Below are 113,524 nucleotides of genomic sequence, written 5' to 3' on the forward strand. Positions count from 1 at the left end.
GTCGGCCCTTGCGGTTCGATGATCGCGCATTCCGTGTGTCCAAAGTAGTCCCCACCACTTGAAGTAACGGGCATCACTTTGGACACAGGCTTCAGCTCTGTCCATGCGGCCATCAAATGACGCATACGATTGTCATGCTGTCGAACCGGATTTATCCGAGCGTGTCGCCCCTGCCCGCAGTGCTCGATCCGGTTTACGCCCAACACTTGCGCGCGGCAGGCTTCAAGGGGCTCGTGATCAGTGACGCGATTTGGGAGATTTCGAACCGACCTGTGACGGTCGTTCAGGCGCTCAAAAGCGTAGACATCGTCTTGCTTCCATCGCCGCGACAGGTCAACGAAGCGATTCCCGTGATCCTGGAAGCACTCCGGACGGGCCAACTCAACGCAGCGGACATGCGAGCGAAACTGGACCTAGTGGCGGGGTTTAAAGCGGCGGCGCTGGCCAGGCGGGAGCCGTTGCTGGTGGACATTCTGCATTGACGGCCGCTGGCGGCGCTGCCACGCGACCGATGTGCCGCTGTAGAATCCACCGTCAAAGCTTCAGAGCTCGAATCATGGAGTACCGCGTCAGTTACGAACACAGCCTGGCCAGCGCACCGGACGATTACATCGTCAACGTGCCATCGCAACTGGTCGATGATGTCCCAGCGAACATCCCTCGCGCGTTGCTCCCCGAGTACATCGCGGACCTGATCCGGCAGCGCTCTCCACAGATCGGTAAGACCCGATCGCTGCGCATCCTGTAAGAGCCGCCAGGCCGGCGCCCTAGATTCGGGGACCGCGCGGACCTTTTTCCCGGTTTGGCAGTACCGTCACACCGGCTTTGGCCAAGGCTTCGTCCGCCGCCGCTCGCAGATCCGCTGCCTCGGCCTGTTGGTGATCGCGCCACCAGTCGTCGAGCGCATGCTCAAGTTGAACGGCGAACGCCATGCCCATGCGCTTCAACCTTTCCGCACGCATGGCGTTGGTCGGCCGTCCTGTTCGCGCTGCTTTGTCCGACGACCGAGCTTGGCGCACCTGGACCGGTAGCGCAGGCGGAAGCGGCTCCGGCTCCGGCTCCGACTCCGGCTCCTTGCCGTCGATCCAGTCGGCCACCAGCTTGATCGAGAAAACCCACACCTTGCCCAGTTTGCGGCCACGAATGGGGAACGATCCTCGTGCAAGGCGGTTGCGAATCGACGCGTCGGCCCATTTGTTCGACTGCCCCAAGGCCTGGGCGATTTGTGGGATCGTGAGCACCGCAGCACCCTGTGCGATTTCCTCGAGCCGTTCTTCTGTGGTCTTCATAGCGCTGGGATGGAACCGATGCGAGATTGTAGCGCACGCCAGATTGCGCCTGCGCCGCGCCAAAGCTGGTACCGGGTCGCGGAGAGGGCCGTCCGGAGGGGCTTTCAGCCCCAAAAGCCGGGGAAAATCTGGGGAAAATGCACCGTGTTTTTGCGTGTTTTACCGTGGTGCAACGTGGTGCTGGCAATCCGGCCCTGAAATGAAAAAAGCCTTGATTAACAAGGCTTTTTTCGGTTTCCGTTGGTGGAGCGGAGGAGGATCGAACTCCCGACCTTCGCATTGCGAACGCGACGCTCTCCCAGCTGAGCTACCGCCCCAACGAAGCTGCGATTCTAGCACAAGCGATTAGCGGTTTGCCAAGCGCTGCGGCCACGCGTAGCACGCGACCCCCAAAACAAGCGGCGGAGAAACCGCGGACCACCGCCAAACATCCAGACGACCCTCACTTCTCCGGCGCCCCCGCCAACACCCACGCCACCACAGTCCGAATGTCCGCGTCGCTCATGCGCGGATGCGAAGGCATCGGAATGGCGCCCCACACGCCGGAGCCGCCGTCCTTGACCTTCTGCGCCAGCTTCGCCGGCGCCGCGGCGTCGCCCTTGTATTTCGCTGCGATCTGCTGGAACGATGGCCCCACCAGTTTGCGGTCCACAGCGTGGCAACCCATGCATGCATTGCTACGCGCCACCACGAGCCCAGCCGGCGTGTCGGCTGCACGGGCAGCGGTCACCGTCATCGATAAACCGAGCACTACGCCTGCGCCCAACAGTCCAGCCAGGCGTTTCCACGAACCCATACCAGCGATGCCCATCATTTCGGCGCCGTCACAGTCCCGGGTTGAGCGGGGGACGAATTCGTCACCGGTGCAGGTGCTTGCTGGTCGAGCGGCCGGGCACTCACGGACGAATCCGGCACGGCACCCGTGGTTGCATCGCTCGAGGTTGCCGGGGCACTCGCCGCACCCGGCGCGCTGGCACCGGACTGCGACGCTGCGGCGTTCAGTGCAGCAGCCTCCTGCGGCTGGATGTACTGGTACACCTTCACCACCTGCACGACGCCCGGCACCTGGCTCGTCGCGGCGGCCGCAATGCCACCCTCTTCCTGCGTGACGAGCCCCATCAGGTAGACGATGCCGCGCTCGCTCACCACCTTGAAGTTGTTCGCGGAGATGTACTTCTCTGCGATCAGCGCTGTCTTCACGCGTCCTTCCAGGTAAGCGTCGTTCGAGCGCGACGAGAACGAACTGGCCGGCTGCACCGCCAGTTCGTTGACAACCGAATTGACGTTGTTGATGCCTCGCACGATGGTCTCGGCCTTCTGCTTCGACGCATCGTCGGGCACCTCACCCGTAATCAGCACGCGGCGATTGAACACGGCCACGTTGATGTGCGAGTCCTGCGGCAGGTTGTTGCTCAGTTGCGAGAGTGCCTTCACCTGAATCTCGCGGTCTTCGGTTTGCGTACCGACTGTGCGCCGATCGGTTGCAACCAGCGCGCCACCGCCCGCGGCCCCTGCGAGCGCGAGCACGCAGCCTTGCAAACCGGCCGCCAGCGCCGTGGCGAGCCCGATCGCGAGAGTGGTTCTCGCCAACGTATTCCTGATGCGGTGTCCGCTCATCAACTACTTCTCCTCGAATGTCAGTCTTCGCCAAGCAGCATCGCGTCGATGCCGTCGCACAGACAATGAATGGTCAGCAAGTGAACTTCGTGCACGCGTGCGACCCGCGCAGACGGCACGCCAATGTGAATGTCGGTGTCTGCGAGCGCTTCCACGACCTTCGCGCCGCCGCTGCCCGTAAGCGCAACGACGATCATCTCGCGCTCGTGTGCGTCGTCGATGGCGGCGAGCACGGTGGCCGGCTCGTCGGACGTCGTGATCGCGAGCAGCACGTCGCCGGGCTGGCCGAGTACGCGCAACTGTTTCGCGAAGAGCTGGTTCAGCGCCTCTTCGGTCGCCATCGTGGCGAGCGCGCTTGCGTCGGTGGAAAGCGCGACTGCGGGCAGGCCCGGACGCTCGCGTTCGAAGCGGTCGATCAAGCTGGCAGCGAAGTACCGCGCCTGCGCCGACGACCCGCCGTCGCCGCACGCGATGATCTTGTTGCCATTCGCGAGCGCGGCGAAGATCGTGTCGACAGCCGCGGCGATCGGCATGGCCAGCGCCTCCAGTGCCTCGAGTTGAACAGCGGCGCTGTCGCGAAAGAGTTGTTGAATACGTTCGACTGACATCGAGTTTCTATCTGGTACTGCGTGGTGTCGCGGGAACTTGCCGCGTAGGCGTCCGCAAGTTTATCGCACTCGGGCCCGCGAAAAGCGCCGTTTTCAGGTGCCATCTGCACGAAACGCGTCGCGTATCCAGATCAGGCGTCCTGCCTCGAACGCCACGACGTCGAACCGGCAGCACGACGTCGCGCCTTGCCGCAACGCCAGAAAAAACTGTGCAGCATGCACGATGCGCTGCCGCTTCTGCCAGCCGATGCTCGCCGCCGCGCCGCCATACCGGCGCGATGCCCGCGCCCGCACTTCGACAAACACCAGCGTGCCGTCCGGCTCGCGCATCACCAGATCGATTTCCCCGCCGCGGCACGTCACGTTGCGTGCGACGAAGCGCAGTCGCTGGCGGCGCAGGAAATCGAGGGCAAGCGTTTCGAACGTGGCACCGAGCTTCTTCGACTCATGCCTGCGCGAAAAGTTGTCGTCGCGGCCCGCGTTCTCGCCGGCGCGCGCGGTCTGTGGCTGATGCCCTGCATGGCACAATGTCGGCCTCGTTCCCTTCGCCTGCGTGTTCTGACTCATGATCCCTCTCTCCGAACTCGCACAAGCACAGCAGTACCCCGCCGCCGCGCTGTACGTGGTGGCCACGCCCATCGGCAACACGGCCGACATCACACTGCGCGCGCTGCACGTGCTCGGACTCGTAGACCGCATCGCCGCCGAAGACACGCGCAACACAGGGCAGTTGCTTTCCCGCTATGGCATCTCGAAGCCGTTGCTCGCTGTGCATGAGCACAACGAGCGCGAGGCCGCGCAGCGCGTTATCGAACACCTGCGCGCGGGCGAGCGTGTGGCGTACGTCTCCGACGCGGGCACGCCAGGCATTTCAGACCCCGGCGCCAAGCTGGTCGACGCAGTACGTGCGGCGGGCTTTGCCGTAGTGCCGCTGCCGGGCGCAAGCGCACTCGCCACAGCGCTTTCGGTGGCAGGCGACTGGGCTGGAACGTTCACGTTTCTCGGCTTCCTGCCGACCAAGGCGAAGCAACGGACCTCTGCGCTGCAATCGCTCGCGTCACATTCGCACGCGATGGTGTTCTACGAGGCGCCGCACCGTGTGGTCGAAACCGTCCAGGCACTCGCCGATGCATTCGGGGGCGAGCGCAGGCTGCTGATCGCCCGTGAGTTGACCAAGTTACATGAGGCCGTTCACTGCTGCACCCTGGCCGAAGGGCCAGCGTGGCTTGCCGCCGATCCGAACCGGCAGCGCGGCGAATTCGTTCTGGTGGTGGAAGGGGCGCCCGCGCAGCCTTCAGGCGGTGCAGCGGATCATGACGCGCTATTGCGTACGCTGCTGGACGAACTGCCGGTGAAAGGCGCGGCGAAGGTGGCCGCGGCGCTCACAGGTGCATCGCGCAACGATCTGTATGCGCGAGCGCTGGAACTCAAGGAAGGTTAGCGGCGCGCGGCGCGGCGGCTTTGGGCCCGAGTGGGCCTGAGGCGCGTGCGGAACGTGCTCTAGCGGACATCACCAACAACACCCGCCGTCGCAAGACACGGCGCAATGAGCAGCAACACCGGTTGAATCGAGCCGCAGCGAAAAAGAAGCGGGCCGCACAAGCGGCCCGTCTGTCGTCGGCAATCGCCGTCCGGCGTGAAAGGATTAGCGGTTAGGCGCGTTTTCCGCCAGCATCTCGGCGCGAGCTTCCCGGGCTTCCTGCTGCGTGAGCCCTTCGATCTGCACGCGCGCCGTGCCTGCGTTCTGAACGCCAAGCACCTTCGCCGCCGCGAAGGAGAGATCGATCACACGGCCGCGCATGTACGGGCCGCGGTCGTTGATCTTCACCACCACAAACTTCGACGTCCCCGGCAGGCTCACACGCACGTACGACCCGAGCGGCAACGTGCGGTGCGCGGCGGTCAGCGCGTGCATGTCGTAGCGTTCGCCGCTCGCCGTACGGCGGCCATGGAAGAAGCGGCCGTACCACGACGCGCGTCCCGTCTGCCGGAAGTTGGAGACGTTGGGACCGTCCGTCAGCGGCTCGGCGTCCGCGAGCGAGCTCTTGCCGGCACTGGCGTCGGACGCCGCAATGTTGTGGTCGAACGCTGCGCCAAAGCTCTGCGGCGCCGTGGATTGCGTGCCGTTGCGGGCGTCGGTGCGAACCGGCGTACCGTTGTTCGCCTGAGTTGCCGGGCCCGGAGGCATCGCACAGCCGGTCAGAATCGCAAAGGCGACAAGACTCCCGAACTGTCGAGATCGTCCAGATTTCATAAATTTGCCATCACTAGTGCGAAGCCGCGCCACGCGTTGGACACATGGCTGGATGCGGCTTCGGCGGCCACAGGCACGACAAGACGCTCGCGCATGACGAGAGCGCGTCGAGGCCCGGATGCAGCGTATTCGCCGCGAACCGCTCAGTTATCTTCCACGTCTGGCACAACCTGTCCCCGGCAGCCTGACCAGACACCAAACGTCGCCATCGAGCGCGAATGAACAGCGCTCTGGCGCACCCGCAACCGGCGGCACGCAGGAACGGCGACGTAGGCCCCATCCAGCGTCACGGCAGCTAGGCCGTTGTCAGGCGCGCGACGCCTGGCTGGACAAGACGTGTGGCAACGAACGAAGTCGATGCCGGATTTGCTAATCGCGTTGATGCAGAATCGCGGCGACAGCACTTGCTTGACAGCGATCTGGAAGCCCTTTCAAAAGGGTCCACATCGCTACGAGAGCGCACGGCTTCCGTGCGTAATGGGCCGCATTATACCCAAAACGATTCGGTGTCATCCCCGCGGGTCAAAAAACGTGACATTTTTTTACTATTGGGTTCGTACGATTCATTGCTGCGCCGCACTCTGTAACCGCCCGTAACCGCCTTCGGCAGGCGAGTGCGTAAGGCTTACTGGAAGTGCGCAATGGCCGGTCCCCAGCCCTGCGCGGCAGTACTCGCCGACGCGCCTGGCCTGATGGCCAACTCTCCCCCGCTCACACATACGGCCCAGGCGGCAGACAGTCGCCCCCGGTACAATCCGAATCTTTGCGGCCACGTTCCTGAATCGTTCGTATAGGCCACGCCTCTTCCCACGTTCGCCATGAAAGTCACGCTGATCCCTGTCACCCCGTTCCAGCAGAACTGCTCGCTGCTTGTCTGCGAAGCCACGGGGCGCGCCGCCGTGGTGGACCCGGGCGGCGACCTGGATGTCATCCAGCGCGAAGTCGAGCGCCAGCAGGTCACGGTCGAAAAGGTGCTGCTCACGCACGGCCACATCGACCACTGCGCGGGCGCGAAGACGCTTGCCGATCATTACGGCGTGCCGATCGAAGGGCCGCACGAAGACGAGCGTTTCTGGATCGAGAAGCTGCCCGACCAGAGCACGCGTTTCGGCTTCCCCGCAGCGCAGGCTTTCGAGCCGAACCGCTGGCTTCACGACGGCGATACCGTGCAGTTCGGCGACGAAACGCTCGAGGTCTATCACTGCCCAGGACACACGCCAGGGCATGTGGTGTTTTTCAGCCGCAAGCATCGTGTCGCCATCGTGGGCGACGTGCTGTTCGCAGGATCGATTGGTCGCACGGATTTTCCCCGCGGCAACCACGCCGACCTGATCCGTTCCATCCGCGAGAAGCTCTGGCCGCTCGGCGACGATGTCACGTTCGTGCCCGGCCACGGTCCTGTCTCGACGTTCGGTGAAGAGCGCCGCACGAATCCATATGTGGCGGACCACGCGATTGGCGGGGTGGCCCAATGAGCAGCACAGAGGAAATCTACGTCAGCACGGACGTGGAAGCGGACGGGCCCATCCCGGGGCCTCATTCGATGCTGAGCTTCGCCTCGGCCGCCTACACCGCGGACAAGCGCCTCGTCGCCACGTTCTCCGCCAATCTGGAGTTGCTGGAGGGCGCGGCGCCGCACCCTGTGCAGGCCGCGTGGTGGGAAACGCAGCCCGAAGCGTGGGCCGCGTGCCGCACGAACCTGCGCAAGCCGGAAGAGGCCCTCGCGGCCTATGTGGAATGGGTCGAGGCGTTGCCGGGCAAGCCGGTGTTCGTGGCCATGCCGGCGGGCTTCGATTTCACCTTCATGTTCTGGTACATGATGCGTTTCGCCGGCCGCTGCCCGTTCTCGTGGTCGGCGCTCGACATCAAAACGCTCGCGTTCGCCATGACCGGGCTGCCGTATCGCAAGTGCATCAAGCCGCGCTTCCCGAAGCACTGGTTCGACGATCATCCGCACACGCACGTCGCACTGGACGACGCTATCGAGCAAGGCGCGCTCTTCTGCAACATGCTGGCCGAATTGCGCCGCGGCGCCGTGCCCGAGGCGCCCGAAATGGGCGGCAAAGCGGACGCAAGCGGAAAGATTGACCGCCCCGCAGCGCCCACGGCGTCCGGCGCGACAGAATAAAACGCCGAGTGCCGGTGCCCAATCCAGGCAAATCTCGCTCACCAGGGGTCGCCTTGATTGCGTTTCGTTTTTCCCGCCTCTAACATGCAGGGACACGGCGACGCAAACGGAGGCGCAGTTGACACTCGATACGTTCTCTCAAAAAATCCTGCGCCTGCTTCAGCTCGATGCGCGCCGATCGGTCCAGGAAATTTCGGACCAGGTGGGCCTCTCGAGCACGCCCTGCTGGCGGCGCATCAAGGACATGGAACAGTCGGGCGTGATCCAGCGTTACACCGCGCTGCTCGATCGCGAGAAACTCGGCCTGCACGTCTGCGCACTCGCGCATATTCATCTGACGCGCCATACGGAAGGCGGCGTCGAACAGTTCGAGCGGGAAATCGCCACCTGCCCCGAAGTGACCGAGTGCTACAGCACCACAGGCGAGTCCGATTACATCCTGAAAATCGTGGCGCCCGACATCAAGGCCTACGACACCTTCCTCCACGAACGCATCTTCAAGATTCCAGCGGTCGCCCAGGTCCGCACGAGCGTCGTGCTGCGGGAAATCAAGTTCGATACGCAACTGCCGTTGTGACGGCGTCGCGCTTCAGCGCGTGCCGTGCGGCACAGACTCCTTCTTCTCAGCCGAAGATTGAACCGGCTTTCGGCCTTCGTTGGCGTCTTGCCGTCGGGCATCGGCTGCTGCGCCGGCGCTGCCGGTAGCCGTCGCCGTGGCTTGCATGGACAGACGCACGTCGAGCCTGCGTGCTCCCAGCCGGCGCCGCAATGCGTCCAGATCGAGCCGCTCGATGAACCTCGCGTCGGCCGGGTCATGCTCGCGGACATCGCGCTGTAACGTGACTTCGACGTCGAGCCCCGTGCTCAGGTAGTGCAGATTCACCGGGCCGGCCTTCGCGCCCTGTTCGCCGAGCGCCTCGTCCAGCTGGGCGAGCACCTGCTCGCGGGGCGGCAAGTTCACGGGCGGCCGCGCCACAGCGTCGTTTTCGGGATCGACGTGAATGAGCGCGTCGATCACGCGCGGGTCGGTGAGCACGCGCGCGCGGGCCGACTCGGCAATGTAGTGCCCCTCAGAAACCGAGATCAGCGGATCCACCAGGATGTGCGCATCCACCAGCGCGGAATCGCCCATCTTGCGCGTGCGCAGTTCGTGCACGTCGCGCACGCCTGGCGTGGCGAGCAGCAATTTGCGGATGTCCTCGGTGGCGGTTTCGTCGAGTGCGCGGTCCGAGAGATCCTGCAGCGCGTCCCAGCCGAACGTCCAACCCATGCGCGCCACCATGAAACCGACGATGGCAGCCGCAATCGGGTCGAGCAGCCGCACGCCGGCCACGCTGCCCACAATGCCGATCGCCACGACCAGCGACGACGCCGCGTCCGAGCGCGCGTGCCACGCATTGGCCACGAGCATGGCCGAACGCACGCGTTGGGCTTCGCGCAGCATGTAGCGGAAAAGCGCTTCCTTCGAAACGAGCACGAGCACCGCTACGGCGAGCGCGACCAGGTGCACGGGCGGAATTTCATCGAGGTTCGCGAGCCGGGTGCCGGCGCGCCACAGCATGCCGACACCCACCGCGATCAGCAGCGCCCCGAGAAACAGCGACGCGACGGTCTCGTAGCGGCTGTGTCCGTAGTTGTGGTCGGCATCGGGCTGTGCGCCGCTATGGCGGTTCGCGACCAGCACAACGAAATCGGAGATGAGATCGGCAAGCGAGTGAACGCCGTCGGCGACCAGCGCCTGGGAATGCGCGAACAGGCCCACGGCAATCTGCAGGACCACGAGGACCGAGTTGAGGGCGACGCTAACCAGCGTACTTTTGCGGGCGACGTCCTGCTTTTCCGCGATTTGGACGGTTGCGGCGTTGGGCATGATGCGATGGGAAGCGTGAGACCGGTTTATTTCGACGTGTGGCGCCATTGTACCGGCGTCATCGTGAAATTCCGTTGAAGAGCCTAAATTTCTCCTTTGGAATCAGTTGGTTATACAAACACGACGCATTCGCATTCCAGGCAGTTCCGGTTTCGTGAACGTCGCAATATGCAGTCCCGAAACATAAATAGAAAAGCCGCGCGCCCTAAACAGAGCGCGCGGCTTTCTTTAGACGGGACGCGCTCTGTGAAGAGCGGCCGTTTTACTACTAGATAAGGAACTTTTCGCGATCTTGGCCCGCAATCCAGCGCGGCGGCTTGCCACGACCCGACCACGTGCTACCGCTTTCCGGGTCGCGATACTTCGGCGCTACGCTTGCGCGTGAACGGCTTGCCGCCTTGGCCTGCTTACCGCGGCCGCCGCCGAGTTCAGCCAGCGTAATGCCGTAGTCGGCCATTTTCTGCTTGATCTCGTTGAGCACTTCCGCATATTCCCGCGCTTTGGCTTCTTCGATCTGCTTTTCCAGCTTCTCTCGCTGCGCGAGTAGTTCCTTGTAGGAAGACATAGGTTCCCTTGTGGTTTGGATAAATGGCTTCCAGTCTTGTGCCGGGTTTGCCGTTTGAAGGTTATCATGCCTCGGAATTTGCAGGCGAGATTAACACAAAATGGAAAGAACAGAAAAGATGCCAAGCCTCATTATTATTAATTTTTCTTTCACCAACTGCCGGGGGTTTCCCGTTCCGTAGCAACGGCTTTCGCGGGATGCAATTTCGTATTTTCCCGAAAAACTTCGTTGATCTACAAAAAAATATCGGACGAATTGCCGTTCGTGATAATTAAATGCAAGCTTCACAAAAAAACATTTCATCGCACGAGAGTTTCGCGGCGAAATGGTCATGCCGCGCCGGAAAAAAGTCCTACTTTATTGGTAAGGTCGGCGGCAAAGCAGCGGCAACTCAGGACATGGCGTGGCGCTCCACGCAGTCGGCAAGCGCCCCATGCAAGGATGTCGAATCCATCCTGGGCGCGTCGAAGACGAAGCGCGTACGGGTGCCGTCGATCCGCAGGTCCGCCCCGTAACGGTCGACGCCCATCAGTTCGAGGTTCGCGGCGCGCCGCGGATGATGCTCGAAGAAATGGATGAGTGCCGCTTCGTCTTCAGGGGCGAGCGGCGCGAGCGCATCGAGTTCGCTTCCGTCCAGCCAGCCCATCGCGCCGAATCCGCCGATATAACGCAGCCGCTCGATGTTCATCGTCCAGAACGTGAAATCGCCGAGCGCAAGATAGCGTTCAGCGGCCGGGTGATAGCGCAGGTAGCGCGCCACGAGTGCCGGCGCCGGCTCGACGGGCTCGAACACACCGAGCAGCGTGGCGCGCTGCCCTTCGAGCACGTCGCCGTCCACCGCGTGCGCCACGAGAAAACCGGCGCGCGGATCGGCATGCAGGTTGCGGGTATGCTCGGCCAGACCGCTCACGAGTATGGTGGGACGATGGCGTGAATCCGGTGCGAACGGCAAAACCGTCGGATAGGGGTACCCTTGCGGCTGCCGTGCATGGGTAGCCAGTGTGCCGATATTCACCTGATGCAGCAGATGCAACGGAGCGTGAGCGGGAATGTTCAAGTTCGCGTCCTCGTGGAACTGTCTGCGGTCCAATAACGCCGGTCCGCCGTTATCGGAATTATGCATGTTGGGCACCGGCCATTTGCGGGAACGCAGATGACATCGGTCGACCAGTTGCCATTCCACCCACAGCCGTCAGGGAAATAAAGCTTCGCTAGAATCGTCCTGCTTTCGATCCGCTTTCCCTTTTCTCTTCCCAGATCTTTCCCGTGTCCGATCAATCACCCGATTTCGCCGCCTTGCCTGCCGCGCATCGCAATCTTCCTGCCGCCGCGCGTAATCGGGCTCGCATTGCGACCATGGCACTGTTTTTCATTGCCGGGATGATGTACGCGTCCTGGGGCGTCCACGTGCCGACCGTGCGCGACCGCTTTCATCTGGACCCGGCGCATCTGTCGTATGCGCTCTTTGCCGTGGCGGGCGGATCGATCGCCGCGATGGCGACCAACGCGTCGTGGATCGCGCGCGTCGGCACGCGGCGCGCCTGTCTTGCGGGCGGTCTCGCCATGGCCGTGTGCGGCGCGCTCATTCTCGTCGTGCCGACGTATTGGCTGTTGCTGCCGGTGCTCGCGGGATTCGGGGTGGGCATGGCAACGCTCGACGTCGCCATGAACGCCGAAGCCAGTGCCGTGGAAAAGACGATGGGCCGGCCCATCATGTCGTCGCTGCACGGCATGTTCAGCGTGGGCGGCATGGCGGGTGCCGCCGTGGGCGGCGCGCTGCTCGCGCACGGCATGGCGCCGGCGCTGCACCTCGCGCTTGCCTCAGCGATCGTGACGCTCGTGCTGATTGCCGCGTGTCCCGCGGTGCTGCCTCACGTGCCGCACGCCGAGCATCCCGATTCGGCGACGCCGCGCGCGAACCGCTGGCGTTCGCCGGCGCTGTGGATGCTCGGTGCAATCGCCCTGATCGCGCTCGTTGCCGAAGGCGCCATGTACGACTGGGCCACGGTCTACATGCGGGACGTCGTGGTGTCGAGCCCGGCCGTCGCAAGCGCGGCGTATGCGGCGTTCTCGGGCGGCATGGCGGCGGCGCGCTTCGCCGGCGACGCCGTGCGCGCCCGCTTCGGCGCACCGCAACTCGTGATGGCGAGCGCCTCGCTCGCCTGTGTCGGAATGGTCGGTGCGCTGCTGCTGCCTTATCCGGTCACGGCGATGACAGGCTTCACGCTCATGGGCCTCGGTCTCGCGAACATGATGCCTGTCCTGTTCGCGGCGTCGACACGGGTGAATGGCATCCATGCGGCGGAGGGTCTCGCACACGTCGCCGGACTCGCCTATTTCGGTTTGCTGCTGGGGCCGGTGGTAATTGGCGGGGTCGCGCAGATCACGAACCTTTCGATCGGGCTTTCCGTGGTGGCGCTATGCGCGGCGCTCGTGGCCGCCGTCGCGCCGCGGGTTTTGCGGCGGCTCAAGGTGTGAGCGGCGGCGCGTTTTTCTCACGCGCGTTTCTTCACGCCGCTTTTCCCCCGCTTGTAGCCGACGATTCAGCGCAGGCGGGACGTCCCGTTGACGCGCCGGCGGGCTATGCCGAGCGCATCGCGCGTTACGTTACATCGGCCCCCCTCGCACCGATGTTCCGCCCCACACGACGGTGCGCCTCTTTTGCCTGCGCTTCGTTTCAAACCGCGTGGGCCTTGATTTTGCTGGACCTGTGCGCTCTCGGCGATCGGCCGCTCCAGATGGCATAGCGCTTGCAATCTGTCTCCCGCGAATTCCGATACGGGGGGCAAAAAAATGAATCAGACGTTCAAGCTGACGGCGATCGCGTTGTGCGTGTCGTCGATGGTCGCGCTGACAGGCTGCGGCACCACACTCGATACGCCCGCCAAGCCGGCGATTTCCGGCAGCACCGGCGCGGGGGCCGGGGCGGGACTGGGAGGCGGGGCAAGCGGTGGATCAGGGTCGGGGTCGGGGTCGGGGTCGGGGTCGGGGTCGGGGTCGGGGTCGGGGTCGGGGTCGGGCGGAGGGAGTGGTACGCCGACTCCGACTCCGACTCCGACTCCAACTCCGACTCCAACTCCGACTCCAACTCCGACTCCAACTCCGACTCCAACTCCAACTCCGACTCCAACTCCGACTCCAACTCCGACTCCAACTCCGACTCCAACTCCAACTCCGACTCCAACTCCGACTCCAACTCCGACTCCAACTCCGACGCCAACGCCAACGCCAACGCCAACGCCAACCCCAACACCAACTCCGACGCCAACGACCAACAACCTCCTCGGCCAGGTCGTCAAAGCCGCCAGCAACGTAGTGACGTCGACCGGTCAAACCGTGTCGACGATTGGCAGCCAGATCGGCCTCACGCCCGTTCCCGGCGCCGGCTCAGGCACGACCGGCGCGCTCGGCAACGCGGTATCGAACCTGGGCAACGGCGTCACGGCGCTGGGCCAGGGTGTGGGCAACGGTCTCGGCCAGCTCGGCAACTCCACCGATCCGCTCGGCACTTCGCTCGCGAGCAGCGGCAACCTGATCTATGACGTCGGCCAGGCCGTCAACAGCACGGGCCAACTGGTCAACAGTCTGGGCACCGGCCCAGCGGCACCGCTGAGTCCGCTCACGACGCCGCTCGGCGGCGCCTTCTCGCAAGTCGGCAACGCGGTGAGCGGTGTCGGCACGCAGTTGGGTACCACCGTGGCGGGCGGCCCGGTTCAGCAGGTCACGCAGTCTGTGAGCACGATCATCACGCCGATCACGACCGCACTCGGCCAAACGACCCAGGCAGTAGGCGACACAACAGGTCTGGGCGCCCCGCTTTATGGCTTGCTCGCGACGCTCGGTCACGGGCTCGACAGCGCCGGCAAGCAGGTCGGGAGTGCGACCAGCAATCCCGTGGGTCCGAGCCTCGGCAACGTGCTGACCAAGACCGGCGACACGGTAACGACAGCAGGCTCGCTCTTCACCGCCGGCGGCACGACAGGCAGCAATCCGCTTGCGCCCATCACGGATCTCGTAAGCTCTCTCACCGGCGCCCTGCCGGGCGGAACAGGTGGAACGGGTGGAACAGGCGGAACCGGCAGCGGCAACCCGCTCGCACCGATCACCTCGCTCGTCTCGTCGCTGACGGGCGCGCTCGGCGCTCCGCTCAACATCAGCGCGGGTGTGGGAGGCGGCGTCACGGTCACGAGGCCAGGCAGCGGCTCGGGAAGCTCGGGCGGGCCGTCCGGCAGCGGTGTGTCGATTGGCGGCGGCGCAGGTGCCGGCGCGACGGGCAGCGGCAATCTCCTCGCGCCGGTCACGAGCCTCGTGGGCGCACTCACGGGTGCGCTCGGCGGCGCAACCTCGGGCGTCGGCTCGGGCGCGCCCGCTGCCGTGCCCGCTCTCGCAGCGAAAAAATAACGACGGCAGCCAAAGCGTCAGGGAGGAAAGCGGACCGGGCAACCGGTCCGCTTTTTCATTTCCGCGCTCGTTTCGACGTCTGCGCGCGGGCCGCCCGCCTCAAAGCTCGTGATAAGTGCCGTACGCGCTCGCGAAGTCGTTGTGGCGCAGGAAGTTGGTGAACGTCATGGTCACGGACACGTCGAGCCCTTCCACGTAATGCCACCATCCGATCGGCAGAAACAGCAGCTCGCCGGGCCCGAGCGTGCACTCCACCACCTGCGCGTTCTTCATCGCCGGAAAGCGTTCGGTATCGATCGCACTGCCGTCCACCTGCGAGAAGCAGTGGAAATGGTTGTACATGAACGGCGTATCGGCGAGCGGCACCAGACGGACAAGCTTGCGGCCCATTACCTGGGCCATGAAATTGTTGGTGAGGTCGTGGTGGAACGGCGTCTTCGTGCCGGCCGGGCCGAACCAGAAGAAGCCTTTGTCCGGCGAGCTTGCGTCGAGGTAGGTGTCGATGGGCGGAATGTCATCCCACAGCGCCGCCAGCGCCGCGCGGTTGCGCGACGTGTTGTTCGCCGTCATGTAGAAATCGTTGGTGGCGCCGCTTTGCTCCACGAGATCCACGTAGTCGCGAAAGCGCATGAGCCGCTTGTGCTTCGGCTGGTTGATCTCGTAGTTCTCGTCCGATTCGCGGCCGAACTGCACTTCCACCTCGGCGTCGCCGCAACGCGCGCGGAAATAGTCGTAGCCCCATTTGCGAAGCGCGGGCCACGCGTCCAGCATGCCGTCGATCAGCACAGGCCGGTTCTGGCAGTAATACGACTCGAAGAATTCGTCGCGCGAGAGCCGTTCGCGTCGCTCTACTGCTGTTGCGCTCAGGCCGGCGTCGGCTGCGCCTGCGTTCGTCTGCGGCGCGGCACGCATGCGCGCGAGCGTGCGATACACCGAGAGCATCCAGTCACGCTTGCGCAAACGATTACGAAGCCGCGCGCCGCCCTGCAGATACGGGCTCGCAAGCGCCGCGTCCACTTCGTGCGTGGCGTCCGCCGGCGCGAAGCCATGCGACGCGAGCGCCACAGCAAGCGTTTCCGGCGGCACGTCGAGCAACAGGTTTTCGGCAATCCAGCGGCGCCAGTCGTCATCGAACGAACGGCTCATGGCCCTCTCCTCCAGCTTGTTATCGATGCATCCGCCTCGCGTGCAAGCCACCAAAACAAAAGGCACGCGTGCATGATGCACGCGTGCCTCGTTCAGCCTGTCGTTGTCGACATGAACCGCACCGGTGAGCGCGAAGCGCCACCCGGTGCAGCCCGCGACATTACATCTTCACGACGTCGAGCAGGGTCTTCTTGCCGCCCTTGTAGTTGTACAGCGAGATCACGCCGTGCTTGAGGTCGCCCTTCGAGTCGAACGTGGTTTCGCCAATCACGCCCTTGTAGTCGGTGCTCGGCATGGCGGCGAGGATCTTCGCCGGGTCCGTCGAGTTCGCACGCTTCATTGCGTCGACGATGATGTACACCGCGTCATACGTGAACGGAGCGTAGATCTGGATCGGCTGGCCGAAGCGCTTCTGATACTTCGCCTGGAACGCTGCGCCGCCTGCCATCTTCTCGAGCGCCATACCGGCTTCCGAGCACACGACGTTGTCGGTTGCGTCGCCAGCCAGGTCCGACAGCTTGTCGGTACACACGCCGTCACCCGCGAGCACCTTCGCGCGCAGGCCCAGTTGCTTCGCCTGCTTGGCGAACGGGCCGCCGGTGGCGTCCATGCCGCCGTACATGATCGCGTCCGGGTTCTCACCCTTGATCTTCGTCAGAATCGCGCGGAAGTCCACGGCCTTGTCGTTCGTCGCGTCGTGCGACACGACCTTCAGGCCCAGTGCCTTCGCGGTCTTCTCAAATTCGTTCGCCAGACCCTGGCCATAAGCCGTGGAGTCGTCGACGATCGCGACGCTCTTCACCTTCAGGCCCTTCGCGGCATAGTTCGCGAGTGCCGGGCCTTGCTGAGCGTCCGTAGCCACCACGCGGTACGTGGTCTTGAAGCCTTGCTGCGTGTAGGCGGGGTTCGTTGCCGACGGCGAGATCTGGACGATGCCCGCGTCGCTATAGATCTTCGATGCCGGGATCGAGGTACCCGAGTTCAGGTGACCGACCACCGCCACGACCTTGTCGTCGACAAGCTTCTGGGCAACCTGGGTAGCCGTACGCGGGTCAGCCGCGTCGTCCTGGGCGTCGAGTTCCAGCGTGACCTTCTGGCCGCCGATCGTCAGACCCTTGGCATTGATTTCTTCGACCGCGAGACGCGCGCCGTTCTCGTTGTCTTTCCCGAGGTGGGCAATGCCGCCCGTCAGCGGAGCGACGTGACCGATCTTCACGACCTGGTCAGCTGCCGCGGTCGTTGCGATCGACGCAAACAGCATGGCGGCCGCGCTGATCGGCAACAGCTTTTGAATCTTGATGTTCATGTAAGTCTCCAGTTTCGGTCCCAAATTACGTAATCGCCCTGTGCCCCGCTCCCTTCACGTGTCGCTCTATTGGGGACGACCACGCAGGATGCATCGTTCATGCACCTGGCTAGCATGACATTCGCCGGTTTGTGACAGGCGGCCAATCATACTTGCGCGCAAGTGTAGGCGATCAAATTAATTTAGGGGATTTTTTTGGGTAAGTGGTGACACTACCAATAGCGTTTGTCCTGTCAACCGAACCGCGAGATGCGATGTAAGCACTGCAGTGCCTGTAAAACGGCCACCCATGCGGCTCTGCGGATACCCCGGCCCGGCCATGCGAGCAGGGCTTCGCAAAGGTTTGCGCAAGGCTGGCTCAATGTGCGTGTCCGCCAATGTGACGTTTTGTCCATCCGCACTAAAGTGATGGCGGTTAATAACCGTTAATAGTTCGAATAAGCATCGTAAGCGTGCGGCCGCCGATCACCCAACCATCGCCCACCGGCCAAGACCGCCACGTGCAGCAGGACGTATCTTGAGACACGCTGCGCGGCTTGCTGCAGCGCCGTCCACCCCTATGGCAAACTGACTCTCCATATTGACTTCCTGGTTCGATTCGCCGCGTCGCGCCCAGCCGTGCCTTGCAAGGCCTCGCCAGGCTTTGCAGCGCTTTCGGTATGCGGCGGGAAGCATCGCGGCGTCTCGCTCCGTTACCGTCTTGAAGGAGAACGCTGTGAGCATTACGTCCCGCTGGATCGACATCCCCACCGGCAATGAAAGCTTCGAAGGCTACCTGGCGCTGCCGAAGACGGGCAAGGGCCCGGGCATCGTCATCGTTCAGGAAATCTTTGGCGTCAACGGCCATATTCGCGACGTCGCCGAACAATACGCGCAGGACGGCTACGTCGCGCTCGCCCCCGACATTTTCTGGCGTACGCAGCCGCGTGTGGAACTGGCCTACGTGGGCGCGGACCGCGACCGCGGCATCGAACTGCTGCAAAAGACCAACGTCGATCTCGCCGTCGCCGACATCGGCGCGGCCGCGGCCGCGTTGCGCGCCATGCCCGAGGTGACGGGCAAGGTGGCCGCCATCGGCTACTGCTTCGGCGGACGCCTCGCCTATCTCGCCGCTGCCCAGGGCACGCTGGATGCCGCGGTGTCGTACTACGGCGGCGGCATCCAGAACCGCCTGGAAGAAGCGCCGAACATCAAGGTGCCCATGCTGTTCCACTATGCCGAGCACGATCACTCCATTCCGCTCGAGGCCGTGGGGCAGGTGAAGGAGCGCTTCACGGGTCGCGACAACGTGGAGTTCCACCTGTACCCCGGCGCCGAGCACGGCTTCAACTGCACGGAGCGCGCGTCGTACAACCAGCACGCCGCAGCGCTCGCGCATGGCCGCACGCTGACGTTCCTCGGCGAGCGCATGTAAGCGCCTTCCACGCCATCACCCCTGCACGCGAGAAACCGATCGATGGAGTCCGACTACCTTGCCCACGATGCAATCGGCCTTGCCGATCTCGTGAAGCGTCGCGAAGTCAGCGCGCGCGAACTGCTGGACGCGGCGATCTCGCGTGTGGAAGCGGTGAATACGGCCATCAACGCGATCGTGCTCAAAGACTACGAGACGGCCCGCAAGCGCGCGCTCAGCAACGGTGATGGCACACAGGGCCTCGCCGAAGGGCCGCTCGCGGGCGTGCCTTTTCTGGTCAAGGATCTGGGCGCGCCGGTGGCGGGCCTGCCGATGTCGATGGGCAGCCGTCACTATCGCTACTTCGTGCCCACGCAAGACGCGCCGGTGGTCGCGCGCTTTCGCCAGGCGGGGCTCAACATTTTCGCGAAGACGAGTACTTCTGAACTCGGGCAAATGCCTTATACGGAGCCCGAACTGTTTGGTCCGTGCCGCAATCCGTGGAACCTCGATCACACGCCGGGCGGATCGAGCGGCGGTGCCGCGGCGGCCGTGGCAGCCGGCGTCGTGCCGGTTGCGCATGCATCCGATGGCGGCGGCTCGATCCGTATTCCCGCTTCATGCTGCGGACTCTTCGGACTGAAGCCCTCGCGTTCGCGGCAGGCACCGCGCATCGAGGCGCCGCCGCCAGGCGAGCTTGGTGTGGATCACGCCATCTCGCGCAGCGTGCGCGACAGCGCCCTGCTGCTCGATCTTGTGACCGGCAACCCCGCACTGCCGCCGGGCGCACCTGGCACGCTGCTCGCGGCCACGCGCGAGCCGTGCAAGCCGCTGCATATCGCGCTGATCTCGCACCCCATGCTCGCGCCGTCGCTCTCCGCCGATGCGCGCGCTGCGCTGGACGACGCCGCCAGGCTCGCCGAATCGCTCGGTCATCATGTCGATCCCGTTGAACCCGACGTCGACTTCGCCTCTGTCGCTCACGCGTTTCTGATGCTGTGGTCCGTGGTCGCCGACGAATTCGTGCTGCATGCGGATCGCCTCTCGGGCCGCAAGCCTCGCCGCACCGACTTCGAAATTGCGACATGGGCGATGGCGCACGTAGGCCGCAAGCTCGGTGAAGGCGCGCTGCCGGGCGCGCTCGAAACACAGCGCCGCGTCAGCGCGAAGGTGGCGGATCTCTTCACGCGCTACGACGTGATTCTGTGCGCGACGCTCGCGTCAGCGCCCATCAAGATCGGCGAGATGCGACCCACGCAGATGGAGCGCATCCAGATGCGCGCGGTCACGGCCATGCCCGTCGAGCCGCTCATGAAACGCCTGCTCGCCGAAGCATCGGCCAAGGCATTCGCGTGGGCGGGCTGCACCGAGTTGTTCAATCTCACCGGTCAGCCGGCGATGTCGGTGCCGCTTTACTGGAACGCGCGTGGCCTGCCCATCGGGGTGCAATTCGCCGCGCGGGAAGGCGACGACGCCACGCTATTCCGGCTCGCCGCACAACTCGAAGCGGCGCGCCCCTGGTTCGATCGCCGGCCGCCGTTGATGCACGCGCGCAGCTGAACGTGTGCGTGCGAAGCGGCAGCGCGCCGACTCGCGCTCATAGCTGACGACGCCCGGTTACGCCGGCTTGCGCCGCGCGTCGAGATCGGCATGGCGCTGTGCGGGCACGCAGGCCACCGCAACAATGGACACCGCGAGGCCACCCATCACATACCACGTGGGCGCAAGCGGCGAATCGAATGTCTGGATCAACCACGTCACGATGAACGGGCCGAAGCCGCCGAACAACATCACGGCAAAGTTGTAGGCAAGCGAGAGACTGGTGGAGCGCACGTTAGCGGGAAACAGCTCGGCAATCAGCGCGCCGAATGGTCCGTAGTAGCCGGAGAGCGTGATCGAAAGCAGCGTCTGCACGAGCACCAGCTTCGACACAGTAGGCGCGGCGGCAAGCCACGAGAAGAGCGGATACATCAATACGAACGTGACGACGAGCGACCACAGCGAGAGCCCCTTGCGGCCGATGCGGTCGGACCACGCGCCCATCACGGGCGAGAGCACCATGAGCACGATGTTGCCCGCAATCACCGCGTGGAACGACTCCGCGTACGAGAGCTTCAGCTCGCGCACCGCGAAGGTGGGCAGGTAACTGATGAGCACATAAACCGTCACCGTAAGCGCGATGACAGCGCCGAGTCCGCACAGCACGTCGCGGCTGTGGCTCGCGAAGACCTCGCGCAAGGTGGCACGGCGCGCGGTCTGCTTCGCGTGAAGGAATGCTTCGGAGTCCGCGAGGTGTCGGCGAATGTAGAAACCGATAGGACCGATCAAAAGCCCAAGGATGAACGGCACGCGCCAGCCCCATGCTTTAAGCGCCTCGGGCGGCAGGCCGTGCGCGATCGTCGCGCCTACGAGGGCACCCAGCAGCAACGCGCCGGCCTGACTCGCCATCTGCCAGCTGCCGTAGAGACCACGTTTCGAGAACGGTGCGGCTTCGATCAGCAACGCAGTCGAACTGCCGAACTCACCGCCCGCCGAGAAGCCTTGCAGCATGCGGCCCACCACGATCATGAGCGGCGCGCCCACGCCGATGGCCGAATACGGCGGTGCGATGGCGAGCAGCAGGATGCCGAGCGTCATGAGCAGAATCACGAGCGAGAGCGCGGCCTTGCGGCCCGCGCGGTCGGCATAGAGACCGAGCACGATGCCGCCCACGGGGCGCATCACGAACGCGACGCCGAACGTTGCCGTGGTGAGAAGCAGCGACGCGTATTCGCTGCTGGCGGGAAAGAACAGCTGCGCGATGACGACGTTGAGAAAGCCGTACACAGTGAAGTCATACCACTCGAGCGCATTGCCGATCACGGCGGCCGCGACTGCCCGTGTGTTCAAGCTTCTCGACGCTGGTGCCATCCGGTTCTCCGGCCTTCACGAGGGAGGGTATGTCGTTATGCAGCCCTCGATAGCTGCGTACCGGCCTTCGCCGATGCCCTGCGAGTGTAAAGACCGGTCAAGGTGATTTCAAGCTGCGTTTGAAGCATCTTGCATGCCGCCGCATAAGGACGACGAGGACGACAAGGGGAGACGGCGGGACGGGACGGCGGGCGATGGTGAGCGCGGCGCCCCGCATTTCAAATCGCTTCCGGCCATGCCTTGTCATGCTGCGCCGCATCGAACAGACCTCGGCGCAGCATGTGAAGCGCGCGGCGTTCAGGCCTTCTTCGTATATGCGCTGCACCAGCCCTTACCGGATACCTGCTTGCCGCCGAACATCGGACACGGCGCCCATGCATCAGTCGGCTTGCCCTGGAAGAACTGGCAGTTGTTGCACTGCTGGCCGGCCGCGTACTTCGCGTACTTGGCCTTGTCGACCTGCGCCGCGTCGTTCTTGTAGCCGAGCGCAACAGCCGTGGGATCGGATTCGGACACCTTCGGCGCGTCGGCAAACGCCTGACGGGACAACGCCAACGAAGATGCAACACCAATGCTAGTGATAAGGAAAGTACGACGGGACGATTTCATGGGGAGTCACTCCAGGTCATTGGGACAGGTAAGGCTCACCTGCTCGCCGTTCTGACGACGGCGCGTGACAAGCATAACAACGAAGCCGCCTCGCGTAATGTCCCGAATGATGGAGATAAGCGACCCTGCGTCGCAGGCGCACCGCAGATACATGCCGCAGCCGCCGGTTCAAGCGCGGCCAACCACCTCGCAGACGCGCTGGGCAATGGCCAGAGACGCGGTGAGCCCCGGCGACTCGATACCGAACAGGTTCACGAGCCCACGCACGCCGTGAGCGGCCGGGCCCTGGATCATGAAGTCCGCCGCGGGCTCGCCCGGGCCGGAGAGCTTCGGCCGAATGCCGGCGTAAGCCGGCTGCAATGCGCCATCGGGCAGCCCTGGCCAATACGCGCGGATCTGCGCGTAGAACGACTCGGCACGGCGCGGATCGACGTCGTAGTTGATGCTGTCCACCCACTCCACGTCCGGACCGAAGCGCGCCTGTCCGCCAAGGTCCAGTGTGAGGTGCACACCCAGCCCCGCCTCGTTCGGCATGGGATAGATGAGCCGGCTGAACGGCGCCCGTCCCGAGATGCTGAAGTAGTTCCCGCGCGCGAGATAAAGCGGCGGCACCTGGCGGGCGTCGAGCCCGCGGATGCGTCGGGCCAGCCCATTCGCGTGCAGCCCCGCGCTGTTGATCACGCACGCGCAGCCAATCTCCGTGGGTTCGTTGCCGCCCACCCGCACGACGAAGCGTCCGTTGGCCGCCTCGATTTCCTGCACCGGCGCATGAAACGCGAATACGGCGCCGTCGTGCTCGGCGTCGCCTTGCAAGGCGAGCATCAGTTGATGGCTGTCCACGATGCCGGTCTGCGGGGAGAACACCGCGTCCACGCATTCGAGCGCCGGTTCGAGCGCCGTGGCCTCGGCACCGCTGATGCGCACGAGGTCGAACACGCCGTTCTCCCTGCCGCGCGCGAGGATGCTTTCCAACTGCGGCACCTGATTGCGCGCCGTCGCCACGAGCAGCTTGCCGCAGCGCTGGTGCGGCACGCCGTGCCCCGCGCAGTAGTCGTAAAGCATTTCGCGGCCGCGCACGCACAACGCCGCCTTGAGCGAGCCGCGCGGATAGTAGAGGCCCGCGTGAATCACTTCGCTGTTGCGCGAGCTGGTGCCCACGCCGATCGCTTCGGCCGCCTCGAGCACGATCACCTCGCGGCCCCGCGCCGCAAGCGCCCGGGCTATCGCCAGCCCGACCACGCCCGCGCCGATCACCACACATTCGATCTGATCCATGTCCCACGTCCACTTGGAGGCAAGGTGCGACTGCGAGTCCCCACATCATGCCTTCGTTCGTGCTTTCGTTGAGTGCTTCGCGCCGCCCTGCCGATGGCGTTCGCCGCCCGGCCGTCTCCACCGCTGGCGCCGGCATCGTCAAAATTGTACGACGGTGCCGCAGGCGCCGACGGCCCGCCAGATTCGCCTCGAAACGCGCAGACGGCCATGGCGCGGCACGCGTACGGTATCCGGGATTTCCCGAAGAAAGCCCGCCTCCCAAGGCGCTCGAGGAACATTGTGACGGCGCGCCGACGCCATCGTTGTTGAGAAAACAACAATACGCATACGATTCCCGTCATTTTCGGGAACGATCCGGCATAAGCAAGCAAAAAGCCGCCCTCGGGCGGCTTTTTTACGGTGAAGCGGGGTGTTTTTACGCAAAAACGCGATCGAACCACCATGGAGCATCACGTCCGGCGGCGGCCAATCGCTAGGCCTGAAACCCGATGGATTTGCGCCGTGAGCCGTAATCGAGCCGCACGTCCCTCGCCTGAACCTCGTGCCGACCGTCGATGCGTGCCGTGCCGAACGCGTTGAGAATGGCCCGGCGCATCTCGCGCGGCGACGCTTTCGCGAGCGCGTCGAGCGGACCGTCGCCCAGCACGGCCGGGAAGCGCTCGCCCCAACTGTGCGCGCTGCGGATTTCGTCGTAGATGGACTGCGCGATGCGCCGCGCGCCGTCGCGATCGGGCGGCGCGATCTCGTAGACGTTCATGCGGTTGAGAATCGGCTCGGGAATCGCGCGCTCGTCGTTGGCCGTCGCAATCCAGATCACGTGGCCCGCGTTGATCGGCACCTCGGCGAATTCGTCGATGAAGGTTTGCGCCGTGTCGTGCTCCAGCAGCGCGTAGAGCGCGCCCAGCGGGTCGTATTGCGAATCACCGCTCGCCTTGTCGATCTCGTCCACGGCGATCACGGGGTTGGCGTAGCTGCCGTGCACGAGCGCATCGAACACCTTGCCCGGCTTCGCATTCTTCCACTGCGACGACGCGCCCGAAAGAATCCACCCCGCCGTGAGCGAACTCATCGCGACGTAGTGATATGACGTGCCGAGCAGCCGGGCGAGCTGCTTCGCGAAATGCGTCTTGCCGATGCCCGGGTCGCCCAGCAACAGAATGGGCATCAGTTCGAGCCGGTCGTCCGTTTCGAGGCACAGCGCCACTTGCCGCCGCACGTCGTCGAGCGGATCGGCGAAGTTGGGCAGCGCACCGATCAGGTCGTCTATGGAAGGCATGCGGTTCGGCTTCACGCAGAAACGCAAATTGCCGATCTTGAGCATCTTTTCGTACGTGGTGCGCAGCGCGTCGTTCGCGCTCTCCCCGAGATCGTTCAGCGCGGTCTCGACATGATCCAGGTCGTAGACCTTGCTGAACGACGCCACCGCAATTTCCTGTTTGATCACCGCCGTCGTCATGTTTCACCCCGTTCTGCTTTCCGTTTTACGGCCTAGGCAAGCATCGTTCCAGTTCAGTGTAGCCATGCAATATTGGCGTGCAAGCCAGCAGCCGCGCGGCTGTGCTGCTAACAGGGTCCGCGGATTGCGTACGCGCTGCGGGCAATGGTGTGTTGCTGAACCCATTCAGCCGATGCGCTGTCACACCAGGGTCCTATGCTCGATCGGTTCGTCTCGCTCGCACGGCATTCAGCCGCAGCCGCCTGCGGGCGGCCTCGTGGGGCGCTGCGCGGATCGGGCGTAAGATGGTTGATTGCGAATGGAGGCGGATTGGCGGAACAGCCAGACGTATAAAACGTCTGCGACGAACGCGCAGGTCCGCGCACGGAGCCAGAAGAATCATGTGGAAAACGAGCGTCGCCGCCCTGCTGCTTGGCGCCTTACTGGGCGCCCCGCTGCTCGCGGATGCGCAGCAGGCCGTGCAATGGGAGTTGCAGGTCGTGCGCGACGGCCAGCAGATCGACACCTTCCAGGCCACTACGACGGTGGGCCAGGCGCGCACCGACACGCATCATCACGTGGTTACCCATGACGTCGGCTGCAAGCAACAGCCGGCAGGCAGCATCGACCTCGCCCGCACGCTCACGGTCTCGCCCGTCGACGCGAATGCGAACGAAGTGACGCTCGCCATCGACGCCCAGGAAGTGCTCGAGGAAGACACCCCTCAACGCACGGCCGAAGGGTGCGCGCTGCCGCCGCAGCCGCGCCAGGTGGCGGCGAGTCATCCGGGCCTGCGCGTGCCGGTCGGACAATGGGCGACCTGGCAGATCCTTCCGAAAGACCCGGCGCTCGAATACCGCGTGCGGGCAAGCCTCGTGAACCAGCCGTGAGAGCAACAACGAACCACACGGACACCATCGGCATGCGAAACCCCGAACACCTGCCCGGCGCGGCTCAAGGCAAGGACTTCGTCGCGGTGAGCTGGAACCTGCACAAGGGCCGCTCGCCGCTCGGCTTCACGGCGTGGCAGGCGATGCAGCGCTGGGTGCAGTCCGTTCATGCGGACGCCTACTTTCTCCAGGAAGCCATGGCGCGGCGCATGCCGCAGCCGGTGCTTTCGGCGGGATTCGGCGAACGCATGGCGGACGCCGCCGACGACGTCTGGCATTGCCAGGCCACCGAACTCGCGCAAGCGCTCGATCTCGAAATCGCGCTGGGGCCCAACGTCTTCAAACCGTCATGGCGGCACGGCAACGCAATTCTCTCGCCGCATCCGCTCGACCCCGGCGGACGCTGGGACATCTCCGCCCACCGTTTCGAGCGGCGCGGGCTGCTGGTCGCGCGAGCCACCTTTGGCGGGCACTCGGTCACGCTGCTGTGCGCGCACCTTGCGCTCACGCGCCAGGCCCGGCTGCGCCAGATGCACTGGATCGCCCACTGGATCGCACGCGAAGCGCCCGAAGGACCGCTCGTGCTGGCCGGCGACTTCAACGACTGGCGCAACGACTCGGTGCCGCTCTTCGCCGATCATGGCCTCTCCGAAGTCGCAACGCTGCTCGGCGAGCCGGCGCGCACGTTCCCGGCGTTCTCACCGGCGCTCGCGCTCGACAAGATGTTCGTGCGCGGCTTGAAGCCGGTCGAGCTGATCCAGCCCGCCGCTGAAACGTCGTGGCTTTCCGATCATCTGCCGTACATCGCGAAACTGCGGCTGGACTGAGCGCAGCAGGGCGCTAGAATCGGCGCTTCGCCCTAGTCGCTCTGGTTCTGCGTCCACCGGTCACGCCATGCACTACCTGCCGATCCTGCTGCAAATCGCCGTCGTCTATCTGTTCGCCGCGGCAAGCCCCGGCCCGAACTTCTTCATGATCACGCAGCTCTCGCTTGCCGGACGGCGGGGCCTGGGCGCCGCATCGGCGCTGGGTGTGGGCACGGCCTCCACGATCTGGGCGGCGCTCGCCATGCTCGGCGTAGCCGCGGTGCTGCAAAAGATCGACTGGCTTTATGGGGGCATCCGCATCGCCGGGGCGCTGTATCTCGTCTACTTCGGCATCAAGCTGGTTCGCTCCGGCGCGCGGCGCGACGATGACGTGCAGACCATGCCGTCCACCGAGATACCGCCCGCGGCCAATCGTCGCGCGTATTTCCGCGCCTGGCGCACCGGCCTCGTTACGTGCCTGACGAACCCCAAGTCGTGCGTCTTCTGGACAAGCGTATTTGCAGCGATGTTCCCGCCGCATCCGCCGCTGTGGTTCTACGGCGTGGTGCTCGTGCTGATTTCGGCGCTCTCGGCCGGCTGGTATAGCAGCGTGGCCTTCATGTTCGCAGCCGAGCGCACGCAGCGCGGCTACCGGCGCCTGCGCCGCCCCGTGGATGCGCTGTGCGGCGCCGCGCTCGTCGGGCTGGGCGTGAAGCTCGCCGCAAACCGCTGAGGGCATTGAACACGTTGGCGAGCACATCCCAACACCTCCTCTCGCAGCAGGGTCAATGCTGCGGCGCAGGAGCGGTTTGGTATCATTTCGTGAAAATCGTCTGCCGGGCCGCACGACCATCCGCGCGCGAGCCATACCCCCACACCCGTCCCGCGTTCCGCCGCTGCGGCGCCCGCCCTCACGAGGCGCGGTAAAATAGCCGATTGCGCATCGTTCCCGGACCGGGTTCGCGCAGCACACACAGCCTTTGCCTGCCAGCTGGCGCCCGCCGCCGCGGCCCTTGTTTTGCACATCCTGGAACCATGAGCAATCTGACCACGCAAACCGTTCTTTCCGTCCATCACTGGACCGACACGCTCTTCACCTTCACCTGCACGCGCGACCCGGGCCTGCGTTTCGAGAACGGCCAGTTCACGATGGTGGGCCTCGAAGTCGATGGCAAGCCGCTGATCCGCGCCTACAGCATGGCGAGCGCGAACTACGAAGAGCACCTGGAATTCCTGAGCATCAAGGTTCAGGACGGCCCCCTCACTTCGCGCCTGCAACACCTGAAGGTGGGCGATTCGGTGCTGATCGGCAAGAAGCCCACCGGCACGCTCATGGCCGACAACCTGCTGCCCGGCAAGACGCTGTGGCTGCTTTCCACGGGCACGGGGCTCGCGCCGTTCATGTCGATCATCAAAGACCCTGACGTGTACGACCGCTACGAAAAGGTGGTGCTCACGCACACCTGCCGTTTCGTGGACGAACTGGCGTACAAGGAATTCATCACCGAAGACCTGCGCAACCACGAGTACCTGGGCGACGTCGTGCGCGAAAAGCTGGTCTATTACCCGACGGTCACGCGCGAGACGTTCGAGAACCGCGGCCGCATCACCGAACTCATCGAGACGAAGAAGCTGTTCGAAGACCTGAACGTGCCGTCGTTTTCGCTGGAAAACGACCGCGTCATGCTGTGCGGCAGCCCGCACATGCTGCGCGACACGCGCGAGCTGCTGGATGGCCTCGGCTTCAAGGAAGGCAGCAACAACGACCCGGGCCACTACGTGGTGGAAAAAGCGTTCGTGGGCTGAGCCGCTTCCTGCGGTATGCAAATAGATGACGCCTTGCCCCTCGATAGCGGCGGGTGCTCGAAACCGGAGCCTTGGGCTCCGGTTTTTTTTCGTCTGGAAGAAACGCGAGTCGACACGACATAGCCGCACCCTCAGGGCGTCTGGCCGTTACAAATTCCTCACCTGTCCTTTACCTTTCATGTCGGCATTCTTCCTACAAGGATTGGGTCGACGTACCTCAGACTGTCGTATAAAAACCGCTCGCCAAGCCTTGTCTGGACTGCTTTTTACATTTTTTTAAGCTATCATCGCGGCGCAGCCAGGGCGTGCCCGGGGGTCGTCCGAACTGCACGCCGCGTTGTTACTGAATGTAAATTTCGTTACGCCCGGCCGTGGTAATTTTCTGGTTCCGCGCCGTAGCGCGACATGCATTCCGGCGCCTTCGTCAATCGACGCAAACCGTCTGGCTGAACCGCTTCCTCAAGGGAGAGTCATGGATACGTCGACCGTCATACCGATCAGCGGCAGCGTGTCCGCCCGCCCAAGGCGTGCGGCGCGCGGCACGCTGGCGGCAGACACACGTACGCCCGCCCGGACCGATCCGCCTTCGCTCGCCGTGTCCGTGGCCGCCTCCGCGCCGCTACAGCCCAGTAGCGCGTCCGAACTCGCCCGCCTGCGGGCCCGCGTGAACGCACTCGCGGCCGAACTGGCTACCGTGGGCGAAGCCACGCGCCGCCAGCTCGCCCGCGAACTGCACGACAGTGTGGGTGCCGAACTCACGGCCACCCATTTCGCCCTCGCCAGTCTCGAAACCCGCCTTCCCAACGACGTGCCGCAAGCCGCGCTGGAAGCGCTCGCCCTCGTGCGCCGGTCGCTTGACGCAACGGGCGATGCCGTACGGCAGGCGCTCGCGGGCCTTCACGCGCCGCAGCTGGACGCCGGCATCGTGCGCGCACTGTCTCAATGGACGGGCGGCTTCGCCCAGCGCACCGGCCTTCGCACCAGCTTCGTCTGCGCCGCCGACGTGCGCCTCACGCGTCTTCCGCCTGCCTCTGCGCTGGCCGTCTTCCGGGTCGCACAGGAAGCGCTCACTAACGTGGCGCGCCACGCGCACGCCACCGGCGCCGACGTCCAGATCGAAACCAGCCGCCGCTATCTCACGCTGATCGTCAGCGACGATGGCGTCGGCCTCTCCCCACGAGCCGCCCGGCGCTGCCGCTCGGCGGCCGACCGTGACGACGACGCGGGGCTCGACGGCCATTTCGGCGTCGGCGGCATGCGGGTGCGCTGCGAAGCCTTCGGCGGCAAGTTGCAGATCGTCGCGAAACGCCCTCGCACCGACGCCAGCGCCGGCGTCAATGCCAGCGTCGGCCGCACGAAGCACGGCACCCGCCTGCGTGCCCGCTTCGCCTGGGACGCATTGATGGGCGCTGTCCCCGCGCAAGCCGGCGCCCATCAATCGGTTGAACCGGCTCAAGCGGTTCAATCAGCTCAAGCGGCTCAATCGGCTCAATCAGCCCAAGCGGTTCAGCCCGTTCGGCGAGCGAAGGTCCTGCCATGAGCCTGCGCATCCTGCTCGTGGACGATCACGCCGTGGTGCGCCAAGGCGTACGCCAGTTGCTGCTGGACCGCCGCGTGGCGCGCGAAGTGTCCGAGGCCGAAACCGGTGCGAACGCGCTCGCCGCCATCGGCAAGCAGGTCTACGACGTGATCCTGCTCGACATTTCCCTGCCCGACACAAACGGCGTCGAGGTGCTGAAGCGGATCAAGCGCAAGGCGCCGCGCATGCCGGTACTGATGTTCTCGATGTATCGCGAAGACCAGTACGCCGTGCGTGCGCTCAAGGCGGGCGCGGCGGGCTATCTCTCCAAGACCGTGGATGCCGCGCAGATGATCTCGGCCATCCAGCAGGTCGCCGCGGGCCGCAAGTACGTGAGCCCGGCGATGGCCGAAGCGCTGGCAGACTACGTCTCGTTCGACGGCGAGCAGCTTCCGCACGAAAAGCTCTCGGACCGCGAGTACCAGACGCTCTGCATGCTGGCTTCGGGCAAGCGCCTCACGGACATTGCCGAAGCCCTGTCGCTGTCGGTCAAGACGGTGAGCGTCTACCGCACGCGGCTGCTGGAAAAGATGAAGCTCAGCAACAACGCCGAACTCACGTTCTACGTGATGAGCAACCGCCTCATCGACCTGAACCCGGCAATGACGGGCTGAGGCTGCGGGACCGATTTCTCATGCCGCCGCGCCTTCATTGCGGCAATTTGCCCCAATAAGCAAAAGCCCGCTCCGCCCGCCTGCCGCGACGCGGACTTCGCGCTCTCGCCGCCCCAACATGGGGCAACTTTCACTCGATCCCATCCGGCCCGGGCGCCGCGCCCGATAAGGCGGCCTTTTCACATCGGCTAAAATTGCGGGTTTCCCCTTAGTTTCCCCTTAAGGTTTCACCGTCGTTTCCGCTCATCCGGAAACGCACTATTGGCGTACTTCCGCACCGGACGCTGGACGGCGCGGGAGGCATGGCAGGCATCACAGGAGCCCCCGGACAATGTCCCTCTTTCGCAGGAAAAACGTCGAACACATGTTGGCCAGCGCGCAAGGCGCCGGTCTCAAGAAGGCCCTCGGCGCCCTTGACCTCACGTTTCTCGGCATCGGCGCCATCATCGGCACGGGCATCTTCGTGCTGACCGGCACCGGCGCGGTCCAGGCCGGCCCCGCACTGATGGTCTCCTTCGTGATCGCCGCCATTGCCTGCTGCTTCGCCGCGCTCGCCTACGCCGAGTTCGCATCCACGATTCCCGTCGCCGGCTCCATCTACACCTATTCGTACGCGACGCTCGGCGAGCTTGCGGCCTGGGTGATCGGCTGGGACCTGATGCTCGAGTACGGGCTCGCGACCTCGGCGGTCTCGGTGGGCTGGTCCGGCTATCTGCAATCGCTGCTTTCAGGCTTCGGCATTGCGCTGCCCACGGCGCTCACCGCCGCGCCCGGCGCGGTAAAGGGCGTCACCACGCTCTTCAACCTGCCCGCGTTCCTCGTGATGATGGCGATCACCGCGCTGCTCTCTGTAGGCGTGCGCGAATCCACGCGCATCAACAACATCATGGTGGCGATCAAGGTGACCGTCGTGCTGCTCGTCATCGCGGTCGGCGTGTTCCACGTCACGCCGGCCAACTGGACGCCGTTCATGCCGAACGGCTGGCACGGCGTGTTCGGTGCCGCGGCCGTCATGTTCTTCGCGTTCATCGGCTTCGATTCCGTCTCGTCCGCGGCCGAGGAAGTGAAGAACCCGAAGCGCGACCTGCCCGTGGGCATCATCTCGTCGCTCGCCGTCTGCGCCGTGCTCTACGTGGCGGTGGCGGCGGTCGTAACGGGCATCGTGCCGTCTGCGAAGTTCGCCGACATTTCGCACCCGGTTTCGTACGCGCTGCAGGTGGTCGGTGAGACCTGGGTAGCGGGCTTCATCGATCTCGGCGCCGTGCTCGGCATGCTCACCGTGATTCTCGTGATGAGTTACGGCCAGACCCGCGTCATCTTCGCCATGTCGCGCGACGGCCTGCTGCCCGCCGCACTCTCGCGCGTGCATCCGCGCTTTGCGACGCCGTTCCTCACCACGTGGCTCGTCGGCATCTTCTTTGGCCTGATTGGCGCGCTCGTGCCGCTCAACGTGCTGGCCGAGCTGATCAACATCGGCACGCTCGCGGCTTTTTCGATGGTCTCCATCGCCGTGCTGGTGCTGCGCAAGACGCACCCCGATCTGCCCCGCGCCTTCCGCTGCCCCGGCGTGCCGGTGGTGCCGGTGCTGGCGGTGGCGTCGTGCCTCTTCCTGATGGTGAATCTGCAGCCCGTCACCTGGACCGCGTTCCTCGTGTGGCTCGTGATCGGGATGGTGGTGTACTTCGGCTATTCGCGTCATCACTCGCGTCTTGCGCATACCACCGAAGCGCACTGACCGAAGCACACGGAGCGAGGCGCACGCAGCGCTGTCCACGCACTCCGATACCGCGCGGCCAGCCTTTGCCGCCGCACACATCCAATGGCACACCCAACGGCACATCCCGCAACGGATGTGCCGTTTTTTTGCATCCATGCATGTGCATGCATCGGCCTTCGTGCGGCCGGCAACCCGGCTGCACGCACCGCTCAAGCGGTAAAACCCCCGCAGCACAAAGGCCGAATTTGTGCTTTACTTCCCGGGCGGCACTGAAGGCGATATCCGTAGCAACACCGCGGCAACACCGCGAGCAACACCGTAAAAGCACAAACCAGCCGGACCCCAGTCGGACCCTCTATGCAGGTGTGCCGCAGGCCACACAAGCGGCAGCCGGGCGATATGGCAGGGCAGTGAAGGTGAATGCGGGCCCAGGCAGGTCTCTACCCCCATAGGAGACAAGCGATGGCGATCAGTATCCGCCTGACGGTCAACGGCGCGCCCGTGACCGCCGAGGTCGAGCCTCACACGCTGCTGGTCCAGTTTCTACGCGACAAGCTGCGCCTGACCGGCACCCACATCGGCTGCGACACCGCTCAATGCGGCGCCTGCACCGTCCATCTGAACGGCCGCGCCGTGAAGGCGTGCAACATGCTCGCCGTGCAGGCCGAAGGCGCCGACATCACCACCATCGAAGGGCTCGCCGCCAACGGCACGCTGCATCCCATGCAGGCCGCGTTTCGCGAATGCCATGGCCTGCAGTGCGGGTTCTGCACACCGGGCATGGTGATGAGCGCGGCGGCCCTGGTTGCCCAGAATCCCGATCTCACCGAAGCCGATGTGCGCCGTCAGCTGGACGGCAACCTGTGCCGCTGCACGGGTTATCACAACATCGTGAAAGCCGTGCTGGAAGGTGCCGCCGCCATGAAGGCGGATGCGCCGCGCGCGTGAAGGAGCCCGCCATGAACGCACCCGAACAGCAACGGATGATCGGCGCCTCCGTGAAGCGCAAGGAAGACTATCGCTTCCTCACCGGCAGCGGCCAGTACACCGACGACATCGTGCTGCCGCAGCAGGCATACGCCGTATTCGTGCGCTCGCCTTACGCGCACGCCACGATCCAGAGCGTGAACACGGACGCCGCGAAGAGCATGCCCGGCGTGATCGCCGTATTCACCGGCGCGGACCTCGCCGCGGAAAACGTGGGCGGCCTGCCGTGCGGCTGGCTGATTCACAGCATCGACGGCTCGCCCATGCACGAGCCGCCGCATCCCGTGATCGCGCATACGAAGGCGCGGCACGTCGGCGACCAGGTCGCGCTCGTGATCGCGGAATCGGTGAAAGAAGCGAAGGACGCCGCCGAGACCATCGAGGTCGAGTACGACATGCTGCCCGCCGTGATCGACACGGCCCATGCGGCGGACCCGGGCCAGCCGCTCGTGCACGACGACGTGCCCGACAACACCTGCTACACGTGGGGCCACGGCGACAAGGCCGCGACGGATGCCGCGTTCGCCGGCGCCGCGCACGTCACCACGCTGGAAATCGTCAATAACCGGCTGATCCCGAACGCCATCGAGCCGCGCGCCGTCAACGCGAGCTATTCGCCGCAGGACGACAGCTACACGGTCTACGTGGCGAACCAGAATCCGCACGTCGAGCGCCTGCTGATGGCGGCGTTCGTGCTCTCGCTGCCCGAATCGAAGGTGCGCGTGGTGGCGCCCGACGTAGGCGGCGGCTTCGGCTCGAAGATCTTTCTCTACGCCGAGGACGTGGCGCTCACCTGGGCCTCGAAGAAAATTCGCCGGCCCGTGAAGTGGACGGCCGAGCGCTCCGAGTCCTTCATCTCCGACGCCCACGGTCGCGACCACGTGACGAAGGCCGAACTCGCGCTGGACGCCAACGGCAAGTTCCTCGCCATGCGCGTGCACACCACGGCGAACATGGGCGCGTACCTTTCGACGTTCGCCTCCAGCGTGCCGACCATCCTCTACGCCACGCTGCTGGCGGGCCAGTACACCACGCCCGCCATCTATGCCGAAGTGAAAGCGGTGTTCACGAACACCGTGCCCGTGGACGCCTATCGCGGCGCCGGCCGCCCCGAAGCGACCTACGTGGTGGAGCGTCTCGTCGAAACCGCTGCGCACGAGATGAAGATCGATCCGGCCGAACTGCGCCGCCGCAACTTCATCCGCGCGTTCCCGTACGCCACGCCCGTCGGGCTCACCTACGACACCGGCGACTACGAAGCGTGCCTTGGCCGCGCGCTCGAACTCGCGGACGTCGCAGGCTTCGCGGCCCGCCGCGACGCGTCGAAGCAGAGCGGCAAGCTGCGCGGGCTCGGCTACTCGTGCTACATCGAGGCCTGCGGGCTCGCGCCATCGAACATCGCGGGCGCGCTCGGTGCACGCGCCGGTCTCTTCGAGGCGGGCGAAATCCGCGTGCATCCCACCGGCTCCGTCACCGTGTTCACCGGCTCGCACAGCCACGGCCAGGGTCACGAAACGACCTTCGCGCAGGTGGTCTCCGACCGCCTCGGCGTGCCCATCGACAACATCGATATCGTGCACGGCGACACCGGCCGCATTCCGTTCGGCATGGGCACGTATGGCTCGCGCTCCATCGCGGTGGGCGGCTCGGCCATCATGAAGGCGCTCGACAAGATCGAGGCGAAGGCGAAGAAGATCGCGGCGCACCTGCTGGAAGCGTCGGCGGAAGACATCGAGTTTCGTGACGGCGTGTTCCGCGTGAGCGGCACCGACCGCACGAAGACCTTCACCGACATCTCGCTCGCCGCCTACGTGCCGCACAACTATCCGCTCGAAACGCTGGAACCGGGCCTCGACGAAAGCGCCTTCTACGACCCGACCAACTTCACCTATCCCTCGGGCGCCTACGTCTGCGAGTTGGAAGTGGACCCGGACACGGGCGAGGCGCGCATCGACCGCTTCACGGCCGTAGACGACTTCGGCAACGTCATCAACCCGATGATCGTCGAAGGCCAGGTGCATGGCGGGCTGGGCCAGGGCATCGGCCAGGCGCTGCTGGAACGCTGCGTCTACGACACCGAAACCGGCCAGCTGCTTTCCGGCTCGTACATGGACTACGCGATGCCGCGCGCCTCCGACCTGCCCTCGTTCAACGTGGAAACGGCCAAGGGCACGCCGTGCACGCACAACCCGCTCGGCGTGAAGGGCTGCGGCGAAGCGGGCGCCATCGGCTCGCCGCCGGCCATCATCAACGCGATTGTCGACGCCCTCGCGCCGCTCGGCGTGAAGGACATCCAGATGCCCGCCACGCCGCACCGCGTGTGGTCGGCGATCCGCGCGGCGCAAAGTCCGGCGACCCACAGCTGAGGGAGAAGACGACATGTACTCGTATTCGTTCGACTATCAGCGCGCCGCCGATGCGAAGGCCGCCGTCGCCGCGCTCTCCGGCAACAGCGAGGCGAAGTTCCTCGCGGGCGGCCAGAGCCTGCTGCCCACCATGCGTCTGCGGCTCGCGCAGCCCGCGGCGCTCATCGACGTGACGCGCATTCCGGCGCTCAAGGAGCTTCGCGCCGATGCGAAGACCGTGACCGTCGGCGCAGCCGTGTGTCACGCGGACGTCGCCGCGAATGCGGAGATACGGCGCGTGCTGCCAGCGCTCGCGGACCTGGCGGGCAACATCGGCGACCGCCAGGTGCGAGCGCTCGGCACCCTCGGCGGATCGATTGCGAATAACGATCCCGCAGCCGACTATCCGGCCGGGCTCGTCGCGCTCGGCGCAACCGTCGTCACGGACCGCCGCCGCATCACCGCGGACGACTTCTTCCTCGGCATGTACGAAACCGCGCTCCACACCGACGAGCTGATCACCGCCGTCGAATTTCCGGTGCCCGAGCGTGCCGCCTACGAGAAGTTCTTCAACCCGGCGTCGCACTTCGCGCTGGTGGGCGTGTTCGTGGCGAAGTCGGCGGGCGGGGTGCGCGTCGCGGTGACGGGCGCGGCGCCTTCGGTGTTCCGCGCCACCGACCTGGAAGCCGCGCTCGCCGCCAACTTCACGCCCGAAGCCGCACGCGCCGTGACGGTATCCGCCGACGACCTCAACAACGACCTGCACGGCAGCGCCGAGTACCGCGCGCATCTGATTCCGGTGCTCGCCGCGCGCGCGGTCGCGAAGGCCAACGGGTAGCCGCTCGCGTCTGTGGAGCCGCTGCGAGTTCGGTATGGAACCGCAGCGGCAACGAACGAGCACCCGCCAGGAGCACCATGCAGCCCGCCTCAATCGACGACACCCTCGCGCAGCTCGCGGCGCAAGGCTATCTGGCGAGCCGCGAACTCGCCATCGCGCTCTATCTCGCGCTGCGCATGGAGCGGCCGCTCTTCCTCGAAGGCGAGCCGGGCGTCGGCAAAACGGAACTCGCGAAGGCCGCGGCGGGCATGCTCGGCACGACGCTCTTGCGACTGCAATGCTACGAAGGGCTCGACACCGCGAGCGCGCTCTACGAATGGGACTACCCGCGCCAGATCATGGCGCTGCGCCTCGCCGAAGCCGCGGGCGAGCGGCCCGACAACGACACGCTGTACCGCGGCGAATTCCTGCTCAAACGCCCGCTGCTGCAAGCGTTGCTGCCCGACGAGCATCATCCGGGCGCGCGGCGCGTGCTGCTCATCGACGAAATCGACCGCGCCGACGAACCCTTCGAGGCGTTCCTGCTGGAACTGCTCTCCGACTTCCAGGTGTCCATTCCCGAGTACGGCACCGTGCGCGCGGAACAGCCGCCGCTCGTCGTGATGACGTCGAACCGCACGCGAGAAGTGCACGACGCGCTCAAGCGCCGCTGTCTCTATCAATGGATCGGCTACCCCGACCGCGAGCGCGAACTGGCCATCGTGGCGGCGCGTGCGCCGCAGACGTCGGCGGATTTGCAGCGCCGCGCCGTCGATTTCGTGCACCAGTTGCGCGGCATGGACCTCTTCAAGGCACCGGGCATCGCGGAGACCATCGACTGGTGTCGCGCGCTGTCAGCGCTCAGCGTGACGGAGCTCGATCCGCAGTCCGTGCAGGACACGCTCGGCGTGCTGCTCAAGTATCAGGACGACCTCGCGCGGCTCGACGCGCAGCAGATCGCGCAATGCCTCGCCATGAGCCCGTGACGGCGATGCCTCCGATGTCGCCGATGACACCCATCGCGCGCAACGTCGTGCACTTCGTGCGCGTGCTGCGTGCGGCGGGCCTGCCGATGTCGCCGGCGCACGCCGTGGACGCGCTCGATGCCCTGCGCTGGATCGACATCGGCCGCCGCGACGACGTGCGTGCCGCGCTGGCGGCGCTGCTGGTCTCGGCACCCGACGAACGCGAACTGTTCGACGCCGCGTTCGATCTCTTCTGGCGCGACCCCGACTGGGAAGGCAAGCTGCGCGCGCTGCTGCTGCCGAAGGTGCAAGGCGCCATGCCGCCGCCGAAGCGCAACAACCGTCTCGCCGACGCACTCGCCGCACGCCGTCCGCCGGCGGGCGCGAACCCGCCGCCTGGCGAGCAGGAGCGCCACGAACTGCACGCACAGGTGACGTTCAGCGCCGAGGAACGTCTGCGCCAGCGCGATTTCGACACGCTCTCCGCCGACGAATGGGGCGCGCTGCGGCATCTGATTCGCGGCCATCGTCTGCCGCTTGTCACCGAGCCGACGCGGCGGCTCAAGGCCGCGTCGCGCGGCAGCCACGCCGATCTGCGCGCGAGCGCCCGCCACGCCGTGCGCGCGGGCGGCGACTGGACGGTCTGGAAGTACCGCGCCGTCGTGCAGCGCAAGCCGCCGCTCGTGTTGCTGCTCGACATCTCCGGCTCGATGAGCAGCTACTCGCGCGCGGTGCTCTATTTCTGCCACGCGCTTCTGCAGTCGCGCGAGCGGCTTCAGGTGTTCCTGTTCGGCACGCGGCTCACGCACGCCACGCGCGCGCTGCGCGAGCGCGATCCCGACGTGGCCATCGCCGCGCTCACGGCGCAGGTGTCGGACTGGTCGGGCGGCACGCGCATCGGCGCCGCGCTCGCGGAGTTCAATCGACGGTGGGCCCGGCGCGTGCTCGCGGGCCGGGCCACGGTGCTGCTCGTCACGGACGGCCTCGACTACGAAGCCATCGACGTGCTCGAAGCCGAGATGGCGCGGTTGCATCGTTTCGCGCATCGCGTGGTGTGGCTCAATCCGCTGCTGCGCTATCGCGATTTCTCGCCGACGGCGCGTGGCGTGCAGGCGATCGCGCCCCATGTCGATTCCTGCCATCCGATCCATAATCTCGAAAGTCTTGAGGCGTTTGCCCGCAGCCTCGGCGAACCGTGGTCCCAGGCGCTGACATCGCGCACGAAAACAACCGGAGGAGCGACGCAATGCAACTGACCGAAAGCTACACGTTGCCGGTACCGCAGCAGCGCGCATGGGAAGCGCTCAACGACACGGCCATCCTGCGCCAATCCATTCCGGGCTGCGAAAGCATCGAGCCCGACGGCGAGAATGCGTACGCACTCACGATGCAGGCGCACGTCGGGCCCGTGAAGGCGCACTTCAAGGGACGCATGCTGCTCACCGACATCGACGCGCCGCGTGCCTACACCATCGTGTTCGAAGGTCAGGGTGGCGTGGCGGGCTTCGGCAAGGGCAGCGCGCAGGTGACGCTCGAACCCGAGGGCGACGCCGCGACGAAGCTCTCATACACGGCGCACGCGCAGGTGGGCGGCAAGCTCGCGCAGATCGGCTCGCGGCTCGTGGACGGCGCGGCGCGCAAGATCGCGGGCGAGTTCTTCAAGCGCTTCAGCGAACACGTGGGCGGCCCGGCAGCGTCCGAGGTCACGGACGGCGCTGCCGACCAGGAAGGCACCCTGCAAACCGCGAGCGGCGCCACGGAAACCGAGGCGGAATCGCTCGAAGGCGCGGCCGGCGCCCAGACGCAAGCAGAAGCGGATACCGGCGAAACAAAGAGGAAAAAGTCATGGAAAGCGTGGATCTCGAGGTCCTGAAATCCAGCGCACGCTGGCTTGAAGAAGGACATCGCGCGCTGCTCGTCACAGTGGTGAAAACATGGGGCTCGTCGCCGCGGCCCGAAGGCGCAATGCTCGCGGTGCGCGACGACGGGCTCGTGGTGGGCTCGGTGTCGGGCGGCTGCATCGAAGACGATTTGATCGACCGTGTGCGCAAGCTCGGCATCGAACAGACGCATCCGGAGAGCGTGAAGTACGGCATCACCGCGGAAGAGGCGCATCGCTTCGGGCTGCCATGCGGCGGCACGATCCAGCTCGTGCTGGAGCCGCTCACGAAAGCAAGCGGCATTGCCGAGTTGTGCCAGGCCGTGGAGGAAGGGCGGCTCGTGGCGCGCACGCTCGATATGGCCACGGGCAAGGCGACGCTCGGCCCCGCACTCGCCACCGACGGCGTGGATTTCGACGACGCGCGCCTGCTCACCATTCACGGGCCGCGCTACCGCATGCTCGTGATCGGCGCGGGGCAACTTTCGCGCTATCTCTGCCAGATCGCGGTGGGCCTCGACTACCAGGTGACCGTGTGCGACCCGCGCGAGGAATACACGGACGTGTGGGACGTGCCGGGCACGAAGATCGTCCGCACGATGCCCGACGACACCGTGCTCGACATGAAGCTCGACGAGCGCTGCGCGGTGATTGCGCTCACGCACGACCCGAAGCTGGACGACCTCGCGTTAATGGAAGCGCTCAAGACACCGGCGTTCTACGTCGGCGCGCTCGGCTCGCGCCGCAACAACGCGGCGCGGCGTGAGCGCCTGAAAGAATTCGATCTGAGCGAAACGCAGCTTGCGCGGCTGCATGGCCCGGTGGGCATTTACATCGGCAGCCGCACGCCGCCGGAAATTGCGGTGTCGATTCTCGCCGAGGTGACAGCCGCGAAGAACGGCGTCTCGCTGCCTACGCTGTTGCAGGTGGAAGGCGCGAAGGCTGCGCGCGAGATTGCCGCGAATGCGGGCGCGGCGTGCAGGGTGTAGCGCCGCGGCCTCGCATCACGTCACATCAATCCGGCCGTGAGCGCCGCGGCCACTGAACCCAGCACCAGCACCACGCCGACGGTGCGTTTCTTGTGCAGTTCGGTCCAGAGCAGCACGCCCGTGAGCGAGAGCAGGATCAGCGAACCTGCGATGGTGTCCATGAGCAGCACCCAGCCCATCGAGACGCCCACGCCGCGATGCAGGTTCGTGAGCGTCGCGAAGAACGTGTTGCTCGTGTTCTTCACCGAGACGTAGCCGTTGCCCACCCAGTACTCGGCCTGCACGCTGTGGCCGGGTGCCGCGAGGGTCATTTGCCAGAACTCCGGCTGCACGGTCCGCTGACCGCCCCAGGCCACAGGGTGGGCGGGCTCGCGACGAACGCGGCCAGGCTTGCCCTCGATCTTCAGTTCGCGCTGAAGCCAGCGCATCATTTCCTGCGGCGAGCGAGGCGGCGTGTCGGGCAGCGCGACCTGCACCTGCTCGACGCTCGGCTCGCCCGTCGATATCTTCAGCGGGCCGCCGCGATGGTTGAGCAGAAAGCCCGTCACGCCGAACATCAGTCCGATCACGGCGCCCCACAGTCCGATCCAGCCGTGCACGTTGCGCAGCCATTTGATGAAGTTCGCGCGCCGCGAACGCTGGCGGCGCACCACCTCTTCAACGTCGCCGATGCGTGTGAGGCCGCTCGTGCTCTGCAGCGTTGCGGCGGCGGCCGGTTTGGCCGTGATCGGCGGGGCCAGCGTGGGAGAGAGGACATCGATAGATTCAGGCGCGTTCAAATCAAGCTCCATGCGCAGGCACAACGGGATTCAAAGAATAGTGGCGACCGCCCACGCGTTTCTCGCGGCATGGAGCCGCAGACGAGGGTTCGAGACGGGAAGCCACCGTACCGGACGGCACGGCGGATCAAGGACCCAGTCGCGCAGCCACCGGCACGGCCGACGGGAACGGCCGTCGGTCGTCGGTTGCAGGCTGGCTGGCGGTCACAGAGGAGAGATGTGACGAAGGCTGGCGGCGCCTTTCAATTGAGAATCGCTATCATTACACGGGCCAACCGATTTCTCAACCGGCGGGTGTTTCGGCTCGTTACGTGTCGGCGGATTGCGCGAATGACGGCACGCCGCGGCTGGAATGCGAGGCGGCGTGCGAGGTGAAATAGACAGCGGGACAGCGGGATGAAGCGCGAATTTCAGAGGCCTCAGACCGGCCAGAGCGGCCCTTCCTGCATCGCGCCAATCTGTTCGCGCATTTCGAGGATGCGCTCTTCCCAGTAGCGCTGCGTGTTGAACCACGGGAATGCTGCGGGGAACGCCGGATCGTGCCAGCGCCGTGCGAGCCACGCGGAGTAGTGAATCAGCCGCAGCGTGCGCAGCGCTTCGATCAGATGCAGCTCGCGCTGATCGAACTCGCAGAAGTCTTCGTAGCCCGCGAGGAGATCCGTGAGCGCACCCGAGGCGCCGCTGCGATCGCCTGGCAACAGCATCCACAGGTCCTGGACGGCGGGGCCCATGCGGCTGTCGTCGAAGTCCACGAAATGCGGACCGTCGTCGGTCCACAGCACGTTGCTCGGATGGCAGTCGCCGTGCAGCCGGATGCGCCGGTATGCGCCGGCGCGCTCGAACGCGTGCTCCACGCCCTCGAGCGCGAGCGCGACTGCCGCGTCCCACGCGTCGCGCACGTTTGCGGGTATGAAGCCGTGTGAAACGAGGAAGTCGCGCGAGTCGTAGCCATACGTCTGAATATCCAGCGACGGACGCGCCCGGTATTCCTGCGTGCCGCCCACGGCGTGAATGCGTCCGATGAAACGGCCCAGCCATTCGAGCGTTTCGCGTCGGTCGAGATCCGGCGCGCGGCCGCCGCGACGTTCGAATACAGCGAAGCGGAAACCGTCGAAGGTGTGCAGCGTGCGTCCGCTGAAGGAACGCGCGGGCACGGCGGGAATTTCGCGATCTGCGAGTTCGGCCACAAACGCGTGTTCTTCGAGTATCGCTTCGTCGGACCAACGATTCGGACGATAGAACTTCGCGATGACGGGCGGGCCGTCTTCCACGCCAATCTGATAGACGCGGTTCTCGTAGCTGTTGAGCGCCAGCATGCGGCCATCGGTGCGCAGGCCGACGGTGGAGAGCACGCCGTCCAGCGCGTCGAGCACGCATTCGGGCGTGAGCCGGGCGTAGGGCGCCTCGTCGCTCGCGCCCTCGTTCGGGGAGAAGATGTCGTCGTTCATCCCCGCATTGTGCACCTGAGTGCACGCAGGCGGGCGACGAAAGGCAGGTGCCGCGTGTGCGCGCGGCGAGCAGGGATAAGCGCTTCGCTCAGTGCACCTGCACGCCCGTGGGACGCACGAATTCGCCCGTATCGATCAGGTCTTCCAGAAAGAACGGCTCGGTGTTGAGTTGCAGCGACGCGCCGGGCTCGCCGGCGTACCAGGTCACCATGGCCATGTCGCCGAGAATGCGCATGACGATGCCGCGCGCACCTGCTGGCACGGCGATATGGACGGAGCGGACAATAGAACCGACTTGCATGATGTTTCCCCGTTCTCGATGCCGGCTTCACGCGTATGAAACGCCGGTCAATGTGGTGACAAAAAACGCCGCCTCGCAGAACGTTGCGCGCGCACCCGGCTGCCTTGCCTGCGCGATCCGCGTGGCCGGTCAAGCGTCATGGTTGCTGTTTTTTCGCTTCCCGTAAAGGGCTTAAATAGCGACGAAACCCCGCTATTTCGGGTATTTCGACTTACGGAACGCTAACTGTAACGCTTGGTAAACCGACGGATCATACCCCTTGCCGCGGCCGCCCCTCAAAACTACGCTTAACGCCATCAATACGCGCTACAGTCACGCCGCGCATCTCGAAGCCGTCGCCGCGCAAAGGTGTATTGCACGTTGCAGGCAAAACGGCCGCGCGGTCATGCAAGCCACGCTTCACCGCACACAACGCCCTCGTCCATGTGGATCGTCCGACTCGCGCTAAGGCGCCCCTACACGTTCGTCGTGCTCGCCCTGCTGCTGATGATCGTCGGGCCGCTCACCATTCTGCGCACACCTGTCGACATCTTTCCGAACATCGACATCCCGGTGCTTTCGGTGATCTGGACGTACAACGGCCTGCCCGCCGACGAGATGGAAAAGCGCATCGTGCTCAACTACGAACGCGGGCTCTCGGTGGCTGTGAACGATATCGAGCATGTGGAATCCACTTCGCTCAACGGCATCGCGGTCGTGAAGATCTTCTTCCAGCCGCACGCGAACATTCAGGAAGCGCTGGCCGAAGTCACCGCCCTTTCGCAAACGCAGCTGCGTTCGCTCCCGCCCGGCATCACGCCGCCGTTCATCCTGCGCTACAACGCCTCGACGGTGCCCATTCTGCGGCTTGCGCTCTCGTCGCCGGCGCTCACGGAGCAGGAGCTTTTCGATTTCGGCAACAACTTCCTTAAAACGCAGCTCGCCACGGTACCGGGCGCGTCCGCTCCATTGCCCTACGGCGGCAAGCAGCGGCAAATCATGGTCGACATCGACTCGCGCAAGCTGCAGGAGCACAACCTTTCGCCCATGGACGTGGTCAATGCGATCAGTGCGCAAAACCTGATCCTGCCCACGGGCACGGCAAAGATCGGTTCTACCGAGTATTCGGTGGAAATGAACGCGAGCCCCGCCACGCTGGCGGGCCTCAACGCGATTCCGGTGCGGACCACGGCGAACGGCACGGTCTATATCCGCGACGTGGCGCACGTGCGCGACGGCTTCCAGCCGCAGACCAACATCGTGCGCGTGAACGGCCAGCGCGCGTCGCTGCTCACCATCAACAAGAGCGGCAACACGTCCACGCTCGACATCGTGGACCGCATCAAGAACATGATGCCCGTGCTGCACAATCTGGTGCCGGCGTCGCTCTCCATCGATCCTGTTGCGGACCAGTCGCTGTTCGTGCGCGCTTCCGTGCAGGGCGTGCTGCGCGAGGCGTTGATCGCCGCGTGCCTCACCGCGCTCATGATCCTGCTCTTTCTGGGCAACTGGCGCGCCACGCTGATCATCGCCGTCTCCATACCGCTTTCGATGATCACCTCCGTGATCGCGCTCGCAGCCCTGGGCGAGACCATCAACATCATGACGCTGGGCGGCCTTGCGCTTGCCGTTGGCATTCTGGTGGACGACGCGACCGTCGCCATCGAAAACGTGAGCCAGCAACTCGAGCAAGGCAAGAATCTGGAGCAGGCGATCCTGGACGGCGCGCAGCAGATCGCCATTCCCACGCTCGTTTCCACGCTTTCCATCTGCATCGTGTTCGTGCCGATGTTTCTGCTCACGGGCGTCGCGCACTACCTGTTCATTCCGCTCGCCGAAGCCGTGGTATTCGCGATGCTCGCGTCGTACTTCTTCTCGCGCACGCTCGTGCCCACGCTCGCGAAATATCTGCTGCGCAATCACCACAAGCCCGCCGACCTGCATCCTGCCGCACGCGCCACACGCAATCCGTTCGTACGCACGCATCTCGCGTTCGAGCGTGGCTTCGACGCGCTGCGCGGGCGCTACCGCACGTTTCTCACCGCGCGCGTGGCGCGGCCCGGCATCTTCGTGATCGTGTTTCTTGCGTGCTGCGGCGCCTCGCTGCTGCTCATGCCGTTTCTGGGCCGCGACTTCTTCCCGCAGGTCGATGCCGGCACGATCGCGCTGCATCTGCGCGCGAAGACCGGCACGCGCGTGGAGGAAACAGCGGTGCTCACCGATCTGGTGGATACCCGCATCCGTTCGCTGATCCCCGCACGTGAGCTTCATTCGATCATCGACAACATCGGGCTGCCGATCTCGGGCATCAATCTCTCGTACAGCAACACGGGCGTGATCGGCACCTCGGACGCGGACGTGCTGATCTCGCTCGCGCCCGGTCATCGCCCGACCGAACGCTACATCCGCACGCTGCGCCGCACGCTCAACGACGAGTTCCCCGGCGTGCAGTTCGCCTTCCTTCCCGCCGACATCGTGAGCCAGACGCTCAACTTCGGCATGCCGTCACCCATCGACATCCAGATCGTGGGCCGCGAGGTGGCCGCGAATCGTGCCTTCGCCGCGCGCCTGCTGAACCGGTTGCGCACCGTGCCGGGCCTCGTCGATGCGCGCATCCAGCAGCCTGCGGACCTGCCGCGCATCTTCATCGACGTGGATCGCACACGCGCGCAGCAAGCCGGCTTCACGCAGCGCGACGTGGCGAACGACCTGCTCATCACGCTATCGGGCAGCCAGCAGACCACGCCCACGTTCTGGCTCAATCCGATGAACGGCGTGAGCTACAACGTGATCACCGAGGCGCCGCAGTACACCATCAACTCGCTGCAGTCGCTCGAAAACATTCCGCTCACCGCGAACGGACGCAGCAACGTGCTGGGCTCGCTCGCCACCATGCGCCGCGAAGCGGGCAACGCGGTGCTCACGCACTACAACGCGCAAACGACGATCGACATCTACGCCGGCGCCGACGGCCGGGACCTGGGCGCGGTCTCCGACGACGTCGCGAAGATCATCGGCGAAGCGAAGTCCGAACTGCCGCACACGTCGACGGTGGTGCTGCGCGGCCAGGTGCAAACGATGAACGACTCGTTTTCGGGCCTTTTTGCAGGGCTCGTCTTCGCGATCGTGCTCGTGTATCTGCTCATCGTGGTGAACTTCCAGTCGTGGCTCGATCCGTTCATCATCATCACGGCGCTGCCTGGCGCGCTGGCGGGCATCGTCTGGATGCTGTTCCTCACGCACACCACGCTCTCCATTCCGGCGCTCACGGGCGCCATCATGTGTATCGGCATCGCGACGGCGAATTCGATTCTGGTGGTGAGCTTTGCGCGCGAACAGTTGCGCGAACACGGCGATGCGACGCGCGCCGCCATCGAAGCGGGCTTCACGCGCTTTCGCCCGGTGTTGATGACCGCGCTTGCGATGGTGATCGGCATGGTGCCGATGGCGATTGGCCTCGGCGAAGGCGGCGAGCAGAACGCGCCGCTGGGCCGCGCCGTGATCGGCGGGCTGGCGGTGGGCACCATCGCCACGCTTGTGTTCGTGCCGGTGGTGTTCTCGCTGATTTACCGGCGGCTGAGCGAGCGGCGCAGCCGCGCCGCCGCGCACGTGGTGAACAAACCCTGAACCTCGCCTGATTCATTTCTTTCGATTCGGAGTCTGGATGGAACGCAACCGCGCTGACAGTTCGGGCACCCCGCCTCCACGCCGCGTGCGCTGGGGTGTGGTGGTTGCTGTGCTGGTGGTGCTCGCGCTCGCCGCGCAAGGTATCTGGTCGCGCCGCGACGCACAGGCCGCGCTGGAACGCGAAGCCGTGCATGCAAGCCAGTTGAGCGTGGAGGTGGTGCATCCGCAGAAGTCTTCGGCGGGGCTCGATCTCGTGCTGCCCGGCAACGTGCAGGCGTTTCTCGATACGCCGGTCTACGCGCGCACGAACGGCTACCTCAAGAAGTGGTACGCGGACCTTGGCGCGCACGTCAAGGCGGGGCAACTGCTCGCCGAGATCGATACGCCCGAAGTGGACGACCAGTTGCGCGCCGCCCGCGCGGACCTCGCGAACGCCCAGGCCAACTACGCGCTCGCGAAGAGCACGGCCGACCGATGGATGGGCATGCTGCAAACAAAGTCTGTCTCGAAGCAGGAGACCGACGAGAAAGTGGGCGACATGCTCGCGAAGAAAGGCACGCTCGACGCCGCGCGTTTCAACGTGGCGCGGCTCGAAAAGCTGCAGTCGTTCCAGAAGGTGCTCTCGCCGTTCGACGGCATCGTGACGGCGCGCAACGTGGACGTGGGCGCGCTGATCGACGCAGGCAGTTCGGGCGGCCCGGCGAAGGAGCTATTCCACGTCGCGCAGGCGGACCGGTTGCGCGTCTACGTCAACGTGCCGCAGGCCTACGCGCTGCAGATCAAGCCCGGCGAGAACGCTTTTCTCACATTGACCGAAACCGCGTCGAAGCACTATCCGGGCAAGGTGGTGCGCACCGCGGGCGCCGTGGATCCGCTGCAGCGCACGATGCTCGTCGAAGTCGACGTGGACAACGCGAACGGCGAGGTGCTGCCCGGCGCCTACGCACAGGTGCATTTCACGCTCGGCGCAGGCGCTGCGCCGTTCACGGTGCCGGGCAACGCGCTGCTGTTCCGGCCGGACGGCGTGAAAGTGGCCACCGTCGATAACGGCCAGCATGGTCAGCACGTAAAGCTCGTCACGGTCACGCTCGGTACGGACTTCGGCACGCGCGTCGCGATTGCGTCAGGGCTCAGCGGCGACGAACAGGTCATCGTGAATCCGCAGGATTCGATCGTGGATGGCGCGCCGGTGCGCATCGTCGCAGCGCATGCCACGAAGGCGGCGCAATGAAGCGGCTGCGCGTTCGCCGGGCAGACGGGCGTGGCCGCAAGCGGCACACGGTGATTCGTCAACGTGATCGAACTGCTGCACGCGCGGCGCTGGCCGTCGTTCTCGCCGCGACGCTCGCCGCCTGCACGCTGGGCCCCGACTACGTGCGCCCAACCGCCACGACCGCCGCCAGCTACAAGGAACTCGAAGGCACCGGTTGGCAACCCGCGCAGCCCGCCGACGCGCTGCCGCGCGGAGCATGGTGGCAGGTTTACCGCGACCCGCAACTCGATGCCCTCGAAGCGAAGGCCGCCGCCGCGAACCAGGATCTCAAAGCCGCCGAAGCGCACTTTCGCGCGGCACGCGCCAACGTCGCCCAGCAGCGCGCGGCGTTCTTCCCGGTGATCACCGCAGGCGGCGACTACGCACGCACGCGCACCTCGAAGAACGTGCGGTTCAAATCGACGGCGGGCATGGCGCTCAACGACTACGTCGTGCAGGCAGACGCGTCGTGGGAGCCCGACCTCTGGGGCCGCGTGTCGCGCAGCGTGGAAAGCGCGAGCGCGAACGCGCAGGCCAGCGCCGCCGACGTGCAAGGCCTGCTGCTTTCCATCCAGGCCGAACTCGCCACGGACTACTTCGAACTGCGCGGGCTCGACCGCGAACGCCAGTTGCTCGACGACACCATCAAGGCCTACCGTCAGTCGCTCGAACTCACGCAGCACCGCTACGCGGGCGGCATCGCCACCGACGCCGATGTGGGCCAGGCGCAGACGCAGTTGCGCACCACCCAGGCCCAGGCTATCGATCTCGGCGTGCAGCGCGCGCAGCTCGAACACGCCATCGCGATACTGGCGGGCGAGTCACCGTCTGCGTTCTCGCTGCCGGTCGCGCCACTCGCGGCGGTGCCAGTGGTGGCGCCTGCCGGCGTGCCGTCGGCGCTGCTCGAACGGCGTCCCGACATCGCAGCAGCCGAGCGGCGCGTGGTGAGCGCCAACGCGCAGGTGGGCGTGGCCACGGCGGCATTCTTCCCGAACCTGATTCTCGCGGTGACGGGCGGCCTGGAAGCCACGGACTACAGCCAGTGGCTTGTCGCGCCCGCGCGCTTCTGGTCGCTCGGGCCCACGCTCGCGGGCACGATCCTCGACTTCGGGAGCCGCGCGGCGGCGAAGGAAGAGGCCCTGGCGCAGTACGACGAAAGCGTCGCGCAGTATCGGCAAACGGTGCTCACCGCATTCGGCCAGGTGGAAGACAACCTCGCGGCGCTGCGCGTGCTGGAAGAAGAAGCGCAAGCGCAGGACGAAGCCGTGACTGCAGCCGAACGCACACTCACGATCGTCTCGAACCGCTACGCGGCCGGCGCGATCACGTATCTCGACGTGGTGGTCGCCCAGACCACGGCGCTCACCAACGAGCGCGAGGCGGTAGCAATTGCGCGCCGCCGGATGGCCGCGAGCGTGGCGCTCATCAAGGCGCTGGGCGGCGGCTGGGAAGCGTCGTCGCTGCCGACGGGCGACCAGTTGCTGCATCCCGACAAGGCGGGCAACGCAAACAAGACCGGCGATAGCGGCGCGCCGAGGCAAGGGTAACGGGCAACGCGCGACTCCCGCCGCTTCGCGAGGCAGCGCTTCGCGCAACGGTTGCGGGGCTGACGGACGCATCCGCGTGATCGGTGTATGGTTGGGCCTTCGTTTGTCTTCTGGATGCTTCCGCTGTGACCGCCCCGCCGGAATCCGACCACCGCTCTGCTTCGTCTGCCTCGTCTGCTTCGTCTGCTTCGTCCGGTTCGGGCGCTTCATCGCCACATCCACGTGCCGCCGTTGACTCGACCTCCGGCTCCGCGCAGCCCTTCCTCGAACGCGGCACGCGCGCCTACTGGCACGCGAGCCTCGCACTGCTGTTCGCGGGATACGCCACGTTCTCGCTGCTCTACTGCGTGCAGCCGCTGCTGCCCGCGTTCTCCACGGCGTTCGACGTAAGCCCCGCCCAAAGCAGCCTCGCGCTCTCGCTCTCCACGGCGACGCTTGCGTTCGCCGTGTTCGTGGCCGGCTTCGTTTCCGAAGGATGGAGCCGCCATCGGCTCATGACCGCGTCGCTGACGGCGTCGTCCGTGCTCACGCTCGCGGTGGCGTTCGTGCCGCAGTGGCATCAGCTGCTCGTGCTGCGTGCGCTCGAAGGGCTGGCGCTGGGCGGGGTGCCCGCCGTCGCCATGGCATACCTTGCCGAAGAAGTGAACCCGAACGGGCTGGGCCTCGCGATGGGGCTCTACGTGGGCGGCACGGCGATTGGCGGCATGGCGGGACGCGTCATTACGGGCATCGTCGCGGACCTGCTCGGCTGGCGTGCGGCCGTGGGGACGATCGGCGTGCTCGGCATTCTCTCGACGCTCGCGTTCCGTTCGCTGCTCCCACCGTCGCGCCATTTCGTGCCGCGCCGCGGGCTCGGCATCGCGCATCACCGCAGCGCGCTCGTGAAGCACTTCGCGCGCCCGGGTCTGCCCGTGCTGTTCTTCATGGCGTTCGTGCTGATGGGTAGTTTCGTCACGCTCTACAACTACATCGGCTACCGGCTCATCGCGCCGCCGTACCAGCTCAACCAGACCACCATCGGCGCGATCTTCGTGGTCTATCTGACAGGCGTGATCGCGTCGCCGTTGTCGGGCCGCATGGCGGATCGCTTCGGCCGCGGACGGGTGCTGATGGCCTGCATCGCCATCATGATTGCCGGTCTGCTGCTCACCATGCTGCATCCGCTCGCGGCGATCGTGGCCGGCATTGCATGCGTGACGTTCGGCTTCTTCGCGGGCCACGCCGTGGCGAGCGGCTGGGTGGGACGGCTCGCGAAAGAGGCCAAGGGCCACGCCGCCGCGCTTTATCTGCTCACGTACTACCTGGGCTCGAGCATCGTGGGCTCGTACGGCGGACGGTTCTGGACAGCCTACGGCTGGAACGGCGTCGCGGCGCTGGTGGGCGTGCTGCTCGTGGTGGGCATGGTGGCCGCGACGTGGTTGCGCGGACGGGAGCGCGTGGGGGCCGCGTAGCGGCTGCGGCAGCGGCCTGGGTTGACGCCGCGGTTTCGCCGCGTGTGCGTTCGCTTTGGCCCTCACTTCCCCACTCGCATCGCATCAAACGAAAGGCGCCCGTAAGTGTGTACTACACGGTCAAAACGCCGCGCAGCGCACGCCGACGTGCCCCAAGAGGCCCGTCGCAGCGGGCTCCGGGTGCCGCGCGTTGCTCGGCCAGGCACCCCGCTCCACGCGAGCGCAGTTCCTACGGTCTCCTATACTGAATTCAGGCAGCCGGGCCGCCCGGACGAGAAATAGCAGACGCGTCGCAGAAGACGCGCCCGCAGCACCGCTGCCAGTACACGATAAGGAGACGAGCATGACGCACTACTTCACGATCAGCGACTTCATCCTGCTTATCCCGATGGCGCTTGCCGGTGCCCTCTTTCTGGGTGCCGTGCCGTGCGCCACGCAGTTGAGGCACAACGCGCTGCGGGTGATCGGTGCGTTGCTTGGCGTCCTGTTCGCGATCGTGCTCGTCGAAGGGCTGCCTGCGCTCGTGTAGCGGCGCGTGGTGACGCGGCGCCGTTGCGCGCTGCGCGGTTGTTTGGTCGGCCGCGCAGTTGCGGCGTCTCACCGGTAAGTTCGCCTGATCGTTACCGATGCTTAGTGCTGTAGCGGCGGTAGCGACTGTTGCTGCTGGCTCGGCGGGTTATGGCTCCGCATCGGCCAGGTCGGGACCGACGCCCAGCTGGACGCGTGCGCCCCTCGGTCCACGTAGCTGGCGCAGCGCCGCGCGGAAATAGGGCGTGTCGGCGTTGTCGGTATGGATCGATTGGTTCCGTGCGCCGGCTTTCACTGCGTCCTCCGTCGTCACTCCCACCGCGTTTTCCCTATCCGCGCCGCTTGCGTGTGCGTCGGACGCATCGTGTCCGGATGCGCGGGCCACAGCGGGCAGCGCCGTCCACGGCAGCGTCGGGTAGCGGTGGTGCCACTGATGCAGGTGATGGTTCATCAGCAGCACCGGCCAACCGCCGGGCACGCGGAAATTGCGGGCGCGCCCCGGCTCGCCCAACCCCACGCCGTAGTGCGGCAGGTTGTCGGCAAGCGAAAGCCAGAGCCCGCGCAGATACATCGTCGCGGCAAGCACCGGCCACCACACGTCATACAGCCAGAACGACGCGCCGTAGAGGGCCAGCGACAGCAGCCAGTCGCGCCGCATGCGATAGCGCCGCGCCGGGTCGGCGGCAAAGTTGCCGAAGAGCCGTTGCACCTCGGGACCGACCGGTCCTTCCTCGCCTACCGCGCTCAGCACGACAGTGCGCGAAAGTTTGCGCGGCAGGAAGGCCAGCAGCGGCACCACGAGCTCGCCCACGTAGAGGCCGCCGAACAGCCGCACGTAATACGCGAGCCAGGTGCGCCAGCGGGGCGCGCCGGTTTCGTGGACGTCGGGACGGTCGTAAGGCTCGCGCGTGAAGCGGTGATGCATCAGGTGACCGAAGCGAACGGTGTCGAACGGCAGCGCAAGCGCGATGGAGAGCGTGCGCGCCAGCCATTCGTTGAGACCGCGGCGCTTCGTCAACTGACCGTGAATGCCCTCGTGAACAAGGCCCCAGTGCATGGGCGTCAAGAGGATGACGGGCACCATCGCGGGCACGACGGCGATCAGCGCGGCGGGTCCCCAGATGCGCAGCGCGCATGGCAGCCCGATGAGTTGCACGGCGGCGGCAAGCATCACCAGCGTGGCGAGTGCGGCATTCGTGCGGACGTCGATCGCGGCGCGCGGCACAGGCGGCCGCTCGCGGCCCGTCGCGGATGCGGCGGCACGGAGGTCCATCGTTTCTCCTCGGTTGTCGGCTGCGGGCGAACTTAGCAGCGGCTTATGACAGCGAGAAGAAGCGGAAGAGCGGCGCGGCTCGCATCGTAACGGGTGGTAAGAGACAGGGTAAGAGTTCCCTCGCGCGGACCGCCGCGGCGCATCTGCCGCTCACTTGAACTCCATTGAAAAAGCCGCCTTGCGGCGGCTTTCTTCGTGTGCGTTGGCGAACGCATCAGACCGATGCGGCATACGCACCCGGTACGACGCGTCGAATTTCGTCAGACGTGCTGATCGGTTGACGGCTTCTCCCACAGATTCACGCCGCCCTCTACCGCGTAACGGTCGATCTCCGCGAGCTCCTCTTTCGAGAACTCGATGTTCTTCAGCGCCGCGACGTTCTCGCGCACTTGCTCGGCGCGGCTTGCACCGATCAGCGCCGACGTCACGCGCCCGCCGCGCAGCGTCCACGCAATCGCCATCTGCGCGAGGCTCTGGCCGCGGCGTTGTGCGATGTCGTTGAGCTTGCGCACGTGTTCGAGGTTCGCCTCGTTGAGATGGCTCTGCTGCAGCGAGCCGCCGCCCGGCCGGTTCACGCGGGCGTCCTGCGGCACGCCGTGCAGATACTTGTTGGTGAGCAGCCCCTGAGCCAGCGGCGTGAACGCGATGCTGCCCACGCCGAGCGTGTCGAGCGTATCGAGCAGTTCGTGCTCGACCCAACGGTTCAGCAGGTTGTAGGCCGGTTGATGGATCAGCAGCGGCACCTTGTGTTCGGCCAGCAGCTTCGCCATTTCGCGGGTCTTCGCCGCGGAGTACGACGAGATGCCCACGTACAGCGCCTTGCCCTGCTGCACCGCCGTGGCGAGTGCGCCAGCGGTTTCCTCGAGCGGCGTATCCGCGTCGAAGCGATGCGAATAGAAGATGTCCACGTAATCAAGGCCCATGCGAGCAAGGCTCTGATCGAGGCTTGCCAGCACGTACTTGCGCGAGCCGCCGCCCTGGCCGTACGGACCGGGCCACATGTCCCAGCCGGCCTTCGACGAGATCAGCAACTCGTCGCGATAGGGCCGGAAGTCGTCCTTGAAGATGCGGCCGAAATTCGTTTCCGCGCTGCCGTACGGCGGGCCGTAGTTATTCGCCAGATCGAAGTGCGTGATGCCGAGATCGAACGCGGTGCGCAGGATGTCGCGCTGCGTCGAAATGGGCGTAGTGTCGCCGAAGTTGTGCCACAGGCCGAGCGAGAGCGCCGGCAGTTTGAGTCCCGACTTGCCGCATACGCGGTACTGCATGTCCGAATAGCGTTCTGAAGCTGCTTCGTAGGCCATTGCCAGGGTCCTTGAAAGACGGGGAGTAAAAAACGCGGACAGCTATGTTAGCCAATCGCCAGGCGCGCTGCAGGCGCCCACATAGCGGGATATCAGGCGGGACGACCGTGGACGCCGCCACGCGCCTCGCCTACACTGCGGCGACGCATTCATCGTGCATTCATCACGCGTTCACCATCGAGGTATCCCATATGGCAAAAGCGATTTCGATCGCGTTGATCGTCGGCGGCGTCGTGCTGCTGTATTTCGGCGGACAGTCGTTTCACTCACTGAGCAACGACATGTCGCGCCTCTTCACGGGTGCGCCAACCAACAAGACGATCTTTCTGATTGCGGGCGGCGCCGTGGCGCTGCTGGCCGGACTGACGGGCCTGGCTTCGTCGGGCAGGAAGCGCTAGGCGGGCGGCCGCTACCGGCAAGCGCCTGGGGAAGCGCCGCGCGGAGGTCTTGCGCAGCGCGTGTCTACCGGTGCGGCCTCGCGAGGAGCGGCGCTATCCGCCCCGCACTTCATGCCGAAAAACCGCAACGAAAAATCAGAACGGCACTTCGGGCTTCGACGCCGAACGCGTGCCCGGCAACGGCACGTTGCTCGCGCCGTGATAGGTGAAGACGAGCGAAAACTTCACCCGGTCCGTGAGATTCTTGCCCGCCGAATGCAGCGTGTTGCAGTGGAAAAACACGACGTCGCCGGCCGAGAGCGGCGGCGAGATCGCGGTCTGGATCAACGCCTGGTTCTCGGGCAGGTCCGAGCGGAAGAATTTCGCCTCGTCGAAGCGATCGGACGTGAACGTCGCGCTGTGCGAACCGGGCACGAACCAGAGCCCGCCGTTGTCGACCGTCTCTTGCCCGAGCGCGAGCCACACCGACACCAGATCGTCGCGCTCGAACGACCAGTAGCGCACGTCGCGATGCCAGCCGGTCAGGCTGCCGTAGGCTGGGTGCTTGGTCATCATGCAGTTGTGATGCGCGCGGGACAGCACGGGTTCTTCGCCGAAGTAAAGCTCCATCCAGCCGCGAATTTCGGGCGCCGTGGCCCACTCGGCAAAACGCGGATGACGTCCGTACGCGTCGAGCAGACGCCGCACGGTGTGACCGCCGGGCGATTCGCGCGAGTCCGGCGCGCCGGGGTAGCGCAGGTCGGCCTCGAATTCGAGCGGCGCGGCCGCTTCGATCAACTGCTGTTCCGCAATGCTCTTCAGTTCCGCGCAACGTTCAGGCGAAACGAGACCCGGAACTACGACGAAGCCGCGCTCGCGCAGCACTTGCACCTGTTCCTTCTTCGAATGGGCTGACATGGGACTTCCGCTGTTTCGGTTTATTGGGTTCGACTCGACGCGCCCGTTGCAGCGACTCAGTGAGCAACGCCGCGGCAACGAGTCATGTCGCGATTGTAAAACGTACGCAAGGGGCCGGACCGAGGTCTAGCCGACGCGCGCCACTGCTGCGTGGCGCGCCGCACAGCACCAGGGCGGCCGGCGCACCGGCAGGCCGCAAAGGGCGCGATCGTCTGCGTCAAAAACGCGCACGCTCGCTGTGCGACGTGCGGTCCAAACCGGGATAACACCGACTTTCGACCGTCATGATTCGCGTGTAGCCTGCGCGCATGTCAGTCGTTGCCGCCGTACCGTTCATTCGCCTGCGCCGCGTCCCGTGGACCGCCCGCGCTCACTACACCCTCTGCGTTCCGCGCCTGCGGACCTTTCCCCGTTTATTCGAATCGTGCTGCGCCGCTACCGGCGCTTTCATTGGCATGCTTGCTGCTCGTTTCGCGGCACCGTGCGATGCGCACTTCGAAGTCCGATTTTGCTGAAACCATGCATACCTTCTTAAGCACTCGCATCAAACGTGCGGCCCTGAAGGCCGCGCGTCCCGCACGTCGTCACGTGATGCGCGCCCTGCGACACCACTCCGCGCGCACCCGGGCCCTCGCGGGACAACTGCGCGAAACGCGTCCCGTGGACAGCATGCGCGCCTGGTTCAATTCGTTCTTTTCCGTGCTGCGCGTACGCACCGGCGCTCGCCACTTCTCGCTGCGCACGCTGCTCTATCGACCGGACACGCCGCTGCGCTCGCTGAGCGCACCGCGCCCGTCGCACTCGTCGTCCCAACACGCCGCGAGCGGTAGCTACAGCCGTCGCCCGCGCCGCATGGCCGCTGCGAGCGACGGCTGGTTCGCCTTCGCAGCGCGATAGCGGCCACTGCGCTCCGTGAAAAAACGAAGCCGTTAAAACCGGCACCGCAAGACAAAGGCCCAAAGAAAAACCCCGCCCGGCTCGACGCCGGACGGGGCTCTTCACTGCTTCATGCACCACGCGGCTTTCGCCGCGCGGTTTTATCCGCTCAAGCGGTCGCGACAGCCGGCTCCGTGCCCGCTGCTTCGGCGAGCGCCAGCGCCTTGTCCGTTGCCTCCCACGAGAACTCCGGCTCTTCGCGACCGAAGTGGCCATAAGCAGCCGTCTTCTCATAGACCGGACGCAGCAGGTCGAGCATCTGGATGATGCCCTTCGGACGCAGGTCGAAATGCTCGCGCACGAGCTGCGTGATGGTTGCATCCGACACGCGGCCCGTGCCAAACGTGTTCACCATCACCGAGGTGGGCTGCGCCACGCCGATCGCGTACGACACCTGGATCAGGCAGCGCGATGCGAGGCCTGCGGCAACGATGTTCTTCGCAACGTAGCGACCCGCGTACGCGGCCGAGCGGTCCACCTTCGACGGGTCTTTGCCCGAGAACGCGCCGCCGCCGTGCGGTGCCGCGCCGCCGTACGTATCGACGATGATCTTGCGGCCGGTGAGACCGCAGTCGCCCTGCGGGCCGCCAATCACGAAGCGGCCAGTCGGGTTCACGAGGAACTTGATGTCGCCCTTCACGAGGTCGGCCGGCAGTGTGGGCTTGATGACCTCTTCGATCACCGCTTCGCGCAGCGTGGACAGTTCGATATCCGGCGCATGCTGCGTGGAAAGCACGACGGTGTCGATCGCATACGGCTTGTTGTCGACGTAGCGAACCGTGACCTGCGACTTCGCGTCCGGACGCAGCCAGGGCAGGCGGCCGTCGCGGCGCAGGTTGGCCTGGCGCTCCACGAGGCGGTGCGACAGGTGGATGGGCAGCGGCATCAGTTCGGGCGTTTCGTCGCACGCGTAGCCGAACATCAGGCCCTGGTCGCCGGCGCCCTGGTCGAGATTGTTGTCGTGCGCGCGGTCCACGCCCTGGGCGATGTCCGGCGACTGCTTGTCGTAGGCGACGAGCACCGCGCAGCCGCGGTAGTCGATGCCGTAGTCGGTGTTGTCGTAGCCGATGCGCTTGATGGTGTCGCGCGCAATCTGGATGTAATCGACGTTCGCCGTCGTGGTGATTTCACCGGCGAGCACGACGAGGCCCGTGTTGCACAGCGTTTCCGCTGCAACCCGCGAATATTTGTCCTGCGTCAGGATGGCGTCGAGAATGGCGTCCGAGATCTGGTCAGCGACCTTGTCCGGGTGACCTTCGGAAACGGATTCAGACGTAAAGAGGAAGTCGTTTGACACGTTGCAGACTCCTTGTAATTCCTTGGTTACGGTTGATCTTCACGTAGCCAGCTTCGGGAGCCTGAAGCGGCGACGCTTTAGCGGATTTGCTGCCAGGCCGGCGTTTGTCGCGCGTGCCTGTTTCGCCCCGCAAGTTGTCTATTAACTCGGCGAAGCCCGTATTATAGCGGCTTCCCTGATTTGTCGCTGAGTAACCACGCGTGCTGTATTACGACCTTTTCCCCGTCTTTCTGAAGTGCGTCGGGTTCGAGGCGCGGCCCGGAGCCCGCGCATGCTAGGCCGCCTCGGCACCCATTTCGGCATCGGCCTCCTCAAGCTGTTCGCGATCCTGCCATACGGTTTCGTCGCGCGTCTGGGCGACGGCCTCGGCTGGCTCCTCTACCAGATTCCCAGCCGCCGCAAGCGCATCGTCCACATCAACCTCAAGCTCTGCTTTCCCGAATGGAGCGACGAGCGCCGCAAGGAAGTGGCGGGCAAGCATTTTCGGCACGCCATTCGCAGCTATCTGGAACGCAGCGTCCAGTGGTTCGGCTCGGCAAAGAAGCTCGAAAAGCTCATTCAGGTGGAAAGCGAAGTGGACCTGAGCGACCCCGACCTGCCGCCCACGCTCTTTCTTGGCTTCCACTTCGTCGGTATCGAAGCGGGTTCGATCTTCCTGAACTATTCGCTGCACCGGCGCTGCGGCTCGCTCTATCAGCCGATGTCGAACCCGCTGCTCGAAGAAGTAGCAAAGGCCGCGCGCGCCCGTTTCGACGCCGACATGGCGAGCCGCGCCGACAGCGCGCGCATCGTGCTGCGCTGGCTGCGCGAGCGCAAACCCGTGATGCTCGGCGCCGACATGGACTACGGCGCGCGTAACTCCACGTTCGTGCCGTTCTTCGGCGTGCCCACCTGCACACTCACGGCAGTGGGCCGCCTTGCCAAGGTGGGACACGCGCAGGTGGTGCCGTTCATCGGCGAAGTGCTGCCCCACTACAAAGGCTACAAGCTCAAGATCTTCAAGCCGTGGGACCACTACCCCACCGGCGACGACGACGCGGACGCCCGCCGCATGAACGCGTTCCTCGAAGAGCAGATTCCACGCATTCCCGAGCAGTACTACTGGGTTCACAAGCGCTTCAAGACGCGGCCGCCGGGCGAGCCGAGCGTGTATTGAGCAGGCCGTCGGTAAAGGCATAAGCGGGCCCGGCGCGTCGCTTACAATAGCGGGATGAAACTGAAATTCACCAAAATGCACGGCGCAGGCAACGACTTCGTCGTGCTGGACGGCTACACGCAGCCGCTCTCGCTGAGCCCGGCGCGCGTGCGCGCGCTCGCCGACCGGCACTTCGGCGTAGGCGCCGACCAGCTGCTGCTGGTGGAAAAACCCACGATCGAAGGCGTCGATTTCAGATACCGCATCTTCAATTGCGACGGCGGCGAGGTCGAGCATTGCGGCAACGGCGCGCGCTGCTTCGTGCGCTTCGTGCGCGAACGCAAGCTCACCGAAGCCAGCAGCATCCGCGTCCAGGTGCAGAACGGCGTGATCGCCCTCACCGTGCAGGAGAACGGCGAAGTGGTCGTGGACATGGGCACGCCGGTGTTCGAGCCCGCCCGCCTGCCGTTCGACACGAACGGGCTGGACGGCCGCCGCGAAGGCCGCGACACGCTCTGGCCACTCGAGGTGAACGGTACGGTGCGGTGGGTGTCGGCGGTGTCGATGGGCAATCCGCATGCCGTGCAGGTGGTGGACGACGTCGAAGCGTTCCCGGTTGGCGAAGACGGCCCCGTAATCGAGCGGCACGCGCGCTTCGCGCAGAAAGTGAACGCCGGCTTCATGCAGATCGTGTCGCGCCGCGAGATTCGCCTGCGCGTCTACGAGCGCGGCGCTGGCGAAACGCTCGCCTGCGGCACGGGGGCCTGCGCGGCGGTGGCGGCCGGCATCCGGCGCGGGCTGCTCGACACGCCGGTGACGGTGCACACGCACGGCGGCGTGCTGACGATTTCGTGGGACGGCGCGCGTGACGAAACCGCGCCGCTCTTCATGGCCGGACCGGCGACGACCGTTTTCGAAGGCGAACTGGACCTGGACACGCTGCCCGAATAAGCTGCCGTGCAAGGTGCAAATGCCGGCGGCAAGCAGACGACAGGCGCCGCGCGCAAGCGCGGCGGCATCCGAACCACTCATTCAACCGATTGACCGACGCGCGGCCCGCCGCGCCTCTCCCAAGCCCAGACCATGAACGATCGCGAAGTCGCCGACTATCTGCTCGCCAATCCCGATTTCTTCACCGAGCACGCCGAACTGCTAGCCACGATCCGGCTCGGCAATCCGCACGGCAAAGCCGCGGTGTCGCTGCAGGAGCGGCAGATGGAAATGCTGCGCGACAAGAACAAGCTGCTCGAACGGCGCCTTGCCGAGCTGCTGCGCTACGGCCACGAGAACGACAGCATCGCCGCGAAGTTCAACCGCTGGACCACGCGCGTGATTTCGGAGCGCGACCCGTACGCGCTGCCCCGCACCATCGCCGACAACCTGCGCGACGTGTTCGACGTGCCGCAGGCCGCGCTGCGCGTGTGGGACGTGGCGGAGCAGTACGCACAGGCCGATTTCGCGCGCCACACCGGCGAGGAAGTGCGGATCTTCGCCAACAGCCTCGCGGCGCCGTACTGCGGAGCGAACACCGGTTTCGAGGCGGCGCAGTGGCTCGCGGCGTCGGCGGCGTCCACGGCGGCGGCTGCGTCCGGCTCCGCTTCAGTGACGGCTTCGCCTTTGACCAATGCCGGCTCGGCGCACGCCGAAGCGGCCGGCAACGATGCGGCCGTGGCCGCGTCATCGGGCACCGGCACCAGCACCGGCATCGAATCGATCGCCATTCTCGCGCTGCGCGACCCGCAGGCCGACGCCGCGGCGCCGGCGTTCGGCTTGCTCGTGATGGGCTCGCCGGACGCGCGCCGCTTCCACGAAGGCATGGCGACGGACTTCCTTTCGCAGATCGGGGCCCTCGCGAGCGCCGCGCTGACGCGCCTGCTGCCGCGCTGAACCCAATCTGATCCCGCTTCGTCCAGTCACGTGAACGCCACCGACCCCACCGCCACCTACCTGTCGAGCCTCGAGCACGAGCGGCGGCTGTCGGCGCACACGCTGCGCGGCTACACGCACGAACTCGACGAACTGAAGAGGCTGGCAAACGGCCGGCCGCTGGAAAGCCTGACGGCCACGGACATCCGCGGCGCCGTGGCCCGCGCCCATGCGGGCGGCTTGTCGGCGCGCTCCATCGCGCACCGGCTTTCGGCCTGGCGCGCGTTCTACCGCTGGTACGCGGGGCACGTGGAGCTGCCCGCCAATCCGGTGGCTACGGTGCGCGCGCCGAAGCGGGCGAAGACCTTGCCGAAGGCGCTTTCCGTCGACGACGCCAACGCGCTGATGGACGCGCCGTCGCCCGGCACTGCCGAAGGCCTGCGCGACCACGCCATGCTCGAACTGTTCTACTCGTCGGGATTGCGGCTCGCCGAGCTGGTGGGTCTCGACGTGACGTACGCGAAGGCGGACGGCCACGAATCCGCAGGCTGGCTCAAGCTCGACGCCGCCGAAGTGGAAGTGCTCGGCAAGGGCAACCGGCGTCGCGTGGTGCCCGTGGGCCGCAAGGCGCTCGACGCGCTCAACGCCTGGCTCGCCGTGCGTCACGAATTCGTGAGGGCCGACCCGCAGCCGCTGTTCCTCTCGGTGCGCGGCAACCGGATGTCGCCCAACGTAGTGCGCGAACGCGTGAAGCGCGCCGCCATTGCCGCGGGCGTTCCGGCCAACGTGCATCCGCACGTGCTGCGCCACTCGTTCGCCACACACGTGCTCCAGTCGAGCGGCGATCTGCGCGCGGTCCAGGAACTGCTGGGACACGCGAGCATCACCGCCACCCAGGTCTATACGTCGCTCGATTTCCAGCATCTCGCGCGCGTCTACGATCAGGCCCATCCGCGGGCGAAGAAACGCGACTGACGCCTGAAGCCATCGCCATCGCTGCGCTGCCGCCGTGTCAGCGGCGCGATGCCCACGCTGTGCGTCGCCGCCGCTTCGCGTAACCGCGCTATTGCCGCCTATTGCCGCCCTTTAGCGCCTCCTGTATCACCCAACCGAATCCGTCATGAATACCGTTACGCTCAAACCGTCGAAAGAGAAGTCGCTGCTGCGCCGCCACCCGTGGGTCTACGCGAATGCGATCGACCGCGTCGACGGCAAGCCGGCTTCCGGCGCCACCGTCATCGTGCGGGCTCACGATGGCCGGTTCCTCGCGCGCGCCGCCTGGAGCGCGCAGTCGCAGATCCGCGCCCGCGTGTGGAGCTTCGACGAAGCCGAACCCATCGATCACGCCTTCTTCAAGCGCCGCGTGCAGCGCGCGCTGGCGCACCGCCAGCAGATGGTGCGCGACACGGGCGCGGTGCGCCTGATCTTCGGCGAAGCGGACGGCCTGCCGGGCCTGATCGTCGACTACTACACCGCCGACGACGCCGAGGCGCGCGGCCAGCTCGTCTGCCAGTTCATGGCGGCGGGCGTCGAAGCCTGGAAGGACGCGATCGTGGCGGCGCTCGTGGGCGCGACCGGTTGCCCGAACGTCTACGAGCGCTCGGACGTGTCGATCCGCGAGAAGGAAGGGCTCGAGCAGACAACCGGCGTGCTGGCGGGCGATGCGCCGCCCGAGACGCTCGTCGTCACCGAAAACGGCGTGCGCTACCACGTGGATGTGCGCAACGGCCACAAGACCGGCTTCTACATCGACCAGCGCGACAACCGCGCGCTCGTGCAGACCTTCGCGCAAGGCCGCGACGTGCTGAACTGCTTCTGCTACACGGGCGGCTTTTCGCTCGCGGCGCTCAAGGGCGGCGCGGCGCGCGTGGTGTCCATCGATTCGTCGGGCGAAGCGCTCGCGCTTGCCCAGCAGAACGTCACGGCGAACGGCTTCGACGCGGCGCGCGCCACGTGGCTCGACGCCGACGCGTTCCGCACGCTGCGCAGCCTCTACGACGACGGCCAGCGCTTCGACCTGATCGTGCTCGATCCGCCGAAGTTCGCGCCGTCGCGCGAGCACGTCGATCGGGCGGCACGCGCGTACAAGGACATCAACCTCAGCGGCTTCAAGCTGCTGCGGCCGGGCGGCCTGCTGTTCACCTACTCGTGCTCGGGCGCAATCGACTCGGAACTGTTCCAGAAGATCGTTGCCGGCGCGGCCGCCGACGCGCGCGTGGACGCGCGCATCCTCAAGCGGCTCGGCGCGGGCGTCGATCACCCGCTGCTCACGGCCTTTCCGGAAGGCGAGTACCTGAAGGGACTGCTGTTGCAAATCGCCTGAGCGGCCCCATCTGGGAGGCTGTTTTTGCGCTGGCGGCGGCCTCGTCCGTACGGCCAACGCGCCCGGTCGCCGCAAGCGGTTGGGAGGCAGATATGTTTCAATAGTCAATTCGATTGCCCGTGCCACGGCGCCCGGGCCACCCTAATTCACGATTCACGCATTGACAGGCGACCAGCATGATTCCCGTTACCATCCTCACCGGCTTTCTGGGCAGCGGCAAAACCACGCTGCTCAAGCGCATCCTGAACGAGAAGCACGGCATGAAGATCGCCGTGGTGGAAAACGAGTTCGGCGAGGAGAACATCGACAACGACATCCTCGTGCAGGACTCGAACGAGCAGATCATCCAGATGAGCAACGGCTGCATCTGCTGCACGATTCGCGGCGACCTCGCGCGCGTGCTGGGCGATCTGGCGGCGAAGAAGCGCGACGGCAAACTCGACTTCGACCGCGTCGTGATCGAGACCACGGGCCTCGCCAATCCGGGCCCCGTGGCGCAGACGTTCTTCATGGATAACGAGATCGCCGACGAATTCCTGCTCGACGCTATCATCACGCTCGTGGACGCAAAGCACGCGAACCACCAGCTCGACGAACACGAAGTCGTGCAGCGTCAGGTGGGTTTCGCCGATCGCCTTTTCATCACGAAGTCCGACCTCGTCGACGAAAACGCGCTGACTGACCTGCGCCACCGGCTCGTCCACATGAATCCGAAGGCGTCCATTCGTGTCGTCAATTTCGGCGAAGCGGACATCAAGGAAGTGTTCGACCTGCGCGGCTTCAACCTGAACGCGAAGCTCGAGATCGATCCGGACTTCCTCGCCGAAGACGAGCACGATCATGCTCATGACCACGAGCACCACGATCATGACCACGCCGATTGCGACCACGATCACGGCCACTGCAATCACGAAGGCCACGATCACGGCCATCACCACCATCACGCGCATCACGACGACAAGATCAAGTCGTTCGTCTACCGTAGCGACCGCCCGTTCGATCCGAACCGGCTGGAAGACTTCCTCGGCGGCATCCTGCAGATCTACGGCGAACGTCTGCTGCGCTACAAGGGCGTGTTGTACATGAAGGGCGTAGACCGCAAGGTCGTGTTCCAGGGCGTGCACCAGATGATGGGCAGCGACCTCGCCTCGAAGTGGCTGCCGGCGGAGAAGAAGACGAACAAGATGGTGTTCATCGGTATCGAGCTGCCGCAAGACCTGATTACCGACGGCCTCGACGCCTGTCTCGCCTGAGCGCCAGCCAGAGAGCAGCAGTGGATTCGCGTGGGCCGCGAGGCCTTGCGTAGGGGTCCAGTAAGGGTCGGCCCGCATTCAGAAATGCGGGCCGACTCCGTTATGGAAGCACAAACGCGAATCGTCGCTTTTTCGCAGTTGCCGGGTTATATTTTCGGGATTGCGGGTGCGGCTACGCGGGTTTCCCTGCTTGCGGCGGCAGATTGTGATTCAGTTACAATACGTGCCCACTAGAGAATGAGAACCTTGGCCCGGTTGTGAAGCGTGCGCCGAAGGTGGGTGCCTGAAGAGGTACCGAGGAGCGGGCGAGGCAAACACCTCGACGGTAGACGCAACGACGCGCAACCGTGCGCAGCAACGGGTAAGAAACGGCAAGTACGGCACCGGGAAACCTTATCCGGAGCATGCCGATGGCCAGCCGGCGAATGGCGCGAAAGGGCGCTCGCCGGTACGAAAAATGCCTCAGGAGCATCTGTAGATCGGTTTCCAGAGGAGTTCGGCCCCGCATCGGCGCTTCGGCGTCACGACAAAGAGCCTGTCGTCCGTGTTCGCCGGCACTCGTTGAGCGCCATGAAAGCCATTGCGGGTAACACGAAAGTGCGGGCAACATGTGTAACAGTTTTGCCTCACATTGAAGAAGCAAGCCAGATGACGACGAAACGACTCTTGACCGAAGCCGAAATCCTGAAGATGAGCGACAAGGATTACATGAACGACGATCAGCTCGCTTTCTTCAAGAACCGGCTTGAACAGCTGCAGGCGGAAATTCTCCGCAATGCGGGCCAGACAACCGAGAATCTTCGCGAAACCGTGATCGTGCCGGACCCGGCCGACCGCGCGACCATCGAAGAAGAGCATGCGCTGGAGCTGCGCACGCGCGACCGCGAACGCAAGCTGCTGAAGAAGGTGCAGCAGTCGCTTGCACGCATCGAATCCGGCGAATACGGCTGGTGCGAAGAAACCGGCGAGCCGATCGGCATTCCGCGTCTGCTCGCACGGCCCACGGCCACGCTCTCGCTCGAAGCGCAGGAGCGGCGCGAGCTGCGCCAGAAGCTGTTCGGCGATTGATTGCTGCGGCGCGGCCTGGCCTCGGTCAGACCCGCGCGCAGAGATGAGCTTCATGACGAGGCGCACGGCTTGCCGTGCGCCTTTTTCTTTGGGGTGCCGCTTATCTCTCGCGTCGAGCGCTTGCCTCTCGCACGCTCCTTCGCTGACGCCGACCTGCCCCACTGCCGCCCCGCCCTGGCATATGGCACTTAATAGCCGACCCGAGGCGTCGCGTGATGCAAGCGAGGCATCCCGCCTCGCCTGCCCTTGATATGCGCGGGCGCGCCCTAAAATAGACCGAATACGCGTGTACCGGCGCGCCGCTGAATGCGCGCCGCCCGCCTCCGGATTCCGGCGGCAGCGCTTGCCGCTGCCGCCTCCACCCGTTTTTGCAACAAGGAACGCACATGGAGCAATTTCACGGTACGACGATCGTTTCCGTGCGGCGCGGCGACAAGGTCGCGCTTGGCGGCGACGGCCAGGTCACCCTCGGCAACATCGTCATGAAAGGCGGGGCGAAGAAGGTCCGGCGCATCTACAACGGCAAGGTGATGGTCGGCTTCGCCGGCGGCACCGCCGACGCGTTCTCGCTGCTCGACCGCTTCGAAGCCAAGCTCGAAAAGCATCAGGGCAATCTCACCCGCGCTGCGGTGGAACTCGCCAAAGACTGGCGTACCGACCGCATGCTGCGCCGCCTCGAAGCCATGCTGATCGCTGCGGATTCGCAGACCACGCTCGTCATCACCGGCAACGGCGACGTGCTGGACCCCGAAGGCGGCATCTGCGCCATCGGCTCGGGCGGCGCCTACGCCCAGGCGGCCGCGCGTGCGCTGGTGGACAACACCGACCTGTCGCCGCGCGAGATCGTCGAGAAGTCGCTGGAGATTGCCGGCGACATGTGCATCTACACGAACCACAATCGCGTCATCGAAACCATCGAGTAACGGACATAACGGACGAGCCAAGGACAGATCCACGATGAGCACCATGACCCCTGCCGAGATCGTCTCGGAACTCGACAAGCACATCATCGGCCAGGCGCGCGCGAAGAAAGCCGTCGCCGTCGCACTGCGTAATCGCTGGCGCCGGCAGCAGGTAGCCGAACCGCTGCGTCAGGAAATCACGCCCAAGAACATTTTGATGATCGGACCGACCGGCGTCGGTAAAACCGAAATTGCGCGCCGTCTCGCGAAGCTGGCAGACGCACCGTTCATCAAGATCGAAGCCACGAAGTTCACCGAAGTGGGCTACGTGGGTCGCGACGTCGACAGCATCGTGCGTGACCTGATCGAAATCTCCGTCAAGCAGACGCGCGAAGCGGAAATGCGCAAGGTCCGCACGAAGGCGCAAGATCTCGCCGAAGACCGCATCCTCGACATTCTGTTGCCGCCGGCACGGCCGGTCGGCTTCGGCTCGGGCGCCACGAGTGACAGCAGCCACGGCGACTCGGACAGCACCACGCGCCAGACCTTCCGCAAGCGCCTGCGCGAAGGCCAGCTCGACGACAAGGAAATCGAACTCGACGTGGAGTTGCCGCAGGTCGGCATGGACATCATGGGGCCGCCGGGCATGGAAGACATGACCGAGCAGATTCGTTCGATGTTCGCGAACCTGGGCGGCGGCAAGAAAACGCGCCGCAAGCTGAAGGTGAGCGAGGCGCTGAAAGTGCTGACCGACGAAGAAGCCGGCAAGATGCTCAACGAAGAAGAGGTGAAGACGAAGGCCGTGCAGAACGTCGAGCAGAACGGCATCGTGTTCCTCGACGAAATCGACAAGATCACCTCGCGCAACGAAGCCGGTGCCGGCGAAGTGTCGCGCCAGGGCGTGCAGCGCGATCTGCTGCCGCTCGTGGAAGGCACCACCATCAACACGAAGTACGGGATGGTGAAGACCGATCACATTCTGTTCATCGCGAGCGGCGCATTCCATCTGGCCAAGCCGAGCGACCTGATCCCCGAACTGCAGGGGCGCTTTCCGATTCGCGTCGAGCTGGACTCGCTTTCCGTGAAGGACTTCGAGGCCATTCTGGTGGCCACCGACGCGAGCCTCGTCAAGCAATACCAGGCGCTGCTTGCCACCGAAGACGTGCAGCTCGATTTCGCCGAAGACGGCATCCGGCGCCTCGCCGAGATTGCCTACGCCGTGAACGAGAAGACCGAGAACATCGGTGCACGCCGGCTCTATACGGTGATCGAAAAGCTGCTGGAGGAAATCTCGTTTGCTGCCGGCAACCACGCGGGTACCAGCGTGACCATCGACGCCGCTTACGTGGACCGCGCATTGAACGAAGTCTCGCAGGACGAAGACCTCTCGCGCTACGTGCTCTAACCAGGCCGCCTGCAAGGCGCCCTAAGCAAAACGAAGACGCCCGGCGCCTGACGCGCCGGGCGTTTTTATTTCTGCAATCGCCTTCGAGCCGCCAACGCTCACTGCTTCACCGGACGCTTCGCGAGCTTGCGCTGCAGCGTGCGCCGATGCATGTTGAGCGCCCGCGCCGTCGCGGAGATATTGCCGCCGTTCTCGGCCAGCACACGCTGAATGTGTTCCCATTCGAGCCGCGCCACCGAAAGCGGCATGGGGTGTTCCAGCGCCTCTTCGGCCTGAACCGCGCTCGCGTCGCTCTGCAGCGCAGAGAGAATCGTCTCCACGTTCGCCGGCTTGGCGAGGTAGTTGTCCGCGCCGTCCTTCACTGCCTGAACGGCGGTGGCGATGCTCGCGTAACCCGTCAGCACGAGAATGCGCGCGTCCGGCTGAAGCTCGCGCAGCGGCGCCACGAGGCTCAAGCCGGAGTCGTTGCCGAGATGCAGGTCCACCGTGATCTGGCCGAATTTCTGCTGATTCGCCAACCGGATCGCCTCGTCCCCGTCGTGTGCCTGCTGCACCGTAAAGCCGCGCCGGGCGAGGCCGCGGGCCAGAATGCCCGAGAACACCTCGTCGTCGTCGATCACCAGGAAATTCATGTCGCTCATTGGTCTTTTCTCCGTGTTATGCGGTGCGGCCGCCCGGCCCTTCGGTCCTTTCCGGCTCTTTGCTCTTTGCCGGGTGCCCTTGCCGTTTGTCCTTTACCAGCCACCGCGCCTGGTCAGTTCCTGATCCTGCGCCTTTCATGCCGCGATGAAATGACCTGGATCATGTCGCCGCAGAACCGGCGACGCCGCCGGCCGCGTCCGCGCCGGTCGGGGTAGGAACCACGATGTGTGTGGCGGGCAGTCGCAACAGCGCCCGCGTACCGCGTGGCGCCCGGCCGCTCGCGGCAGCAGCCGCCGCCGACGAAGTCGAGGCAGCCGCGGGAGCGACATCGGCCAGCTCGATCGAGCCGCCCAGCCGAGCCGCCGCCGAAAACGCGAGATACAGGCCCACGCCGTGACCGCCCTGCGTGCTATCCACCGGCACCGTGCCGAGCGACGCCCGCAACGACGGCGGGATGCCTGGGCCCGCGTCGCAAACCTCGAATTCGACCAGATCTTCGTGCCCGGCAGGGCGCGCGGTCAGCGTCACGTGATCGCGGCTCACGCGCGCGGCGTTATCGAGCAGGATGGTCAGAATCTGGCCGACGGCCACCGTGTCGTCCACGGCGAGGCTGGCGGGCGGCTCGCCCATCAACTCGAATTTCACGTGCGGATGGCGCAGCCGCCACTGCTCCGCAAACGGGCCCATCCATTCGCTCACGGCCTGGCGGCTGCCGCCCGACGACGCCCGGCTGCGCAACCGGGCCAGCGCCGAGGTGCATAGCGTCATCTGCTTTTCGAGCAGTTCGAGGTCGGCCGCGTAGGGCGCAAGGCCTTGATCGGTGCGGGCGGCGTCGCGCAGTTCCTCGGTGAGCATGGCGATCGTAGAGAGCGGCGTGCCGATCTCGTGTGCGACGGTGGCGGCCTGCACGCCGAGCGCCACAGCCCGCTCGTCACGCAACAGCCTTTGCTGGGCGTCGCCCAGCGCCGCGTCGCGCTGGCGCAACGCGCCCGACATACGCGCCACGAACCACGCGATCAGCCCCACGCTCACCATGAAGTTGACCCACATGCCCGCGCGGTAGTAGTCGAACAGGTTCGCGGGGTTGTCCATGTTGAGCGGCACGGAATCGAACCCGAGCACCGCGTAGCAGGACACGGCGAACGCGGCGAGCCACAGCATCAGGTGCCAGGGCAGCACGGCAGCGGCAATGGCAAGCGACGGCAGATAGAGCGAGACGAACGGATTCGTGGTGCCCCCGGAGAGGAACAGCAGCGCCGAGAGCGCGCCCAGGTCTACCCAGATCTGGCCGAACAGTTCGAGATTGGATTCCGGGCGCTCCTGCGAGACGCGCAGCCAGGTGAGCCCGTTGAAAATGACCTCGAGCCCGATCACGAGCAGCATGGCCGGAATGGGCAGGTGCACGCCGAAGAAGACCTGCACGGCCGCGATCGTGCAGAGTTGCCCGATGATGGCGAGGCTGCGCAGCCAGAACAGATGGCCGAGATTGACGCGGCCGGTCATGGTGATTCGATGCATCCGGGGAGTTTAACCGCTAGCAGCACGGCGGCGCGGACTGGTTATTTCGTCCACGTCAATACCTGTGCATTGTCGGCGCAGGCGAGCGGCCGTTCTTGCGGAGGTGTCTCACGCGCCCGCGGGGCCGGGCGGATCGTGGGGCCGCCTCGCCTCGGCGCTGGCGAGGTCGTCGGCGAGACATTCGGGGCACAGGCACGGCATGCCTCGGACAAGCCGGTCAGCCTGCACAGCCGGCATGGCCCGGCACCAGCAGTCGAACGGGTCGGTGTGGCGGCCGCAGTCGAACGCCCGGCCGCAGCGCGGGCACCGCACGCTCGCCGGCTCCCTGGAGGTGGATGCGGACTGGCTCATTGCGATTTCCCGTGGAAGAAGGCGGTCGAAACGGAAGGTTCGGAAATGATGCCACGAGTCGCGCCGCCCGACTGCGCGCGACCATCCCCGGCTGCATACTGCACCTACCTGTTTGTACCTTCCTGTTGCTGCCGCCGGGCAGGCATCCGCACGGCGCCAGTACATCTCTTGCGCACCGCGCAAGCGCGCCACTAAAACCCGGGCAAAACCTCGTGTTACCCCCAGCGCTGCCCATTCGGCAGTCCCCGAATGCCGGCCTGGAAATGCCTGTTGCAGCGCGCCAGTCCTGTACAATTCGCGGTTGATTCTCCCACCGCCGTCGATTCTTTCACCGTTTCACGCCGAGCCCGCTGCCATGTCCGAACCTGCCGACCTCTCGCAGATTCCCCCAACCCTCAAGGCCGAAATCCTGGCCGAGGCACTGCCCTACATTCGCCAGTATCACGGCAAGACCGTGGTCATCAAATACGGCGGCAACGCCATGACGGAAGAGCGGCTCAAGCAGGGCTTCGCGCGCGACGTGATCCTGCTGAAGCTGGTGGGCATCAATCCGGTCATCGTGCACGGCGGCGGCCCGCAGATCGACCAGGCGCTCAAGAAGATCGGCAAGCAGGGCACCTTCATCCAGGGCATGCGCGTCACGGACGAAGAGACGATGGAAGTTGTCGAATGGGTGCTGGGCGGCGAAGTGCAACAGGACATCGTTACGCTCATCAACCACTTCGGCGGCCACGCAGTGGGCCTCACGGGCAAGGACGGCGGTCTCATCCACGCCCGCAAGCTGATGATGCCGGACCGCGACAATCCGGGTCAGTACGTCGATATCGGCCAGGTGGGCGAGGTGGAAGCCATCAACCCAGCCGTGGTGAAGGCGCTCCAGGACGACGCGTTCATTCCCGTGATCTCGCCCATCGGCTTCGGCGAAGACGGCCTCTCGTACAACATCAACGCCGACCTCGTGGCCGGCAAGCTGGCCGTGGTGCTGAACGCCGAGAAGCTCGTGATGATGACCAACATCCCGGGCGTCATGGACAAGGCCGGCAATCTGCTCACCGACCTCTCCGCCCGCGAGATCGACGCCCTTTTCGCAGACGGCACGATCTCGGGCGGCATGCTGCCGAAGATCGCCTCCGCGCTGGATGCCGCGAAGAGCGGCGTGCATTCGGTGCACATCATCGATGGCCGCATCGAGCACTCGGTGCTGCTCGAAATTCTCACCGAGCAGCCCTTCGGCACGATGATCCGCTCGCATTGAGCAGCCACGGAAAAAGCGTGTCCACGTTCGTGCGCGCGCCACGCCGGCGGCCTCGTGCGCAGCGCGGCGCGCCGGTGTGGCTCTTCGATCTGGACAACACGCTGCATGCGGCCTCGCATGCGGTGTTTCCGGCCATCAACCGGGCGATGACGCAGTACATCGTGGATGTGCTCGAAGTCACCCATGACGAGGCGAACCAGCTGCGCACGGGCTACACGCAGCGTTACGGCGCCACGCTGCTGGGCCTCACGCGCCACCATCCGGTCGATCCGCACCATTTCCTCAAGGTCGTTCACACGTTCCCGGACCTGCGTTCGATGCTGCGCGCGGAGCGCGGTATCGCGCGCCTCGTCGCCGCGCTGCCGGGGCGCAAGATGGTGCTCACCAACGCGCCCGAAGCCTACGCGCGCGCCGTGCTTGCGGAACTCGGCATCGAGCGGCTCTTCGAGCGCGTCATTGCCATCGAACACATGCGCGACCGCCACGGCTGGCGCGCCAAGCCCGACGCCACCATGCTGCGGCGAGCCATGCGCGACGCCCACGTGCCGCTGCGCGACGCGACGCTCGTCGAAGACACGCGCGGCCACCTGAAGCGCTACCGGCGCCTTGGCATCCGCACGGTCTGGATCACGGGACACCTGCCCGCCCTGCCGCGCGCGCCCGGCGTGCCGGCCCGGCTACCCGGCACTGGCCGTCCGCATTATGTCGACCGCTGCATTCGTTCGTTAAAATCGTTGCACACCGGCGCCGGCCGGGCGCGATTCAAGGGGCGACACTCATGCAGCCAAACGCCAGACCTGACGCAGCCGTAGACGAAGATCCGTTCGACGCCGGGCGCTCCGCCGCGCCGTCGTCGCCACGAGCGACAACCGCAGACGGCGACGCGGAAGCAGGCGCCCCGTCGGCGCCCCAGCGGGCAAGTCGTCCGAAACCCGGCGAGCGTCGCGTGCACATTCTGCAAACGCTCGCCACCATGCTCGAAGCGCCCAAGAGCGAAAAGATCACCACGGCGGCACTCGCGGCGCGCATCGGTGTATCGGAAGCGGCGCTGTATCGCCATTTCGCGAGCAAGGCCCAGATGTTCGAAGGCCTGATCGAGTTCATCGAGCAGACCATCTTCGGACTCATCAACCAGATCGTCGCGAAAGAGCCGAACGGCGTGCTCCAGGCACGTGCCATCGGGCTCATGTTGCTCAACTTCGCCGCGAAGAATCCCGGCATGACGCGCGTTCTGACAGGCGAGGCGCTGGTGGGCGAGCACGAACGGCTCACCGAGCGCGTGAACCAGATGACTGAGCGCATCGAGGCATCGGTGAAGCAATGCCTGCGGGTGGGGCTGACGGACGCCAGCACGTCCGCAGCGTCGGCTGACAGCAACGCCGACGCTGTGGCAGCCGCCGTGCCGCTGCCGCCCGATTACGACCCGGTGGTGCGCGCGAGTCTACTCGTGAGCTACGTGATCGGCCGCTGGCACCGCTACGCCAAGAGCGGCTTTGCGCGCGAGCCCGGCGAACAGGCCGACGCCCAATTGCGGCTCATCCTGCAGTAGCGTCGAGGGCGGCCGTGGGCGGCCATGGATAAAAGGCCTAAGCGCCGCCGAACCCTCGCGTTCAACCGGAGCGCTTCATCCGGCCGCCGCGCATTTTCCGCTATACTCTGCGTTCACCAAGGCATCACCAACACGCGCCGATTTGCTGACTCGATTGCGGGCGCGCGAACCAGCCGGGCCAGTCCCAGCGGTTCACTATAAATGCGGCTAAAGAGGTCGTCAGCCGCGCACTCTCCTTCTTCCCGCGCACCGCAGACACCATTTAGCCGCCCTGTCATCTAGGCGGAATGAATGGAATCCATCGGGATCGTCGCTCCACAAAAACTGCATTTTGCCGAGCCGCTGCGTCTGCAGAACGGTAGCTCGCTGGCCGGCTACGACCTCATGGTCGAGACCTACGGCACCCTCAATGCCGAGCGCAGCAACGCCGTGCTCGTCTGCCACGCGCTCAACGCCTCGCACCACGTCGCCGGCGTCTACGCCGACGACCCCAAGAACGTCGGCTGGTGGGACAACATGGTGGGCCCCGGCAAGCCGCTCGACACCAACCGCTTCTTCGTGATTGGCGTGAACAACCTGGGTTCGTGCTTCGGCTCCACGGGGCCCATGAGCATCGACCCGGGCACGGGCCGGCCGTATGGGGCGCGCTTTCCTGTCGTCACCGTCGAAGACTGGGTCAACGCGCAGGTGCGCGTGGCGGACTCGTTCGGTATCGAAAAATTCGCGGCCGTGATGGGTGGAAGCCTCGGCGGCATGCAGGCGCTCGCGTGGAGCACGATGTACCCGGACCGCGTGGGCCATTGCATCGTGGTCGCGTCCACGCCCAAGCTCTCGGCACAGAACATCGCGTTCAACGAGGTGGCGCGCTCCGCGATTCTCTCGGACCCCGACTTCCACGGCGGCGACTACTACGCGCACGGCGTGAAGCCCAAGCGCGGCCTGCGCGTGGCACGCATGATCGGCCACATCACGTACCTCTCCGACGACGACATGGCCGCCAAATTCGGCCGCGCGCTGCGCCGTGCCGAAGGCGCCCACGACGCCTACAACTTCAGCTTCGACGTGGAATTCGAAGTGGAGTCGTACCTGCGCTATCAGGGCGACAAGTTCGCCGAATACTTCGACGCGAACACCTACCTGCTGATTACGCGCGCGCTCGACTACTTCGACCCCGCCAAGGCCTACGACGGCGATCTCACCGCTGCGCTCGCCCATACGAAGGCAAAGTACTTCATCGCGAGCTTCACGACCGACTGGCGCTTCGCGCCCGCGCGCTCGCGTGAAATCGTGAAGGCGCTGCTCGATCACAAGCGCCGGGTCACGTACGCCGAAATCGACGCGCCGCACGGCCACGACGCCTTCCTGCTCGACGACGCGCGCTACCACAACCTGATGCGCGCCTATTACGAACGCATTGCCGCCGAGGTTGGCGTATGAACCAGACCGCATTCAACAATCTCGCCACGCGCGAGGACTTCCGCGCCATCGCGCGCTGGGTGGAACCGCGCTCGACGGTGCTTGATCTCGGCTGCGGCGACGGCTCGCTGCTCTCGCTGCTCACCGAGGAACTGGAGGTGTTCGGCTACGGCATCGAGATCAACGACGCCGGCGTGCTCGCCTCCACGAAGAGCGGCATCAACGTGATCCAGCAGAACCTGGAAGACGGCCTGCGGCTCTTCGAAGACGCCAGCTTCGACTTCGCGATCCTCTCGCAGACGCTGCAGACCATCCACCAGACCGCCGCGATCCTGCGCGAGACGGTGCGCGTGGGCAAAGAGTGCATTGTGTCGTTCCCGAACTTCGGCTACTGGCCGCACCGGCTTTCGGTGCTGCGCGGCCGCATGCCCGTGTCGAAATCGCTGCCGTACCAGTGGCACAACACGCCGAACGTGCGCGTGCTCACGATCAAGGACTTCGAGGCGCTCGCGCCGGAAGTGGGCATCGAAATTCTCGACCGCGTGGTGCTGCACGGCGGCCAGACGGTGCGTTGGGGCGCGAACTGGCGTGGTAGTCTTGCGGTCTATCGCGTCAGGAAAAGCTGACCGGGCCGCCGCGACGGGGGCCGGTCGGCGCGAATCCAGCTCCATCCGCTGACCCACGCTCCACACCGCTGCCACATGCCGAATCCGCTGCACGAGGTACCCGCACTCACTGCCCACGAGGAACATCCCGGGTGGCGTGCGTATCTGAACACGCACATGCTGATCTGCGTGTTTCTCGGCTTCACGTCGGGCTTGCCGCTCTTCACGCTGGTCTACCTCGTGCAGGCGTGGCTGCGTTCCGAAGGCGTGAACCTCAAGGAAATCGGCCTCTTCGCGCTGATCCAGTTTCCCTACACGTGGAAGTTCGTATGGGCGCCGCTCATGGACCGCTACGTGCCGCGTCTGCCGGGCTGGCGGCCGGGCCGTCGGCGCGGCTGGATGCTGCTCACGCAGATTCTCGTGGCGGGCGCCATTGCGGCGCTCGGCTTCGTCTCGCCGCGCGATTCGATCTGGACCGTGGCCGCGCTCACCGCGCTCGTCGCGTTCTTCGGCGCGAGCCAGGACATCGTGATCGACGCCTACCGCCGCGAGTTGCTCTCTGACACGCAGCAGGGCCTCGGCAACGCGGTGCACGTCAACGCGTACAAGATTGCGGCGCTGATTCCGGGCTCGCTCGCGCTGATTCTCTCCGACCATCTGCCGTGGACCACGGTGTTCGCCGTCACCGCCGCGTTCATGCTGCCCGGCATGATCATGACGCTCGTGGTGAGCGAGCCCGCGGTGCACGGCACGCCGCCCAGGAACCTGCGCGACGCCATCGTCCTGCCGTTTCGCGAGTTCGTTGAACGCGACGGCTGGCGCGGCGCGCTCTTTGTGCTCGCGTTCATCTTTCTCTACAAGCTCGGCGACACGATGGCGACCACGCTCTCGACGTCGTTCTTCCTCGACATCGGCTTCTCTCGCACGCAGATCGGCGTGATCGCGAAGACCACGGCGTTCGGCGCGAGCCTGGCGGGCGGCATTATCGGCGGCGTGTGGCTGGTGAAGATCGGCATCGGGCGCGGGCTCTGGATCTTCGGCGCGTTGCAGATGGTCTCCACGCTCGGCTTCGCCTGGCTCGCCCAGGTGGGCCCCGGCTCGCCCGTGCTCGCTGCGCTCTACGACTTCACGGTGGGCGCGAGTCATCTCACGGGCAAGCTCTTCTCCGTGTTCGGCGCGAGTTCGCAGATGCAGCTCGATCCGCGGTCCGTCGCGCTCGCGCTCGTGTTCGGTCTGGAAACCTTCGCAACGGGCCTCACGATGGCCGCGTTCACCGCCTATATCGCGAGCACCACGGACCCGCGCTACACGGCCACGCAGTTCGCGCTTTTCACGAGTCTCGCCTCGGTGCCGCGTACGCTGGCGTCGGCCGCGAGCGGTTACGTGGTCGCGCAAATCGGCTGGTTCGATTACTTCCTTGCGTGTACCGCGCTTGCGCTGCCGGGCATGCTGCTGCTCGTGCGCATCGCGCCGTGGAGGCTGCGCTCGTGAAGCCGCGAGCCACTGTGGCAACGGACTGCGGACGCGGCGCGTCGTCGCCGGCATCGTCCCGGCTGAGCGCGTTGCTGATTGTGGGGGCGCTAGCGGCCACGGGGCTATTGCCCGCAGCACGCGCCGCCGATGCGTCCGCAGGTGGCACGGGCAGCGCGGCTGGCGTGGGCAGTACCCCCGGCACGAGCGGCACCGACACAGCGACTGGCGGCACCAGCGCGGCGACCAGCATGCCCCCTGCTACGGTGCCCGCATCGAACACAGCAGGCCATCCGCCTGCGGCTACGCCGGCTTCCGCCGCATCCACGACGGCACACGGCGCGCTGGCGCTGAACCCCGCTTCCGCAACGGCCGCGAGCGCCAGTTCCACGCCAGGCGGGACGCCCTTCAGCCCTTCGGGCGAGGTGCGCTACGGCCCGAACATGGCCACGTTCCGCAACCTGATTCCGTCGTCGATGCTCGACGCGCAGGCGGCAGCAGAGTTTCAGCAGATCGTCTACGGCGCGCAGCACCAGAACCGCCTGTACCCGGACACCGATGCGCGCGTGAAACGCGTGCGCGCCATCGTGGAGCGGCTCGCGTCCTACTCCTCGAAGTGGAACGACCGCGTGAAGGGCTGGAAGTGGGACGTTGCGGTGATCCAGTCGCCGGCGGTCCGCATGTACTGTCTGCCGGGCGGCAAGGTCGTGGTGTACGGCGGCATGCTGGACCGCGTGCGGCTCAACGACGACGAACTGGGCGTGCTCACGGCCCATGAGATCGCGCACGCGCTGCGCGAACATGCGCGCGAGCGCCTCGGCGAACAGCAAGCCGCGCAACTCGGCTCGGGCAGCATTCCGCAGCTGTTTGGCCTTGCCGATCTCGGCGCGGCGCCGCTCGGCATCGGTACACAGTTGCTCGAAATGAAGTACGAAAGCGCCGACGAAACAGAAGCCGACGTGATCGGCGCCGACATCGCCTCGCGCGCGGGCTACGATCCGCGCGCCGCCGTCACGCTATGGGACAAGCTCGCTGTCGCGACGCGCGCTGACCGCGAGCAGGGGTTCATCTACGTGCATCCGTACACGACTGCGCGCCGCAAGGACATCATGAAGCGGCTCACCGACATGCTGCCGCTGTACGCGAAAGCGGTGGGCAGCACGGTGGACGCGCTGCCCGACTACGCTGGCACCACGCCGCGCGCGCCCGCTGAACAGCGGCGTTAAGCCTTCGCCTTCAGCTTGTGGTCGTAGTCGACCGTGAGCGGTGCGTGGTCGCTGAACTTGATGTCGCGAAAGATCGAGGTGCGCTTCGCCTTGCCGGCAATGCCGGGCGTCGCGATCTGATAGTCGATGCGCCACCCCACGTTCTTCGCATACGCCTGACCGCGATTGCTCCACCACGTGTACTGCTCGGGCCGCTGGTCGAGCGTGCGGAACACGTCGACGTAACCCACTTCGTCGAAGAGCTTCGTGAGCCACGCGCGTTCTTCGGGCAGGCAGCCCGAATTCTTCTGGTTGCTCTTCCAGTTCTTGATGTCGATTTCCTTGTGGACGATGTTCACGTCGCCGCACACGATCACCTCGCGCTCCGCACGCAGCGCCGCGAGGTGCGGCATGAACTCGTCCATGAAGCGGTACTTGGCCTGCTGGCGCTCGTCGCCGCTCGACCCCGAGGGCACGTACACGGACACGATGGAGAGCTTGCCGAAGCGCGCTTCCACGTAGCGGCCTTCCGGGTCGAACTCCTTGCTGCCGAAACCGATCACGACTTCGTCCGGCTCATGCCGCGTATAGAGCCCCGCGCCGCTGTAGCCCTTTTTCACCGCGTGCTGGAAGTAGCCCGTGAAGTCGTGCGGCGCGAGAAATTCGGGCGTCATGTCGTCCTGCGAACACTTGATTTCCTGCACGCAGAGCACGTCGGCGCCCTGGGTGCCGAACCAGTCGAAGAAGCCTTTTTTCGCCGCGGAACGAATGCCGTTGAGATTGGCGGTGATCACACGCAACATGTCTTTCCTTTTTTGTAGTGGGTTGCCGCGGCGCCGCGCTCATGCGCCGGCGCACGCGGATCGTGCCTATTCCACCTGCAGGCCCTTCAGCGATTCCTTCGCCGCCGGGTATTCGAGGTTCATCGATTCGAGCAGACGCAGCAACAGTTCCGCCACCATGAGGTTGCGGTGCGTCTTCGAGTCGGCGGGAATCACGTACCACGGCGCGATCTCGGTGGACGTGGCCGCGAGCGCCTCGCCATAGGCGGTCTGATACGGGTCCCAAAGCTTGCGGGCCGCGAGGTCGGAGACGTCGAATTTCCAGTGCTTGGTGGGGTCGTCGATGCGCGCCTGGATGCGCTTGCGCTGCTCTTCCTTCGAAATGTGCAGCAGGCATTTGATGATCGCGGTGCCGCTCTCGGCCAGCAGCGACTCGAACTGGCGGATGTGGCGAAAGCGCCGTTCGCGCTCCACGTCGTCGATCTGGCCCAGCACGTAGGGCACGAGCACGTCTTCGTAGTGGCTGCGATTGAAGATGGCCAGCTCGCCCGCGGCGGGCGCGTGGACGTGCACGCGCCAGAGGAAGTCGTGCGCCGATTCGATGGGCGTGGGCGCCTTGAACGGCACGATGCGAATGCCGAGCGGGTCGACCTCGTGGAACACGGCGCGGATCGTGCCGTCTTTGCCGCTCGTATCCATGCCTTGCAGCACGAGCAGCACGCGCTGGTAACGCTGCGCGTAGAGCCGGTCTTGCTGCGAGTCGAGCTTCATCGTGACTTCGGTGAGGCGCTCGCGGTCGGCGTCTTTCGATCCGCGCGAGAACGGCTTCACGGCCGGGTCGAAATCTGCGAGCGCGAACTTCTTCGCCTTCTTGCTTTCGCTGAAGAACGGCACGCGGAAATCGTCGAGGTCGGGTGCTTTCGCCATCCAGTGCTCCAGTCAAGACAAACGCATTGCGGCGCGCCTGCCGGGGCAAACCCGCTGGTTCGCCCCGTTCGGTTCATGCGCGTGGGCGCGCGATGACGCGAATTGCGGCACGTTGAGGTGCGCCGCCGCCGGCCGGCTTACGAGGATAGCTTCTTCTTTAGCAATTCGTTGACCTGCTGCGGATTCGCCTTGCCCTTGGTCGCCTTCATCGCCTGGCCGATCAGCGCGTTGAACGCCTTTTCCTTGCCCGCGCGGTACTCGTCCACCGACTTCTGGTTGGCGGCCAGCACTTCGTCGATGATCGCTTCGAGCGCGCCGGTGTCCGAGATCTGCTTGAGACCCTTCGCCTCGATGATGCGGTCCACGGCGCCTTCGTCCGTGGCCTTCTCGTCCCACATGGCGAGGAACACTTCCTTGGCGATCTTGTTCGAGATCGTGCCGTCCGCGATGCGTTGCAGCAGCAGCGCGAGTTGCGCCGCGGAGACGGGACTCTGCTCGACATCGAGCCCTTCGCGGTTCAACTGCGACGACACTTCGCCCATCAGCCAGTTGGCCGCGACCTTTGACTGCGTTTTGTCCTGACCAGCGCCCGCCTTCGCCACCACCGCCTCGAAGTACCCAGCCATCGCCTTGCTCGACGTGAGCACGCCCGCGTCGTACGGCGTCACGCCGTACTGCTCGACGAAGCGCCGCTGCATGCCGGCCGGCAGCTCCGGCATCTCGCCCTTCACGCGCTCCACCCAGGCCGCGTCGATCACGAGCGGCATCAGGTCGGGGTCGGGGAAATAGCGGTAGTCGTGCGCATCTTCCTTGCTGCGCATGGAGCGCGTCTCGCGCCGGTCCGGGTCGTAGAGCCGTGTTTCCTGCACCACGGTGCCGCCGTCTTCGATCAGCTCGATCTGGCGGCGCACTTCGTAGTTGATGGCGTCTTCGAGGAAGCGGAACGAGTTGAGGTTCTTGATCTCCGCGCGCGTGCCGAATTCCTTCTGACCCACCGGCCGCACCGACACGTTCGCGTCGCAGCGGAACGACCCTTCCTGCATGTTGCCGTCGCAGATGCCGAGCCACATCACGAGCGCGTGCAGCGCCTTCGCGTAGGCGACGGCCTCGACGGCGCTGCGCATTTCCGGCTCGGTGACGATCTCGAGCAGCGGCGTGCCGGCGCGGTTCAGGTCGATGCCGGTCATGCCCGCGAAGTCCTCGTGCAGCGACTTGCCGGCGTCCTCTTCGAGGTGAGCGCGCGTGAGGTTGATGGTCTTCTCGTAAGCGGCCGCGCCGGTCTTCTCGTTGGCGGGCACCTGGATGGTGACGGTGCCGCCCTGCACGACAGGAATCTCGTACTGGCTGATCTGATAGCCCTTCGGGAGATCCGGGTAAAAGTAGTTCTTGCGCGCGAAAATGCTGCGCGGCGCCACCGTCGCGCCGATGGCGAGACCGAAGCGGATGGCGCGTTCCACGGCGCCGCGGTTCATGACCGGCAGCACGCCGGGCAAGGCGAGGTCGACGGGGCACGCCTGCGTGTTCGGCGCTGCGCCGAACTGCGTGGATGCGCCGGAGAAAATCTTCGAGGCGGTCGAGAGCTGCGCGTGCGTCTCGAGGCCGATCACCACTTCCCACTGCATGTCAGATTCCTCCCGGTGCCTTGCGATGCCAGTCGGTCACGCGCTGGAACGCGTCCGCGACCTGCAGCATCCGGGCTTCGTTGAAATAGTTGCCGATGATCTGCAAGCCCACCGGACGCTGACCGTTCGCGCCCGCGCCGAAGCCGCAGGGCACGCTCATGCCGGGCAGACCCGCGAGGCTCACCGAAAGCGTGTAGATGTCCGCGAGGTACATCTGCACGGGGTCGTCGCCCTTCGCGCCGATGTCCCACGCCACCGAAGGCGCCACCGGCCCCATGATGACGTCGCACTGGCGGAACGCTTCCTGGAAGTCCTGCGCGATGATGCGGCGGATCTTCTGCGCCTGGAGGTAGTAGGCGTCGTAGTAGCCGTGCGAGAGCACGTAGGTGCCCACGAGGATGCGGCGCTTCACCTCGGGGCCGAAGCCCTCGGCGCGCGACTTCTTGTACATGTCGAGCAGATCGCGATATTCGGCCGCGCGGTGGCCGTAGCGCACGCCGTCGAAGCGCGACAGGTTCGAGGAGGCCTCGGCCGGCGCGATCACGTAGTAGACGGGAATCGAAAGCTCGGTCTTGGGCAGCGACACTTCCACGAGCGTTGCACCGAGCGCCTCGTACTGGCGCAGCGCGGCGTCCACGGATGCGCGCACGTCTTCGGCAAGACCCGCGCCGAAGTACTCCTTCGGCAGGCCGATGCGCAGGCCGGCAAGCGGCTTGTTCGCAGCGGCATTGTCGGCGGCGTCGGCAGACCACGCCTTGCCGAGGTAGCGCGTGTAGTCTTCGTCGTCGCGCACGAGGCTCGTCGAATCGCGCTCGTCGAAGCCGGCCATGGCGTTGAGCAGCGTGGCGCAATCGGCGGCGCTGCGCGCCATCGGGCCAGCCTGGTCCAGCGACGAAGCGAAGGCGATCATGCCGTAGCGCGACACGCGGCCATACGTCGGCTTGATACCCGTCACGCCCGAGAACGACGCGGGCTGACGGATGGAGCCGCCCGTGTCCGTCGCGGTGGCAGCCGGCGCGAGACGCGCGGCCACCGCCGCTGCCGAGCCGCCCGACGAACCGCCCGGCACGGCCTTCACGTCCCACGGGTTGTGCACGGCACCGAACGCGGAGTTTTCGTTCGACGAGCCCATCGCGAACTCGTCCATGTTGGTCTTGCCGACGCAGACCATGCCCGCGCGTTCCAGCCGCGCCACGACCGTGGCGTCGAACGGGCTCACGTAGTTCGCGAGCATCTTCGAGCCCGCGGTGGAGCGCCAGCCGCGCGTCACGAACACGTCCTTGTGGGCAACCGGCACACCCGTGAGCGGACCGGCGTCGCCAGCCGCGAGACGGGCGTCGGCGGCTTTCGCTTGCGCGAGCGTGAGGTCCGGATCGACCTGCACGAAGGCGTTCAGGCCCTGCTGCGCTTCGATCCGCTTCAGATACAGTTGCGCCAGCTCCACCGCGGAACATTCCTTCGCGGCAAGCGCGGCGCGCAGTTCGGTCAAGCTTTTTTCATGCATTGCGTGGTTCCTGGAGAGCGCGGCAGCGCGCTGAAGCGCCGCCGGTGGGGTGCTGGCCTGCCCGCCGGCAGGTTGCGTCCCGAATGCAAAAAGGCCAAAGAGGCGGAGCGACGGATCGGGCGGAACGCGATCACAAGGTCGCCCCATGCGCCGCGGTGCCTGCGGCTCAAGGCCGCGGTATCGCCCCGCGGCCTTTGCGGTTACTCGAGCACCTTCGGCACGAGGTAGAGCCCATCCTGCACCGCCGGGGCCACGCGCTGGTACTCGTCGCGCTGCACGGTCTCGGTCACGGCGTCGTCGCGCAGACGCAGCGCAACGTCTTCGATCTGCTCGATCGGGTGCGCGAGCGGCGCAATGCCTGTGGTGTCCACCGCCTGCATCTGCTCGACGAGGCCGAAGAATTCGTTGAGCTGGGCAAGCGTGTGTTCCGCGTCGGCGTCGGGCAATTCGAGCCGCGCCAGGTGCGCAATACGCTTCACATCGTTGAGGGTCAGGGACATGCGGTCACCGGAAGAGATTCAGTGGGTCGCCGCGCCCAAAAAATGGTGCCGCGACAGTGGCTTACGACGCAGGAACCGGCCCCGAAAGGGCGTGCCGGCGACAGCAAAAAGTACCGTCCTTATCCTGCAAAACAGGCAAAATTATAAGGTATCATTACGCGTTCGACCCAAACCCGGACCGCCCTGCGCCCTTTCCCGAACGACCTGCGTCACACCGCAGCGGGATCGCAGGAAGCCGGGCAAGCCTCCGGTAGACATCCCCGCAGCTTCGTGCTCCCCATGGCGGCGCATCCGCCGACGCGAAGCTGTTTAATTATCCGCTGCCGCCCTCCACCCTTGCGATGCGAGGCACGGCCCCAGCGAGACAGGATTTTGAATGTTCGGTTTTTTGCGCAGCTACTTCTCCAACGATCTGGCGATTGACCTCGGCACTGCCAACACGCTCATCTACATGCGTGGTAAAGGAATCGTCCTCGACGAACCCTCGGTCGTCTCCATCCGCCAGGAAGGCGGTCCCAACGGCAAGAAAACGATCCAGGCAGTGGGCCGCGAAGCCAAGCAGATGCTCGGCAAGGTGCCGGGCAACATCGAAGCCATCCGGCCGATGAAAGACGGCGTGATCGCCGACTTCACCGTGACCGAGCAGATGATCAAGCAGTTCATCAAGACGGCTCACGAATCGCGCATGTTCTCGCCGTCGCCGCGCATCATCATCTGCGTGCCGTGCGGTTCCACCCAGGTGGAACGCCGCGCCATCAAGGAAGCGGCTCACGGTGCAGGCGCCTCGCAGGTCTACCTGATCGAAGAACCGATGGCGGCTGCCATCGGCGCGGGCCTGCCGGTGTCGGAAGCCACGGGCTCGATGGTCGTGGACATTGGCGGCGGCACCACGGAAGTGGGCGTCATCTCGCTGGGCGGCATCGTCTACAAGGGCTCCGTGCGCGTGGGCGGCGACAAGTTCGACGAAGCCATCGTCAACTACATCCGCCGCAACTACGGCATGCTGATCGGCGAACAGACCGCCGAAGCCATCAAGAAGGAAATCGGTTCGGCCTTCCCCGGCTCCGAAGTCAAGGAAATGGAAGTGAAGGGCCGCAACCTCTCGGAAGGCATTCCGCGCAGCTTCACCATCTCCAGCAACGAAATTCTCGAGGCGCTCACCGATCCGCTGAACCAGATCGTGTCGTCGGTGAAGATCGCGCTCGAACAGACGCCGCCCGAACTGGGCGCGGACATCGCCGAGCGCGGCATGATGCTGACGGGCGGCGGCGCCCTGCTGCGCGACCTGGACCGGCTGCTCGCCGAAGAAACCGGTCTGCCGGTGCTCGTGGCCGAAGACCCGCTCACCTGCGTGGTGCGCGGCTCGGGCATGGCCCTCGAGCGCATGGACAAGCTCGGCAGCATCTTCTCGTACGAGTGAAGCGGGGCTCCTGTCTGATGCCAGCGGCGCGGCTCGTCCGGGTTCCCCGGGCCGCCGCCCGCTGATGGCGCACTTCAGCGCCGCTGTTACGCCCAACCGCTCACGCCCCCGGCGCCGACCATGGAATACAGTCCGCCGCCCCTCTTCAAGCAAGGCCCGTCGGCTCTCGTACGGCTGATCTTTTTCGTCGTACTTTCGCTCGTGCTGCTCGTCTCCGACGCGCGGTTCAACACGCTGGAAATCGTGCGCGGCATTCTTGGTGCGGGCCTTTATCCGCTGCAGCGCGCAGCGCTCGTGCCGCGCGACCTCTTCATGGGCGCGGCGGATCTCGCCGTCACCAGTTCGCAATTACGCAGCGAAAACACCCAGCTCCACGCGAAGAATCTGAAGCTCGCGCAAGAGGCCAATCTTGCCGCCTCGCTCAGCGTGGAAAACGCGCACCTGCGCGCGCTGCTACAGCTTTCGCAGCACGCCAGCACGCAGTCGATCCCGGTCGAAATCCAGTACGACACTGCCGATCCGTTCACGCAGAAGATCGTGATCGGCAGCGGCTCGCAGCAAGGCATTCACAACGGCGCACCCGTCGTCAGCGAAGACGGCGTGGTGGGCCAGGTGACCCGCGTATTCCCGCTGCAATCCGAAGTCTCGCTGCTCACCGACAAGGACCAGGCCGTGCCCGTGCAGGTGCTGCGCACTGGCTTGCGCAGCGTGATCTACGGCACGCCGAAGGGCGACGCGCTCGATCTGCGTTTCGTGCCCATCAGCGCAGACGTGGTGGTCGGCGACGAACTCGTGACGAGCGGGCTCGACGGCGTCTATCCGCCAGGGCTGCCGGTCGCCAGGGTGATCCGCGTGGACAAGCAGGCCGACACCGCGTTTGCCCGCGTGATCTGCGTGCCGGTGGCCGCCGTGCGCGGCGCGCGCCAGATGCTCGTGCTGCGCTATCAGACCGACGCGCCGCCACGTCCCGCGGAACCCGAGCCGGCGTCCGCAGCAAAAGATGCGAAGGCGAAGAAAGGCGCCAAGGGTACCGATAAGGGCGCGTCCAAGGGCGCCGATAAGGGCACCGAAAAGCCGGACAGCAAAGCCGCCACCACGGGCAAGGCAGCAGACGCAAAAGCACCGCCCGCCGAAACGAAACCGAAAGCCGCCGAAGCAAAAGCACCCGCCGCTGCCGCCGGCAAGCCGGCCACGGCCCGTGCGGCCAGCCAGCCGCGCGCGGCGCAGGGGAGCAAGCCATGAACCGCCCCCAATACATCCTGCAGCCGGTCAATCCGTACTTCATCGTCTTCAGCCTCGCCGCGGCGTTCCTGCTGAACCTGATGCCGTGGGGCAAGCTGATCGGCGTGCCCGACTTCGTCGCGCTCGTGCTGCTGTTCTGGAACGTGCACCAGCCCCGCAAGGTGGGCATGGGCACCGCATTCCTGCTCGGCCTGCTCATGGACGTGCACAATGCGAGCCTGCTCGGCGAGCACGCGCTCGCCTACACGTTGCTCTCGTACGGCGCGATCACGATTCATCGCCGCGTGCTGTGGGTCTCGCCGCTCTGGCAGATGCTCGCCGTAATGCCGCTCCTCGTCGGCGCGCAGGTGGTGCCATTCATCATTCGCCTGTTGATGGGCGCGGCCTTTCCCGGCTGGGGCTATTTGATCGACGGCTTCGTGGAAGCCGCGCTGTGGCCGCTCGCCAGCATCCTGCTGCTGATGCCGCAGCGCCGTCCGGTAGACCCGGACGACACGCGGCCCATCTAGGCAGGCCACACCGCTTTCTGGGTCGCGATCTCCTCCCGCGCGGCCCTTTGGTTTACGCATGACCGAATTCAAGGACACCCAGCAGCAACTCTTCAGGTTCCGCCTGCGCGTGACGGCGGCGGGCCTGTTCGTGTTCGTCTGTTTCGGGCTCATCGTGCTGCGGTTCCTGTACCTGCAGGTCTGGCACCACAGCAAGTATTCGCTGCAGGCCGACGAGAACCGCATTTCGGTTGCGCCCATCGTGCCGAACCGCGGCATCATCACCGACCGCAACGGCGTGGTGCTCGCGAAGAACTACTCGGCGTACACGCTCGAAATCACACCATCCAAGCTCAACGACACGCTGGACAACGTGATCGACCAGCTCTCCACGGTCATCACGATCGACGCGCGCGACCGGCGCCGCTTCAAGAAGCTGCTGGAAGACTCGAAGCACTTCGAAAGCCTGCCCATCCGCACGCGCCTCACCGACGAGGAAGTGGCGCGCTTCACCGCGCAGCGCTTCCGCTTTCCGGGCGTCGAAGTGCGCGCGCGCCTGTTCCGCCAATATCCGCTCGGCCCCACGGCGGCGCACGTGATCGGCTACATCGGCCGGATCTCGCAGCGCGACCAGGAGCGCATCGACGACCAGAGCGAGCAGAACAACGGCGACCCCGAGCACTACGACCCGCGCCTTGACGCGAACAACTACAAGGGCACGGACTACATCGGCAAGATCGGCGTCGAAGAGAGCTACGAAACCGAACTGCATGGGCTGACAGGCTTCGAGGAAGTCGAGGTGACGGCGGGCGGGCGGCCTGTGCGCACGCTCTCGCGCACGCAGGCGACGCCGGGCAACAACCTCGTGCTCTCGCTCGACATCGGGCTGCAGGAAGTGGCCGAGCAAGCGTTCGCGGGCAAACGCGGCGCGCTGGTGGCCATCGAGCCTTCCACGGGTGATGTGCTCGCGTTCGTCTCGGCGCCGAGCTTCGATCCGAACTCTTTCGTGGACGGCATCGACCAGCAGACCTGGGACGAACTCAACAACTCGCCGGACCACCCGCTCCTGAACCGTCCACTGCACGGCACCTATCCGCCCGGCTCCACGTACAAGCCGTTCATGGCGCTCGCCGCGCTCACGCTGCACAAACGCACGCCGCAGTGGGGCTTCCAGGATCCCGGCTACTACACGTTCGGCAACCACACGTTCCGCAACGACGTGCGCAGCGGCCAGGGCTGGGTGGACATGAACCGCGCCATCATGGTGTCGAACGACACCTATTTCTACATGGTCGCGCACGACCTGGGCGTCAACGCGATCGCCGACTTCATGAAGCCGTGGGGCTTCGGCCAGATCACGGGTATCGATATTCCGGGCGAAGCGCGCGGCATCCTGCCCTCCACCGAGTGGAAGCGAAAGGCGTACCGCAAGCCGGAAATGCAGCGCTGGTACGAGGGTGAAACGATCAGCCTCGGCATCGGGCAGGGCTACAACTCGTTCACGATCCTGCAACTCGCGCACGCGGTCGCCACGCTCGCCGACAACGGCGTGGTAATGAAGCCCCACCTCGTGAAGGAAATCGAAAACCCCATCACGCACGACACACATCTCACCGTGCCGCACGAAAGCGGGCGCATCGACGTGAAGCAGTCGGACATCGACGTCGTGAAGCGCGGCATGGAAAACGTGATGATGAATCCGTCCGGCACGGCGTACAAAGTCTTCGCGAACGCGCCGTACGAGTCGGCCGGCAAGACGGGCACGGCGCAGGTGTTCTCGCTCCAGGGCAGCAACTATCGGGCGCACGGGCTTTCCGAAAAGCTGCGCGACCACGCGCTCTTCATCGCGTTCGCGCCGGTGGACCATCCGAAGATCGCGCTCGCGCTGGTCGTGGAAAACGGCGGCTGGGGCGCGGAATCGGCCGCGCCGATTGCCCGCCGCGTCATGGACTACTACCTGGTGGACCGCAAGAAACCCGGCATGCAAGCCGCCGAGGTGGCCGCGGCGGCGTCCGCGGCACAGGAAAGCTCGGCACCCGCGATTGGGGATACGGCGACGTCGGCGGTGGGCGCCGTTGGGCCCATCGCTATCGCGCCCGGCTTCAAGGCGCTGCCGATGCCGGTGACCGCGCAGGAAAAAGCGGCGTCTGAGGCGCTGGGCGCGTCGGGGGCGGTCGGTGCGTCGTCCGCTGCTTTGGGCGCATCTTCGGCTACAGCTTCCGGCACGGCGTCAGTTGCGTCGCCCGCTATTTCCTCACCCGCTACAGCGTCGCCAGGTGCCGTGCCGCGCGCGGGGACAGCCATGCCCACCGCCCGCCCAGTTGTACCTCGCGGGGCGAGTACCCCGGGCGCGGCGTCGGCGCAAGACACGCAGGCCCCGGCCACCCGGGCCGAAGCACCGCGCCGCACCGGACCGCGCCCCTCGCGCCGCGGCGCAGGCGACACCGCCTCCGCCGTGCTCGCACCGCCGCCTGGCCGCGAGACCGGCGGCGACGCAGCAGACCACACCGTCGTGCCACCCGCGCCCGCCACCGGCGGCATCGACGAGTAAGGAGAGCAGCATGCAGTTCATGCAAATCGACAAGCACGCCGTGCTCGACCGCATCAAGCGGATGTTCGCGGGCTTCGACCGTCCGCTCGCGCTTACTGTCTTCCTGCTGCTGTGCGTGGGCATCGTCACGCTGTACAGCGCGAGTCTGGACGTGCCGGGCCGCGTGGAAGACCAGCTTCGCAACATCCTGTTGACCTTCGTGCTGATGTGGGCGCTCGCCAATGTGCCCCCCACTACGCTGATGCGCTTCGCGGTGCCGCTTTACACCGTGGGCATCGCGCTGCTGGTCGGGGTCGCGATGTTCGGTCTCACGCGCAAGGGCGCGAAGCGCTGGATCAACGTCGGCGTGGTGATCCAGCCGTCGGAGATTCTCAAGATCGCCGTTCCGCTCATGCTGGCCTGGTACTTCCAGCGTCGCGAGGGCGTGATCCGCTGGTACGACTACGTGGTGGGCTTCGTGATTCTCGGGCTGCCGGTCGCGCTGATCGCCAAGCAGCCTGACCTGGGCACCGCGGTGCTCGTGTTCGCTGCGGGCTTTTTCGTGATCTATTTCGCGGGGCTCAGCTTCAAGCTGATCGTGCCCGTGCTGATTGCGGGCGTGATTGCGGTGGGGTCGATTGCGGTCTTCCAGGATCGCATCTGCCAGCCCGAGGTCAACTGGCCCTTGATGCACGACTACCAGAAGCACCGCATCTGCACGCTGCTCGACCCCACGTCAGACCCGCTCGGTAAAGGCTTTCACACTATTCAGGCGGTGATCGCGATCGGCTCGGGCGGACCGCTCGGCAAGGGCTGGCTCAAGGGCACGCAGGCGCATCTGGAGTTCATCCCCGAAAAGCATACCGACTTCATCTTCGCCGTCTTTTCCGAGGAATTCGGGCTGATGGGCGGCATCGTGCTGCTCACCCTCTACATGGCGCTCATTGCGCGCGGGCTCTACATCGCTGCCAATGGGGCAACGCTGTTCGGGCGACTGCTGGCGGGGTCGCTGACGATGGCGTTCTTCACCTACGCGTTCGTCAACATCGGCATGGTGAGCGGCATCCTGCCGGTGGTCGGCGTGCCGCTGCCCTTCATGAGCTACGGCGGCACCGCGCTCACGACACTCGGCATCGCGATCGGACTCATCATGAGCGTCGCGCGGCAAAAACGGCTGATGCAGAGCTAGGTAGCGCTGCGCGGTTGCGGCCCGCGCGGTGCCGCAACGCAGCGCACGGCTGATTTCTTATTGCGTCGGCGCGGCCTTCTGAATCTGCGCACTCAACTGCTGGTACTTGAGGCGCGCCGCCGGATCGCCCTGCGCCGCAGCCGCCGCGTAATAGGCGCGCGCCACGTTCAGGTTCTTTGCCACGCCGTCGCCGCCACGTTCGTAAAAGGAGCCGGCCACGTATTGCGCGGTCATGTCGCCGCCCTCGGCGGCCTTCTTGTACCAGTAGAACGCCTGGCGGTTGTCGCGCGAGGTGCCGCGACCGTCCAGGAACTGATTGGCGAGCGCGAGTTCCGCCTGCACATGGCCCTGTTGCGCCGCCTTCAGAAACCACTGATGCGCCTCAGCCGGATCGCGGCCGACGAAGTCGCCGTCGTCGTACATCTTCCCGTAGACATACTGCGCGTGCGACATGTTGGCGTCCGCGGCCTTGCGCAGCCACTTCTTGCCCTCGTCGACGTTGGCGGCCGTGCCCTCGCCGTTGAGCAGCATCATCGCGTAATTGAATTCGGCGAGCCGGTTGCCGCGCTGCGCCGCCTGACGGAATTCCACAAGCGCCGCGCCGACGTTTCCGGCGTTGTAGTCGGCCACCGCCGATTCAGTCTGGGGATCGCTCTTGCCGCCACCTTGCTGCTGCGCGAGCGCCAAGGCTGGGCCACCCATAAAGAGCCCGCCCGCCGCCGCGAGCGCAGCGATTAGCCGACGCGTTTTCATGACCGTACCTCCTGCAACGCCTGGCGCGTTGCCCGCAACATCCACATGACGTCCGCAGCGAGCGCGATGAAGTTGAAGCCCGCTTCGCGGTACTGACGCGCACTGGCCACGTCCAGTGCAAAAATGCCCGCCGCGATACCCGCGGCACGCGCCGCTGCAACCACCTTCGCCATGGCGGCCTGCACATCGGGATGCTTCGAGTCGCCCAGATGGCCAAGGCTCGCAGCCAGATCCGCCGGTCCGACGAACACGCAGTCCACGCCCGGCGTGGCCGCAATGCGTTCCACCTCTTGCAAGCCCTGCGCCGACTCGATCTGCACGATGGTCGCGATCTGCGCGTTGGCCGTCTGAAGATAGTCGCGCCGCATGCCATAGGCCGCCGCGCGCACGACGCCAGCCACACCGCGCAGACCATCGGGCGTGCTCTGCGACGGATACTGCGTGAGCCGAACGGCATGCGCCGCCTGGTCGGCCGATTCGACGTTCGGGAACATCACGGTGCGCGCGCCGACATCCAGTACGCGCTTGACGAGCCACGGCTCGTTGGCCGGCAGGCGCACCACCGGTTCGCTCGGCAGATGTGCCGCGGCGATCGCCCGCAGCTGGGCGGTCACGTCGACGCTGTCGTTGGGCGTGTGTTCCATGTCGATCAGCAGCCAGTCGAAGCCCGCGTGCGCGAGCGCCTCGGCTGCCGTTTCACTGCCCATGGAAAGCCACAGACCGTACAGCGGCCCGGCCTCCTTGAGCCGCTCTTTGAGGGGATTCGTGAAGGTGCTCATCGCCGCGCTCCTTGCGAAAGAGCGACGGCGCCGGCTGGCGGATGCCGTTCAGCCAGGCTGCGCGCGCCGCATGGACGCGTGTCGCGCGTGTGCGCGTGTGGCTGAACGCCTTGGGAAATTGCGGCCGGCACGTCTCGCTCCATGTGATTGTGGAGCGATCATACCGTGACAATAACGGGCACGCGTCGGGGCGGGTCAGCTCCCGCCGGAGGCCCGAATCGTGGGCCTCGCTCGCCGGCGCTGACTAGTCGCGGGTCACTTCCGCCCAGCAATTCGGCGTTTCGTAGAGACGCACGCGCGCCAGACGCAGATTCACGCCGTAGTGGGCGTCGTAGACGTTCGACAGGATGTCGAACGCGATGGCCGCGAGGTTTTCGACCGTGGGAATGCGGTCCAGCACCACGGTCTTGTGGCCGGGCAGCGAGTCGAGGAAACCGCGCACCTGCGTGTCGCCCTCGAAGACGAGGAACGCATGGTCCCAGCGGTCCACCAGATGCTGGTTCGCGAGCGCCTTCACGTCCGCGAAGTCCATCACCATGCCGCGATCCGGCGCGCCTTCCGTCTCCACCAGATCGCCCTGCAGCGTGATTTCGAGCACATAGCGATGGCCGTGCAGATTGCGGCACTGGCTGCGGTGGTCGGGAATGCGGTGGCCCGCATCGAATTCGAGTTTTCGGGTAATCGTCAGCACGGCGGATCAGGGAATGTTCAGGTACTTGTGAGTCTGCATGGACAGCCGCCAGCGCGGATGCCGTTTGCACCAGTCGATGGCGAGCTTCGTGTTGATGTCGCGCGAAGGGCCGTCCATGGGCTGCACGAGAAAGTAATCGAAATCGAGCTTCTCGTAGTCGGCGAGGCGCTGGTTGTCCTGCGGCACGACAACCTTCAGCTCGTTGCCCTTCGTCACGACGAGCGGCGCGTCGGCCTTCGGGCTCACGCAGATCCAGTCGATCGTCTCGAGCACCGGCAGCGAGCCGTTCGTTTCGATGGCGATCTCAAAGCCCGCTTCGTGCAGCGCATCGACGAACGGCGGGTCGATCTGCAGCATCGGCTCGCCGCCCGTGCAGACGACGAAGCGGTGCGCTTCGCCTGCGGGCCACAGCGACGCGATTTTCGCGACGAGGTCGGCGGCGTCGCGATACTTGCCGCCGTTCTCGCCGTCGGTGCCAACGAAGTCGGTATCGCAGAAACGGCACACGGCTTCGCTGCGATCCTCCTCGCGGCCGGACCACAGGTTGCAGCCGGCGAACCGGCAGAACACGGCCGGACGGCCGGCGTTCGCGCCCTCGCCCTGCAACGTATAGAAGATTTCCTTGACCGCGTACGTCATGCTGCTTTCTGTCTGTGTTCGTCCTGGCGTGGGATCACGCCTTCGATTTGCGTCGCCGCTGCGTGTGCGGCACAGGCTCACACGGGCGAAGTCACCTTCTCGCCGGCGAGCCACGCCTCGTATCCGCGTTTGCGCAGCCGGCATGCCGGGCATTCGCCGCAGCCAAAGCCCCAGCTATGCAGTTCCGCCCGTTCGCCGACGTAGCACGTGTGCGTTTCCACGCGAATCAGTTCCACGAGCGCATCGCCGCCCAGCTCATGCGCAAGCCGCCACGTATCGGCCTTGTCGAGCCACATGAGCGGCGTTTCCAGCACGAAGCGGCTGTCCATGCCGAGATTGAGCGCCACCTGCAACGCCTTCATGGTGTCGTCGCGGCAATCCGGGTAGCCCGAGAAATCCGTTTCGCACATTCCGCCGACCAGCACCTGCAATCCACGCCGGTACGCAATCGCCGCCGCGATCGTCATGAACATGAGGTTGCGGCCCGGCACGAACGTGTTCGGCAGCCCGTTCGCGGAGGCTTCGATCTCGATCTCGCGCGTCATCGCCGTTTCGCTGATCGCGCCGAGCACCGAGAGGTCGATCATGTGATCGTCGCCCAGGCGAGCGCCCCAAGCCGGAAACTGCTGGGCAATCGCGTTGCGGAAGCTCTCGCGGCACTCCAGTTCGATGCGGTGCCGCTGGCCGTAGTCGAAGCCCAGCGTTTCTACCGTCTCAAAGCGGTCGAGCGCCCATGCAAGGCAAGTGGCCGAGTCCTGGCCGCCCGAAAACAGCACAAGCGCGCTGTTTTTAGCGTCTGTTCGAGTCACCGTGAAGCTCCGTGTATTGAGTGGGGGCGCCGCGCTCGCCTCGTGTGCACCCTACGTGCGACGAAGCAGCGCGAAGCGGCAGTGCCGCGGCCCGGGCAGTATAGGTCGCGCCATCTGCTGCAGGGCGCGCACGCGCTTATACCGCCAATCGTCAGAATCTGTCGCCCCGGCGCACGGGCCGGACAGCGGGTTCGGCCTGCTGCACACTCGTGCCGTTGCTGGAACGGCGGGCCTTGATCGGAACTCGCGAACGGGGCAATCGACGCATGGCGATTGGCGCTTCCGTCTTGCTGCTTCGGTCGCGATGTAGCGCGTTATATTATCACGCGCCCCATACCGCCACCGGCGAGCCGGCCGGGCCTACCCGCCTGGACACTGGCCAAAACGAAAGCCCCAGGAATCTGACGATTTCCTGGGGCTTACTTAATTCTGGTGGCCTGGGGCGGAATCGAACCACCGACACGCGGATTTTCAATCCGCTGCTCTACCAACTGAGCTACCGGGCCAACGAAGAAGCGAGAGTATAGCAAAGCACTACGCGCACCTCAAGCCCTCGTCCGAAAATTTCCGGGCCCACTGCTGCCAGGCTTCGAGCCGCCCGACGCACATCGCGCCGTTCATTCCCCCTTGTTCTTGCCGAGGTCGACGCCCAGCTGCTTGAGCTTACGGTACAGGTGCGTGCGTTCGAGGCCGGTTTTTTCCGCCACGCGCGTCATGCTGCCGTTCTCGCGCGCAAGGTGGTACTCGAAATACGCGCGCTCGAAGGCGTCGCGCGCATCGCGCAGCGGAATGTCGAACGAAATCGAGGCGGTTTGCAGCGCGGCCGCACCGGTCGTCACGCCGTCCGCGGAGAGAATGGGTAGCGCCGCAGCCGACGCAATCGCCGTCGTTCCCGCCGACGCAGGCGGCTTGGCCGCCGCGCCCGCCGCTACCGGCGCCGCCGTGCCGCGCGCAAGTCCCTGCTCCACCGCCTTCAGCAGCTTTTGCAGCGCGATCGGCTTTTCGAGGAAATTAAGCGCGCCGATCTTCGTGGCCTCGACGGCGGTGTCGATGGTCGCGTGCCCCGACATCATGATCACCGGCATGGTGAGCTGCCCCTGGGCCGCCCACTCCTTCAACAGCGTGACGCCATCGGTGTCCGGCATCCAGATGTCGAGCAGCACGAGATCGGGCGCCTGACGCAGGCGAAAGTCGCGCGCTTCCTGTGCGTTTTCCGCCACCTCGACGACGTGTCCCTCGTCGCTCAGGATCTCCGAGAGCAATTCCCGGATACCCATTTCGTCATCTACCACCAGGATGGTTGCCATTTAAGCTGCCCTTGTCTGCACTGTTGCTTTTGTCGTTCCCTGTGAGGCCGCGCGGGCCGTCTTCTCCCCTGTGCTGGGGGCGGCGGCATCGTCCGCGAGCTGGAGAAAGAGAATCGAAATCTGGGCGCCCTCGACCACGTCGCCCGCTCTCAGCCGGTTGCGAATGTCGATGCGCGCGCCGTGTTCGTCGACGATCTTCTTGACCATCGCGAGTCCCAGCCCTGTCCCTTTGGCCTTGGTCGTCACGTAAGGTTCGAATGCGCGCGTCAGGATGCGCGCGGGAAAGCCGGGCCCGTTGTCGGAAACGGTCAGGCGCACCGCGACGCGCGTCTTACCTTCGGCGTCGGGATCGCCATATTCTACTGTTCTCGTTTCGAGCAGCACACGCGGCTGCTCGACGTCCGCCACCGCGTCCTGTGCATTCTGCAGCAGGTTATGGATCACCTGGCGCAGCTGCGTCGCGTCGCCGCGAATCACGGGCAGCGCGGCAAGCTCGACGTGAATCGCGCTCTTGCCTTCCTCGATGCCGTAGAGCGTCAGCACTTCGCTCACCAAATCGTTGAGCTGGAGGTTCGCGAGCACGGCGGGCGGCGTGCGGGCGTAGTCGCGGAAGTTGTCGACCATCTGCTTCATCGCCGCGACCTGATTGACGATGGTCGTGGCGCCGCGCTTGAGCACGTCGGCGTCGGCGGGCGCGAGCTTGTCGGAGAGCTTCATCTGCAGGCGCTCGGCCGAAAGCTGGATGGGCGTAAGCGGATTCTTGATCTCGTGCGCAAGACGCCGCGCCACTTCGCCCCAGGCGACGGAACGCTGCGCGGAAATCACGTCGGAGATGTCGTCGAACACCACCACGTAGCCTGCCGTCTGCACGTTGCCATTGGCGTCGATCGCGTCGCCGGCCGCCGTTTCGGACACGAGCCGTGCGCCGCGCACGAGCAGCGTGAGCGGATCGGTCTCGCCCGGCACCTGCACCGAAAACTGCTGCTGCCAGTGTCCGCGATCGGCGTGGCCGTCGCCGGCCGCTTCGCGATCGGCAAAGGCCTTGCGCACCATCGCGCCGAACTCGGCCAGCACGCCGATGCGCTCGAGCGAAGAGCCCAGCATCGCCTGGAACGGCTGGCGGAAGATACGCTCGGCGCCGGGATTCGCCGTGGTCAGGCGGAACTGCCGGTCGAACACGAACACGCCCGCCGTCAGGTTGGCGAGAATGCTTTCGAGATACGCCTTCGAATGCTCGAGCGCTATGCGGTTCTTTTCCACCGCGGCGCGCGCTTCGGAAAGCTGCCGCGTCATCGCGTTGAACGACTGCGTGAGGAAGCCCAGCTCGTCGCGCGACTTGACCTCGCGCTTGGGCGTGTAGTCGCCTTCGGTCACTTCCTTCGTGCCTTGCGCGAGCAGGAAGAGCGGACGCGCAAGCTGGTTGCCGAGCGCAAGCGCAATCATCATCGCGATGAAGGTGGCGAGGAAGAGCGCGAGCGTGAGCGTGCCGATATACATCTTGCGCAAGCCCGTCCGGCCGAGCGCCTTCTCCTGATATTCGCGGTAGGCGCGCTGCACGGCATCCGCGTTGCGCGCGAGCGTGGGCGGGACCGGCTGCGTGAGTTGCAGGAAGCGTTCGGTGGGCTGCAGCAGCGACGCGTTGGTGTCCGGAATGCGCTGAACCACGCGCAGTCGCAACGCGCCCTTGCTGCCGTGCTCGCGCGGATCGCCGTCCACTTCGCCTTCGATCGCAGCGAAGCCGCGGCCGCGCGCCTGGTCGATCATCAGCGGCGTGGGCAGATCGGTGGGCACGAGCGACGAGAGATTGCCCGACGCCTGTGCCACCACGTGCATCTCGGGCGTGGCGCCCGACATGCTGCGCACGGGCTCGACGATGGTCGCGTCCTGCACGCTGAACTGGTCACGCAGACGCAGCAGCGTGAGCGTGGTGCCGGCCGCGTCGGCGCTCGCAAGCTGCTCGGCCATGAGACGGCCCTTCGTCTGCAGATCCGAGAGCGACGCGTCGAGCATGCCGCGCCCGAGGTTGAGGCCCGACGTGAGCGCGGTTTCGACATTGACGTCGAACCACGACTCGATGCTGCGCGAAACGAACTGATACGACACCACGTAGATGATGCCGCCCGGCACGACGCCCACCAGCGCGAAAAAGAACGCCAGCTTGGCGAGCAGCCGCGTGCCGAACTTGCCCTTCCTGAGCCGCGACACGATCACGACCACGAGGGCCGTCACCACGAGCATGAAGATCAGCGCGACGGCGATGTTGGCCGCGTAGAGCCACGAGTAGTATCGGTCGAAGAATTCGGTGTTGGCGCTCGCCGCCGCAAGCAGCACGAGCAGCAAAACGGCCGTGACGGCGACCGTCAGGACAAGCAGCCTGACGACGACGCTACTGACACTGGTGGCGCGGCGCACTCTATTTAGCACGATCGCTCACCGTGAAAGTGAAGCGCTTCCAGTCGGAAGCGAGATTCCAGTCGCGGTTGTTCACCGCGTCGATCTGAAACGGCTTGGGCATCAACGCAATATCGAGCTGCATGCGCACGGACGCGTTGTAGGTCTCGTCCGCGTGGACCTGATTGCGGTCGATCACGTGCCACGACGTAACGTGCTTGATCACCGCAAGCGCCTCCTTCAGCGACGAAAAACCGAGTTGCAGGCCGCCGCTCGACACGCGGTATTCGCGCGTGAGCGGCTGAAACGACAGGCGGATGCTCTGCGAGACGCTCACCGGCTGCTCGTCGAACCAGTACCAGCGCGGCCGGCTCAGCTCGAAATCGGTTGTGAAGTAGAGCGGAATGCCCTTGTTGACGGCATCTTCGAGGCTGCTGTTGAGCTCGAAATCGAAACGCGCGTCGAGGCTCCAGCCGTTGTTGTCCGCCTGAAGCGACGCACGCTGGACGGCGATCTGATCGGCGCGCGCGGGCCCGGCTGCGGTCAGGCAGACGGTCAGCGTGATCCACAGCACGACCGCGAGCCGGAGCGGAAAGAAGCGTTTGATGGTCACCGTTTCTGAAAGCGCGCGTAGAAGAATCCGTCGTGATTCGCGTTGTGCTCTGAAACCGCGGCGGCGCGGCTGGCCTCTGCGGCGGCGCCGGAACCGCCCCGCGCCTCTGCGGACGCGCGATGAGCGGTGGGCAGCAGCTGCCCGGGCGCGTCCAATCGTACCGCATCCTGGTGGAAGCTTTCAAACCAGCGTGCCTGCAGCTCGCCCTCCTCGGGAAAGATCGAGCAGGTGACGTAGAGCAGCTCGCCGCCCGTTTTCACGAGCGGCCACAGCGCTTGCAAAATGCGGCGTTGTTCGGCGACGAGGGCCTCGATGTCCGAGGCGCGGCGCAGCCACCGAATGTCGGGATGCCGCCGCACGATGCCCGAAGCGGAGCACGGCACGTCGGCGAGAATGCGATCGAACGGCTGGCCGTCGTGCCATTGCGACGGCTCGCCGGCATCGCCCACGCGAATGTCGGCATCGAGCCCCAGGCGTTGCAGGTTTTCCGCGATACGGGGCGCGCGGGCAGGGTCACTTTCGAGCGCAACGAGGTCGATGTCAGCGAGTTCCAGCAGATGACCGGTCTTGCCGCCAGGCGCCGCACAGGCATCGAGCACGCGCATGCCGTCGCGCACGTCGAGCGAACGCGCGGCCAGTTGGGCGCCGGCATCCTGCACGGAGACGACGCCGCTCGCAAAGCCGGGAATGCGATCGACTGGCGTAGGCACGGCGAGCGTCACCGCCTGCTCGCCGGATTGCGTCGCGTCGATGTGCTGCTCGCGCAGCAGGGCCAGATAATCCGCCACGTTCGAGCGGCGTGCGTTCACGCGCAACGTGAGCGGGCCGTGGTCATTGCCGGCCGCGAGAATGTCTTGCCACGCGTCGGGCCACGCGCGGCGCGTGGCATCGATCCACCATTGCGGATAGTTCCAGCGTGCGACTTCGTCCTGACGCACCTGCGCGAGCAGCGTGTCGCGCTCACGCAGGAACCCGCGCAGCACGGCATTCACGAGCCCCTTCGCAAAGTTGACTTCGCGGCGCGCGCCGACTGCATTCACGGCCTGGTCTACGACGGTGAAGGTGGCGTACGAAGGCGGCTCGTTTTCGTCGCAGAGCAGCGCCAGCGCGCACGCCAGCATGTTCGTGACGTGTGCGGGCGGCGCCTTGTGGACGCGCAACGCGATCACGCGATCGACTGTCGCGAGGCACCGCATGGTGCGATAGGCGATGTCTTGCGTCGCGCCGCGCGCGAGGCCGACTGCGGAAGCGGGAAGCGATCCGGATACGGCGGCAAGCGCGGCAGGAAGTGCCGCGCCGCCACGTACTGCGGTCACGGCCTGGGCGGCGCAGTCGAGTGCGAAACCCAACGAATCGGGAGCGAGGTGCAGAGCGGACAGACGCGGCTCGCGATGTTGCGGGGACCGACCGGATTGCGGCGCGTGCGCGCGGCGTGCCGGATGGCCCTGGCCCGATTGCGTGGGTCTTGAAGGACGCGAACGCGCCTTGTGATCAGCGGGGGGACGCCGGGAAGGTTTGGATGTCATGAAAAACGAGGGCGGCCACGCAGTGCACGGTGTGCAAACGGTGCATTGTAACGTGACGCGCCACTCGTTCTTTGTTGAGGCGGCCGGCGTGAGTGGGAAGCGCCCGGCGCGCGATAACGGGCGCCGTCAGGGGCGCCCTTGCCGGTTAGTCGAAGCGGCCCGTTCGCGCCATCTCCATAAGGCGCGCGATGCGCTCTTCGGTGGAGGGGTGCGTCGAGAAGAGGTTCGCGATACCACCGGCGTGCAGCGGATTCACGATCATCATTTGCGCCGTGGCCGGATGCTCTTCGGCTGCGGCAAACGGAACGCCGCTCGCATAGCGATGAATCTTGTCGAGCGCAACAGCCAGCGCCTGCGGATCGCCCGAAATCTGCGCGCCGCCGCGGTCGGCCTCGAACTCACGGGCGCGAGAAATGGCCATCTGGATAAGGCCGGCCGCAATCGGTGCAAGCAATGCAACGGCGATACCCGCGATAGGGTTTGCCGGCCGACCGTTCTCGTCACGGCCACCGAAGAACATCGCGAAATTCGCGAGCGCGGAGATGGCGCCCGCCATCGTGGCCGAAATCGTGGAGATCAGGATGTCGCGGTGCTTCACGTGAGCAAGTTCGTGCGCCATCACTCCCCGCATTTCACGTTCGGAGAGCACTCGCAGAATGCCCGTGGTCGCCGCGACCGCAGCGTGCTCGGGATTGCGGCCGGTGGCGAACGCGTTCGGTGCAGCTTCGTCGATCAGGTACACGCGGGGCATGGGCAGGCCGGCGCGCGTGGCGAGGTCGCGCACCATCCGGTAGAACTGCGGCGCCGTGGTCTCATCGACTTCCTGCGCGTTGTACATGCGCAGAACCATCTTGTCGGAGAACCAGTACGAAAAGAAGTTCATGCCAAGCGCGACCAGAAGCGCCAGCATCATGCCGCGCTGGCCCCCGATCATGCCGCCGATCACGATGAAAAGGGCCGTGATCGCGGCCATCAACATCGCGGTTTTGACCCAATTGAACATGTGCGCTGCTCCTTGCCCGTAGAAGTTCATCACCTCCCGCAGGTCCATAACGCAGGCCCCATGGCGGGAAAGCGGCTTATTGTAAGCGAACTGTTAGATATGGTCGGACGCGGAAAATTCAATCAGCGTGTGGCGGTGGCAAGCCGGATGCCGAGGCCGACGAAAGCGGTGCCTACGCCGCGGTCCAGCCACCGCTTGAGGGCGGGCTTGCCGGAGAACCGTTGCGTGACGCTGCCGGCAATCCACGCAACGAAACTGTTCCAGATCGTGCTCATCACCACGAACACGACGCCGAGTGTCAAAAACGCCACCACCTTTTGGTCGCTGCCCGGCACGACGAACTGCGGGAAGAACGACACGAAAAAGAGCACGACCTTGGGATTCAGCACATTCGTCCAGAACCCTTGCAGAAAAAGCTGCCGCAGCGGACGAGCCGTTGCGAGCCCCTGAGAGACGGGATTCGCGGCGTCTGCGGCGGGCTTCTCCGGCTTCGTGAAAATGAGCCGCACGCCGAGATAGACCAGATAGAGCGCGCCGACGAACTTGATTACCGTGAACGCGGTGGCCGACGCGGCAAGCAGGGCGGTAAGCCCAAATGCGCACGCGAGCGAATGCACGCAGCAACCGGCCGAAATGCCGAGCGCCGACATAAGCCCGGCACGGCGGCCCTGAGCCACGCTACGTCCCACGATGTACGCGGTGTCGGGCCCAGGTGTCACGTTGAGCAGGAAGACCGCGACGACGAAAAAACCGAAATGAGTGATGCCGGACATGGAGAACCTCGAAGTCTCTGGGAGACCCGTTAAACACAACGCACTGGAGCGGAAATTTTAGCGCCGACCGCGCCGGCCACGCGACCTGACCGTTCGGCTGATGGCGCGCCGCGTCACGCGCGTCTATCGTTCCAGCAATCAGGCCTTGGAGGCCGGATGTGCCGCAGGCTCCGGCAGGGCGAAACGCTGCCCCGGGGCAAGGGGCGAGCCCGCGAGGAACTCACGCACGGAAAGCCGTTTGCCGCCGGGTTTCTGCAACTGCGTGAGGCGCAAAGCGCCTTCCCCGCACGCCACGATAACGCCGTCAGGCGACACGTCGACGATCTGGCCCGGTTGCGCATCGCCTCGCGCAAAAGCGTCGACCGGTTCGGCCGCCCAGATCTTCACTGGGGTGTCGTTAAGCGTGCCGGCACCGCCTGGAAACGGATCGAAGGCCCGCACCTGGCGCGCGAGCGCCGCCGCGGGACGCCGCCAGTCGAGCACCGCCTCGTGCTTGCCGATTTTCTCGGCGTAGGTGGCGCCCTCGGCCGGTTGAGGTGTTGTGGGCAGGCGGCCGTCTCGCTCCAGGTCCGCAAGCGCATCGACGATCAACTGCGCGCCCGTTTGCGCGAGGCGGTCGTGCAAGGTCGCCGTGGTATCGGCGGGGGCAATCGGCGTACGGGCCTCGCGAATCATGGCGCCCGTGTCGAGGCCGGCGTCCATCTGCATCAGCGTGATGCCGGTTTCAGCGTCGCCGGCCTCGATCGCGCGATGGATAGGCGCGGCGCCCCGCCAGCGCGGCAACAGCGATGCATGGATGTTGATGCAACCATGCGGCGCGATATCGAGCACTTCCTGCGGCAGCAGCAAGCCGTAGGCGGCCACCACCATCACATCGTGCGGCGTGGCGCGCAGCAGATCGATGGCGGCGGCGGCTTCGGCCGGAAACTTGCCGTTACGGCGCAGCGACGGCGGCTGTGCGACGGCCAGACCGTGTTCGGTCGCGTAACGCTTGACCGGGCTCGCCTGCAACTTCATGCCTCGCCCGGCCGGCCGGTCCGGCTGGGTCAGGACGAGCGGCACCGTAAAACCGGCCTGGTGGATGGCGGCGAGTGCCGCCGCAGCAAACTCCGGCGTACCAGCAAAAACGACGCGTAAGGAATGACTCATGAGGCAAACGACCAGACGTGATGACGGCAGAAGTTGAAAGCAGCGGCGAGGTTGCGCCGCAAGCCGCGCGTCACATCGCGCGTTCGAGCTTCTTCATCTTGCTCTTGATGCGCGTCTGCTTGAGCGGCGAGAGGTACTCGACGAACACGCGGCCCATCAGGTGATCCATTTCGTGCTGGATGCACACGGCAAGCAGCCCTTCGCAATCCAGTTCGAAAGGCTCGCCCTTTTCGTTGAGGGCGCGCACGCGCACCTTGTCGGCACGCTCCACGTTGTCGTAAATGCCCGGCACCGAAAGGCAGCCCTCTTCGGAGAGCTTCTTCTCATTGCTGGACCACACGATCTCGGGATTGATGAAGGTGAGCAACTGGTCGTGCGTTTCGGAGACGTCGATCACGATCACACGCTCATGCACATCCACCTGCGTGGCGGCCAGCCCTACACCCGGGGCCTTGTACATCGTCTCGGCCATGTCGGCTACGAGCTTGCGGATACGGTTGTCGACCTCTGCAACGGGCTTCGCGACCTTGTGCAGCCGCTTGTCGGGATAGTGAAGGATGTTCAGTAAAGCCATGGCATCAAGAGGATTTTCGTGGCGCGCCGCGCGCCGAAAGAGCATCGGCCAGACTGGCCATACGGCCAGCTTGGCGACCGCACGGGCGACGCACACCATATAACGACTGGGTCCGCCAGATTCAATGCACGAATCACAGCAGACCAGTTCCCTGTGGCTGCCGCCGGGCACGCCGCAGGTCGTCTTTCATTTCGGATGATGAAAATTTTAGCATGGCCCGTCTCTGGCTGCTTTCGCCGGGAGGGCTATCTTGAACCGCTACGGGACTGACGCAACGTGAACTCTATGCATTCGCTGCCTATGACCGACGCCGAACTCATTGGCTGGCTGCGCCTGTCCTGCGCGCCGGGCGTGTCGCCCGCCGCACTGCGCAAGCTGCTCGAAACATTCGGCTTGCCGCAGGCCGTGCTGGCGCAGCCGTTCGCCGCGCTCGCAACCGCAACCGATACGCGCACGGCCCACGCCGTACTGTCCGCGCCCGGGCCTGAGTTCGCGGAGCAGGCCGCAGCTGCCCTTGCATGGCGCGAGCAGGCGGGCAATTGGATCCTGACATTGTGCGACCCTGCCTACCCGCCCATGTTGCTCACCATGCCTGATCCACCGCCACTGCTATATATAAAGGGGCGACTCGAGTCGCTGCATCGGAAGGCGGTGGCGGTCGTGGGAAGCCGAAGCGCGACGCCGCAAGGCACCGAAGACGCGGCGCGCTTCGCCCGCGCTTTTTCCGCGGCTGGCCTGACCGTCGTGTCCGGCCTCGCACTGGGTATCGACGGGGCCGCACATCGGGGCGCGCTAGCCGGTCCCGGCGGGACGGTTGCGGTGATCGGCACCGGCATCGATATCGTCTATCCGCCGTCGCATCGGGCGCTCGCCGCGCAGATCGGTGAGCAAGGCGCGATTGTCTCTGAGTGGCCGCTCGGCACGCCGGCGCGACCGTCCAACTTCCCTCAGCGTAATCGCCTGATTGCAGGGCTTTCCAGCGGCGTGCTGGTAGTCGAAGCCGCGATGCGCTCCGGTTCACTGATCACCGCACGCCTCGCCAACGAATTGGGGCGAGACGTTTTCGCGTTGCCCGGCTCCATCCATGCGCCGCTCTCGAAGGGCTGCCACCGAATGCTGAAACAGGGTGCGATGCTGGTGGAGACAGCAGACGAGGTGCTGGAACAGCTTGGCGTGGCAACGGCGCCGCGCCCCCGGCCCGCATTCACCCAGGCAAACACGACGGCCACCCGTTCGAGCCGCACCAAAGGTGATCGCGCGAGCGCTCCCTCAGGCTCGGGCGAGGACGTGGGCAGCCGGCCGGCCGAACGCGCGCCGCAACACAACGCCCGCCTCGATACGGCCCCATCCCCGGCTGCGCTAACGCCAGACGCGCAGCGGCTACTGGACGCACTCGGCCACGCACCGGCCACGCTTGAAATCCTCGCCGGGCGCACCGAAATGGAAGAAGCGGCACTGCAGCGGGCACTGCTGTACCTCGAACTGGCCGGCCGCATCACGGCCCTGCCCGGGGGCCGTTTCACCCGGGCGAGCCGCGACTGAGGCGGCGTCATGCTAAATTCGGCGGACCAGCCGGCTTGCTCCGGAGACCACCAGTACAAGAGAGATAGCGAGGAACCATCATGCCCGCGCTGAACCTCGACACCGATTCCGAGCGAATCGCCGAGCGCGTAACCGATCCGAACACCTTGTTCGTTGCCTGCCTGTGCGCGGAATGGTGCGGCACCTGCCGCGAGTACCGCGCAGCGTTTGACCGACTCGCCGACGCCCACCCGGAAATCTGTTTCGCCTGGATCGACATCGAAACGCATGCAGACCGCTTCGACGACCTCGATGTAGAAAACTTCCCTACGATCCTGATCGAAGATGCCAGCGCCACCCGTTTTTTCGGCACCGTGTTGCCGCAAGCGGCCATCGTGGAGCGCATGCTCGCCGACCTGACCGCGCTGCCGGGCGTGAAGGATGCGCCCAAGCTAAGGCCGGCTCTCACCATGGCGTGAGCCCGCATGGGGCCGTCCATGGCGGTCGGCGGCCCTGTCTGAAGCGCTGCGCAGGTCCGCCGCGCCGCGCTTGCCGGTACCTTGGCGCCCCATTATGATGAGGCGCTTTTTTGGGGCGTCGAAACCGCCGCTGGCGCAGCGTGTGCTATAAAGCGGTCGTTATGGGCGTCTGCCCGACTCTACCCACTTGCAACCAGTCATGTCGAAAGCACTGATCATCGCCGAGAAGCCGTCCGTCGCGAACGACATCGCACGCGCTTTGGGCGGCTTCACCAAGCATGACGAATACTACGAAAGCGACGAATACGTGCTTTCGTCCGCTGTCGGCCATCTGCTCGAGATCGCTGCCCCCGAAGAGTACGAGGTCAAGCGCGGCAAATGGAGCTTCGCGCATCTGCCCGTCATCCCGCCCCACTTCGACCTGAATCCCATCGCGAAAAGCGAGTCGCGGCTCAAGGTGCTCACGAGGCTGATGAAGCGCAAGGACGTCGACCGCCTCATCAACGCATGTGACGCGGGGCGCGAAGGCGAGCTGATCTTCCGTCTCATCGCGCAGCACGCAAAAGCGAAGCAGCCCGTCCAGCGGCTGTGGCTGCAATCGATGACGCCCGCCGCCATCCGCGAAGGCTTCGCCCATCTGCGCAGCGACGAAGACATGCAGCCGCTCGCGGATGCTGCCCGCTGCCGGTCGGAAGCCGACTGGCTGGTCGGGATCAACGGCACGCGCGCCATGACCGCGTTCAACAGCAAGGGCGGCGGCTTCTTCCTCACAACGGTGGGTCGCGTGCAGACGCCGACGCTTTCCATCGTCGTGGAGCGCGAAGAAAAGATTCGCCGCTTCGTGCCGCGCGACTACTGGGAAGTGCGCGCCGAGTTTGTGTGCGCCGCCGGTTTCTACGAGGGGCGCTGGTTCGACCCGAAGTTCAAGCGCGACGAGTTCGATCCGGAGAAGCGCGAATCGCGCCTGTGGAGCCTGCCCGCAGCGGAAACCATCGTCGCCGCGTGCCGCGGCCAGTTGGGCACGGTCACCGAGGAATCGAAGCCTTCAACGCAGCTGTCCCCCCTGCTCTTCGACTTGACCAGCCTGCAGCGCGAAGCGAACGGCCGCTTCGGCTTTTCAGCCAAGAACACGCTGGGCCTCGCCCAAGCGCTGTACGAAAAGCACAAGGTGCTCACCTATCCGCGTACCGACGCACGCGCGCTGCCGGAAGACTATATCGGCACCGTAAAGAGCACCCTGGAAATGCTCAAGGAGAGCAACAACTACCTGCCGCACGCGAAGCAGGTGCTCGACAAAGGCTGGGTGAAGCCGAACAAGCGCATCTTCGATAACTCGAAGATCAGCGACCACTTCGCCATCATCCCCACGCTGCAGGCGCCGAAGGCGCTGTCCGAGCCGGAACAGAAGCTCTACGACCTCGTCGTGAAGCGCTTCCTCGCCGTGTTCTTCCCCGCAGCTGAATACCGCGTGACGACGCGCATCACCGAAGTCGTCGGCCATCACTTCAAGACCGAAGGCAAGGTGCTGATCGAGCCGGGCTGGCTGCAGGTATACGGCCGGGACGCGGGCGGCGACGACGCCAACCTCGTACCCGTGCAGAAGGACGAGAAGGTCGAGACTGACAAGATCGCCGCCCATCAGCTCACCACCAAACCGCCCGCACGCTACAACGAAGCCACGCTGCTGTCGGCCATGGAAGGCGCGGGCAAACTCGTCGAAGACGACGAGTTGCGCGAGGCCATGGCCGCGAAGGGGCTCGGTACGCCGGCCACGCGCGCGGCCATTATCGAAGGTCTGCTCGGCGAGAAGTATCTGGTTCGGGAAGGGCGCGAACTGATTCCAACGGCCAAGGCGTTCCAGCTGATGACGCTGCTGCGCGGCCTCGGCGTCAAGGAGTTGACCGCGCCCGAACTCACCGGCGAATGGGAACACAAGCTCGCCCAGATGGAGCACGGCAACTTGCATCGCGACGCGTTCATGCAGGAAATTGCCCGCATGACGCAGACCATCGTGAAGCGCGCGAAGGAGTACGACTCCGACACCATTCCCGGCGACTATGCGACGCTCGAAACGCCGTGCCCGAACTGTGGCGGGCAGGTGAAGGAAAACTACCGGCGCTTCGCGTGCACGAAGTGCGAGTTCTCGATCTCGAAAATTCCGGGTGGCCGGCAATTCGAGATTCCGGAAGTCGAAGAACTCCTTCAGAAAAAGGAGATTGGTCCGCTCTCAGGGTTCCGCAGCAAGATGGGCCGGCCGTTCTCGGCCATCCTCAAGCTCTCGTTCGACGACGAAACAAAGAACTACAAGCTCGAGTTCGACTTTGGCCAGGATCAGGGTGGCGAGGACGGCGAGGCACCCGACTTCTCCGACCAGGAGCCCGTGGGCGCCTGCCCGAAATGCAAGGCGCGCGTGTTCGAGCACGGCATGAGCTATGTGTGCGAGAACTCGGTCGCCAATCCGAAGACCTGCGATTTCCGCTCGGGCAAGGTGATCCTGCAACAGGAAATCTCGCGCGATCAGATGGCGAAGCTGCTGACCGAAGGCCGAACGGATCTGCTGACCAGCTTCAAGTCGTCGCGCACGGGCCGCAACTTCAAGGCGTTCCTGGTGAAACAGAACGACGGCAAGATCGGCTTCGAGTTCGAGAAAAAGGAGCCTGCCGCTGGAAAGACTGCCGCCAAAACGGCCGCGAAAAAGACGGCGGCAACAGTGGGCGCAGAGGCAGAAGGCGATGGCGACACGGTGACCGAAACCGTCGCCGTGACGCCGGCGCGCAAGACGGCCGCGGCGAAGACCGCGCCGGCACGCAAGGTGGCCGCGAAGAAGACAGTGGCGCGCAAGACCGGATCGTAAGTCACGGCACGCCTGCGAGCGCGCCGTGAAGTCCACGCCGCCGTCCCTCGCTTCTTCAAAGCCAGAACACCAGGACGTGTGAAGCAAAAGAAGCGCAGCCGCGGCTGCGCTTTTTTATTTCGCGAGGGAAACCTGCCTCCCGGAAATTATCCCGGCGGCAGGCCGCGAACTTGCATCGCCCCTTCCCGCCGCGCGAGTCGAACCAGAATCAAACCGGCGACGCCGCGCTCGACCGGCGTACACGCCCTGGCGAGCGCTGCGTCTTCGGCGAAATCTCACGATCGAGCAAACTCGAGAGCGGTTCGGCACCGTCGAACGCTTCGGGCGCCAACATCTCGCCGTCCGCATGCGCGGCGACGCCGGCAGCCGGGCGCCCATAGCCGTCCTTGATCCACTGCTCGCCCAGCACGCCGTTCGGCGTCTGGCTGAAATGCTCCACCAGGTGATCGATGAACGTGCGCACCTTCGCCGGCAGATGGCGCCGGCTCGGGTACGCGATATTGAGTTCGACCTGCGGCAGCCGGTAGTCGCCCAGCAGGCGCACCAGCCGCCCGCGCGTCATGTCGCGGCCAATCAGGTAGCTGGGCAGGATCGCGATACCCATGCCGAGCAACGCGAACTGACGCAGCATCTCGGTGTTGTTCGCGACGACCACGTTAGTGGGGCGCACCCGCACCTCGCCCTCGGGACCGGTGAATACGCGCTCGTCACCCCAGTATTCGGAAGGCGGCGACAGGCACGGATGCTCCATCAGATGCTCCGGACGCGTGGGCGTGCCGTGCTTTTCCAGATAGGCCGGCGTGGCGCAGACGGTCATGCAGCCGGTGGTGAGGCGCCGCGTCACGATACTGGCGCCGCGCATCTGCCGGGCAACCACCACGCCCACGTCGAAGCCTTCTTCCACGAGGTCGACCTGCCGGTCGACCAACGTGACGTCCGGAATCACCTTCGGATAGCGTTCCGCGTAGGTTTGCAGCACCGGCGCGAGATTGTGCAGCCCGAACACCACGGGCGCCACGATACGCAGCGTGCCGACCGGCTCATGGTTGCGGGCCACCACCATCTGCTCCACGTCTTCCAGTTCGTCCAGGATCTGACGCGCGCGTTCCAGGTAGACCTGGCCCGACTCGGTCAGCGAGAGGCTGCGCGTCGTCCGGTTCAGCAAGCGAGTACCCAGCCTACCTTCCAGGTCCGCAACGTGACGCGTGGCAACTGCATTCGAAATGTCCATCGCGCTGGCGGCGCGGGCGAAGCTGCCGAGATCCGCCACCTTGACGAATACCCGCATCGACTGCAAATGATCCATGTGAAACTCCTGCCGTTTATTACTTATGCCTTTCGGAGGCCATAGGCGAATTCGGAATTCTCCTACGACTCCCAAGTTCGTGCAGAAGTTGCCTAAGAAGCCGTTAAATTTCCTTAAATTCGTGCCAATGTGGACTTTCCCGCAAATCTGATCCGTCCATTGTTCCTCGACAGGAAACAATCTGCTGCGACGCAATGGGGAGGAACGCTTCGACGAACAAATGGCTACATGGCGGCGGGGATAGCGCAAAGCGGGGACAAACCAACGCTCGAGCAAACCTGTCACGGCTGCCAGAAAAGCCAAGAAAAAAGCCGCCCGAAGGCGGCTTCAAAGCGAAGCAGGCGCTCACATCACGTTGCAGACAGGCGCTTCTCCAGCGCTTCGCGCGCCTCGTTCAACGCGGGCGGCAAGCGGTGCTGCAGCGTGTCGAAGAGTTCGGCGTGCAGTCGCAGCTCACTTCGCCACGCGTCTGTGTCGACGGACATCACCAGATCAAACTGCGCTTCGGTGAAATCGAGCCCGCTCCAGTCCAGGTCGTCGTAGCGCGGCGAAACGCCGAACGCGTGCTCGTCGCCGTCGGCTTTGTCGTCCACGCGGCTCACCATCCAGTCCAGCACCCGCATGTTCTCGCCGAAACCCGGCCATACGAACTTGCCATCCGGCCCCTTGCGGAACCAGTTCACGCAGAAGATCTTCGGCAGCTTCGCGCCCAATTGCGTGAGGCGCGCGCCCACCGCCAGCCAGTGCGCAAAGTAGTCGCTCATGTTGTAGCCGCAGAACGGCAGCATGGCGAACGGGTCGCGCCGCACCACGCCCTGCTGGCCCGCCGCCGCGGCCGTGGTCTCGGAGCCCATCGTCGCGGCCATATAGACGCCCTCCACCCAGTTGCGTGCCTCGGTGACGAGCGGCACCGTGGTGGAACGGCGGCCGCCAAATACGAAGGCATCGATAGGCACGCCGGCCGGGTTCTCCCAATCCGGATCGATCGACGGACATTGCGAAGCCGGCGCCGTGAAGCGCGCGTTCGGATGCGCCGCCTTGCGGCCGGTTTCCCTGGCGATTTCGGGCGTCCAGTCCTGGCCCTGCCAGTCGATCAGGTGTGCCGGCGGCTCGTCGGTCATGCCTTCCCACCAGACGTCGCCGTCGTCCGTGAGCGCGACGTTCGTGAAGATGACGTTCGCCTTGAGCGTCGCCATCGCGTTGTAGTTCGTCTTCTCGCTCGTGCCCGGCGCCACGCCGAAATAGCCCGCTTCGGGGTTGATCGCGTAGAGGCGACCGTCCTTGCCCGGCTTGATCCAGGCGATATCGTCGCCGATCGTCGAAATTTGCCAGCCGTTCATGCCCGGAGGCGGAATCAGCATCGCGAAATTGGTCTTGCCGCAGGCCGACGGAAACGCCGCCGCGACATGGAACTTGCGCCCTTCGGGCGTCGTCACGCCGAGAATCAGCATGTGTTCGGCGAGCCAGCCCTCGTCGCGGCCCATCGTCGACGCAATGCGCAGCGCAAAGCACTTCTTGCCGAGCAGCGCATTGCCGCCGTAGCCGGAGCCGTAGCTCCAGATCTCGCGGGTCTCCGGGAAATGGACGATGTACTTCGTGTCGTTGCACGGCCACGCCACGTCCTGCTGCCCCGCGGCAAGCGGCGCGCCCACCGAATGCACGCACGGCACGAAGTCGCCGTCTTCGCCCAGCACGTCGTACACCTTGCGGCCCATGCGCGTCATGATGCGCATGTTCACGACCACGTACGGGCTATCCGAAAGCTCCACGCCGATGTGCGCGATGGGCGAGCCGAGCGGCCCCATCGAAAACGGCACGACGTACATCGTGCGGCCGCGCATCGCACCGTCGAAGAGACCATCAAGGGTGGCGCGCATCTCGCCGGGTGCCACCCAGTTGTTGGTGGGGCCCGCATCCTCCTTGCGCTGCGAGCAGATGAACGTGCGGTCTTCCACGCGCGCGACGTCGGACGGCGACGAACACGCCAGATACGAATTCGGCCGCTTCTCGGGATTGAGCTTTCTCAGCGTGCCGGCCTCCACCATCTGCGCGCACAGGCGGTCGTATTCCTCCTGCGAACCGTCGCACCAGACCACGCGCGCGGGTTTCGTCAGCGCGGCGACGCGCTGCACCCATTCGATGAGCTTGCGGTGTTTGACCCAGGCCGGCGCTTCTACGGCGGCTTGACCTGCAAAGGCGGGATGGTTCATCGAGCTGTCTCCGTTTTGTAAAAAGTAAAGGGAAAACGGCACGAGCCACGAGACGCTGCTGCGAGAGGCGGCGCGGTCTCGCCACGCAACATGCGGGGGCAAGAGGGAGCGCAAATCGTCAAGGGCCCTGCAGCCTGTCGTTCGAAACCGTCTGTAAAGCGGCTTGCATCGAGACGCGACAAGCTGTTAAAAACGCGGTAAATCTGTCTTGCATGACGCGGTGCGGCGCCGCTACGGCGCTGCAAGCAACACGACACAATCACGATTCGTACCACCATGGACGCCGCGCTTCGGTGGGACAGCCAGCATATCGCTCCGTTCCGCACCTCGTGGTGCGTCGCAAAACTCAAACGCCATGAAAATTGCCATCCTCGACGACTATCAGGACGCCGTTCGCAAACTCGACTGCTTTCAACTGCTGGCCAATCACGAGGTCAAGGTCTTCAACAACACCGTGCGCGGACTCGGACAACTGGCGAGCCGCCTTGCCGAAGTCGATGCGCTGGTGCTGATCCGCGAACGGACCCGCATCACCTCGCAACTGCTCGACAAACTCCCCCACCTTCGGATGATCAGCCAGACGGGTAAGGTGTCGAGCCACATCGATCTGGCCGCCTGTACCGAGCGCGGCATCGCCGTGCTGGAAGGCGCCGGCTCGCCCGTGGCGCCGGCCGAACTGACGTGGGCCCTCATCATGGCGGCCCAGCGGCGCATTCCGCAATACGTGGCAAACCTTAAGCAAGGGGCCTGGCAGCAGTCGGGATTGAAGACCTCGGCGCTGCCGCCGAACTTCGGGCTGGGCCAGGTGATGCGCGGCCAGACGCTCGGCATCTGGGGCTACGGCAAGATCGGCCGGCTCGTGGCCGGTTACGGCAAGGCGTTCGGCATGAACGTTTTGATCTGGGGCCGCGAACACTCGCTGGAAGCCGCACGTGCCGACGGCTATACGACAGCGGAAAGCCGCGAGGCCTTGTTCGAACAGAGCGACGTGCTCACGCTCCACCTTCGCCTGCACGACGACACGCGCGGCATCGTCAAGCTCGACGACCTCATGCGCATGAAGCCCACGGCGCTGCTCGTCAACACGAGCCGCGCCGAGCTGCTGGAAGAGAACGCGCTGGTCAACGCGCTATCGCGCAACCGGCCCGGGATGGTGGCCGTGGACGTCTACGAAAGCGAGCCGATTCTGCAAGGCTATAGCCTGCTGCGCATGGAGAACGTGATCTGCACGCCGCACATCGGCTACGTGGAACGGGAGAGCTACGAACTGTATTTCAGCGCTGCGTTCCGCAACATTCTCGCCTTCGATAGCGGCGACACGTCGAGCGTGGCGAACCCCGATGCGTTGCAGGGTGGGCGCCGGAGGTAATCGCTGCTGGCTCGTGTGAGCGGCGGGTCGTGATCGATCAGTTCGACTCGCCGGCAAGCTCGAGCAGTTCGGGCGCGCGAGCGAGGAACTGCTCGCCATCCACGCGGCCGAGGTTGTACGCGTGCTGCATCTGCGAAGGGCTCGTGTAGTCCCAGCTCGAGATCGGCACCTTGCGCGACGGTTGCACATAGATGCGCTGCTGCGCGCCGTGCGGCACGACAAACATCTGCGGACGCGGATAGAGACGCGTCACCATTACGAGCACGAGGCCTGGGGCAGGGTCGAGTGCGCCGACCGGTACGTTATCGACCATGCCGCCATCGAGCACAGGCCGCCCGTTGCGTCGCAATACGGGCGTGAAAGGCGGCGTGCACGATGATTGCAGGATCAGATCGGCCAGTTCCTCCACCGACGCACACGTCTGCGCCGTCACGAATTCCGGCTGAAAACCGAGCTTGCGGCCAAGCGTGGGGTGCAGCGTCTTGCGAACGTACTTTTCGATGTTGTAGGCCACGAGCCCGGCTGCCACCGCGCTACGCGCGCCGAGCCAGCGCGGCAGATGCGACACGCCGATGCGAATGGCAGGCGCGTGCTTCAACTGCTCGAAGCGCTCGCCGTAGATATCGAGCAGCGCCTGACGATAAATGCGGTAGTGAGGAAACACCGACTCGCCGCGCAGCAGATTGCCCCAGTACGCGTTGCGCGTGTTGTGACGCAAGGCGTTCTCGTAATAACGCATGACCCAGTCTGCGTCGCGCGTGTAGAGCATGCAGGCGGTGGCTGCGCCCGCCGAGATGCCGGCGATCACGCGCGGACGAATATCCAGCTCGGGCCGCACGACGTCCCAGAAACCGGCCTGCCACCAGCAGCGATTTCCGCCGCCGGCAAATACCACCTGATCGAACATGTTGTTCCTTCGGTCCTGCCCGGCTTCGATTTTTTTCTGCTTCCTGCAGGACTCAAAACGCCGCGGCTGCTCAGTCGAGCAGCGCGTAAGTCGTGGTGGCGTGGACGGCCATCTTGCCGTCCTCGTCGAACAGTTCGACTTCGCCGAACACGAGGTTGCGGCCCATTCTCAGCACGCGAGCGGTCACGAGCACGTCGCCCTTGCGCACGGGCCGCATGAAGCTGATGTTCAGCGAGACGGTGGTCATGGGCCGAAACTCGCCGAGCGCAGCGGAAATGGCGACGATCATCGCCGTGTCGGCGGCCGCCATGAACACCTGACCGCAGATCACGCCGCCCGCATGGCGCAGTTCGCCGGAAAACGGCAGCCGCAGCGTGGCACCCTCCTCGCCGACGGAGACGGGCGTGAGCGCAAGCGCCTTCACCCAGGGGGCAAGCACGCGGTCGAGCAGGCTGCGGATAGCGGTGTCGTCCATTGTTTTTGCTGT

Annotated in this window: 103 protein-coding genes, 2 tRNA genes and 1 pseudogene; 57 read left to right on the forward strand and 49 right to left on the reverse strand. The window is 65.4% G+C overall.

Annotated features, from left to right (window positions below; genetic code table 11):
- The first annotated feature begins 116 nt into the window (after positions 1-116).
- Together PKKP23_RS22860 and PKKP23_RS22865 are read left to right on the forward strand one after the other, a co-directional pair.
- Entirely contained in the window at positions 117-482 is a 366-nt protein-coding gene (locus tag PKKP23_RS22860) for a glycoside hydrolase family 3 N-terminal domain-containing protein (RefSeq protein ID WP_126878545.1), read from the forward strand.
- A 74-nt stretch (positions 483-556) separates the two neighbouring features.
- Complete coding sequence (locus tag PKKP23_RS22865) at positions 557-748, forward strand: hypothetical protein (RefSeq protein ID WP_126878546.1); 192 nt, start codon at positions 557-559, stop codon at positions 746-748.
- Positions 749-767: 19 nt separating this feature from the next.
- Here the strand turns inward: PKKP23_RS22865 and PKKP23_RS22870 are convergent, their stop codons facing one another.
- The 6 genes from PKKP23_RS22870 to PKKP23_RS22895 all read right to left on the reverse strand — a co-directional run bounded on the left by PKKP23_RS22870 (position 768) and on the right by PKKP23_RS22895 (position 4,042).
- Positions 768-1,289, reverse strand: a complete 522-nt coding sequence (locus PKKP23_RS22870; protein ID WP_126878547.1) for a hypothetical protein — start codon at positions 1,287-1,289, stop codon at positions 768-770.
- 241 nt (positions 1,290-1,530) lie between these two features.
- A tRNA-Ala gene (locus PKKP23_RS22875) sits at positions 1,531-1,606 on the reverse strand.
- 125 nt (positions 1,607-1,731) lie between these two features.
- Positions 1,732-2,025: a c-type cytochrome gene (locus PKKP23_RS22880; RefSeq protein WP_240659111.1), complete on the reverse strand. Its 294-nt coding sequence runs from the start codon at positions 2,023-2,025 to the stop codon at positions 1,732-1,734.
- Positions 2,026-2,099: 74 nt separating this feature from the next.
- Positions 2,100-2,906: a BON domain-containing protein gene (locus PKKP23_RS22885; protein ID WP_026120974.1), complete on the reverse strand. Its 807-nt coding sequence runs from the start codon at positions 2,904-2,906 to the stop codon at positions 2,100-2,102.
- A 20-nt stretch (positions 2,907-2,926) separates the two neighbouring features.
- Complete coding sequence (locus PKKP23_RS22890; protein WP_126878548.1) at positions 2,927-3,514, reverse strand: SIS domain-containing protein; 588 nt, start codon at positions 3,512-3,514, stop codon at positions 2,927-2,929.
- A 93-nt stretch (positions 3,515-3,607) separates the two neighbouring features.
- A complete protein-coding gene (locus PKKP23_RS22895) occupies positions 3,608-4,042 on the reverse strand; it encodes a YraN family protein (RefSeq protein ID WP_126878645.1) in 435 nt (144 codons plus the stop codon).
- A 37-nt stretch (positions 4,043-4,079) separates the two neighbouring features.
- Here PKKP23_RS22895 and rsmI point away from each other — a divergent pair, with 37 nt between their 5' ends.
- Positions 4,080-4,955: a 16S rRNA (cytidine(1402)-2'-O)-methyltransferase gene (gene rsmI / locus PKKP23_RS22900; protein WP_126878549.1), complete on the forward strand. Its 876-nt coding sequence runs from the start codon at positions 4,080-4,082 to the stop codon at positions 4,953-4,955.
- Positions 4,956-5,159: 204 nt separating this feature from the next.
- On the opposite strand, the gene PKKP23_RS22905 is transcribed toward rsmI, so the two are convergent.
- Positions 5,160-5,768 (reverse strand): septal ring lytic transglycosylase RlpA family protein, encoded by a 609-nt coding sequence (locus PKKP23_RS22905; protein ID WP_026120972.1) that lies wholly within the window; start codon positions 5,766-5,768, stop codon positions 5,160-5,162.
- Positions 5,769-6,586: 818 nt separating this feature from the next.
- Between PKKP23_RS22905 and PKKP23_RS22910 the strand changes: the two genes are divergently transcribed.
- From PKKP23_RS22910 to PKKP23_RS22920, 3 genes are all read left to right on the forward strand, one after another.
- On the forward strand, positions 6,587-7,243 hold the full coding sequence (locus PKKP23_RS22910; RefSeq protein ID WP_126878550.1) for an MBL fold metallo-hydrolase: 657 nt from the start codon (positions 6,587-6,589) through the stop codon (positions 7,241-7,243).
- Positions 7,240-7,896: a 3'-5' exonuclease family protein gene (locus tag PKKP23_RS22915; protein ID WP_126878551.1), complete on the forward strand. Its 657-nt coding sequence runs from the start codon at positions 7,240-7,242 to the stop codon at positions 7,894-7,896. The genes PKKP23_RS22910 and PKKP23_RS22915 overlap by 4 nt, the downstream gene beginning before the upstream one ends.
- A gap of 118 nt (positions 7,897-8,014) precedes the next feature.
- Positions 8,015-8,473 carry an Lrp/AsnC family transcriptional regulator gene (locus PKKP23_RS22920; protein ID WP_006050474.1) on the forward strand — a complete coding sequence of 153 codons (459 nt, stop codon included), beginning with the start codon at positions 8,015-8,017 and terminating at the stop codon, positions 8,471-8,473.
- Positions 8,474-8,485: 12 nt separating this feature from the next.
- Here PKKP23_RS22920 and PKKP23_RS22925 read toward each other — a convergent pair whose 3' ends face one another.
- Both PKKP23_RS22925 and PKKP23_RS22930 read right to left on the reverse strand, forming a co-directional pair.
- Complete coding sequence (locus PKKP23_RS22925; RefSeq protein ID WP_017772445.1) at positions 8,486-9,766, reverse strand: cation diffusion facilitator family transporter; 1,281 nt, start codon at positions 9,764-9,766, stop codon at positions 8,486-8,488.
- Between the two features lie 268 nt (positions 9,767-10,034).
- Positions 10,035-10,331, reverse strand: a complete 297-nt coding sequence (locus PKKP23_RS22930) for an H-NS histone family protein (protein ID WP_017772444.1) — start codon at positions 10,329-10,331, stop codon at positions 10,035-10,037.
- Positions 10,332-10,354: 23 nt separating this feature from the next.
- Here PKKP23_RS22930 and PKKP23_RS22935 point away from each other — a divergent pair, with 23 nt between their 5' ends.
- On the forward strand, positions 10,355-10,606 hold the full coding sequence (locus tag PKKP23_RS22935) for a hypothetical protein (protein ID WP_126878552.1): 252 nt from the start codon (positions 10,355-10,357) through the stop codon (positions 10,604-10,606).
- Between the two features lie 116 nt (positions 10,607-10,722).
- Here PKKP23_RS22935 and PKKP23_RS22940 read toward each other — a convergent pair whose 3' ends face one another.
- Positions 10,723-11,388 carry a HugZ family pyridoxamine 5'-phosphate oxidase gene (locus tag PKKP23_RS22940; RefSeq protein WP_126878553.1) on the reverse strand — a complete coding sequence of 222 codons (666 nt, stop codon included), beginning with the start codon at positions 11,386-11,388 and terminating at the stop codon, positions 10,723-10,725.
- Between the two features lie 209 nt (positions 11,389-11,597).
- Between PKKP23_RS22940 and PKKP23_RS22945 the strand changes: the two genes are divergently transcribed.
- Together PKKP23_RS22945 and PKKP23_RS22955 are read left to right on the forward strand one after the other, a co-directional pair.
- Entirely contained in the window at positions 11,598-12,809 is a 1,212-nt protein-coding gene (locus PKKP23_RS22945; protein ID WP_126878554.1) for an MFS transporter, read from the forward strand.
- Positions 12,810-13,514: 705 nt separating this feature from the next.
- A pseudogene (locus PKKP23_RS22955) lies at positions 13,515-14,705 on the forward strand (collagen-like triple helix repeat-containing protein); the annotation flags it as partial.
- 126 nt (positions 14,706-14,831) lie between these two features.
- Here the strand turns inward: PKKP23_RS22955 and PKKP23_RS22960 are convergent.
- Both PKKP23_RS22960 and PKKP23_RS22965 read right to left on the reverse strand, forming a co-directional pair.
- Positions 14,832-15,878 carry a cupin-like domain-containing protein gene (locus tag PKKP23_RS22960; RefSeq protein ID WP_126878556.1) on the reverse strand — a complete coding sequence of 349 codons (1,047 nt, stop codon included), beginning with the start codon at positions 15,876-15,878 and terminating at the stop codon, positions 14,832-14,834.
- 160 nt (positions 15,879-16,038) lie between these two features.
- Complete coding sequence (locus PKKP23_RS22965; protein WP_017772438.1) at positions 16,039-17,184, reverse strand: branched-chain amino acid ABC transporter substrate-binding protein; 1,146 nt, start codon at positions 17,182-17,184, stop codon at positions 16,039-16,041.
- 715 nt (positions 17,185-17,899) lie between these two features.
- Between PKKP23_RS22965 and PKKP23_RS22970 the strand changes: the two genes are divergently transcribed.
- Together PKKP23_RS22970 and PKKP23_RS22975 are read left to right on the forward strand one after the other, a co-directional pair.
- A complete protein-coding gene (locus PKKP23_RS22970; RefSeq protein WP_126878557.1) occupies positions 17,900-18,598 on the forward strand; it encodes a dienelactone hydrolase family protein in 699 nt (232 codons plus the stop codon).
- A 42-nt stretch (positions 18,599-18,640) separates the two neighbouring features.
- Complete coding sequence (locus tag PKKP23_RS22975) at positions 18,641-20,137, forward strand: amidase (RefSeq protein ID WP_126878558.1); 1,497 nt, start codon at positions 18,641-18,643, stop codon at positions 20,135-20,137.
- Between the two features lie 57 nt (positions 20,138-20,194).
- Here the strand turns inward: PKKP23_RS22975 and PKKP23_RS22980 are convergent, their stop codons facing one another.
- From PKKP23_RS22980 to PKKP23_RS22995, 4 genes are all read right to left on the reverse strand, one after another.
- Positions 20,195-21,487 carry an MFS transporter gene (locus tag PKKP23_RS22980; protein WP_126878559.1) on the reverse strand — a complete coding sequence of 431 codons (1,293 nt, stop codon included), beginning with the start codon at positions 21,485-21,487 and terminating at the stop codon, positions 20,195-20,197.
- A 297-nt stretch (positions 21,488-21,784) separates the two neighbouring features.
- Positions 21,785-22,096: a high-potential iron-sulfur protein gene (locus PKKP23_RS22985; RefSeq protein WP_026120968.1), complete on the reverse strand. Its 312-nt coding sequence runs from the start codon at positions 22,094-22,096 to the stop codon at positions 21,785-21,787.
- A 168-nt stretch (positions 22,097-22,264) separates the two neighbouring features.
- A complete protein-coding gene (locus tag PKKP23_RS22990; RefSeq protein WP_126878560.1) occupies positions 22,265-23,371 on the reverse strand; it encodes an NAD(P)/FAD-dependent oxidoreductase in 1,107 nt (368 codons plus the stop codon).
- Positions 23,372-23,843: 472 nt separating this feature from the next.
- On the reverse strand, positions 23,844-24,827 hold the full coding sequence (locus PKKP23_RS22995) for an AAA family ATPase (RefSeq protein WP_126878561.1): 984 nt from the start codon (positions 24,825-24,827) through the stop codon (positions 23,844-23,846).
- A gap of 380 nt (positions 24,828-25,207) precedes the next feature.
- On the opposite strand from PKKP23_RS22995, the gene PKKP23_RS23000 reads away from it, so the two are divergent.
- The 14 genes from PKKP23_RS23000 (at position 25,208) to PKKP23_RS23065 (ending at position 40,200) form a co-directional block, all read left to right on the forward strand.
- The gene (locus PKKP23_RS23000) at positions 25,208-25,696 is read left to right on the forward strand and encodes a hypothetical protein (RefSeq protein ID WP_126878562.1); all 489 of its coding nucleotides are present in this window, start codon (positions 25,208-25,210) and stop codon (positions 25,694-25,696) included.
- A 32-nt stretch (positions 25,697-25,728) separates the two neighbouring features.
- Positions 25,729-26,523: an endonuclease/exonuclease/phosphatase family protein gene (locus PKKP23_RS23005; RefSeq protein ID WP_017772430.1), complete on the forward strand. Its 795-nt coding sequence runs from the start codon at positions 25,729-25,731 to the stop codon at positions 26,521-26,523.
- Positions 26,524-26,590: 67 nt separating this feature from the next.
- Entirely contained in the window at positions 26,591-27,235 is a 645-nt protein-coding gene (locus PKKP23_RS23010; RefSeq protein ID WP_126878563.1) for a LysE family translocator, read from the forward strand.
- 302 nt (positions 27,236-27,537) lie between these two features.
- Positions 27,538-28,308, forward strand: coding sequence for a ferredoxin--NADP reductase (locus PKKP23_RS23015; protein ID WP_017772428.1), 771 nt, complete (start codon positions 27,538-27,540; stop codon positions 28,306-28,308).
- Positions 28,309-28,780: 472 nt separating this feature from the next.
- Entirely contained in the window at positions 28,781-29,848 is a 1,068-nt protein-coding gene (locus tag PKKP23_RS23020) for a sensor histidine kinase (protein WP_126878564.1), read from the forward strand.
- On the forward strand, positions 29,845-30,501 hold the full coding sequence (gene rqpR, locus PKKP23_RS23025) for a response regulator transcription factor RqpR (RefSeq protein WP_126878565.1): 657 nt from the start codon (positions 29,845-29,847) through the stop codon (positions 30,499-30,501). The genes PKKP23_RS23020 and rqpR overlap by 4 nt, the downstream gene beginning before the upstream one ends.
- Before the next feature lie 331 nt (positions 30,502-30,832).
- Positions 30,833-32,236, forward strand: a complete 1,404-nt coding sequence (locus PKKP23_RS23030; RefSeq protein ID WP_026120965.1) for a branched-chain amino acid transporter BcaP — start codon at positions 30,833-30,835, stop codon at positions 32,234-32,236.
- A gap of 444 nt (positions 32,237-32,680) precedes the next feature.
- Positions 32,681-33,166: a (2Fe-2S)-binding protein gene (locus PKKP23_RS23035; protein ID WP_017772424.1), complete on the forward strand. Its 486-nt coding sequence runs from the start codon at positions 32,681-32,683 to the stop codon at positions 33,164-33,166.
- An 11-nt stretch (positions 33,167-33,177) separates the two neighbouring features.
- On the forward strand, positions 33,178-35,571 hold the full coding sequence (locus PKKP23_RS23040; RefSeq protein ID WP_126878566.1) for a xanthine dehydrogenase family protein molybdopterin-binding subunit: 2,394 nt from the start codon (positions 33,178-33,180) through the stop codon (positions 35,569-35,571).
- Between the two features lie 13 nt (positions 35,572-35,584).
- A complete protein-coding gene (locus PKKP23_RS23045; RefSeq protein ID WP_126878567.1) occupies positions 35,585-36,388 on the forward strand; it encodes an FAD binding domain-containing protein in 804 nt (267 codons plus the stop codon).
- Positions 36,389-36,465: 77 nt separating this feature from the next.
- Complete coding sequence (locus PKKP23_RS23050; protein ID WP_126878568.1) at positions 36,466-37,353, forward strand: AAA family ATPase; 888 nt, start codon at positions 36,466-36,468, stop codon at positions 37,351-37,353.
- 5 nt (positions 37,354-37,358) lie between these two features.
- Positions 37,359-38,588 carry a vWA domain-containing protein gene (locus tag PKKP23_RS23055; RefSeq protein WP_420873246.1) on the forward strand — a complete coding sequence of 410 codons (1,230 nt, stop codon included), beginning with the start codon at positions 37,359-37,361 and terminating at the stop codon, positions 38,586-38,588.
- On the forward strand, positions 38,579-39,205 hold the full coding sequence (locus PKKP23_RS23060) for an SRPBCC family protein (RefSeq protein WP_017772419.1): 627 nt from the start codon (positions 38,579-38,581) through the stop codon (positions 39,203-39,205). Before PKKP23_RS23055 ends, PKKP23_RS23060 begins: the two co-directional genes overlap by 10 nt.
- Positions 39,178-40,200 (forward strand): XdhC family protein, encoded by a 1,023-nt coding sequence (locus PKKP23_RS23065; RefSeq protein ID WP_126878570.1) that lies wholly within the window; start codon positions 39,178-39,180, stop codon positions 40,198-40,200. Before PKKP23_RS23060 ends, PKKP23_RS23065 begins: the two co-directional genes overlap by 28 nt.
- A 20-nt stretch (positions 40,201-40,220) precedes the next feature.
- Here PKKP23_RS23065 and PKKP23_RS23070 read toward each other — a convergent pair whose 3' ends face one another.
- The 3 genes from PKKP23_RS23070 to PKKP23_RS23080 all read right to left on the reverse strand — a co-directional run bounded on the left by PKKP23_RS23070 (position 40,221) and on the right by PKKP23_RS23080 (position 42,728).
- Complete coding sequence (locus PKKP23_RS23070) at positions 40,221-40,979, reverse strand: PepSY-associated TM helix domain-containing protein (protein WP_126878571.1); 759 nt, start codon at positions 40,977-40,979, stop codon at positions 40,221-40,223.
- A gap of 419 nt (positions 40,980-41,398) precedes the next feature.
- Positions 41,399-42,427 carry a serine/threonine protein kinase gene (locus PKKP23_RS23075; protein WP_126878572.1) on the reverse strand — a complete coding sequence of 343 codons (1,029 nt, stop codon included), beginning with the start codon at positions 42,425-42,427 and terminating at the stop codon, positions 41,399-41,401.
- 88 nt (positions 42,428-42,515) lie between these two features.
- Complete coding sequence (locus PKKP23_RS23080; protein WP_017772415.1) at positions 42,516-42,728, reverse strand: hypothetical protein; 213 nt, start codon at positions 42,726-42,728, stop codon at positions 42,516-42,518.
- Positions 42,729-43,151: 423 nt separating this feature from the next.
- On the opposite strand from PKKP23_RS23080, the gene PKKP23_RS23085 reads away from it, so the two are divergent.
- The 5 genes from PKKP23_RS23085 (at position 43,152) to PKKP23_RS23105 (ending at position 51,113) form a co-directional block, all read left to right on the forward strand.
- Positions 43,152-46,334, forward strand: coding sequence for an efflux RND transporter permease subunit (locus tag PKKP23_RS23085; RefSeq protein ID WP_126878573.1), 3,183 nt, complete (start codon positions 43,152-43,154; stop codon positions 46,332-46,334).
- 37 nt (positions 46,335-46,371) lie between these two features.
- Positions 46,372-47,565, forward strand: coding sequence for an efflux RND transporter periplasmic adaptor subunit (locus tag PKKP23_RS23090; RefSeq protein ID WP_126878574.1), 1,194 nt, complete (start codon positions 46,372-46,374; stop codon positions 47,563-47,565).
- Complete coding sequence (locus PKKP23_RS23095) at positions 47,562-49,133, forward strand: efflux transporter outer membrane subunit (RefSeq protein WP_126878575.1); 1,572 nt, start codon at positions 47,562-47,564, stop codon at positions 49,131-49,133. The genes PKKP23_RS23090 and PKKP23_RS23095 overlap by 4 nt, the downstream gene beginning before the upstream one ends.
- A gap of 125 nt (positions 49,134-49,258) precedes the next feature.
- Positions 49,259-50,584, forward strand: a complete 1,326-nt coding sequence (locus tag PKKP23_RS23100; RefSeq protein WP_126878576.1) for an MFS transporter — start codon at positions 49,259-49,261, stop codon at positions 50,582-50,584.
- A 343-nt stretch (positions 50,585-50,927) separates the two neighbouring features.
- Positions 50,928-51,113 (forward strand): hypothetical protein, encoded by a 186-nt coding sequence (locus PKKP23_RS23105; protein WP_042299277.1) that lies wholly within the window; start codon positions 50,928-50,930, stop codon positions 51,111-51,113.
- Positions 51,114-51,260: 147 nt separating this feature from the next.
- On the opposite strand, the gene PKKP23_RS23110 is transcribed toward PKKP23_RS23105, so the two are convergent.
- Both PKKP23_RS23110 and mgrA read right to left on the reverse strand, forming a co-directional pair.
- On the reverse strand, positions 51,261-52,385 hold the full coding sequence (locus tag PKKP23_RS23110) for a fatty acid desaturase family protein (protein ID WP_126878577.1): 1,125 nt from the start codon (positions 52,383-52,385) through the stop codon (positions 51,261-51,263).
- A gap of 260 nt (positions 52,386-52,645) precedes the next feature.
- Positions 52,646-53,689, reverse strand: a complete 1,044-nt coding sequence (gene mgrA, locus PKKP23_RS23115; protein WP_017772408.1) for an L-glyceraldehyde 3-phosphate reductase — start codon at positions 53,687-53,689, stop codon at positions 52,646-52,648.
- 191 nt (positions 53,690-53,880) lie between these two features.
- Here mgrA and PKKP23_RS23120 point away from each other — a divergent pair, with 191 nt between their 5' ends.
- Complete coding sequence (locus tag PKKP23_RS23120; RefSeq protein WP_026120964.1) at positions 53,881-54,087, forward strand: DUF3185 family protein; 207 nt, start codon at positions 53,881-53,883, stop codon at positions 54,085-54,087.
- Positions 54,088-54,222: 135 nt separating this feature from the next.
- On the opposite strand, the gene PKKP23_RS23125 is transcribed toward PKKP23_RS23120, so the two are convergent.
- Positions 54,223-54,984, reverse strand: coding sequence for a phytanoyl-CoA dioxygenase family protein (locus PKKP23_RS23125; RefSeq protein WP_017772406.1), 762 nt, complete (start codon positions 54,982-54,984; stop codon positions 54,223-54,225).
- Positions 54,985-55,503: 519 nt separating this feature from the next.
- On the opposite strand from PKKP23_RS23125, the gene PKKP23_RS23130 reads away from it, so the two are divergent.
- The gene (locus tag PKKP23_RS23130) at positions 55,504-55,881 is read left to right on the forward strand and encodes a hypothetical protein (RefSeq protein ID WP_126878578.1); all 378 of its coding nucleotides are present in this window, start codon (positions 55,504-55,506) and stop codon (positions 55,879-55,881) included.
- Between the two features lie 148 nt (positions 55,882-56,029).
- Here the strand turns inward: PKKP23_RS23130 and metK are convergent, their stop codons facing one another.
- Complete coding sequence (metK, locus tag PKKP23_RS23135) at positions 56,030-57,217, reverse strand: methionine adenosyltransferase (protein WP_017772404.1); 1,188 nt, start codon at positions 57,215-57,217, stop codon at positions 56,030-56,032.
- 271 nt (positions 57,218-57,488) lie between these two features.
- Here metK and PKKP23_RS23140 point away from each other — a divergent pair, with 271 nt between their 5' ends.
- The 9 genes from PKKP23_RS23140 (at position 57,489) to hslU (ending at position 67,169) form a co-directional block, all read left to right on the forward strand.
- A complete protein-coding gene (locus PKKP23_RS23140) occupies positions 57,489-58,373 on the forward strand; it encodes a lipid A biosynthesis lauroyl acyltransferase (RefSeq protein ID WP_126878579.1) in 885 nt (294 codons plus the stop codon).
- 54 nt (positions 58,374-58,427) lie between these two features.
- A complete protein-coding gene (gene dapF / locus PKKP23_RS23145) occupies positions 58,428-59,303 on the forward strand; it encodes a diaminopimelate epimerase (RefSeq protein WP_126878580.1) in 876 nt (291 codons plus the stop codon).
- 132 nt (positions 59,304-59,435) lie between these two features.
- Entirely contained in the window at positions 59,436-60,239 is an 804-nt protein-coding gene (locus PKKP23_RS23150; RefSeq protein WP_126878581.1) for a DUF484 family protein, read from the forward strand.
- A gap of 30 nt (positions 60,240-60,269) precedes the next feature.
- Entirely contained in the window at positions 60,270-61,193 is a 924-nt protein-coding gene (gene xerC, locus PKKP23_RS23155; protein ID WP_126878582.1) for a tyrosine recombinase XerC, read from the forward strand.
- 145 nt (positions 61,194-61,338) lie between these two features.
- The gene (locus tag PKKP23_RS23160; protein ID WP_126878583.1) at positions 61,339-62,541 is read left to right on the forward strand and encodes a class I SAM-dependent rRNA methyltransferase; all 1,203 of its coding nucleotides are present in this window, start codon (positions 61,339-61,341) and stop codon (positions 62,539-62,541) included.
- A 176-nt stretch (positions 62,542-62,717) separates the two neighbouring features.
- The gene (locus tag PKKP23_RS23165; protein WP_017772398.1) at positions 62,718-63,794 is read left to right on the forward strand and encodes a CobW family GTP-binding protein; all 1,077 of its coding nucleotides are present in this window, start codon (positions 62,718-62,720) and stop codon (positions 63,792-63,794) included.
- Between the two features lie 648 nt (positions 63,795-64,442).
- Positions 64,443-64,862, forward strand: a complete 420-nt coding sequence (dksA, locus tag PKKP23_RS23170) for an RNA polymerase-binding protein DksA (protein ID WP_017772397.1) — start codon at positions 64,443-64,445, stop codon at positions 64,860-64,862.
- A gap of 386 nt (positions 64,863-65,248) precedes the next feature.
- Complete coding sequence (gene hslV / locus PKKP23_RS23175) at positions 65,249-65,785, forward strand: ATP-dependent protease subunit HslV (RefSeq protein ID WP_017772396.1); 537 nt, start codon at positions 65,249-65,251, stop codon at positions 65,783-65,785.
- Between the two features lie 34 nt (positions 65,786-65,819).
- Complete coding sequence (gene hslU, locus PKKP23_RS23180; RefSeq protein ID WP_017772395.1) at positions 65,820-67,169, forward strand: ATP-dependent protease ATPase subunit HslU; 1,350 nt, start codon at positions 65,820-65,822, stop codon at positions 67,167-67,169.
- Between the two features lie 98 nt (positions 67,170-67,267).
- On the opposite strand, the gene PKKP23_RS23185 is transcribed toward hslU, so the two are convergent.
- From PKKP23_RS23185 to PKKP23_RS23195, 3 genes are all read right to left on the reverse strand, one after another.
- The gene (locus tag PKKP23_RS23185) at positions 67,268-67,810 is read right to left on the reverse strand and encodes a response regulator transcription factor (protein WP_017772394.1); all 543 of its coding nucleotides are present in this window, start codon (positions 67,808-67,810) and stop codon (positions 67,268-67,270) included.
- 160 nt (positions 67,811-67,970) lie between these two features.
- The gene (locus tag PKKP23_RS23190; protein ID WP_240659107.1) at positions 67,971-69,329 is read right to left on the reverse strand and encodes an ATP-binding protein; all 1,359 of its coding nucleotides are present in this window, start codon (positions 69,327-69,329) and stop codon (positions 67,971-67,973) included.
- 108 nt (positions 69,330-69,437) lie between these two features.
- Positions 69,438-69,680 carry a cysteine-rich CWC family protein gene (locus PKKP23_RS23195; protein WP_017772392.1) on the reverse strand — a complete coding sequence of 81 codons (243 nt, stop codon included), beginning with the start codon at positions 69,678-69,680 and terminating at the stop codon, positions 69,438-69,440.
- Between the two features lie 355 nt (positions 69,681-70,035).
- Between PKKP23_RS23195 and argB the strand changes: the two genes are divergently transcribed.
- The 7 genes from argB (at position 70,036) to PKKP23_RS23235 (ending at position 77,201) form a co-directional block, all read left to right on the forward strand.
- The gene (argB, locus tag PKKP23_RS23200) at positions 70,036-70,935 is read left to right on the forward strand and encodes an acetylglutamate kinase (RefSeq protein WP_017772391.1); all 900 of its coding nucleotides are present in this window, start codon (positions 70,036-70,038) and stop codon (positions 70,933-70,935) included.
- A gap of 29 nt (positions 70,936-70,964) precedes the next feature.
- The gene (locus PKKP23_RS23205; RefSeq protein ID WP_411829011.1) at positions 70,965-71,747 is read left to right on the forward strand and encodes a pyrimidine 5'-nucleotidase; all 783 of its coding nucleotides are present in this window, start codon (positions 70,965-70,967) and stop codon (positions 71,745-71,747) included.
- A 161-nt stretch (positions 71,748-71,908) separates the two neighbouring features.
- On the forward strand, positions 71,909-72,484 hold the full coding sequence (gene slmA / locus PKKP23_RS23210) for a nucleoid occlusion factor SlmA (RefSeq protein WP_240659114.1): 576 nt from the start codon (positions 71,909-71,911) through the stop codon (positions 72,482-72,484).
- Between the two features lie 291 nt (positions 72,485-72,775).
- Positions 72,776-73,921: a homoserine O-succinyltransferase MetX gene (gene metX / locus PKKP23_RS23220; RefSeq protein ID WP_017772388.1), complete on the forward strand. Its 1,146-nt coding sequence runs from the start codon at positions 72,776-72,778 to the stop codon at positions 73,919-73,921.
- Entirely contained in the window at positions 73,918-74,526 is a 609-nt protein-coding gene (metW, locus tag PKKP23_RS23225) for a methionine biosynthesis protein MetW (protein WP_126878587.1), read from the forward strand. The genes metX and metW overlap by 4 nt, the downstream gene beginning before the upstream one ends.
- A gap of 75 nt (positions 74,527-74,601) precedes the next feature.
- Positions 74,602-75,996, forward strand: a complete 1,395-nt coding sequence (locus PKKP23_RS23230; protein WP_126878588.1) for an AmpG family muropeptide MFS transporter — start codon at positions 74,602-74,604, stop codon at positions 75,994-75,996.
- Positions 75,993-77,201: a M48 family metallopeptidase gene (locus PKKP23_RS23235; RefSeq protein WP_240659108.1), complete on the forward strand. Its 1,209-nt coding sequence runs from the start codon at positions 75,993-75,995 to the stop codon at positions 77,199-77,201. Before PKKP23_RS23230 ends, PKKP23_RS23235 begins: the two co-directional genes overlap by 4 nt.
- On the opposite strand, the gene PKKP23_RS23240 is transcribed toward PKKP23_RS23235, so the two are convergent.
- From PKKP23_RS23240 to gatC, 5 genes are all read right to left on the reverse strand, one after another.
- Positions 77,198-77,983 carry an exodeoxyribonuclease III gene (locus PKKP23_RS23240; protein WP_017772384.1) on the reverse strand — a complete coding sequence of 262 codons (786 nt, stop codon included), beginning with the start codon at positions 77,981-77,983 and terminating at the stop codon, positions 77,198-77,200. The two genes, PKKP23_RS23235 and PKKP23_RS23240, sit on opposite strands and share 4 nt — an antisense overlap.
- Positions 77,984-78,049: 66 nt before the next feature.
- On the reverse strand, positions 78,050-78,889 hold the full coding sequence (locus tag PKKP23_RS23245) for a PPK2 family polyphosphate kinase (RefSeq protein ID WP_017772383.1): 840 nt from the start codon (positions 78,887-78,889) through the stop codon (positions 78,050-78,052).
- A 137-nt stretch (positions 78,890-79,026) separates the two neighbouring features.
- Positions 79,027-80,511: an Asp-tRNA(Asn)/Glu-tRNA(Gln) amidotransferase subunit GatB gene (gene gatB / locus PKKP23_RS23250; RefSeq protein ID WP_126878590.1), complete on the reverse strand. Its 1,485-nt coding sequence runs from the start codon at positions 80,509-80,511 to the stop codon at positions 79,027-79,029.
- A gap of 1 nt (position 80,512) precedes the next feature.
- Positions 80,513-82,015 carry an Asp-tRNA(Asn)/Glu-tRNA(Gln) amidotransferase subunit GatA gene (gene gatA / locus PKKP23_RS23255; protein ID WP_126878591.1) on the reverse strand — a complete coding sequence of 501 codons (1,503 nt, stop codon included), beginning with the start codon at positions 82,013-82,015 and terminating at the stop codon, positions 80,513-80,515.
- Positions 82,016-82,215: 200 nt separating this feature from the next.
- Positions 82,216-82,515, reverse strand: coding sequence for an Asp-tRNA(Asn)/Glu-tRNA(Gln) amidotransferase subunit GatC (gene gatC / locus PKKP23_RS23260; RefSeq protein WP_017772380.1), 300 nt, complete (start codon positions 82,513-82,515; stop codon positions 82,216-82,218).
- Between the two features lie 376 nt (positions 82,516-82,891).
- Between gatC and PKKP23_RS23265 the strand changes: the two genes are divergently transcribed.
- The 5 genes from PKKP23_RS23265 (at position 82,892) to rodA (ending at position 89,384) form a co-directional block, all read left to right on the forward strand.
- Positions 82,892-83,935 carry a rod shape-determining protein gene (locus tag PKKP23_RS23265; protein ID WP_017772379.1) on the forward strand — a complete coding sequence of 348 codons (1,044 nt, stop codon included), beginning with the start codon at positions 82,892-82,894 and terminating at the stop codon, positions 83,933-83,935.
- A 120-nt stretch (positions 83,936-84,055) separates the two neighbouring features.
- On the forward strand, positions 84,056-85,177 hold the full coding sequence (mreC, locus tag PKKP23_RS23270; protein ID WP_126878592.1) for a rod shape-determining protein MreC: 1,122 nt from the start codon (positions 84,056-84,058) through the stop codon (positions 85,175-85,177).
- Positions 85,174-85,686, forward strand: a complete 513-nt coding sequence (gene mreD, locus PKKP23_RS23275; RefSeq protein WP_017772377.1) for a rod shape-determining protein MreD — start codon at positions 85,174-85,176, stop codon at positions 85,684-85,686. The genes mreC and mreD overlap by 4 nt, the downstream gene beginning before the upstream one ends.
- A 58-nt stretch (positions 85,687-85,744) precedes the next feature.
- Positions 85,745-88,216, forward strand: a complete 2,472-nt coding sequence (gene mrdA / locus PKKP23_RS23280) for a penicillin-binding protein 2 (RefSeq protein ID WP_126878593.1) — start codon at positions 85,745-85,747, stop codon at positions 88,214-88,216.
- Between the two features lie 19 nt (positions 88,217-88,235).
- Entirely contained in the window at positions 88,236-89,384 is a 1,149-nt protein-coding gene (gene rodA, locus PKKP23_RS23285) for a rod shape-determining protein RodA (RefSeq protein WP_026120960.1), read from the forward strand.
- A gap of 57 nt (positions 89,385-89,441) precedes the next feature.
- Here rodA and PKKP23_RS23290 read toward each other — a convergent pair whose 3' ends face one another.
- From PKKP23_RS23290 to def, 14 genes are all read right to left on the reverse strand, one after another.
- Complete coding sequence (locus PKKP23_RS23290) at positions 89,442-90,086, reverse strand: tetratricopeptide repeat protein (RefSeq protein ID WP_240659115.1); 645 nt, start codon at positions 90,084-90,086, stop codon at positions 89,442-89,444.
- A gap of 47 nt (positions 90,087-90,133) precedes the next feature.
- Entirely contained in the window at positions 90,134-90,916 is a 783-nt protein-coding gene (locus PKKP23_RS23295) for an HpcH/HpaI aldolase family protein (RefSeq protein ID WP_126878595.1), read from the reverse strand.
- Between the two features lie 244 nt (positions 90,917-91,160).
- On the reverse strand, positions 91,161-91,604 hold the full coding sequence (gene queD / locus PKKP23_RS23300) for a 6-carboxytetrahydropterin synthase QueD (RefSeq protein WP_026120959.1): 444 nt from the start codon (positions 91,602-91,604) through the stop codon (positions 91,161-91,163).
- 9 nt (positions 91,605-91,613) lie between these two features.
- On the reverse strand, positions 91,614-92,246 hold the full coding sequence (gene queE, locus PKKP23_RS23305; protein ID WP_017772372.1) for a 7-carboxy-7-deazaguanine synthase: 633 nt from the start codon (positions 92,244-92,246) through the stop codon (positions 91,614-91,616).
- Positions 92,247-92,323: 77 nt separating this feature from the next.
- Positions 92,324-93,055 carry a 7-cyano-7-deazaguanine synthase QueC gene (gene queC / locus PKKP23_RS23310; RefSeq protein ID WP_026120958.1) on the reverse strand — a complete coding sequence of 244 codons (732 nt, stop codon included), beginning with the start codon at positions 93,053-93,055 and terminating at the stop codon, positions 92,324-92,326.
- A gap of 430 nt (positions 93,056-93,485) precedes the next feature.
- Positions 93,486-93,561, reverse strand: a tRNA-Phe gene (locus PKKP23_RS23315).
- A gap of 111 nt (positions 93,562-93,672) precedes the next feature.
- Positions 93,673-94,362 (reverse strand): response regulator transcription factor EsaR, encoded by a 690-nt coding sequence (esaR, locus tag PKKP23_RS23320; RefSeq protein ID WP_017772370.1) that lies wholly within the window; start codon positions 94,360-94,362, stop codon positions 93,673-93,675.
- Positions 94,363-96,786: a sensor histidine kinase gene (locus tag PKKP23_RS23325; RefSeq protein ID WP_126878596.1), complete on the reverse strand. Its 2,424-nt coding sequence runs from the start codon at positions 96,784-96,786 to the stop codon at positions 94,363-94,365. It abuts the gene before it with no gap.
- Positions 96,776-97,366 (reverse strand): DUF4390 domain-containing protein, encoded by a 591-nt coding sequence (locus PKKP23_RS23330; protein ID WP_017772368.1) that lies wholly within the window; start codon positions 97,364-97,366, stop codon positions 96,776-96,778. Before PKKP23_RS23330 ends, PKKP23_RS23325 begins: the two co-directional genes overlap by 11 nt.
- On the reverse strand, positions 97,363-98,892 hold the full coding sequence (rsmB, locus tag PKKP23_RS23335; protein ID WP_240659109.1) for a 16S rRNA (cytosine(967)-C(5))-methyltransferase RsmB: 1,530 nt from the start codon (positions 98,890-98,892) through the stop codon (positions 97,363-97,365). The genes PKKP23_RS23330 and rsmB overlap by 4 nt, the downstream gene beginning before the upstream one ends.
- A gap of 145 nt (positions 98,893-99,037) precedes the next feature.
- Positions 99,038-99,895 (reverse strand): zinc metalloprotease HtpX, encoded by an 858-nt coding sequence (gene htpX, locus PKKP23_RS23340; protein ID WP_017772366.1) that lies wholly within the window; start codon positions 99,893-99,895, stop codon positions 99,038-99,040.
- Between the two features lie 122 nt (positions 99,896-100,017).
- Positions 100,018-100,668 (reverse strand): LysE family translocator, encoded by a 651-nt coding sequence (locus PKKP23_RS23345; RefSeq protein WP_126878597.1) that lies wholly within the window; start codon positions 100,666-100,668, stop codon positions 100,018-100,020.
- A 138-nt stretch (positions 100,669-100,806) separates the two neighbouring features.
- Positions 100,807-101,817: a methionyl-tRNA formyltransferase gene (fmt, locus tag PKKP23_RS23350; protein ID WP_126878598.1), complete on the reverse strand. Its 1,011-nt coding sequence runs from the start codon at positions 101,815-101,817 to the stop codon at positions 100,807-100,809.
- Positions 101,818-101,887: 70 nt separating this feature from the next.
- Positions 101,888-102,391 (reverse strand): peptide deformylase, encoded by a 504-nt coding sequence (gene def / locus PKKP23_RS23355; RefSeq protein ID WP_026120955.1) that lies wholly within the window; start codon positions 102,389-102,391, stop codon positions 101,888-101,890.
- A 285-nt stretch (positions 102,392-102,676) separates the two neighbouring features.
- Here def and dprA point away from each other — a divergent pair, with 285 nt between their 5' ends.
- From dprA to PKKP23_RS23370, 3 genes are all read left to right on the forward strand, one after another.
- Complete coding sequence (gene dprA, locus PKKP23_RS23360; RefSeq protein ID WP_126878599.1) at positions 102,677-103,933, forward strand: DNA-processing protein DprA; 1,257 nt, start codon at positions 102,677-102,679, stop codon at positions 103,931-103,933.
- A gap of 80 nt (positions 103,934-104,013) precedes the next feature.
- Positions 104,014-104,391 carry a thioredoxin family protein gene (locus tag PKKP23_RS23365; RefSeq protein ID WP_126878600.1) on the forward strand — a complete coding sequence of 126 codons (378 nt, stop codon included), beginning with the start codon at positions 104,014-104,016 and terminating at the stop codon, positions 104,389-104,391.
- A gap of 199 nt (positions 104,392-104,590) precedes the next feature.
- Positions 104,591-107,245, forward strand: a complete 2,655-nt coding sequence (locus PKKP23_RS23370; protein WP_126878601.1) for a DNA topoisomerase III — start codon at positions 104,591-104,593, stop codon at positions 107,243-107,245.
- Between the two features lie 208 nt (positions 107,246-107,453).
- Here the strand turns inward: PKKP23_RS23370 and PKKP23_RS23375 are convergent, their stop codons facing one another.
- Both PKKP23_RS23375 and PKKP23_RS23380 read right to left on the reverse strand, forming a co-directional pair.
- Entirely contained in the window at positions 107,454-108,551 is a 1,098-nt protein-coding gene (locus tag PKKP23_RS23375; RefSeq protein WP_017772359.1) for a LysR family transcriptional regulator, read from the reverse strand.
- A gap of 350 nt (positions 108,552-108,901) precedes the next feature.
- Positions 108,902-110,761 (reverse strand): phosphoenolpyruvate carboxykinase (GTP), encoded by a 1,860-nt coding sequence (locus PKKP23_RS23380; protein ID WP_126878602.1) that lies wholly within the window; start codon positions 110,759-110,761, stop codon positions 108,902-108,904.
- Between the two features lie 355 nt (positions 110,762-111,116).
- Here PKKP23_RS23380 and PKKP23_RS23385 point away from each other — a divergent pair, with 355 nt between their 5' ends.
- A complete protein-coding gene (locus tag PKKP23_RS23385) occupies positions 111,117-112,130 on the forward strand; it encodes a D-2-hydroxyacid dehydrogenase family protein (RefSeq protein ID WP_017772357.1) in 1,014 nt (337 codons plus the stop codon).
- 37 nt (positions 112,131-112,167) lie between these two features.
- Here PKKP23_RS23385 and PKKP23_RS23390 read toward each other — a convergent pair whose 3' ends face one another.
- Complete coding sequence (locus PKKP23_RS23390) at positions 112,168-113,037, reverse strand: patatin-like phospholipase family protein (RefSeq protein WP_126878603.1); 870 nt, start codon at positions 113,035-113,037, stop codon at positions 112,168-112,170.
- Between the two features lie 70 nt (positions 113,038-113,107).
- A complete protein-coding gene (locus PKKP23_RS23395; protein ID WP_017772355.1) occupies positions 113,108-113,512 on the reverse strand; it encodes a PaaI family thioesterase in 405 nt (134 codons plus the stop codon).
- Between the last annotated feature and the right edge of the window lie 12 nt (positions 113,513-113,524).

Origin of the sequence: Paraburkholderia kururiensis JCM 10599 = LMG 19447, assembly GCF_003986935.1 — a bacterium.
Taxonomy (GTDB): Bacteria; Pseudomonadota; Gammaproteobacteria; order Burkholderiales; family Burkholderiaceae; genus Paraburkholderia; species Paraburkholderia kururiensis.

Bases quoted from the DNA above. Each gene is read 5' to 3' on its own strand.
- PKKP23_RS22860 (WP_126878545.1), top strand. From the start codon at position 117: ATGACGCATACGATTGTCATGCTGTCGAACCGGATTTATCCGAGCGTG.
- PKKP23_RS22865 (WP_126878546.1), top strand. From the start codon at position 557: ATGGAGTACCGCGTCAGTTACGAACACAGCCTGGCCAGCGCACCGGAC.
- PKKP23_RS22870 (WP_126878547.1), bottom strand. From the start codon at position 1,289: ATGAAGACCACAGAAGAACGGCTCGAGGAAATCGCACAGGGTGCTGCG.
- PKKP23_RS22880 (WP_240659111.1), bottom strand. From the start codon at position 2,025: ATGACGGTGACCGCTGCCCGTGCAGCCGACACGCCGGCTGGGCTCGTG.
- PKKP23_RS22885 (WP_026120974.1), bottom strand. From the start codon at position 2,906: ATGAGCGGACACCGCATCAGGAATACGTTGGCGAGAACCACTCTCGCG.
- PKKP23_RS22890 (WP_126878548.1), bottom strand. From the start codon at position 3,514: ATGTCAGTCGAACGTATTCAACAACTCTTTCGCGACAGCGCCGCTGTT.
- rsmI (WP_126878549.1), top strand. From the start codon at position 4,080: ATGATCCCTCTCTCCGAACTCGCACAAGCACAGCAGTACCCCGCCGCC.
- PKKP23_RS22905 (WP_026120972.1), bottom strand. From the start codon at position 5,768: ATGAAATCTGGACGATCTCGACAGTTCGGGAGTCTTGTCGCCTTTGCG.
- PKKP23_RS22910 (WP_126878550.1), top strand. From the start codon at position 6,587: ATGAAAGTCACGCTGATCCCTGTCACCCCGTTCCAGCAGAACTGCTCG.
- PKKP23_RS22915 (WP_126878551.1), top strand. From the start codon at position 7,240: ATGAGCAGCACAGAGGAAATCTACGTCAGCACGGACGTGGAAGCGGAC.
- PKKP23_RS22925 (WP_017772445.1), bottom strand. From the start codon at position 9,766: ATGCCCAACGCCGCAACCGTCCAAATCGCGGAAAAGCAGGACGTCGCC.
- PKKP23_RS22930 (WP_017772444.1), bottom strand. From the start codon at position 10,331: ATGTCTTCCTACAAGGAACTACTCGCGCAGCGAGAGAAGCTGGAAAAG.
- PKKP23_RS22935 (WP_126878552.1), top strand. From the start codon at position 10,355: ATGGCTTCCAGTCTTGTGCCGGGTTTGCCGTTTGAAGGTTATCATGCC.
- PKKP23_RS22960 (WP_126878556.1), bottom strand. From the start codon at position 15,878: ATGAGCCGTTCGTTCGATGACGACTGGCGCCGCTGGATTGCCGAAAAC.
- PKKP23_RS22965 (WP_017772438.1), bottom strand. From the start codon at position 17,184: ATGAACATCAAGATTCAAAAGCTGTTGCCGATCAGCGCGGCCGCCATG.
- PKKP23_RS22975 (WP_126878558.1), top strand. From the start codon at position 18,641: ATGGAGTCCGACTACCTTGCCCACGATGCAATCGGCCTTGCCGATCTC.
- PKKP23_RS22980 (WP_126878559.1), bottom strand. From the start codon at position 21,487: ATGGCACCAGCGTCGAGAAGCTTGAACACACGGGCAGTCGCGGCCGCC.
- PKKP23_RS22985 (WP_026120968.1), bottom strand. From the start codon at position 22,096: ATGAAATCGTCCCGTCGTACTTTCCTTATCACTAGCATTGGTGTTGCA.
- PKKP23_RS22990 (WP_126878560.1), bottom strand. From the start codon at position 23,371: ATGGATCAGATCGAATGTGTGGTGATCGGCGCGGGCGTGGTCGGGCTG.
- PKKP23_RS22995 (WP_126878561.1), bottom strand. From the start codon at position 24,827: ATGACGACGGCGGTGATCAAACAGGAAATTGCGGTGGCGTCGTTCAGC.
- PKKP23_RS23000 (WP_126878562.1), top strand. From the start codon at position 25,208: ATGTGGAAAACGAGCGTCGCCGCCCTGCTGCTTGGCGCCTTACTGGGC.
- PKKP23_RS23005 (WP_017772430.1), top strand. From the start codon at position 25,729: ATGCGAAACCCCGAACACCTGCCCGGCGCGGCTCAAGGCAAGGACTTC.
- PKKP23_RS23010 (WP_126878563.1), top strand. From the start codon at position 26,591: ATGCACTACCTGCCGATCCTGCTGCAAATCGCCGTCGTCTATCTGTTC.
- PKKP23_RS23015 (WP_017772428.1), top strand. From the start codon at position 27,538: ATGAGCAATCTGACCACGCAAACCGTTCTTTCCGTCCATCACTGGACC.
- PKKP23_RS23020 (WP_126878564.1), top strand. From the start codon at position 28,781: ATGGATACGTCGACCGTCATACCGATCAGCGGCAGCGTGTCCGCCCGC.
- rqpR (WP_126878565.1), top strand. From the start codon at position 29,845: ATGAGCCTGCGCATCCTGCTCGTGGACGATCACGCCGTGGTGCGCCAA.
- PKKP23_RS23030 (WP_026120965.1), top strand. From the start codon at position 30,833: ATGTCCCTCTTTCGCAGGAAAAACGTCGAACACATGTTGGCCAGCGCG.
- PKKP23_RS23035 (WP_017772424.1), top strand. From the start codon at position 32,681: ATGGCGATCAGTATCCGCCTGACGGTCAACGGCGCGCCCGTGACCGCC.
- PKKP23_RS23040 (WP_126878566.1), top strand. From the start codon at position 33,178: ATGAACGCACCCGAACAGCAACGGATGATCGGCGCCTCCGTGAAGCGC.
- PKKP23_RS23045 (WP_126878567.1), top strand. From the start codon at position 35,585: ATGTACTCGTATTCGTTCGACTATCAGCGCGCCGCCGATGCGAAGGCC.
- PKKP23_RS23050 (WP_126878568.1), top strand. From the start codon at position 36,466: ATGCAGCCCGCCTCAATCGACGACACCCTCGCGCAGCTCGCGGCGCAA.
- PKKP23_RS23055 (WP_420873246.1), top strand. From the start codon at position 37,359: ATGCCTCCGATGTCGCCGATGACACCCATCGCGCGCAACGTCGTGCAC.
- PKKP23_RS23060 (WP_017772419.1), top strand. From the start codon at position 38,579: ATGCAACTGACCGAAAGCTACACGTTGCCGGTACCGCAGCAGCGCGCA.
- PKKP23_RS23065 (WP_126878570.1), top strand. From the start codon at position 39,178: ATGGAAAGCGTGGATCTCGAGGTCCTGAAATCCAGCGCACGCTGGCTT.
- PKKP23_RS23075 (WP_126878572.1), bottom strand. From the start codon at position 42,427: ATGAACGACGACATCTTCTCCCCGAACGAGGGCGCGAGCGACGAGGCG.
- PKKP23_RS23080 (WP_017772415.1), bottom strand. From the start codon at position 42,728: ATGCAAGTCGGTTCTATTGTCCGCTCCGTCCATATCGCCGTGCCAGCA.
- PKKP23_RS23085 (WP_126878573.1), top strand. From the start codon at position 43,152: ATGTGGATCGTCCGACTCGCGCTAAGGCGCCCCTACACGTTCGTCGTG.
- PKKP23_RS23090 (WP_126878574.1), top strand. From the start codon at position 46,372: ATGGAACGCAACCGCGCTGACAGTTCGGGCACCCCGCCTCCACGCCGC.
- PKKP23_RS23095 (WP_126878575.1), top strand. From the start codon at position 47,562: ATGAAGCGGCTGCGCGTTCGCCGGGCAGACGGGCGTGGCCGCAAGCGG.
- PKKP23_RS23105 (WP_042299277.1), top strand. From the start codon at position 50,928: ATGACGCACTACTTCACGATCAGCGACTTCATCCTGCTTATCCCGATG.
- PKKP23_RS23110 (WP_126878577.1), bottom strand. From the start codon at position 52,385: ATGGACCTCCGTGCCGCCGCATCCGCGACGGGCCGCGAGCGGCCGCCT.
- mgrA (WP_017772408.1), bottom strand. From the start codon at position 53,689: ATGGCCTACGAAGCAGCTTCAGAACGCTATTCGGACATGCAGTACCGC.
- PKKP23_RS23120 (WP_026120964.1), top strand. From the start codon at position 53,881: ATGGCAAAAGCGATTTCGATCGCGTTGATCGTCGGCGGCGTCGTGCTG.
- PKKP23_RS23125 (WP_017772406.1), bottom strand. From the start codon at position 54,984: ATGTCAGCCCATTCGAAGAAGGAACAGGTGCAAGTGCTGCGCGAGCGC.
- PKKP23_RS23130 (WP_126878578.1), top strand. From the start codon at position 55,504: ATGCATACCTTCTTAAGCACTCGCATCAAACGTGCGGCCCTGAAGGCC.
- PKKP23_RS23140 (WP_126878579.1), top strand. From the start codon at position 57,489: ATGCTAGGCCGCCTCGGCACCCATTTCGGCATCGGCCTCCTCAAGCTG.
- dapF (WP_126878580.1), top strand. From the start codon at position 58,428: ATGAAACTGAAATTCACCAAAATGCACGGCGCAGGCAACGACTTCGTC.
- PKKP23_RS23150 (WP_126878581.1), top strand. From the start codon at position 59,436: ATGAACGATCGCGAAGTCGCCGACTATCTGCTCGCCAATCCCGATTTC.
- PKKP23_RS23160 (WP_126878583.1), top strand. From the start codon at position 61,339: ATGAATACCGTTACGCTCAAACCGTCGAAAGAGAAGTCGCTGCTGCGC.
- PKKP23_RS23165 (WP_017772398.1), top strand. From the start codon at position 62,718: ATGATTCCCGTTACCATCCTCACCGGCTTTCTGGGCAGCGGCAAAACC.
- dksA (WP_017772397.1), top strand. From the start codon at position 64,443: ATGACGACGAAACGACTCTTGACCGAAGCCGAAATCCTGAAGATGAGC.
- hslV (WP_017772396.1), top strand. From the start codon at position 65,249: ATGGAGCAATTTCACGGTACGACGATCGTTTCCGTGCGGCGCGGCGAC.
- hslU (WP_017772395.1), top strand. From the start codon at position 65,820: ATGAGCACCATGACCCCTGCCGAGATCGTCTCGGAACTCGACAAGCAC.
- PKKP23_RS23185 (WP_017772394.1), bottom strand. From the start codon at position 67,810: ATGAGCGACATGAATTTCCTGGTGATCGACGACGACGAGGTGTTCTCG.
- PKKP23_RS23190 (WP_240659107.1), bottom strand. From the start codon at position 69,329: ATGCATCGAATCACCATGACCGGCCGCGTCAATCTCGGCCATCTGTTC.
- PKKP23_RS23195 (WP_017772392.1), bottom strand. From the start codon at position 69,680: ATGAGCCAGTCCGCATCCACCTCCAGGGAGCCGGCGAGCGTGCGGTGC.
- argB (WP_017772391.1), top strand. From the start codon at position 70,036: ATGTCCGAACCTGCCGACCTCTCGCAGATTCCCCCAACCCTCAAGGCC.
- slmA (WP_240659114.1), top strand. From the start codon at position 71,909: ATGCTCGAAGCGCCCAAGAGCGAAAAGATCACCACGGCGGCACTCGCG.
- metX (WP_017772388.1), top strand. From the start codon at position 72,776: ATGGAATCCATCGGGATCGTCGCTCCACAAAAACTGCATTTTGCCGAG.
- metW (WP_126878587.1), top strand. From the start codon at position 73,918: ATGAACCAGACCGCATTCAACAATCTCGCCACGCGCGAGGACTTCCGC.
- PKKP23_RS23230 (WP_126878588.1), top strand. From the start codon at position 74,602: ATGCCGAATCCGCTGCACGAGGTACCCGCACTCACTGCCCACGAGGAA.
- PKKP23_RS23240 (WP_017772384.1), bottom strand. From the start codon at position 77,983: ATGTTGCGTGTGATCACCGCCAATCTCAACGGCATTCGTTCCGCGGCG.
- PKKP23_RS23245 (WP_017772383.1), bottom strand. From the start codon at position 78,889: ATGGCGAAAGCACCCGACCTCGACGATTTCCGCGTGCCGTTCTTCAGC.
- gatB (WP_126878590.1), bottom strand. From the start codon at position 80,511: ATGCAGTGGGAAGTGGTGATCGGCCTCGAGACGCACGCGCAGCTCTCG.
- gatA (WP_126878591.1), bottom strand. From the start codon at position 82,015: ATGCATGAAAAAAGCTTGACCGAACTGCGCGCCGCGCTTGCCGCGAAG.
- gatC (WP_017772380.1), bottom strand. From the start codon at position 82,515: ATGTCCCTGACCCTCAACGATGTGAAGCGTATTGCGCACCTGGCGCGG.
- PKKP23_RS23265 (WP_017772379.1), top strand. From the start codon at position 82,892: ATGTTCGGTTTTTTGCGCAGCTACTTCTCCAACGATCTGGCGATTGAC.
- mreC (WP_126878592.1), top strand. From the start codon at position 84,056: ATGGAATACAGTCCGCCGCCCCTCTTCAAGCAAGGCCCGTCGGCTCTC.
- mreD (WP_017772377.1), top strand. From the start codon at position 85,174: ATGAACCGCCCCCAATACATCCTGCAGCCGGTCAATCCGTACTTCATC.
- mrdA (WP_126878593.1), top strand. From the start codon at position 85,745: ATGACCGAATTCAAGGACACCCAGCAGCAACTCTTCAGGTTCCGCCTG.
- rodA (WP_026120960.1), top strand. From the start codon at position 88,236: ATGCAAATCGACAAGCACGCCGTGCTCGACCGCATCAAGCGGATGTTC.
- PKKP23_RS23290 (WP_240659115.1), bottom strand. From the start codon at position 90,086: ATGGGTGGCCCAGCCTTGGCGCTCGCGCAGCAGCAAGGTGGCGGCAAG.
- PKKP23_RS23295 (WP_126878595.1), bottom strand. From the start codon at position 90,916: ATGAGCACCTTCACGAATCCCCTCAAAGAGCGGCTCAAGGAGGCCGGG.
- queE (WP_017772372.1), bottom strand. From the start codon at position 92,246: ATGACGTACGCGGTCAAGGAAATCTTCTATACGTTGCAGGGCGAGGGC.
- esaR (WP_017772370.1), bottom strand. From the start codon at position 94,362: ATGGCAACCATCCTGGTGGTAGATGACGAAATGGGTATCCGGGAATTG.
- rsmB (WP_240659109.1), bottom strand. From the start codon at position 98,892: ATGACATCCAAACCTTCCCGGCGTCCCCCCGCTGATCACAAGGCGCGT.
- htpX (WP_017772366.1), bottom strand. From the start codon at position 99,895: ATGTTCAATTGGGTCAAAACCGCGATGTTGATGGCCGCGATCACGGCC.
- PKKP23_RS23345 (WP_126878597.1), bottom strand. From the start codon at position 100,668: ATGTCCGGCATCACTCATTTCGGTTTTTTCGTCGTCGCGGTCTTCCTG.
- fmt (WP_126878598.1), bottom strand. From the start codon at position 101,817: ATGAGTCATTCCTTACGCGTCGTTTTTGCTGGTACGCCGGAGTTTGCT.
- def (WP_026120955.1), bottom strand. From the start codon at position 102,391: ATGGCTTTACTGAACATCCTTCACTATCCCGACAAGCGGCTGCACAAG.
- dprA (WP_126878599.1), top strand. From the start codon at position 102,677: ATGCATTCGCTGCCTATGACCGACGCCGAACTCATTGGCTGGCTGCGC.
- PKKP23_RS23365 (WP_126878600.1), top strand. From the start codon at position 104,014: ATGCCCGCGCTGAACCTCGACACCGATTCCGAGCGAATCGCCGAGCGC.
- PKKP23_RS23370 (WP_126878601.1), top strand. From the start codon at position 104,591: ATGTCGAAAGCACTGATCATCGCCGAGAAGCCGTCCGTCGCGAACGAC.
- PKKP23_RS23375 (WP_017772359.1), bottom strand. From the start codon at position 108,551: ATGGATCATTTGCAGTCGATGCGGGTATTCGTCAAGGTGGCGGATCTC.
- PKKP23_RS23380 (WP_126878602.1), bottom strand. From the start codon at position 110,761: ATGAACCATCCCGCCTTTGCAGGTCAAGCCGCCGTAGAAGCGCCGGCC.
- PKKP23_RS23385 (WP_017772357.1), top strand. From the start codon at position 111,117: ATGAAAATTGCCATCCTCGACGACTATCAGGACGCCGTTCGCAAACTC.
- PKKP23_RS23390 (WP_126878603.1), bottom strand. From the start codon at position 113,037: ATGTTCGATCAGGTGGTATTTGCCGGCGGCGGAAATCGCTGCTGGTGG.
- PKKP23_RS23395 (WP_017772355.1), bottom strand. From the start codon at position 113,512: ATGGACGACACCGCTATCCGCAGCCTGCTCGACCGCGTGCTTGCCCCC.